The organism is Kitasatospora sp. NPDC086801, assembly GCF_044745805.1.
GTDB lineage: Bacteria > Actinomycetota > Actinomycetes > Streptomycetales > Streptomycetaceae > Kitasatospora.
Genome location: NZ_JBIVAX010000001.1, coordinates 55,146 through 169,083, shown reverse-complemented (window position 1 = coordinate 169,083; position 113,938 = coordinate 55,146). Strand labels below are relative to the sequence as shown.

The window sequence follows — 113,938 nt, the reverse complement described above, 5'->3', positions numbered from 1 at the left end:
CGTTGAGCCCGCTCGGGTTGGGCAGCACCCACACCTCGGTGTCGCCGATGCCCTCCGGCTGGCGGCCGATCGAGGCCCGCCGCCGCCCGAAGGCCGTCCGGTAGGCGCCGATGCCGAGCACGGCCAGTACGCGCGGGCGCAGCCGCAGCACGCGCTCGGTGAGCGCGGCGCCGCCCTCGCGCAGTTCTTCGGCGGTCAGTTCGTCGGCCTTGGCGGTGGTGCGCGGGGCGACGTTGGTGATGCCCAGGCCGAGCGCGGGCAGCTCGCCCTGCTCGTCCGGGCGGAACTGGCGCGCGGTGAAGCCGGAGCGGTGCAGGGCGGGCCAGAAGCGGTTGCCGGGGCGGGCGAAGTGGTGCCCGGTGGCGCCGGACCACAGGCCCGGGTTGATGCCGCAGAACAGCACCCGCAGTCCGGGCCCGGTGACGTCCGGGATGGTGGTGTCCTTGGCCGCCTGGAGCTGTTCGGCGGTGGGCTTCACGGGAGGGAGGGGCTGGTTCGGCACGTGGCCAAGTCTGCCCGCTCCCTGATGAGCCGTGAACGCCGGTTCCGGAGCCACCGGAGGCCGAACACCACCGCCGCCGCGTACGCCCAGCCCGCGAAGATGTCCACGATGAAGTGCTCGGCGCCGTACACCAGGGTGAACGCCATCGCGAGCGGATAGGCGACCAGCAGCGCCCGCAGCCAGGGGCGGGCCGTCGGCCAGAAGAAGAAGAGCAGCATCGCCGGGTAGGCGGAGTGCAGCGAGGGCATCGCGGCGACGTCGTTGGCGAACTGGCTGCCGTTCTCGACCAGCGAGTCGGCCTGCGGCAGCCCGCTGGTGGAGATCACGTCCCACACGACCCGGGTGAGCCCCGGCAGGTGGCCCTCCTGGGCGACCAGCCACGGCGGGTCGGCCGGGTAGAGCAGGTACGTGGCGAAGCCGGCGAAGGTGAGCAGCAGGTAGCAGGCGAGCAGTTGCCGGAACCGGTCGTGCCGGCGCCGCCAGAGCACCGCGAGCAGGACGAAGACCAGGAAGAAGTGCGAGAGGTAGACGGCCGTCGCCGCGTAGTCGTACCAGTGCGGCGAGCCGGGCGTCCACAGCGCGTGCTGGAGCCGGACGGTCCAGGTCTCGCCGAAGCCGAGCACTTCGTCGGCGCGCAGCTGCGGCAGCCAGTGCGGGGCCCACGGGGTGTGCGCGCCGTAGCCGCGCAGCAGCGAGTACGTCCAGACGGCGGCCATCACCGGCACCCAGTCGCGCAGCACCAGCAGGAAGCCCCGTCTGCCGTGCCCGCTGTGCACGGCCGCCGTCAGCAGGGCACCGATCAGCCACAGGAACACCACGTCGTTGGCGAAGGCCATGCCCTGGGTGCGCAGGAACCAGACGAGCGCGGTCAGGTAGACCGGCCAGGCCAGCAGTCGAAGTCTCGACAGACCGGTCCGGCGGGGGCGGGCGGTCACGGGTCGCAGTCGCCCGGTCCGCGCCGGGGTGGGCGGGGCCGGGCTGAGCAGCTTGGTCATGCTCACCGAAACTACCAACGCAAGCTTGGAGGACTCTGGGTGAACCATGACCGCCTCGTAAGAAAGTCGCACGGCCGGGTCGCCGTTCTGACGGCGGAGCAGCGGGGCGAGGTCCCGGTCATGAGACGATGCCCAGCTCGTGCGGGGTGTTGTTGAGCCGGCGGCCGCCGGCGGGGGTGACCGTGACGATGTCCTCGATCCGCACTCCGAAGCGGCCGGGCAGGTAGACGCCGGGCTCGATCGAGAAGCACATGCCGGGCACCAGCGGCCGCTCCTCGCCCTCGACCAGGTACGGCGGTTCGTGCGTGGTGATGCCGATGCCGTGGCCGGTGCGGTGGATGAAGTACTCGCCGTACCCGGCCTCGGTGATCACCCGGCGGGCGATCCGGTCGATCTCCTGGCAGCTGACCCCGGGTCGGACCGCCTCGAACGCGGTCTGCTGGGCGAGCCGGACCACGTCGTGCACCTTCTGGACCTCCGCCGGCACCTCGGTGCCGACGTGCACGGTGCGGGTGGTGTCGGAGCCGTAGCCGTCCTTGAGCCCGCCGAAGTCCAGCACCACGGTGTCGCCGGGCCGGATCACCCGGTCGCCGGCCTCGTGGTGCGGGTTGGCGCCGTTCGGGCCGGAGCCGACCACGGTGAAGTCGACCTGGCTGTGCCCGTACTTGATGAGCAGCGCGCCGAGGTCGGCGGCGACGTCGGTCTCCCGGCGGCCGGCGAAGTCGACCTCCAGGATGCCCCGGTAGGCGGCGTCCGCGGCGCCGCCGGCCGCGGCCAGCCGCTCCAACTCGTCGGCGCCCTTGACCGCGCGCAGCATCGGCAGGGTCTCGGTGAGCGAGGTGAAGCCGGTGCCGGGCAGCGCGGCCTGGAGGCCGAGCAGGTGCATCGCCCAGGCGTTGTCGGAGATGCCGTACCGCCCGGCCGGGTCGAGCAGCGGGCGGGCGGTGGCGTACGGGTCCTCGCCGTCGGTCCAGTCGAGCAGCCGCAGGGCCGGGGCGCCGGCCGCCTTCCCGGCGTCCGGGCGCTCCAACTTGGGGACGATCAGCGCGGGTTCGCGCCCGGCGGTGAGCACCAGGGCGGTGAGCCGCTCGGTGATCGCGGTGGGCTGGTAGCCGCACAGGTAGACCAGGTCGGGTCCGGGGGCGACGACCAGGCCGGCCAGTCCGGCGGCGGTCGCGTCGGCGGTGGCCCGGGCCATCCGGGCGGCGTAGTCCTCGGTGGTGAAGGGACGAGGCACGGTCGGTTCCTCCTCAAGGCCGGACGGGGTACTGCTGGAACTCCATCACGTGGAACTCCATCACGTGCGGGCGGAGTTGGCGAAGTGCCGCAGGAACAGCGCCTCGACGTGGGCCATGTGCTCGATCTCGCCGGGGTCGACGCTCTCGTTCGGCGCGTGGATGAGGCAGCGCGGCTCCTCGACGCCCATCAGGACGATCTCCGCCGCCGGGAAGGTGGTGGCGAACACGGTGCAGAGCGGGATCGAGCCGCCCTGGCCGAGGAAGGAGATCGGCTTGCCGTAGACCTCCTGCACCGCCTTGTCGAGCGCGGCGTACGCGGGCCCGCCGGTGTCCGCGCGGAACGGCGAACCGGCGCTCTCCCGCTCGGCCTCCACCAGCACGCCCCAGGGCGCGGCGGCCCGCAGGTGCGCGATCAGCGCGTCCTGGGCGGCGCGCGCGTCGGTGCCGGGCGGCACCCGCAGGCTCACCCGGGCCCGGGCGGTGGCCGGGACGGCGGCGGCGGAGCCGACCACGGGCGGGCAGTCGATGCCGAGGACGGTCACCGCCGGGCGGGCCCAGAGCCGGTCGGCGACCGTCCCGGAGCCGGTCAGTCGGACGCCGTCCAGCACGCCGGCGTCGGTGCGGAACCGCGTCTCGTCGTAGCCGACGCCGCTCCAGGCGCCCGTGCAGTCCAGGCCGTCGATCCGGGTGCCGCCGTCGGCGTCGCGCAGCGAGTCGAGCATCCGGATCAGCGCGGCGAGCGCGTCGGGGGCGGGGCCGCCGAACATGCCGGAGTGCATGTCGCCCTTGAGCGCCTTGACGGTGACGACCGCGGTGGCGACCCCGCGCAGCGAGGTGGTGGCGGTGGGGACGCCGACGGCGGCGTTGCCGGTGTCGCAGACCAGCAGGGCGTCCGCGTGCAACTCCCCGGCGTGCGGCGGCACGTACTCCTCCAGGCCGCCGGTGCCCTGCTCCTCGGAGCCCTCGACGACCAGCTTGAGGCCGACCGGGACGTCGTCGCCCAGCGCCCGCAGGGCGGTGAGGTGCATGACGATGTTGCCCTTGCAGTCGGCGGCGCCGCGCCCGTACCAGCGGCCGTCCCGCTCGGTGAGCTGGAACGGCGGGGAGGTCCAGGCGGCGTCGTCGAGCGGGGGCTGGACGTCGTAGTGGCAGTAGAGCAGGACGGTCGGGGCGCCGGGCGGCGGCGGGCGGTGGCCGATCACGGCGTGGCTGCCGTCCGGGGTCTCCTCCAGGTGGACGTCGCGCAGGCCGGCCTCGGTGAAGGCGGCGGCGACCCACTCGGCGGCCTCCCGGCACTTCTCCGGCGGGTACTGGCGGGGGTCGGCGACGGACGGGACGGCCACCAGCTCGGCCAGGTCGGTCTTGGCGCGGGGCATCAACTCGGCGATCCGGCGGGCTAGTTCGTCGGTCATGGCTGCTCCCTGGGGCTACTTGCGGACGGTGTCCTGCAGGTTGAGGTCGTCGATCCTGTCCTGGATCCCGGCGAGCTTGCCCGGGCAGTACACCGAGAGCACGATCGCCTCGGCCCGCACCGCGTCGCGGTCGGACGGCACCGGCCGCTGGCCCGGTCCGTCGGCGCCGTTGGACATGGCGGACGTCCACTGCGCCTGGGTCAGCGCGTTCGACGGGTTCGCGCAGACGGCGCCGCCGTCCTCGCCCAGGGTGTGCACGATCTGGTCCTGCGTGGGCGCCGGGTAACCGGCCGAACTCAGCGCCCGGGCAAGCTGCTCGGCCTTCCGGTCGGCCTGGTCGGTGGCGTGCAGCCGGCTGAACGAGAGCAGGCCGGTGATCAGCATCGCGACCAGCAGCGCGATCGCCCCGAGGTAGATCCAGCGGTGCCGGGAGGCCATCAGGCTCGTGGTCATGCCGCACCGCCCTCGGCGCGGCGCAGTTCGGCCGACTCCTGCGCGGCCAGCTCCGCCACCGCCTCCGGGGAGCGCCAGCCGGGCTTGCGCAGCCGCAGGAACAGGTACGGGATCAGCAGGCCGAGGGCCAGCAGGCCGCCGCCGACGATCCCGATGTACATCCAGACGCTGCCGCTGCCGAACTGCGAGGACGGCACGAAGCCGATCGCCATCGCGCACGCCGAGGAGAGCAGCCCGACCACGCAGATCGGCACCAGCGCCGGGGCCCGGTAGCCGCGCGGGTGGTCCGGCTGGGTGCGGCGCAGCCGGATCGCGGCGGTGAACATCAGCAGGTAGACGATCAGGTACACCTGCGTGGTGATCACCGAGAAGATCCAGTACGCGCTGGAGACGTTCGGGATCAGCGCGTACAGCAGGGCGATCGCCGTGGTGACCACGCCCTGGGCGACCAGCAGGTTCTGCTGGACGCCCGCCCGGTTCAGCCGCTGCAGGAACGGCGGCAGGTAGCCCTCCTGCCGGGAGATCATCAGCAGGCCCTTGGACGGCCCGGCCAGCCAGGTCAGCATGCCGCCGAGCGAGGCCGCGATCAGCGCCACCGCGATCACCGGGGTGAGCCAGCCGATGTCGAAGTACTGGAAGAAGGCGTCGAAGGCCTGCATCACACCGGCCGTCAGGCTCAGCTCGCTGGACGGCACCACCCAACTGATCGCCAGCGCCGGCAGGATGAAGATCAGCAGCACCATCGCGGACGCGGTGAACATCGAGCGGGGGAACTCCCGCGCCGGATTGCGCAGCGAGGAGACGTGCACCGCGTTCATCTCCATGCCGGAGTAGCTGAGGAAGTTGTTGACGATCAGCACCAGGCTGGCCAGGCCGGTCCACTGCGGGAGCAGGTGCGCGGAGTCCATCGGCGCGGCGGAGCCGTTGCCCTCGCCGAGGAAGACGAAGCCGAGCACCACCAGCAGCGTGCCGGGGATCAGGGTGCCGATCACCAGGCCCATCGAGGACAGGCCGGCCACCGCCTTCGTCCCGCGCGAGGAGACCCAGACGCCGGTCCAGTACAGCACCATGATCACCACGGCGGTGTACGGGCCGTTGCTGGCCAGCTTCGGGTTCACCACGTACGCGATCGTCGACGCCACGTACGCCAGCAGGGACGGGTAGTAGAAGATCGTCATCGCGAACTGGCACCAGACGGCGAGGAAGCCCAGCGGCTTCGACAGGCCCTCCGAGACCCAGCGGTAGACGCCGCCCTCCCAGCCGGACGCCAGCTCGGCGGAGACCAGCGCGGTCGGCAGCAGGAACACCAGCGCCGGGACGAGGTAGAGGAAGACGCAGGCCAGGCCGTAGACGGCCATGGTCGGGGCGGAGCGCAGGCTGGCCACCGAACTCGTGGTCATCAGGGCGAGCGTCAGCCAGGACATCCGGGGGGCGATGGCCACCCGGGCGGCCACCGAGCCGGTCCGCTCGCGGGTGGCCTGGCCGCCGGGGTTCCTCAGGTCACCGGGGTTTCTCCGGCCACCGGGGTTCCTCCGGGCACCGGGGCTCCTCCGGCCGCCGGGGTCTCCGTGGTCACCAGGGCTTGTCGGGTCACCGGATCCGCCGGAACCGCCGGGGGCGGCGGCCTCGCCGGGGCCGCCCCGGCCGGGCGAGGGCGCGTCCGTGGAACCCATCTGTCCTCCTCCGGTACGGCCCCGGTCGGCTGCGCGAGGTCCGGGCGCGAGGCGCCCCGGGCGCGGATGCCGCCCGGGAAGGGTTCCGGGGCGGGCCGTACCCGGCCAGTTCACCCGGTTGCCGAGGCCACCGCATGCGGCGTGCACCCGCACGGGTGAGCGACTGTCAGGGGTGGGCCGCCGGATTCTGCGGAGTCGGCCAGACGGCGCGGCGCAGCGTACGGCTCGCGGTCGCGGGCAGCAGGGCGACCGCGAGCAGGATGGTGATCGCGGCCAGCGCGACGGCGGGGGAGAGGTGGTCCAGCAGCAGGCCGCTGCCGAGTGTCCCGGCCGGCATGCCCGCGGTCAGCAGCGTCATGGTCGCCGCGATCGCCCGGCCGCGGAGCTCGTCCGGCACCTGCTGGAACACCAGCAGGTCCAGCATCACCCGCAGGGCCGGAATGCCGAACCCCACCATGAACAGCGCGGCGAACACGGTGACCGCCCCGCCCGGCAGCAGCGGCGCCAGCGGCACCGGCACGGCGGTCCAGGCCACCACCAGCAACAGGACACCCGGCCCGGCCATCCGGTGCAGCCGGGGGACCAGGGCGGCTCCGGCCAGCGCCCCGACCGCCTCGCCGGCCAGTGCCAGGCCGATCCCGCCGCTGCTCGTGCCCCCGTCCCGCAGCAGCACCATCACCGGCAGCATCAGGGCCGTCCCGGCGAGGTTGATCACCAGCAGGACGGCCAGGGCGGAGCGCAGCAGCGGGGAGGCGGCGAGCAGGCGGTACCCGGCCAGGGCGCCGCCGGAATCGGGGGCCGGCTGCGTGCCGCCCGGGTCGCGGTTCGGCTGTGCGGCGGCGTCGCGGTTGGGCTGTGCGGTGGCGGGGTGGTTCGGCTGTGCGCTGGCGGGGCGGCCGGGGAAGCGCACCACCAGCGCGGCCACCAACGCGAGCAGGGAGGCGAGCGCGCTCCCGAGGAACGGCACCGCGCCGCCGAGCCCGTACAGGAAGCCTGCCAGCGGCGGACCGGCCAGCGAGGCCCCGTTCATCCGGGCCTCGTCCTGGGCGAGTGCCTGCGGCAGCTGCTCCGGCGCCACCACCGAGCGCAGCGCCAGCAGCCGGATCGGGCCGCTGTACGCGATGGTCGCCCCGACGGCGACGGCGACGAGCAGCAGGTGGGCCAGGGTCAGCCGGTCGAAGGCCATGGCCACCGGGACGGTCGCCGTGGCGATCAGCCGGGCGGCGTCGGAGGCGATCAGCACCCGGCGGCGGTCGAGGCGGTCGGCGACGACGCCGCCGTGGACACCCAGCAGCAGGGTCGTGACCATCTGCACGGCGCCGAAGGCCCCGGCGGCGGTGGAGGAGCCGGTGAGTGCGAGGACCAGCAGCGGGAAGGCGGTGTCGCCGACCCGCATGCCGAGCGTCGCGGCGGCCTGGCCGGCCCAGAGCGCCTGGAAGCGCAGGTTCCGCCGCAGCGGGACGGGCGGTGTGACCGCCTCGGCTGCCTCCACTGCCTCCACTGCCTCTGCCGCCGTTGCCGCCGTTGGTGCCGCTGGTGCCGCGACCGGCCTCGACCCGTCGGTCGCTGTCCTGTTCCCCGCCATGCCCACCCCGCCATTCGCGCTTCCGACATCATTCACGTTGTCGTGAATGATGTCGGAAGCGTGATTGGTTGCGCAAGGGTGAGCGCTCACCAGGGCGTGATTGCGCGCGGCGCGGCCGATCTGCCAAGGTGGGCCCGTGGCCGAGCACGATCTGGAACCCGCCGACGGCGGCGAGCAGTCCACCGCCTGGATCAAGGAACGCCGGGTGGCCGATGTCGCCGTGCTCAAGGCGCTGGCCGACCCGTTGCGGCTGGCCATCCTCGGGGCCCTGAAGTCCGGCGAGGAGCGCCCGCTCACCGCCAAGGAGATCGCCGCCGCGCTCGGCGAACCGCAGACCAAGCTCTACCGGCACATCAAGCAGCTGGAGAAGGCCGGGCTGATCATCGTGGCCGGTACCCGGCTGGTCTCCGGCATCGTCGAGAGTCGCTACGCCGCGGCCCAGGAGTCGATCCGGCTCGCCCCGGAGATCTTCACCGCCGACTCCCCGGGCCGCACCGAGGCGTACGACGCCATCCTGGCCGCCATCGACCGGGTCCGCGGCGACTTCCGGGCCCAGGTCCTCGACGGGCGGCTGGACTTCAGCTCGTCCCGGGACGGATCGGCCGGCCCGCCCGGCCTGTTCGCGCACTCGACGCTGCGGATCAGCCCGGACCGGCTGATCCGGCTGCGGGCCCAACTCGCCGAACTCCTCGCCGAACTGAACGAGGAAGCGCCCAGTACGGCCGAGGACGCGATGGACGTGACGGTCCTCACGCTGCTCTACGGACTCCGGCCGGGCACGGAATCATAAACTCCGAGCCGACTGTCAGTGCGGTGGGACACGATGTCCGGCATGTCCTATGAACTCCAGGCGCTGATAGGAACATTCGAGCTACTGGCGGTGGCCGCGGCGGAAGTCCCGGCGGCCCGGGTGGTGCCACTCGCCCAGGGGCTGGCCCTGATCCCGGCCACCCCGGCGGTGCTCTCCGCCCTCCAGGCCGACGGTGGCACGACGAAGCCCGTCGACCGGGCCGGTTTCGGCTGGCACCCGGACGGCTTCGAACTCCGCCTGGCCGCCTGGTCCAAGGCCGGTCCGATCGCCTGCGTCGAGGCCGAGTACTTCGGCGGCAGCGGCACTCAGCGCGCCGCCGTCTGGGAGGACGGCCGGATCGTCCTCGGCCCGCTCACCAAGAGCGAGTTCGAACCCTTCCCGCCGGAAGGCTCCCCGATCTCCCGCGCCCTGCGGCGGATCGGCGCCCGCACCGAGGCGGGCCGGGTGGACGAGTTCGCGTCCGTCGGCCTGTCGGCCCACCGCGGCACCAGCGGCTGGGCGGCGGCCGACTGACTTGCCGCCGGCTGACCCGCCGCGCACCGTTCGGCGTACCTGTGGTGGCTGCGTCCGGAGTACTGCCCCACGGTGTGAAGCAGGCGATCTCGCCTGACTCGCACTTGAGAGGAAGCAGTACCCGTGCGTGCCACCCGGATGGCCGCCGTGCTGACCGCAGCCCTCGCGCTGATCATGGTCACCACGGCGTCCGCCACCGCCGCCGGCAACGAAGCCGCGGTCCCGCGCGCCACCCTCGCCTCCACCCCGAACCCCGCCGCCGTCCCGGCGCTTGCCGACCTGGCGCCCGCCGAACCGTTCCTGCCGGCCGGCCTGGCCCTGACGGCCGTTCCGGCCCCCGCCGTCCCGGACCGTCCCGCCGACCTGGCCCCGCTCGACGTTCCGGCCCCCGCCGTCCCGGCCCTGTCCGCGACCCCGGACCCGAGCACGGCCCTCGGGGTGCTCGGCGACATCGTCAAGCTGGTCACCGGCCTGCTCTCGACGGTCACGTCCGCCGTCCCCGACCTCGAGCCGTCCAGCAGCTCGTCGCCACCCTGCAGAGCACCCTGCAAGGCCTGATCGGCCAGCTCCCGACCCCACCGGCGACCGCCCCGACCCTGCCCAAGACCTCCGGCCCGGCCACCCTGCAGGACCAGCTCGCCACCCTGCGCGCCCAGGCCCAGGCCCTCGCCGAGGCCGCCCACCCCCACCTCGCGACCGACTGACCCCACCCATGCGAAAGGCCCCGCTCCGGGAACTCGATTTCCCGGGAGCGGGGCCCTGCCGCACAACCCTCCAGGGGTCAGCGGTAGTTCACGTACTGCATGAGCGTCGCGCTGACCTGCGAGTTCGCGGTGATCATGGCGCTGACCTGGGAAAACTCTTGTACGGGCTTTTCACTGGTCAGCGCCATTTTCCGCCCGCATGCGCCCTGGATGTGCCCTCGGTGGGCACTGTGCGACGTGGTCCGCGCGCCACCGCTGCCTTCGGCCGCGTGGATCCGCTTCGTTTTGGCCACCCCGCTCGTCGGCCCGACGGCCAAATCCAGCCGTTAAGTCGACGCTCTTGGTCGCAGGTGAGTGGATCTCGCGGAGAACCGCCACTGGCAACCTTGCTGCCAGTGACCATGAGCTGCCTGCCTGGATGTGAGTGAGCCGGCAGAGCGGGAAGCCAAGCCCAGCGGCCTGAATTGCTGTATAGCGCAAACGTTTCATTGCTGACCGTGGTCACCCTGCTGCATCCTGCAACGTTCACATCACGGCGATGACCTTGGGGGATGAGTGGCTCGGCAGCACTTCAGGGCGGATGACCCGATCGCAACGGTTCAGGCCCGCAATCTCGTTGAGTACCTGCGCGACTTCGTTCGTACCGCTCATCGGCCGGTTCGTGATTGCGGGCAGTTTGAGGACGTTCTCTGGCTCGCGGATCTGCCCCACAGCCTGCCCCGCCCGAAGGCTACGGCCGATGGTGTTCTGATGAAGGTGGACCACCGACCACGGAAGCCAGCCCCGGAGATCCCGAAGGAGCTGTCGGGCTGGCTGTCTTCGGAAGCGGTGGCACAGCCGACGGTCGAGGAGCCCTTGCTCGCAGAGACTGGCCCGGGGCGGGGTTGGATCGAAGACGAGAATGGTGAGTTGATCGAGGTAAATGAGATTCGTCGCGAGGATGCCGCCGACGTCCTTCGCGCGTACACCAGGTGGCTGCCTCAGTGGCAGAAGTGGTCGGCCACCGAGCGTGCGAATGAGCCCCACCGCAAGCTTCATCAGCGTCTACGCAGGATCGCTCGGCGCCTGCAGGAGGACGGTGACGTCTACGAGGCTGTCTTGGCTGTGGGGCTGCTTCGCGGAGAGAAGAACCAGTCGGCTGGCCCCGTGCGCCGTCACGTGCTCACTACACCAGCCGTGTTGACCATCAAGCCCGAAACGGTCGAGATCGCCGTCATGCTGGTACCGGACGCGCCAATGCGGCTTGAGGACCGCGACTTCCTTGACGAGGAGGACGGATACACCTCCGAACTGCTTACGTCGGTCCGGTCGCGGATGGACAGCGGCGATCTGCATCCGTTGTCCCCAGAAGTCGAGGAGGTGCTCGTCCAATGGTGCGACCGGGCTCTGGGCAGGGATCAGGCGATCCGATTCGACAGGAGTTGGGAGCGCGCGGAGCGCGCCCGTATCGGGCAGTCGGATCTGCAACTGCAGCTCTCACCAGCACTAATCCTTCGTGAACGTGGGCGCAGCGCGATCGCCAGCTTCTACGAGGCGATCGCTCAGGAGCTGTCACGTCCTGGAGCCACTTGCCCGTTGGGCCTGGCTCAGCTGCTCCAGCCGATGGCGGCGTCAGATCGGATCGAATGGTCCTCCGTTGGTGGCACAACCGCGCAGCCGGCACTCGGCCCCGACCCGCTCTTCCCGCTACGTGCCAACGCCGCCCAGCGAGATGTTCTGCGGCGGCTGCAGCAGGACACCGGGATTGTGGTCCAGGGGCCGCCGGGGACCGGGAAGACGCACACCATCGCCAACCTAGTCTGCGCGCTGCTGGCTGACGGCAAGCGGGTTCTCGTGACGAGTGAAAAGGACCAGGCTCTACGGGTGCTGCGCGAGAAGCTACCCCCGTCACTACGCGAGCTGTGCGTTCTTCAGACCGACGCACGCTCGGGCGGAACTGAGGACGTGGAACGCTCAGTGCGAGCGTTGTCGCACCGGGCCTCGACGACGACGCCGGAGCAACTCGCGGGGACAATCGAAGACCTGAGCGCACTACGAGCCCGCCTGTCCGCAGAGGCAGCCAAACTGCGCGAGGAACTGCGCTCGCTGCGCGAGAAGGAGTGGTACGACCACCCCGAGATCTCCCCTGGTTACCGCGGACGTCTCTCGGAGATCGTTGAGGCGGTGGCAGCAGGAGAAGGGGTATTCGATTGGCTTCCCCCGCTACCGGTCACCGCGCCCGAGGTACCGTCGGTGGGCGCTGACGAGGTCCGTCGACTGCTTGCGATCATCACACGACATGGCCCGTCCGTGCTGGACGACTTCGCTGCCAGCTGCCCCGACCCGGACGAGCTGCCCACGGCTCACGAGTTCGCGGCGGCCGTTGCAGGTCTGACGGCCGCCGAGGAGGTCCATACTCAGGCGGGGCTCAATGCCCTCGCCGACGACATCGCGGCTCGCGGGCCGGACTTCGTCCAGCAGTTGCAGGAGCACGTCGAGGCGGCGGACGGAGTACTTCAGCAGGTTGGTTTGCCGGCAGCTGTCGAGGCATGGCCGGTTGGTGGTTGGCTGAATCGAGCAGTCTCCGACCTGATCGCCGGGAACAAGTCGTTTCTCTGGAGTCAGGTGCGAAAGGCGTCACTGCAGGCCGAGCAGGCCCAATCGGCGCTACTCGTGTGCGACTTCGACCATGTCGGCCTGCCTGACGAGCACGCCGCTGCCGAGACCTCACGCCTCATTCGCGCGGGACAGGCGCTGCAACAGCACCTGGCGAGCGGCAAGCAGTTGCACAAGCGCTTCTTCAAGGCGGCGGTCGAGAAGGAAGCTGCTGATCTGCTGACCACGTGCACTGTAAATGGTCGCTCCCCCAGCACGGCTGCCGAGGTCGGGGCTGTTGTCACCCATCTCCAGGCGCGACTCAGCGCGGAGCAGCTTAGTGCCCGCTGGACTGATGCCGGTGCGCCTGCCTTGGAAACCCCGATCGCGGCGGCGCTGTCGGAGTTGTTGGACCGTACTCCGGTTCTTGACGCCATCACGAGCTTCGCGACCCGCACCACTGCCGTCCACGAGGCGCTGGTCCAGGCCCGGATCCGGACTTCAGTGCGCACGCTCCAGGAGTGGCAGAACGTCCGCACTGCTCTCAACCATGCTCTCGGCCACCTCGCTGTCCAACAGGCACAACGGGATCTCGAGCAGTTGGGGGCCGCGTTGCCGGCACTATCGGCTCGTGCGGTGCCCGAGCTTGCGGAGGTTCACCGCGCTATCGCCGCTTGTGACCCAGGTGCTTACGAGGATGCACTCAACGCGCTGGCCCGCGCGTACCACCGGGAGGATGACCGCCGCGAGGCGCGCAAGCTCCTTGAGCACCTCGACTCGGAACACCCGGAGCTGACACGCAGGCTTGTGGAGAGTCCCACTGACGCCGCGTGGGTCAGTCGCCTGGATGCCCTTGGCGAAGCGTGGGCTTGGCGGCGCGCCCAGACCTTCCGCGACCAGATGCTCGCCGTCGGTCGGGAGGAGTTGCTGGAGAAGCGCCTGGACGAGGCCGAGGAACAGTTGCAGGGAACCATCGCTCATCTGGCAGCAGCCCATGCCCTGCGCCACTGCCTGCTGCGGATGACTGCGGCTCAGCGTCAGGCACTCAGCGCGTACGCGACCGCAATGAGCAACGCGGGCAAGGGACTGTCCGCGCTGAGCCGGCGCCATCTCAAGAACGCGCGCTCTGCGATGCGGGTCGCCAGCGGCGCGGTGCCGGCCTGGGTAATGCCGGTCAAGCAGGTGGCGCAGATGATCTCACCGGAGCAGGACTGCTTCGATGTCGTCATCGTCGACGAGGCCAGCCAGGTGAGTCTTGAGGGCGTGATGCTGCTCTGGCTCGCGCCCCGAGTTGTCATCGTCGGTGACGACCAGCAGTGTGCCCCGGTTTACACCGGCGGCAAGCACGACCGGCTCCTCCAGCGATTCGATGAGTTGTTCCCGGGCATGGAGGACTGGCAGCGCGAGGGCTTCAACCCCAAGTCCAACCTCTACGCCCTGCTGTCCCAGACCTTCAGCCAGGTCATTCGCTTGACCGAGCACTTCCGGTGCATGCCCGAGATCATCCACTGGTCCTCCGGCCAGTTCTACGACTATGAGCTGGAACCGCTTCGCCAGTACGGCGCAGATCGTCTCCCCCCACTTCGGGTTGTCCATGTCCCTGACGGCCATTGCGATGGGTTCGGCGACAGGCTCGTCAACCGGGCGGAAGCCGAGAGGATCGTCGAGACTCTCCTGACGCTCACTCTCGATCCCGCTTACACCGGGCGGACCTTCGGTGTCGTTGTGATGCGCAGCGGCGGAGCACAGGTACGACTGATCGAGGACCTCATCGACACGCGGATTGACCTTGCGATCCGCGAACGCCATGAGATCCGTGTGGGCACGCCAGCCCAGTTCCAGGGTGATGAGCGGGACGTCATCCTGCTGTCTCTCGTCATCGACAAGGACAACACGCGTGCCCTGACCAGCCTCGGCGACGGTCGGCGCTTCAATGTGGCTGCCAGCCGGGCCCGGGACCAGATGTGGCTGTTCACGTCCGTCACGACCGACCTGCTCAACAGCCGCGACCTACGGCATAACCTTCTCACCTACATGCAGTCCCCGCCCGCCCTTCAGAACACGCCGCCCGAACTGGTCAACGTCACGCCCGACAGCCCTCGCCAAGATCCTTTCGACTCCGTATTCGAGCAACGCGTCTTCCTCCGGATTCGGGAGCGGGGCTACCACGTCGTGCCTCAGTGGCGTGCCAACGGCAAGCTCATCGACCTTGTCGTGATCGGCGACAACGGTCGCCTGGCGGTGGAGTGCGACGGAAGTCCGTACCACTCCACCAGTCGGCAAATCCATGACGACGCGGAGCGCGAACGTGAACTGCGGCGCGCCGGCTGGCGATTCTGGCGCGTTCGCAGCAGTGCATTCGCACTCGACCCCGACGCCGCTCTCCAGCCGCTCTGGCAGCGCCTGGACAGCCTGGGCATCCACCCTGGGGCCCGAGTCGAGTCCGCCATCGACACCAACAGCACCTGGACCCCGGTCGCCCTTACCGAGGATTCCGATGAGTCGGACGAGAGCGAAACCCCCGTCGAGGCGCCTGCCGCCTCCCCTCAAGGAGCATGACGTGCCCAACCCCCTCGACGACAGCACTCTGGCGGAGATCGCACGCTTGATCTGCGGAGACGATGGCCCCGTGATCTACCGGAAGGGCTGGGAGCTTCCGCAGTTCTTCACCCGCGCTGGATGGGCCCAGGTGCCCGATCACGACGGCTCGCCCCGAGTCGAGTGGACGCTCGAACGCCTTCGCGAGCGGCAGCAAGACTCGGAGGATATCGAGCGTGCTGTGTTGAGAGTGGTCAATCCCGTGGAATTCCATGGTCAGGAGAAGGAGTTCAAGGCCACCCTGCACCGTCTCAACGACATCCTTGCTCTCGAAGGGCTACGTGTCGAATACGTAAAGGGCCGCCCGCAGCTGATCGAGCAGGATCCTGTCTTCGACCCGGGCGTTCGCATACCTCGCGTCGAGCTCAAGGTCTCGATCACCGAAGTCGTAAAGGATCCCGAACTCGCTCGTGCCGTGCAGATGCGTCTCGACGAAGCCCGCGCGTGTGCCGAACAAGGCTTCTACATCTCCGCCCTCATCATGATGGGTAGCCTTCTGGAGGGGGTCTTGCTGCATGCCGCGGAGGTCCGCACGGCCACGACACCTCTGCCCAAGCCGCTAAGGAACATGGGACTGCAGGACCTCGTCGACTTCGCTCACGACAACGGGTGGATTCAACACGACGCCAAGATGGCCTCCCAACTGGTACGTCACTACCGCAACCTCGTACACCCCCACCTTGAGAGGCGGACCCGGCACACCCCTGACGGCGATACGGTCGACATGTGCTGGCCCGTCGTCCCCGCCATACTCAACGACCTGGCAGCCAGTGCATAGGACGCATTAGGCAAAGGGGAAGGTGCGGAACATCGGCCTGACGAAATGTCGGCCGCCGGAGCCGATGCGAAGGGGACTGTCCAAGCTGAGGCGGTTCCACTACGGCCGCCTTGGCATCCCTGCGGAGCCCAGCAGCAGGGTCAAACCCGTTGATCGGCGAGAGTAGGCATCTGTAGGTCAGCTGGCCAGGGCGGGCGTCTGTCGCCGGCTCTCCACTACGGCCCTTGCAGCACTCATGGCTGTACGAACGCGCGCAGCCCCTTCGGCGGCTATGGCTGCTCCGGCACCGACCGTAACCGAGCGGGCGTCGAGGCCCGTACACGGGCGGCAGATGCCCGGCCGGGGCACCGGGTCGTGGCACTTGGCGCACTCGGCGTAACGGGCCGCTGTGGGCCGCACAGCGGGCTGGACGGGCGGCATCTTGCGCTCCAGGCGATAGCGGAGCACCGCGACCGCCGAGTGCACCGGTGCTGGTAGGCCCGGCAGCAGGGCGTGGGCGAGATCGGCCTGGGTCGCGCCGCGCTCCAGCCATTGCGCGACGAGGGGTGCGAGTTCCTCGGCTTCGGCTTGGCCGAGCCGCAGGCGCGGCTCGGGGCGAATCACCCGGAACAGCGTGGCGACCGCCTCGCGGATCTGCTTGTCCGGCACCGCCACGGGCTGCGCGTCAGCCTCGTCCTCGTGGTCTTCCTCCCGCCCTCCCATGTTCGCCTGCGGCTCGTCGGCGAGGACCGGCTCGTCGGGCTGCTCGGCGGGGAGGGAGGTTCCTTTGAACCGGTCCTTTGGAAGGACGTCAGCACCGCCGGTGGTCGCTTTACCGGAGACCGGACGGGTGGCACCCGGCAGCGCCAGCTGCGGGGTGTCGTAGACGTGGGTCTCGGTGATGATCGTGCCGTCCGGCATGCGGATCTTCTCGACGCGGTAGAAGCCGGTCTCGGTCAGCTCTTTCAGGGCCTTGCGGATCGCGCCGCGGCCCTGGGGGCTGGTGTCGGCCATGTGCCGGCCGTCTTCGCGCCAGCCGTCAGGGCGGGAGAGGAGGTCCGCGAGTAGGCCGCGGGCGGTGTAGGACAGCTGCCGGTACTGCAGCATGCAGTTGGGCAGCACGGTGAAGTTGCGTACGTGTTCGGTACGATGTACTCGCATCGGGAGTTCGCGCTCCTGGTGCCAGACCCCGGAGCGTTGGCGCGCTGCCGGGGTCGCCTATTTTCGGTTGGATCACGGAACGTACCACAATGCCAAGGCAGATGAGCCGTGTTGGGGCGAGCGGGCTTGATCACACTCACTGGCTGCGTCGGAGGAAGCCCCGTGCAGCCGGAGTGAGGTCGTGGATCTACGCGCGGGTCGTTCCGTGCTCCAGGTAGACGGTCGCGGACTGCGTCCTGGCGACGCAGGCGGCGTGGACGCGGCGGGCGAGGCGCGGGATGAGGAGTTCGTCGAGCTGGTCGGTGGCGTGGAAGGCGTACTTGTCGATCTCCACCTGGTCGACGGTGATGTTGTCGAGCTCGTCGGCGGGGAGGACGCCGCCGTCGAAGACGAAGAGGAGCTTGTCGCCCTCGGTGGGGTGGGGTGCCCAGTCGGCGACGAGCAGGCGGCCGATCGGCGGGGTGATGCCAAGTTCCTCCTTGACCTCGCGGGCAGCGCCCTCGCTCGGGGTCTCGCCGGCGTGGAGGTAGCCGCCGGGGATCTCCCAGCCGGGCTTGTAGGTCGGCTTCACGAGGAGGACGCGGTTGTCCTCGTCGAAGAAGAGCACGCCGGCGGCGGTGCGGGGCTGGGCCACGACCTCGTGGGACTGGGAGTCGCTCATGGCGACGACTGTAGCCGCCCATCCGCGTCACGCGACGATCTGGAGCCGCTGTGCGACGCCTGCCAGCAAGTAGCTGGGTTTGCCTCGCTGTTGGCGGACCCAGTTGGTCACCAGGTGTCGGGGGATGAAGTGGTAGCGGACTTGCTCGGGGGCCAGCTCCTCGGCGTCCAGTACGAGGGCGAGGGCCTCGTCCATGCGGTTCTGTGCGCTGTGGGCGCGGGCGATTTCGAGTGAGTGCCGCACTCGGCGTTCGAGAGGCAGGGTCGAGGAGTCCACGCGCGGACCTTGGTCGAGGGCGATCTGGACGTCGCCGAGCTCCATGGCGGTCGAGATGCGGTGGATTGCCACGTTGGTGGGCCCGAAGGCCGTCCACATGTGGTTGGCGTCGTGGCCGAGGCGCTGGGCCGCCCGGTCCGCCTCGGCGAGGAAGTCGCGCACCGTGCTCCGGTCCTCGATCCTTGCGGCGGCCATCGACCCGACGAGGAAGAGGGTGCCGTAGATCGACAGGTAGGTCGGGGTACCGTCCTCCAAGCCGGCCTCCAGGAACGAGGCCGAGTTCATGACCAAGTCCTTGGCGGCGGTGAGGCGTCCGTTGCTGAGCAGGCAGTGGGAGACCGAGCGGAACAGCGAGCCGGTGACGACGATGTTGCCCGACTCCTGGGCCGCCGTGAGGCCGCGGTCGGCCGACATCCAGGCGAGGTCGGCTTCGCCTATCTTCGTCAGGACCATCGCGGCGCCTTGGTAGGCCATAGCGAGCAACGCCTTGGCCTGCTGTTGTTGATCGCCCTCGTACATGCGCACCGCGCGCTGGGCCTGGGAGAGGATGTCCGGGATGAGTCTGGTCGCGCGGGAGTATCTGGCGTCCTGGTAAGCGGACCAGGCGGAGCCCACCTCGGCGCGCAGGATGTCGAGGTCGGGCGGCTGTTCGGCGTCGTCGGCCGCCAGGAACGGCGACAGCTGCTTGTAGTCCATGAGCGCTTCGCGCAGCTTCGAGATGGCTCCGCCCTGGGCATCGCCGGGCCAGTCGAGGAGTGACGGCTCCGCCAGCAGGTCGCCGAGCCGGATGTCGAGGGCATCGGCCAGCGCCCTGATGACCGAAAGCCGATCGAGCTCGATACGGCCGTTCTCGACCTTGCTCAGCCAGTCGGCTGTTCGCCCGACGAGGCCGGCCAGAACCTCCTGGGGCATGCCCCGTCGACGGCGGTACCAGGCGACGCGCTCGCCGATGCTCAGCGTCTCACTCATTCCAGGCATGCTCCCAGCCTGAGGGCGCTCCCGCTGCCTACCCCGGAAGGATTTTCCGGGTTCCCCACCATCCATCCTCCTAGCGTTCTGACTCGCCCTCAAGCAGCTTTGCCTGCTGGGTGATTGGGCAACGAGGAGGGTGGATCGTGGTGGCACGTCAGGACCTTCGAGCAAAGGAAGCCATCGAGGTGGCCGGCTGTCTGTCGGTGCAGATGAGCTTCCTGCACGCTCACGCCTCCGTGCCCTTGGCCCGGGCGCTGATCAGGGGGGTCGTCGGCGCATGGGAGTTCGACAGGCCACTCGTCCAGGACATCGAGCTGGTCGCGTCCGAGCTCTGCACCAACGCCGTTCTTCACGGCGCGGCGTCGTGCCTTGGCTGCTTCGACGTCCGTCTGGCACCTCAGCCGCGCGGTCTGCGAATCGAGGTCACGGACGCGGGGCCTGGGCCCGTCGACCGGCCCGCCTCGTCCGCCCTGGCCGAGAACGGCCGGGGGCTCCTCCTCGTGAGCCGGATGTGCGAGAGCTGGGGCGTCGACGCGACGAGCGACGGCACCGTGGTCTGGGCCGAGCTCAGGACCGATGTGGCATGACCGACTACCAGCCGCACGAAGACATCTACCGTGCTGCTCATCGGGATCCCGTCGAAGCCGTACTCACCTGGCTCTGGGCGCTCGGCCACCTCATCGTCCTCGCCCTGCTCGGAGTGGCAGCCGACCACCAGCTCAGCTCCGATCACTTCGGCCCCGTCCTGGCGGCCGACCACGAGCCCGACCGCGACCTTGAGCAGCACCCCGCGGTCGAACCCGAGGCCTGACAACGGAGTCACGCCTCGTCGCCACGCGCACCACCGAGCGAGAAGGGAACACCGCCATGTCGTCCATCGTGCGCCTGCAGGCGCCCCAGCCTCCGCCTCCTCCGCCCCCACCGCCGCCGGCACCGCCGACCCCGCAGCCGCCGTACCCCGGCCGCTGAGCGAAGGAACCGTGTGGGCCTGCCGGACGGACACCGGCAGGCCCACACGGGCTCATCCTCCCCGACCAGTGGAGGGGAGCGAGGCAGATCCAGCAGAGAACGACGACCAGGGCAGCGAAGCCCGGTCCAGCCAGTGACGGAGAGTGGATCATGAAAACAGCGCTCGGCAGCAAACCCGCAGCGGTCCTCACCCTCCCGGCGGTCAGGGGCATGGCGGAGCGCTACGGCGTGCCCGTGGAGGACGCCCTGCTCATCGCGATCAACCTGTTCGGGATCTCCTCCACCCACGGCCGTCATCGCGCCCGGATCTCGGTTCGTCTCACGACCCGGTCGGACGTCGCCTGGATGGTGATCGTCCCGCTCAACGCAAAGGCTTCGCCGTTCCACCTGGTCGGCGACGAGTTGTCGCTGGGCGGCGTCGTTGTCGGCTCCATCGACCGCGTCGCCGCCGACGAGGCGGTCGGCGGGTACTTCAGGGACGACGGGCGGGCCGCGACGCTCAACCCCAACGCCCGGAGCCGCTGTGTGGGGTGCTCGTTCTGCCCGAACACCCTGGAGGCCGCCGCCGATCCCCGTCTCTCGGAGGAGCGGGAGCTGGCCGAACTGCTGGCCGCGATGGTCGAGCAGCACCCCCGCCACAACCTGGCTGAACTCCGTGAGGTCACCGTGTCGACCGGCTGCTTCGAGCGGGAGCGGGCGGCCGTCGACCATCTGATAGGACTGCGTGACGTGCTCGCTGCCCACGGGATCGGCGCTCGGATCGGGTTCCTCACCTCGGTCATCCGCACGAGCGAGGCGTTCGCGGAACTGGCGGAGCGCGTCGCCCCGTTCGTGCTGCGGCTTACCGCCGAATGCTTCAGCCGGAGGGACCTGCTCCTCAAAGCGAGCAAGGCGACGCTCACCACCGAGGAGATGCCCAGGGTCCTGCGGCGGGCGATGGGAGCCGGCCACGCGACCTCGTTCACCTACATCGTCGGCCTGGACCGGCTCGCCGACCTCCGGACCGGTGTGGCCGAGCTGATGCCGTTCGTCACCGAGTTCCCCAACTTCCAGGTGTACCAGGCGCACAACGCCATCATGGCGGGCCTTCGTGCCAGCGGCTCCGACTCCCTGGAGTACTACCTCCAGGCCCGCCGGGACATCGAGGACATCGTCGGGCCGACCGGCCTCCGCCCGGCGGCATGGGAGTGCTACCGGCCGCTGTGGTACTTCACGTTCGGCGATGAGCAGTTGGTGCTGCCATGTTGAACCGGGCCGACGCGTTGTGGAGGGCCGCCACCTACGTCGCGGTGGCGCTGCTGCACCTCGACGACAACCAACTGCTGACCGAGCCGCTCCAGGCCGGCTACGTCAAGCCTCGCCCCGCCGGTCACTGGGGCACCGTCCCTGGAACGGCGTGGGCCCTCGCCCACACGGTTCTCGCTGCTGGTGAGCTGGGGCCCGGCCGTGAGCTGGTTCCGGTGATCGGCGCCGGCCACGCGGGGGTGGTCCAGCTCGCCTACGTCTGGCTCACCGGCGAGCTGGCAGTCGTACGCCCTCAGTACTCCCGCGATGCGGCCGGGCTCAGGCGGCTGGCCCGGGACTTCCCTGACGTCGACGGTCTCGGTGCGGAAACCCATCCGCTGCTGCCGGCGGGAGCGGCGCCCGGCGGGTGCCTCGGTGGCGCGCTCGCGTTCAGCCATGGCATGGCGCTCGACGTGCCCGGGCGGGTCGTGGTGCCCATCGTCGGCGACGGGGAGTGCGAGACCCCCACGACGGCGGCGTCGTGGCTTGCGGCCCGGGCTCTGCAGGGGAGCGCTGTCCTACCAATCGTCCACGTCAACGGGTTCCGTATGGGTGACCGGTCGCTGCTGGGGGCAATGAGCGACGCCGAGCTCGTTGCATACGCGGCCGGTCTCGGGTGGCGAGGCCGGGTGGTGCACGTGTCGGCGGCCAGCGCCGATGAGCACCAGGCGTTCCGGGATGCCCTGGCGGCGTCCGCCGATGAGGTCGATGACGGCTCGCGGGCGGCTGTGTTTCTCCGCTGCGTGAAGGGCTGGAGCGGACCGGAGGCGGTCGACGGGCGGCAGGTGCTCGGGACGGCCGCAGCGCACAAGACGCCACTTGATGAGGCCCGCCAGATCGAAGCCCAGCGCGGCCAGCTGGAAAGGTGGTTGGCGTCGTACCAGCCCGCGGAGCTCTTCGACCACGATGGCCAGCCGATCGGTGCTCTGGCCGAGGCCCTGGGGTCTGCCGCGTGGCACTCTGGGGTCGGCCCTGGACGCCCGACCCGTGAGGAGCCGAAGCGGGTCGTTCTCCGCAGGGCCGCCCGCTTCGGTGAGGCAGTAGGCAGTGTTCTCCGCAGGCATGCCACGGCCGGGGGCTTCCGGGTCTTCAGCCCGGACGAGCTGTCCTCGAACCGCCTCGGAGCACTGCGGGACGAGCCCTGGGTGTCCGAGGTACTGGCCGAGGAGGTGCTCCTCGGCTGGCTGTCCGGTTGGATCAGCAGCGGTCGACGCGGCGTCCTGGTGTCCTACGAGGCATTCGCCCCGCTCCTCACCGCCGGGATCGTCGGCCACCTCAAGCACCGTCGCCTCGCCGAGGAGAAGGCATCCCCGAGCCTCAATCTGCTGCTGACCTCGTACGGGTGGCACAACGTCTTTACCCACGGCGATCCGTCGCTCGCCACGGCCCTGCTAGCGTCGGAGGACCCTGCGGTGACCGTACTGGTTCCGGCCGACACGCAGCGGACGGCCACCGCGCTCGACGCGGCGCTGAACTCGACGGGCCGCGTCAACGTCCTGATTGCGGGCAAGCACACCGAACTGCGGCTTCCGCTTGAGACCGTCGAGGAGGAACTGGCACGCGGGCTCGCGATCTGGCCGCACCTGAGCGATGAGGAGGATCCTGACCTCACCATCGTCGTGGCGGGAGACCTGCCGGCCGAAGCCGTCACGACGGCAGAGCCGGTACTCCGCGACCGACTGGGCTGCCGAATCCGCGTCGTGGGCGTTCTCGACCTCACCGTTCTCGGCGATCCTGGGCGTTGGCCCAAGGGCCTGACCGACGCCGAGGTCGATCACTACTTGGGCGAGCGCTCCGCTGTCCTGGTCGTCACGCTCGGGCACCCGGCAGCCGTGTGGGGGTTACTGGCGGGGCGCCTGCGGCGGCCGGTTGAGGTGATCGGCTGGCGCGAGCCGCCGGGACCGATGTCGCAGGACGCCCTCGCGCGCGAGCTTGGCCTGGACACCGCCGGATTGTTCCGGGCGGCTGGTCGGCTGACAGCCAGGCTGGAGGCCGCGCAATGACGGAGCCGCTCATCGACAAGGTGGAGACGGTGCCGGTCGGCGGCACAACGGAGGCTGGGGACGACAGCGTCTTCGTCGCGGTCCACAGCGCTGGGCAGACCGGCTGGTACGGGCCTGTGAGCACGACGGTCGGCCGAGCAGTGGAAGCGATCGGCCCCGTAGTAGTAGGAGCCTCGCTGCTCGATCACCACGGCCTCCGACCGCGCATACGGACAGCCGCACCAGAGGTCTCGGACTGGGCAGTCGGAGCGATCGACTGCGCGGTGTGGGACATCCACGGCCGCCTGGTCGGCAAACCGGTGGCCGATCTCCTGGCACCAGGACGGAGGACGCAGGCCGTACCGGCGTACGCCTCCTGGCTCCGTCTGGATCTCAGCGGCCCCGCCAGCCACGGTGCGGTGACCCAGGTTCTCGAAGAGGGCTGGGCCTTCACCAAGTGGGGACTCCGTCGGCGCCCGGGTACGAGCGTCGCTGCCGAGGCCAGGAATCTGGTCGCGGCACTGGCTGATGCTGCGGCGGTCATCAGCGAGCCCTTCGCCGTCGACGCGGTGGGCACGTGGAGTCCGCAGCTCGCTGCTGCTGTCGCCGGCCGCCTCGATCAGCCGATGCTGGCCTGGCTGGAGGACCCGCTGCCGGAGCACTACCTACGCGTCTACGGCCAGCTGGCCGCTGCCGGCGTGCCGATTGCGGTCGGTGAGCGCCTGCGACCCGACGAGGGCCTGGACGCCCTCCTGGACTTCACTCGGCCCACCGCGCTGACCATCGACGTGGTCGGCTGTGGCGGCCTCACCCGTGCGGTCGAGATCACCACGAGCGTTCGCGAGGCCGGTGTCCCCGTCTACCCACATGGCCGCTCGATGGTGCCCGGCATCCACCTCGCCGCCGCCTTCCCCGACGACGTCCCGGCCGTCGAGTACCGACGCCAGTGGGAACCGCGCCGCCAACTTCTCTACGCCGAGCCCTGGATACCCAAGAACGGCCTGCTTCCCGCCCCCGAAGCCCCCGGACTCGGAACCCAACCCCGGAGACTGCGATGACCCGAACCATCGGCACCTTTCCTGTCCAAGGGACAACCCGTCACGACGAACACGGCCTGCTCCTCGTCCTGGACCGACGACTCGACGGACACGACACCTTCCTCTCCGGCATCCTTGACCTCGGCCAAGGGACCGCAGCCGTACGGATCTTCACCCTCGACGACGTCACCGTGCTCCGACCGCTGGACACGATTGAGGCGCCCAGCCCGGTCTGGGCCGGAATCCTCCACCTCCCGCACGGGCTTCGCCCGCGCGTGGTCCCCGCTGACCTGGCCGACGCCGCCCAGGCCGGCAGCCGCGACCTGGACGTGCTCGACGCGGCCGAGCTGCGGTACGCGCTGACCTTCCTCGGTGAGGCCACCACCGCCCAGATCCGTACGGCGCGGATCGCCGCCATCGTCTCCGCCCTGCCCCCGGTCGGGGGTGAGGCCGCATGAGTGGAGCAGTCAGTCGGCTGGTCAGCCTGGACATCGGGGGAACCCTCGGAAACGCGCAGGGCCCCGGCCTGGCGGCCAGGCTCGCCGCCGTCTCGCCGCTCGGCCCGAAGCAGGCCCGGCGCGTGATGCGGGACGTCCTGCACACCGCCCCGGAGATCACCGACGCCGTGATCCAGCAGGTCTGCGCGGAACTGGGCATCAAGCAGTCGGACTTCCCAACGGATGTGCCCGTCTCCCCGCTCATCCTCTTCCCCGGAGCCGTCGAGGCCCTTCAGCAACTCAGTGACAGCGCCACGGTGGTCACGCTCTCGAACGTGACCTGCACCGAGGCCGATCCCGACCGGCTCCTCGCGCTCCTCTCCCCATGGGTCAGTGCCCACTTCCCGTCCTGCCGCACCGGGTTCGCCAAGCCCGACTGCCGCGCATTCTGGACCGTCGCCAACGCTCACCAGGTATCAGCCACGACCATGGTCCATGTCGGCGACGACTGGGAATGCGACATCCGCGGTGCCACTGCCGCCGGATTCGCCGCCGTCTGGCTCTCCCACGGCCGTACGGTCCCCGATGCGCACGTCCTCGTTGAACACGATGTGCTCGTCGCCCACGATCTCGCCGACGCAGTCCAGCACGTTCGCCAGCTACTCGATCTGAGGAACCCATGAGCCTGTTCACCGGCACCGCCAGCTACTACCGCCAGTACCGCCCGGGGATCCCCGAGGAGGTCGCGACCGTCCTCGACCAGGCCGTCGCCTCTGGCAAGCCGCGCCGGCTCCTGGACATCGGCACCGGCACCGGGCTGGTCGCCGAGGCCCTCCTCGGCCGGTTCGACGACATCATCGCCATCGACAATGACACCGACATGCTCAAGGCCGCCGAGGAGGCCCTCCAACCCCAACTCCCTGACGGGGCCCGCCTGTCGCTCATCGAGTCGACGGCGGAGGACTTCAAGCCCCCGACCGGGTGGCAGGCCGACCTCGTCACGATCTGCCGGGCCTTCCACTGGCTCGACCAGGCCACCGTCCTCGCGCTCCTCGACGACCAGGTCGCCGTCGGCGGCGCCGTCGCCATCTTCGGCGACAACAGCTTCTGGGCCGCCGACAGCCCCTGGAAGCAGTCCGTGCGTGCGGTCGTCCAGAGCTTCCTCGGTGAGGAACGGCGGGCTGGCAACAGCACCTTCAAGCACCACAACCGGCCCTACAGCGAGATCATGGAGGAGTCGCCCTTCAACCGGGTCGAAGAGATCCGGGTGCCCGTCCACCGGACGTGGAGCACCAACAGCATCCTCGGCTACCTCTACTCCACGAGCTTCGCTGCACCGCACCTCTTCGGAGGCCGCCTCGACGAGTTCGAGGCCGCTGTGGAGACCGCCCTCGCCCAGCACAGCACCGAGGACGTCTTCCCGGAGGACAACGAGTTCCTCATCCGCATCGGCCGGCGGGGCACCGAGTGATACGAGCAGACGGCCCAGCAGCCCGCCGGTACGGGCGGCTGGCCGCACCCGCGGTCCTGACCGACCTCACCACCGAATCCGTGCTCTGCCTGCCCCTCGGCTCCCACGAGCAGCACGGTCCCCACCTGCCGCTCAACACGGACACCGTGATCGCGGAGCGGTTCACCGACCTGCTGGTCCAGCGGTACGGCGAACAGCACGACCTGTGGGCGTTGCCGGCCATCCCGTACGGGCTCTCGCTCGAACACGCCTGGTCGCCGGGAACCGTGTCGCTACGGATCGCGAGCTTCATGTCCCTGCTCAACGCCGTGGTCACGGAGCACCTGCAGGCGACCCCTGCGCGAAGGCTCCTGATCATCAACGGCCACGGCGGCAACCGAGGAATCCTGGAGCCTGCCCTCCACGAGCTGAGGCGAACGCAGGCCTTCCCCGTCTGTGTCATCCACCCGGCCTCGCTGTCCGCTGTTCAGGCCGGCGGCGAGACCGTCCCGGAGATCCACGCCGGCATCCGTGAGACGGCCATGATGCTCGAACTCGCGCCCGAGGACGTCCATCTCGACAGCCTTCCAACGGACTTCACCGGCAGCGGCGCCGAGGCGAAGCGGCTCGTCCTGGACCGCGGCACTACCTGGCCGTGGACCTCCGACGACACCACCATCGCCACCTGCGGCGTCATCGGAGGCGACCCGCGCCGGGCAACCGCCGGCGCCGGCCGAGCCATCCTCGACAGCGCCCTCGATGCGGCCGGCCACGTGCTCACCCACCTCACCAACCCCAGCCCGTAACCGCCCCATGCCCTCCAGGAGATCCCGTGGCCCTCACCGCCGCAGAGAAGCACGCCTTCATGCGCGACGGCCTGCTCGTCAGGCGCGGCGCCGTCCCCGACGACCAGATCGTCCGAGCCCGTGAACTGGTCACCGACTGGTACCGCGAGTCGATGAACCCCGAGCTCATCAGCGCCTACACGCAGCGGACCTTCGCGCCGGAGCTCGGAAGCCACCCCGACCTGCTCGCGCTCTTCTCAGCGTCCCCGGCCGTCGAGCTCGCCCAAGACCTGCTCGGCACCGTTCGACCCATCTCCACTGTGCAGGTCCAGATCCGCATTCCCGAGGCCCAACTCGAACAGGCCCAACCGGAGAAGGCGATGCACGTGGACGGCGTCGCCTGCCCGCACCTCGACCCCGACGAGCTGCGGACCTTTTCGCTGCTGGTCGGCGTCGTGCTGTCCGACATCACCGACCCGCGGGGCGGGGCCCTGCGCTACCAACCGGGCGGGCACTTGGCCATGGCCGAGTGGTTCCGCACCCAGTGGGCGCTCGGCATCACCGAGCAGGTCCCGCCCGACATCGACGCCCACGCCGGCATCCCGTTCCTCGGCCAGCCGGGCGACCTGCTGCTGATGCACCACCTCGTCCCCCACGCCGTTGGCCGCAACCTCAGCCCGGAGCCACGGATCATGGTGTACTTCCGGGTCGAACACCCCGGCCACGGACGGCGGCAGCTCCAGGCGCTGCAGGACCCGTGGCTCGACTACCAGGGGCTATCGCGACCCGCGTGAACGCCCAGCAGGGCCGGAACTCGATCCGGCCCGTCCACTCACTCCCAAGATGGAGGGATACCTGTGCGACCGATTCCACCAGAACAACTCAACGCCGCCGCCCGCGCGCTGGAAGCCGGGGAACTCGTCATCGTGCCCACTGAGCGCTGGTACATGATCTGCGCCGACGCCACGAACCTGGCCGCCTGCAACAGCATCTTCGACGGCAAGCAGCGGCCACGCGCCAAGTCCCTCGTACTCGTCACCCCCTCCCTGGAGGAGTGCGAGAAGCAGTTCGTCATCCACCCCGAGGCCAGGCAACTGGCCGCCGCCTTCTGGCCCGGCGACCTCGCCATGCTCCTTCCCTGGCAGAGCGTGGACGTCGGGGCGCGGCACCCCGCAGTCGGGTCGCCGGCCCTCGCCACCAACTCGTCGGGTCCACTCGGCGCCCTCGCGGCGGTGGCCCGAACGCCAGTGGCGGCGACGACCGTCAATATCTCGGGCGACGCGGGAGTCGACGCACCCGGCCCCGCGATCACCATCGGGGAGGTCCAGCGCTTCCTGGACTCCACCGGCGTCAAGGCGACCGTCATCCTCGACGGAGGAGTCTCGCCGGCCGCCAACCACCTCACCATCGTCGACTGCTCGACACCGGCAGCCCGTCTCGTCCGCACCGGCCTTGTCCACCAGCGCGCGATCTCCGCCGTGCTCGGCCGCCAGGTGGAGTGAGAGCCAGTAGCCCGAAGCCCGGCTGACCTGTGCGTCAGCCGGGCTTCGTCTATTTCGCGCAGAGTGAGCCGTCAATCCCACATGGAGCCAGCGAGGAGGCCGTCGAACGCGAGGGCCCGCATGGCGGCGTCGAAGTCGGCCCACTCGCGCTCGGGGACGGTGAAGTGCTCGTCGAAGTAGGCGCGGGTGAGGCCGGGCTCATGCCATTCGGCGGTGCAGCGGCAGCGGACGAAGACCTGGGCACGCACGTTCAGGAGGAGCCAATCGCGGGTGGCGTCGCACTTCGGGCAGGTGATGGTGATGCCGCGCTGGTCGAGCGCGCCCGGGTGAGGGACGGCACGGATCACGGGACGGTCGGAGGTCCAGTCGGTGTCGGTGGGATCGGGCACGGGCGCCTCCAGGGGTTCTGGCCGGTGGGAACCGACACAAGACGACCCTGTGCGGAAATGTTCCCAACCAGCCAGAACTACATCGAATCGACATCAACTGCCCTGGCTTCCCTACCCGCCAACGAGGTTGGCTGCGGTGGCGTCGACCTGGGAGACCGCGAGCCGGACGAGGCGAAGGGTCACGTCGAGCTCGGCGGGGCGGTGGAAGCCGTTGGCGTGGAGGGCGAAGGAGATCTGGTTCAGGTTGTTGCCGACCCGGGCCAGTTGGGCGCGGGAGTTGGCCAGTTCGTCGACTACGCGGTCGAGTCGGTCTTGAGGATCGCCCGCGCTGAGGCCGCGGGCGTCGTTCAGACTGCTGGTCGCGCAGAAACGCGAGACGGTCTGGGTGCGGCTGGCGGCGGCGCGGCGGATCTCTTCGTACTCGGCGGCGTTGTATCGGACGGTCACACGGTGCGGGCGCTGCTGCGGGTCGCGGTGGCGGCGACGTGGCTGGCGCGCGGGAGTACTCGAAGGGAGGTGCTCAGGGCTGTCGCGGCTTTCCTCAACCTCACCCGGCACCCCCTGGTGCCGGGTGGCCGGGGGGGGGGGGGGGGGGGGGGGGCGCCCGCGCCCCCCCCCCCCCGCCCCCCCCCCCCCGCCCGGGCGCGCGCGGGCGGGCCCCCCCCCCCCCCCCCCCCCCCCCCCCCCCCCCGGCTCCCCCTCGCCGATCGGCGAGGGGGTTGCGTGGGCCTGCCCGTGGGGCGGTCCCACGCGATAGCTTGCTGCGCCAGGGGCGGTCGGTTCGGACGCCCGACGCTGATCACCGCTGAGAGTGGGCGAGTTGAGGAGCGCATCCAGGTCGGTGTCGGAGCTGTCGGCGTGCTCGGGGTCATGCTGGTGGTTTGTCAGAGGAGACTCCTGGGACGGACCGGGACGGCGGGCGGGCGGGCGGGACCGGACCGGACGGGGACGGGCTGCGGGGAGGGGAACCGGGTGCCTCGCGGGACGGGGACGGGCGAGGCACCCGGGGTGCGCGGAAGTGCGCGGATCAGATGCCGGTTGCGGGTCCGTCGTCGTCCGGTCCGTCCGGACGGACCATCTTCATGACCGTGGTGAGGCGTTCGTCGGACAGGGTGAGGCACTGGGCGCGGGCCGCGTCCCGGACGACGGACCGGCTCAGCCGCCCAGTGTCGGTCCACGTCCGGACGGCGATGTCGGCCAGTTCGTCCAGAGACGCGCCCGGCGGACGGCCGGCGGGCCTGGAGTCCGGGGACCGTCCGGGTATTCCGCTCGGCCTCTGGCCTGCGGCTTCGCCATCCGCAGTGTCGTCGGTCCGAACCTGCTCCGCCTGGTCCGGTTCCGTCCACGGGTGGTCCGCATCACCGAACAGACGGCCCGAGCGGAACTGTCCGTCCGGGGCCGGTGCCAGGCGGCTGTCCTCGTCCGGTCCGGTCACAGGCGGCATCGGCACGGCCGTTCCGTCCGCCGTCCGGTCCGGTTTGGTTTGCCCGTCCGGACCGGTCTGGTCCGGTCCGGCGGACCGTTCGTCTTCCGGGGACTGTTCGCTGCCGGGAGCGGGGACGGGGACGGGGGTCGTGATGGGGACCGGCGCTTCGCCGTCCGGTTGGACGGCCGACCGGGTGTGGCGGGTGGTGTGGATGCCGAGGTGGACGGCTCCGGCGAGGGCGAGCGGGGAGATGGCGGACAGGATGCAGACGGAGGTGTCGCTCAGGTGCAGGTGCCCGGTGGCGGTGAGGGTCTGCTGGTTGAGGCGCACGGCGTGGAGGGTGTTGGCCCAGATGCTGGCGGCAGTGGAGGCGCCGAACAGCAGCCAGACGTAAGCGCGGGCGGTGAGCGGGGCGGCGCGCAGGAGTAGCAGGGCGCGGACGCTGTAGGCGACGAACCCGTCAATGATGAGCGGGAACAGGTAGGTCAGCTGGTCGCGGATGTGGATGGCGAGGGCCATCTGGCGTAGGGCGTCGTAGGAGAGGGCGAAGCCGGCGGCGGCGAGTAGACCGATGGCGGCGTAGTCCCAGACGGTTACACGGCGGGCGCGAGCGGCACGGCTTGTTAGGACGTGGGGCATGCGGGTGGCGGTTCTCCTCGGGGTGGTCGGGGGTGTTGGTGGCGGCAGGCCGTCGCATCCGTCTTGGCCGTCCACGGCCTTGCCCCACTTGGCCTGTTGCCTCACCGGTCCGTCCCGCCACCGTCCTGGTGGCGTACTCGATGCCAGGGCGACAGAAGGGTGAGGGGACGGACGGTGCGACGGGCGGCGGGGCAGTGCCGTCCCCGTGACGGCTTACGGGGCATGGGCTGCGAGGGCGGGGACGGCGTCTACCGCTTCCGGCGGGTGAGGTCAGGCAGGGGGTGGATCTTGGGGCAGTAGCGGCGCCAGGAGTCGGCGAACTTGTTGAAGGTGTAGCCCTTGCGCTGGGTGCCATCGGGCAGGCGGATGTTGGCCGAGGAGATCTGGTAGTCCTTCAGCAGCTCGGAGAGCGGACGGGCCGTGAGCCCGCCGCGTCCGTGCTCGCCCCAAGGCGCCTCGGGGTCGTCGTTCAGCGCGGCGAGGATCGCGATGGTGGACAGACTGTCCGGGTCGCCGTGGGCGAAGAAGATCCGGCGGATGTCGGCGAGGATCCTCGCTCCGCCGCAGCCGTCCTCCTCGATCTCCTCCTCGGCGGCGACCATACGCACGCACGCTTGCCGGGCCCGGCGTGGCCAGGAGCCGCCGGCAAGGTCGGCGACCGCGACCAGGGGTTCCCAGGTGTCGGCGGCCCGGTCCTCGACCGGCATGTCCGGTTCGAGGGTCTGGGCCTGCTTGTGGACCTGGGAGGCCCAGAGGGAGAGCTTGGCGCGGGTCTCCCGCAGCAGGACACCGTCGCGGCGGTCCCGCAGTGGCGCGACGATCTCGCCGTCTGCGCGGCGGCGCATGCGGATCACGATCGACCGGTCCATGATCGTGTCGGGGAGATCGCCGATCCCGGCCAGGGCGGCCATGGCGAACGTCTCGAACTCGCGGGCCTGGTGGTCGGTGCCGACCGCCCGGGTGACCGGGCGATTGCGCTGGTGCCCGGCGTTCAGCAGACCCCGTAGGTCCTCGTACTTCTCGGCGGTCCTGGGGTTGCCGAAGATGGTGTCGACCTCGTCGACCAGCAGGGTCCGGGGCCGCTCGCTGATCGTGCGGTAGACCGCCGCCGCACTGGTGTTGACCGTGATCAGAGGGTCGTGGACGGTCTCGACCAGGACGTCCAGCAGGCGGGACTTCCCGCACCGCCGGGCCGGAGCGACGATCGCCAGGCGCGGGGCGTGGTGCCAAACCGCCTGCAGGTGCGTCGCGGCGGCCCACAGCGTGACTGCGTCGAGCGCCTCCGCCGAAGGCGGGATCGCGTACCGGCGGACATGGGCGTGCAGCTCCGCCAGCAGCGAGGCACCCGGCGACTCCGGCACGTCCGGAACTGAGTCCGTAGCCGGTAGATCGTTGGCCGCGCCTTCGGCGGCTGCAGGCTCTCCACAGGCCGTGGGCGCCAGGAGCGGCTGGTGAGTCACGCGGACGTCGGGGTGGCCCGGCTTGGCGACCGGCGGGCACGAGGCCGCAACGGCAGGAAGGTTGGACAGGTGGGACGTGGAGGTGATGAGGGACTCCAGACTGCGCTGCAACGGCGAACCGGTCGCACCGCTCGGGGGGTAGGAGGGCGAGGAGGGGATTGCCGGCTTCCTCAGGCGAGTGAGACGGGGGCGGCATCAGGCCGCCTGGTCGGTGCTCTGGCCGTCGAGCCAGGCTTCCACCTCCACCCAGCGGTACCGCAGGTGCCGGCCGACCTTGATCGCCACAGGGCCCTGGCGACGGTGTCGCCAGGCGTACACGGTCTGCAGCGGGACGCCGAGGTACGCGGCGAGCTCCTCTGCACTGGCCAGCGGACGACGATCGAGGGCGGCATGGGAATTCTTCGGCAAAGAGGTCTCCAGAGGGTAGGGGATGGGGAATTCCGGCAGATCGGCAAGGCCCATAAGGAGCCCGGCGCGTTTCTGCGCGGGGAGGAGTCTGCACGCGGCGCGGCCGAAAACCTAAAAAGGACTCGGTCCTGCCTGTCGGACACCTCGGGCGAGGGCTAAGCCTTGCCCGAGGAGCGGCGTGCGGGGAATTCTCCACGCACCCCGGCTCGCAACCTAAAAAGGCCCCGAGCTGGCTCTCTGGCTACCCGGTCGGGGAGCGCTGTGCCTGGCAAAGCGGCACACAGAGGGATCGCTGTGAGGCCCTGTCACAGGCGGGCAGCCCTGTTTTTTGCAGCGGGTTCGGCCGGCCTGTCGACGCAGGTCGACCGCCTGAGACGATCCGTCACTATCGGGACGATCGGAAACGGATGAATCCTCTTGGGACTCCATACTTGACAAAAGGCCGCCGGGCGATCAATATCCAACACCCGCCCGAGAGCGGGCTCTGTGCGCGTTTCTTTTCAGCGGCTTACGCGGCAATCAGGTCGTCTTGGCGCGACTTTCCCACCTCACCCGCCGGCCGAAGGCCGCGCCTTCCCATGTCCCCGACCAGAGGAGCCGAATGGCGACCGTTTACGATACCTGGCACAAGACCCACCCGCGCCCCACCGACAAGCCCTGCGGCGAGCACAAGGGCAAGTACCCCACCGCCGACCACGGCAAGGGCAAGCGCTGGCAGGTCCGCTACCGCGACCCCAGCGGCGAGCAGCGCAAGCTCAACTTCGCCCGGCGGGCCGATGCCGACGCGGAGGCTTCCCGCCTCGACAACGACCTCAACCGCGGTGCCTACATCGACCCCGCCCTCGGCAAGGAGACGTTCCGCGAGGTCGGCGAGCGGTGGCGCGCGAGCGCCGTCCACGGGTCGAGCACCATCGAGCGCGTCGACCGGGCTCTTCGCCTGCACATCTACCCGATCCTCGGCGACGGGGCCATCGCGGGCGTCAAGACCTCGGACATCCAGGCGTGGGTCAAGGACCGCTCGAAGGTGCTGGCGCCGTCGACCCTGCGGGTGCACTACAGCTACGTGACCGCGATCTTTCGCGTCGCGGAGCTGGATCGCCAGATCCCGTTCAACCCGACGAAGGGGGTGAAACTGCCGCCTCCGCCGCGCAAGGAGATAGTGCCGCTCGCCGTCGAGGTCGTGGCGGCCCTGGTCGACGCGGCCCCAGGCTGGTACCGGGTGCTACTGCTCCTGGCGGCGGCCTCGGGGCTGCGGCAGGGCGAGCTGTTCGGGCTTGAGCTGGCGCACATCGACTTCAAGCGCGGCACGGTCCAGGTGAAGCAACAGGTGGTCGGCCCCGATCGGGGTGAGCCCTACCTCGCGCCACCCAAGACCCACGAGAGCCACCGGACGGTCCCGGTGGCCAAGCCCGCGATGGACGCGCTGGCGGCACACCTGGAGAAGTACCCGGCCCGCCGGGTCGATATCGAGGACCGCACCGACCCGCGCCCCGGCAAGTGTAAGCGCCGGAAGGCGCTGCTCGTCTTCACCAACGAACGAGGTGAGGCGATCCGCCGCGCGGCCTGGGCGGCGGTCTGGGAGAACCTCGTGCGAGTCGCCGACAAGGCCCTGCGGAAGCAGCACGAGGGCGCACTCAAGAGCTGGGAGCGCCGTGGCCGGCCGGACGACGCGGAGCCGACGCTCCGCCAGGTGCCGGACGACGCGACGATGCACGACCTCCGGCACTTCTACGCCTCGGTGCTGATCAAGCACCGCGAGAGCGTCAAGACGGTGCAGAAGCGGCTCGGCCACGCCAAGCCGTCGATCACGCTGAACACCTACACCCACCTATGGCCGGACGAGGAGGACACCACGAGGGCGGCGATCGAGGCTGTCTTCAGCGCCGTGCCGTCGATGTGCCCTCCTCGGCAGAAGCTCTGACTGTCGGTTCACGCTCCCGGAGCTGTCAGACCTGGCTGTCACACTGAGCCTTATGCCTGAGCAAGATTCGTTCGTGGACGGACGCTGGGAGCCGGTCCGGACCGACCCCGTCTTGAGCACCCCGCCTGGTCCTGGTGGACCAGGCAACGTCCCGCCTGGAGAGGACCTCGATCTTCACATTGGGTGGGATCGTTTCGAAAGGCTTGTCCTGGCCGTGGCGAATCGCTCGCTGGGTCTGCGAGGCGCCAAGTTCCGGCGATACGGGGTCCAGGGACAAGCACAGCACGGTATTGACCTGGCCGGCCGTGAACCTGACGACCAGTACACGGTAGTCCAGTGCAAGGAATACCAGGTCTTCACGGCCGCGGACCTCCGTGCGGCAGTCGAGACGTTCACCACGGGCAGGCGCCCGTTCGACGCCCACTGCCTGATTGTCGCGACCTCCGCCTCGACCCAGACGACTCAGGTGGCCGACGAACTGGGGCGGCTCCGGAGCGAACACCCGGACCTGGAGTTGGAGCTGTGGGGCGCCGAACAGATCAATGACCTGTTGCGCCCGCACGGCGACGTGGTCGCCCAGTTCTGGACTCGGGAGACGGCCGTACAGTTCTGCACGGGGGCGCCCTTGCCAGGGGTACCAGTTCCGCCGCTGGATCGACAGGAACAGGCATTGAGGATCCTCATCGGCCCTCTTCGGACCGATGATGTCGCACCAGCGCTTCGCCAGGCGGAAGAGCAACGGTCAACGAACCCGGAAGAAGCTGCGCGTGCGTACGCTGATCTCGCGAGGCAGCTCGATGAAGCGGGCTTCCGCGGGCACGGTGGGGTGCTGCGTGGCAAGCAAGTCGATGCGCTGCAGTTGGCTGGCCGCCCTGACGAGGCGGCTGAACTCGCCGCGCAGTTGGCCGTCACCGCACTGAATCGGGGTGAGTGGCACGAATCGAGAGAGCTGACTGCCCTGTTGGAGAAGCTGGCAGGCCAGGCAGAGTCAGCTGGAACCGAGCATTCACCCCACACCCGGCGCCACTCCCAGCTGTTGAGCGCGGCGGTCATCAGCGCCTTTCACCCCCTTGGCGACTTCAGCGCACTCCAGAGTGCGCTCGAGATCGCATCGCCAGTGAAGCCCGCATATCAACCACTCCTGGTACTTCTGCTGGCCGAGAATCGTCTAGCTACGGACCCAGAGCGCCTTCAGGAACTGGACCCGCTGGTTAGGGAAGCGATAACTGCCGCTCAGTCAGAGCCTGTTCGCCCTGGCCTGGACACGGTTCTACGACTGCGGCTGGTCCGCGCAGCTTATGACGCTACCGAGCGGACCCAATTGCTGTGGGAAGCCCGTCGCCATCAGATGTCGGGGCGGCATGCTGCTCTGGTCCAGGCCCGAGAGGCTCGTCGGTGTGCACTCGAGGGGCAGCCCGAGGAAGCCGTCGAAGGCTGGCGAAATGGGGTGCATGACGGTATCCACGCCGGGTTGACCGAAGAAGCCGCCGAGTGGCTATATGCCATTCGGGCGGTAAATGTCCGCTATGGTCCGTGGTTGTCGAATATCGATGATGAGCATCGTCTGGCCCAAGCACTGCGCGCGACGGGAACGGGGTGCCTTCTGGAGCGGGCGCGACCTCCCCGCGAGCACGCCCTTTCGGCCTTGAAGGCAGATCGGCCGAGCGAGGCGGCCCAGTGCGCGCTGCGCTGGCTCACTGACACCGTGATCACAGCAGACTGGGCGGGCGAGATAGAGGCGTTGGAGTTCCTGGGTGACCTCTACTGTGAAAATCAGGAACCCGTGCTGGCCGCCATGTACTACATGCGTGCTGGCGAGACCAGCAAGGCAAAGAAGCTTGCGGCGGCAGTCGGTGATTTGCCGTTGACGATGGGACCGATTAACCAGGGCCCATGGTGGGTCATGGAGACGCAAGCCTGCCTTTTGGAGGTACAGGCTGATCTCATCAGGGACGATGCTGCAGGGATCTTCCTTGATGAGATGACAGCCTTGGCTGTGCGTGGCAGGGCAGGCGAACTGGCAGAGTCGCCTCTCGGCGAGCTCACCCGCCAGGCGACGCAGAGTGCGTGCGTCCTTGCTGCCCGCGGGACACCAGCACAGGCTCAGGCCGTTCTCGACCTTCTCGCTCCCGACGTGCCGCGCGAACCGAACCGGTACCGAGACTCTGACGACGGCCATGCGTCTGCGTGTTACGCCATTGCGGTTGCCCATCCGAGCCTTGCCGCGCAGGCACTCACCCGCCTGTTCGATCTTGCGGAGAGATCCGTCGACAAGGCCAATCGGCTACTGGCCGATGGAAATGTCTGCGGCATGCTGGCGGATGGCCAGTCCTTCCTGGGCGAAGAGGATAAGGTGCGGCTTCGGCAGAGGGTCAGCGAACTTGACCAGTTGGGCATTTCCCACGCCGATGTCGCCCATGCTCGGATCGACCCCGACCACTCTCTGGTGCGCAGCCGAGCAGAGCAGGCCCGCGACCGTATCCTCCAAAGGCCGTGTCCCCAGCCGGGAAGCGCGTCGTTCGGAACCAACCTGACTACTGACTCTTATCTGGTGAGCAAGCTCCACCAGGCGGATCGTGGCGCATGTCTGACCAAGGTCCTGGAGATCGCAGCCGACGCCAACGAGGTCGCCTTGAACAGGAAGGAAGCGCTCACCGCCGCTCGCAACTTGCTGTTCGACGCACCCCTCACGGTGAGGCAGCGCGCATTTCGCACGGCTCAGAGCTTTGTGGGTGGGGCGCATGACGGCAGCTATCTGGACGAGCTGAGCGGAGCGCCGCATCCACTCGGCTTCTTCAGGATCTCGTTTGGGAGTGCGTCGCTGCGGGGGGAGGCGTTGGTTCTGGCCAGCGCTGCAGCGGAGGCGCCTGTCGATCACGCTTGGGTGCGCGATCAGGCCATTTCGATGTTGAGTACGGACAGCGCTGATGACCTTCAGGCAGCGGCCAGGGTCCTGAACTGGCTCCCGAAGGACGAGGCACGACGAGTTGACGCTAGCCTTCTGGCTACGCATCAGTACGTCGCCGTGCGCCAAGTCAGCGCGCTTCTGTGTCTGAGGGATCTTGGCCGTTTCTATGACACGGCGGTGAACCTCACCAAGGACCCCGACTATCGGGTGCGTCTCATCCTCGCTCAGTCGGCTGCCAAAGCCAGCTGCGAAGGATCTCTGCCGGCCAAGGGAATCACAGAGCTGCTTTCGGCTGACCCGCGCTACTGCGTCCGAGCGGCAGCTCGGGCCGCGCAATAGGGATTCCGGCGGACACCAACTACCACAGGGCCTCCGAGTAAAGCCGGGCGTTTCATCGGGTGTAAGCCTTTGGGGATCAACTTCCGTGTTTTTAAGGCGCGTTGTCGGAGGCGTCCTCTACCGTGCGAGGCGGAGTTCATCTCGACGAGGAGGAATGCCCCATGGCCGAGCAGCTGCGTCGGAACTACAGCAACGCCACCGTGGCCGCGCTGATGACCCTGGCCCGAGGTGGGTGTTACGCGCCGCGCTGTGGGGCCCCGACCGTACGCGTCATCGACGGGGAGCCGATGCTGAATCTCGACATCGCGCACATCCGAGCCCTCAAGCCGGAGGGGAAGCGGTTCGACGCGACGTGGACCCTGGAGCAGAGGAACAGCTTCGCCAACTTGTTGTTGCTGTGCAACGTGCACCACAAGCGGGTCGACGGGGCAGGCGGAGAGAGCTACACGGTGGAGATCCTGGAGGAGTGGAAGCGTGTTCGTGAGGCGGACGGACGAGACGCCCTGGCGGGACTGAGCGGTCTGACCGAGGCGCGGCTGGTGGAGATGATCTACGAAGCGCAGGAAGCGTACGTCGAGCGGATCGGTCCCCTTCTGGGGAGCATCGCAAAGGAGATGCCAGAACTGGCATCCCTGATGAAGGTCCTCAGGTCGGACCTGGAGGTGCTGCGCGGCAGCCGACTGGGGGTCTCCGAGGACACGGCTTGGATGCTTCACGAGGCCAGCAACGGGCTGCAGCACCTTCAGGACAATGCCCCGTGGCTGCATGAGGCCAGCCGTGACCTGAGCCACCTCCAGGACAGTGCCCCACTGCTCGCGAACGCCGCCAGCGCCCTCTCGCGGTTGGCTGATCTGCCGTCGTCGCTGAGCTCGGCTGCCAGTGACATCCGGAGTGCGGCTGCGGCGCTGGCGGACGCAAAGTACTGACGGATCCCGGGCGCGACGCGGAATCGACCGAGGTGTCGATGACCGACTTGGCGCCCGCATCGCCGGTCAGAATCCAACCCTGCTCGACAAGGGCACAACGAGGGTCATCGGTGGCGGCTGTCCCCGCCGAAGTGCCCTCGTTGTGCCCTGTGGCCACCTAGAGCCTGCGTTCCCGCAGGTCAGCGGCGTCTGCTAGCGGTAGTTCACGTACTGGATCGCGAATTCCAGGTCCTTGCCCTTGAGCAGGGCCTGGACGGTCTGCAGGTCGTCGCGGCTCTTCGAGCTGACCCGCAGCTCGTCGCCCTGGACCTGCGCCTTGACGCCCTTGGGACCCTCGTCGCGGATGATCTTCGCGACCTTCTTGGCATCCTCCGTGGAGATGCCCTCCTTGATGTCCGCGAAGATCTTGTACTCCTTGCCGGACAGCTGCGGCTCGCCGGCGTCCAGCGCCTTGAGCGACAGGCCGCGCTTGATGAACTTGCCCTGCAGGACGTCCAGGATGGCCTTCACGCGCTCCTCGCCGTTGGCCTTCATCTCGATCTTCTCGCCGGAGCGGCTGATCTCGCCGCCGACGCCCTTGAAGTCGAAACGGGTGGCGATCTCACGGGAGGTCTGGTTGATCGCGTTGTCGACCTCCTGCCACTCGACCTTCGAGACGATGTCGAAACTGGAGTCGGCCATGGGTGTTGGTCTCCTTGATGCTCTGGCTTCACTGACACGGCCCGCCCACCGGGCGTCCGCAGTCCCAGCCTATCCAGCGGTACCCCGCCCCCGCCCCCGACAGCCACGTCGTGGCCCTTGATCATCACGTGACCTATCGAGTGGCGGAGCACCCCCCGGCATCGGGTATCGTTTACGACGTCGAACGGGGCGGACGCCCCGGGGGACGAAATCCTGGCTGGTTGCCCGAGCGGCCAAAGGGAGCAGACTGTAAATCTGCCGGCATAGCCTACGTAGGTTCGAACCCTACACCAGCCACAGGATGGAGAACGGCCCCCGATCTGCGGAAACGCGGATCGGGGGCCGTTGTCGTTTTCCCGCCGCGCCGCCACCGCAACGCTGTCGCGCCACCGGTGGGCACACTTATTGCGCATTGCTTGCAATTACGGACGGCAGGCAGCAGAGTGGGTCCGGGGGTGGGTGGGGCCGTTCAGCATGATTGTGGTGGTGTCCCGGGTGTGCGTAGGGCGCGCCGGGGGTTCTTCGCAAGAGCTGGTCGTCTTCCCAACCGGCGCCCGCCGGGACAACGGCCCGCCCACCCCCGCCATGAGGTCTCCCACGGCGCGTCAAGGGCCCGTCAATGGTTCCTGGGGCGGCGTCAGGAACGCGTAGAGGTCGGGGGAAGGGCAGGGGCACGGCCCGCAGGATCGGAGGAACAACCGATCGCGGAGGTTCCGTCCGATGTCCAGCGCCATCACCACCCCGGCCGTCACGGCCGAACCCGAGCCGCCGGATACCGGCGCGGGCGACGAGCGGCACCGGCTGAGTGCACTGGGCGGTCTGGCGGCGCTGTCGTTGGACGCCATGGCCTCGGTCGCGTACGGGCCGGAGTCGATCGTGCTGGTGCTGGCCGCGGCCGGCGCGTACGGGCTGGGCTTCACGCTGCCGGTGACGGTGGCGATCGCGGTGCTGCTGGGCGTGCTGGTGGCGTCGTACCGGCAGGTGATCGCGGCGTTCCCGGACGGCGGCGGCTCGTACGCGGTGGCGAAGGAGCACCTGGGCCGGCGGACGGCGCTGACCGCGGCCGCCTCGCTGGTGATCGACTACATCCTGAACGTGGCGGTCTCGGTGACGGCCGGGGTGGCGGCGCTGACCTCGGCGGTGCCGAGCCTGTACGACGACCGGGTCTGGCTGTGCCTGGGCGTGCTGGCCCTGGTGACGGCGGTGAACCTGCGCGGGATCGCCGAGTCGGCGCGCTGGTTCATGGCGCCGACGGCCGTGTTCGTGCTGTCGATCCTGGCGATCATCGTGGTCGGCCTGTTCCGGGACGGCCCGGCGAGCACCGCGGCCGCCGCGGGCCACGCCTCGACGCTGGCCGAGAACGCCACCACCGTCGGCGCGCTGCTGCTGCTCAAGGCGTTCGCGGCCGGGTGCTCGGCGCTGACCGGGGTGGAGGCGGTGGCGAACGCCGTCCCCTCCTTCCGGACCCCGCGGGTGAAGCGGGCCCAGCACACCGAGATGGCGCTCGGCGCCCTGCTCGGCGTGATGCTGATCGGGCTGGCCGTGCTGATCGGGCGCTTCCACCTCCAGCCGGTGGAGGGCGTCACGGTGCTGGCCCAGCTCGCCGACGCCTCGCTCGGCCACGGCGCCGCGTTCTACGTCGTCCAGTTCGCCACCGTGGTGCTGCTCGGGCTGGCCGCGAACACCTCCTTCGGCGGGCTGCCGGTGCTGCTGCACCTGCTCGCCCGGGACAACCACCTGCCGCACGTGTTCGCGCTGCGGGCCGACCGCCAGGTGCACCGGCACGGCGTGCTGTTCCTCGCCCTGGTGTCGGCGGCGCTGCTGGTCGGCTCGGGCGGGGACGTGAACAGCCTGGTACCGCTGTTCTCGATCGGCGTGTTCGTCGGGTTCACGATCTGCCAGGTCGGCATGGTCCGGCACTGGGCCGTGCACCGGCCGGCCGGCTGGGCGCGGAAGGCCGCGCTGAACGGGTTCGGCGCGCTGCTCACCGGGGTCGCGACGGTGGTGGTGACCGGCACCAAGTTCACCGAGGGCGCCTGGGGCATCGTGGTGGCGCTGCCGCTGCTGGTGGTGCTGTTCGAGGCCGTGCACCGCAGCTACGGGCGGATCGGCGAGCGGCTGGAGCTGGGCCGGGTGCCGGGCGCGGTGACCCGTCAGCGCAGCCTGGTCGTCGTGCCGGTGACGGCGATCACCCGGCTCACCCGGGACGGCCTGTCGGCGGCGCTGTCGCTCGGCGACGAGGTGCTGGCGGTGACGGTGGTGCACGAGCAGGCCGAGGCGGAGGCGCTGCGGCGGGATTGGGAGCTGTGGCAGCCGGGTGTGCCGCTGGTGGAGATCCCGGAGGACCGCCGCCGGCTGGGCCAGCCGATCGCCGCGTTCGTGAACCGGCTCGGCGAGGAGCACGCCTACGACCGGCTGACGGTGCTGATCCCCGAGGTGGAGCCGGCCCACTGGTGGCAACAGGCGCTGCAGAACCGGCGCGGAGCCGTGATCGACCGCGCCCTGCGCCGGCACACCGACGCGGTGGTCTGCCGGCTGCGGATGCGGATGTGACCCAGGTCGAGGGAGCCGGGTCGAGGGAGCCGGGTCGAGGGAGCCGGGCCGGTGCGGCCGGGCCGGTGGAGCCGGGGCAGTACCGGGCATCCTGGAAGGAGCGTCCACACCCTGGACGCCCGATAACAACCTGGCATCTTGACGCGGTCTTAACGGGGTGCCCTTAACGCCCCCGATACGCCCGGCACGTACCCGCCCGCAGTGGCCCTGACCTGCGGGAAGCCCTCGACGGCGGGACGTGCCGGGCCGGCGCCGCAACGGATTCCGTCGTGCCCGACCGAACTTACGCTCGCCAACGTGTTCAACGTGCCCCAAGCGCTCAAGCGCCTCGTCATCGGCCGGGCCATGCGCAGCGAGGAGCTCGGCGAGACGCTGCTGCCCAAGCGGCTGGCGCTGCCGATCTTCGCCTCCGACCCGCTCTCCTCGGTCGCCTACGCGACCCAGGAGATCCTGCTGGTGCTCACCGTCGGTGGTGCCGCCTTCCTGTACCTGACCCCGTGGGTCGCGGCCGGCGTGGTCGCGCTGATGGCGGTCGTGGTGATGTCCTACCGCCAGGTGGTGCACGCCTACCCGAGCGGCGGCGGCTCGTACGAGGTGGTGTCCCGCAACCTCGGCGCCAACTCCGGCCTGGTGGTGGCCGCCTCGCTGCTGGTCGACTACGTGATGACGGTCGCGGTGTCGGTGGCCTCCGGGGTGGACAACATCATCTCGGCGCTGCCCTCGCTGGCCGGCCACCGGGTCTGGCTGGCGCTGGGCTTCGTGCTGCTGCTGATGGCGGTGAACCTGCGCGGCGTCCGGGAGTCCGGCAAGGCCTTCGCCGCGCCGACGTACCTGTTCATCGGCGGCATCCTGCTGATGGTGGTCACCGGGCTGGTCCGGGTCGCGCTCGGCGACGCACCGGTGGCGTCCAGCGCCTCGTACGGGATCCTCCCGGAGGACGGCAAGGACAGCGTGGCCGGGCTCGGCCTGCTGATGCTGGGCCTGCGGGCGTTCGCCTCCGGCTGCACGGCGCTGACCGGGGTGGAGGCGATCTCCAACGGCGTCCCGGCCTTCCGGGCGCCGAAGGCGAGGAACGCCGCGCGCACCATGGCCGTGATGGGCACCACGGCCGTGGTGATGTTCGTCGGCATCACCGCCCTCGCGCTGATCGCCAAGGTGCACATCACCGAGGGCGGCGCCTGCCGGCTGACCGGCTTCCCCGGCGACTGCGCGAGCACGCCCCAGCAGACCGTGATCGCCCAGCTCGCGGCGGCGATCTTCGGCGGCGACCACAGCGTGCTGTTCTACGCGATCCAGGCGGTCACCGCGCTGGTGCTGATCCTGGCCGCCAACACCGCCTTCAACGGCTTCCCGCTGCTGGCCTCGATCCTGGCCGAGCACCGCTACCTGCCCCGGCAGATGCACACCCGCGGGGACCGGCTGGCCTTCTCCAACGGCATCATCGCGCTCGCGGTGGTGGCCGGCGGGCTGCTCTGGCTGTACGACGCGAACGTCACCAGCCTGATCCACCTGTACATCCTGGGCGTCTTCACCTCCTTCACGCTGTCCCAGATCGGCATGGTCCGGCACTGGAACCGGGCGCTGGCCACCGAGACCGACCCGGTGGTGCGCCGCTCGGCGCTGCGCTCCCGGGTGATCAACGCCTTCGGCGCGGTCGTCACCGCGCTGGTGCTGGTGATCGTGCTGCTGACCAAGTTCACCCAGGGCGCCTGGCTGGCCGTGGTCGCCGCGCTGGTGCTGTGGCTGATGATGCGCGGCATCCGCCGGCACTACGACGGCGTCGCCGCCGAGTTGGCGGTGGACGACCCGGAGGCCGAGTCGGCGCGGCCCGCCCGGGTGCACGGGATCGTGCTGGTGTCCAAACTGCACAAGCCGACGCTGCGGGCGCTCGGCTACGCGGAGGCGTTCCGGCCGGACTCGCTGGAGGCGCTGACGGTGGCGGTGGAGCCGGAGGCCACCGGCGAACTGGAGCGGCAGTGGACGGAGGCCGGCGTCCGGGTGCCGCTGAAGGTGCTGGACTCGCCGTACCGGGAGATCACCAAGCCGGTGCTGGCGTACGTGCGGGAGCACCGCCGGGGCAGCCCCCGGGAGGCGGTCGCGGTGTTCATCCCGGAGTACGTGGTCGGCCACTGGTGGGAGCACCTGCTGCACAACCAGTCGGCGCTGTGGCTGAAGAGCCGGCTGCTGTTCACGGCGGGCGTGATGGTGATCAGCGTGCCGTGGCAGCTGACCTCCTCCGGGCGGGCGGGCGGCCCGTCGCGCCGGGCGCCGGGTGCGGTGCGCCGGGGCGAGCCGGCCCCGGAGAGCGGGTACGAGCGGCTGCCGGCGCCGGAGAAGGCCTGACCGGAGCAGCCGGCCCCACCCCCGCACCCACCCCCGCACCCACCCGTACCCACCCCCGCACCCACCCGGCCCCACCCCCGCACCCACCCCCGTACGAAAGCCCCGGGAGACCGGGGCTTTCGGCGTTCCCGCGCCGGGCCGATCACGGCCTGATGACGACGGTCACGGCCCGGTGAAGCGGGCGTCAAGGTCGCGTCAACGTCCTGCTGTCACCCGTATGGAGGGCGTCAGGGAGCCATAACGCGCCTCTGACGGCTGCTTTGCTGCATCTGCCGGTCGTCCGCCGGTGCCGCGCGAAGCCCCCGGCCCGCTCGCGGCAGTCTCCCGAACCGCTCTGGTGGAGCCCATGTCCGATCTCATCTACGTCGGTGTCACGGTCGCCGTGTTCGCCGTCATCGCCCTGATCGCGCGGGGGGTGGAGAAGCTGTGAGCGCGGAGAACATCGCAGGTCTGATCGTGGCCGTCGCGCTCGTCGGCTATCTCGTCGTGGCGCTGATCTTCCCGGAGAAGTTCTGACATGGGATCCACTCTCGCGGGCTGGCTGCAGGCCCTTGCCCTGGTCGGGGCACTGGCCCTGTGCTACCGCCCCCTTGGCGACTACATCGCCAAGCTCCTCACCACCACCAAGCACCTCAGAGTCGAGCGCGGCATCTACAAGGTGATCGGCGTCGACGGCGACGCCGATCAGCGCTGGCCGGTGTACCTCCGCTCGGTGCTGGCCTTCTCGGCCGTCTCCGTCCTCTTCCTCTACGGTCTGATCCGCCTCCAGGGCTACCTGCTGCTGAACCTGGGCGTTCCGCAGATGGAGGGTCACCAGGCCTGGAACACCGCGATCTCGTTCGTCGCCAACACCAACTGGCAGTCCTACGCCGGTGAGTCCGCGATGGGCCACCTGGCGCAGATGGCGGGCCTGGCGGTGCAGAACTTCGTCTCCGCGGCCGTCGGCATCGCCGTCGTCGGCGCGCTGATCCGGGGCTTCACCCGCAACCGGACCGACCGGGTCGGCAACTTCTGGGTGGACCTCACCCGGATCAACCTGCGCCTGCTGCTGCCGATCTCGATCGTCTTCGCCCTGGTCCTGGCCGCCTCCGGCGTGATCCAGAACTTCCACGGCTTCCACGAGGTGGCCACGCTCAGCGGCGAGGTGCAGAAGATCCCGGGCGGCCCGGTGGCCTCCCAGGAGGTCATCAAGCTGCTCGGCACCAACGGCGGCGGCTTCTTCAACGCCAACTCCGCGCACCCGTTCGAGAACCCGACCGGCTTCTCCAACCTGGTCGAGATCTTCCTGATCCTGCTGATCCCGTTCGCGCTGCCGCGGGCCTTCGGCCGGATGGTGGGGGACAACCGCCAGGGCTACGCGATCCTCGCCGTGATGGGCCTGTTCTGGGTCGCCTCGGTCGCCCTGCTCACCTTCGCCGAGTCGCAGCACCAGGGCACCGCCCTCCAGGCCGCGGGCGCCGCGATGGAGGGCAAGGAGCAGCGCTTCGGCATCGCCGCCAGTTCGCTGTTCGCCGCCTCGACCACGCTGACCTCGACCGGTGCGGTGAACTCCTTCCACGACTCGTACACGCCCTTCGGCGGCGGGTTGACGGTCTTCAACATGATGCTGGGCGAGATCGCGCCCGGCGGTGTGGGCTCCGGCCTGTACGGCATGCTCGTGCTGGCCATCGTCGCGGTGTTCGTCGCCGGTCTGATGGTCGGCCGCACCCCCGAGTACCTGGGCAAGAAGCTCGGCGGCCGGGAGATGAAGTTCGCCTCGCTGTACATCCTCACCACGCCGACGCTCGTGCTGGTCGGCACGGGCGTGGCGATGGCCCTGCCGGGCGAGCGGGCCGGGATGCTCAACTCGGGCGCCCACGGCTTCTCCGAGGTGCTGTACGCCTTCACCTCGGCCGCCAACAACAACGGCTCGGCCTTCGGCGGCATCACCGTCAACACCGACTGGTACGACACGGCGCTCGGCCTGGCGATGATCTTCGGCCGCCTCCTGCCGATCGTGTTCGTCCTGGCGCTGTCCGGTTCGCTCGCCCAGCAGCAGCCGGTCCCGGCCACCCCGGGCACCCTGCCCACCCACAAGCCGCTGTTCGTGGGCCTGCTGTCGGGCGTCATCCTGATCGTCGTCGGCCTCACCTACTTCCCGGCCCTGGCTCTCGGGCCGATCGCGGAAGGTCTCTCCTGATGTCCACCCCTACGCTCAACCCCGCACCGGCCGACAAGGCTGAGCCCGCCGCGCCGCACAGAGTGTCCAGCGGCCTGCTCGACCCGAAGCTGATCGTCGCGTCCCTGCCGGACGCGGTGAAGAAGCTCGACCCCCGGGTGATGGTCAAGAACCCGGTGATGTTCGTGGTCGAGGTCGGCTCGGTGGTCACCACCGTCTCCGCGATCGCCAGCCCGTCCGTGTTCGCCTGGGCCATCACCGTCTGGCTCTGGCTCACCACGATCTTCGCCAACCTGGCCGAGGCCGTCGCCGAGGGCCGCGGCAAGGCCCAGGCCGACACCCTGCGCAAGACCAAGACCGAGAGCGTCGCCCGCCGCCTCACCGACTGGCCCGCCACGCAGGCCGAGGAGGAGGTCCCGGGCACCGCGCTGCGGCTCGGCGACCACGTGGTGGTCGAGGCCGGACAGGTCATCCCCGGCGACGGCGACGTCGTCGAGGGTGTCGCGAGCGTCGACGAGTCGGCGATCACCGGCGAGTCCGCGCCGGTCATCCGGGAGTCCGGCGGTGACCGCTCCGCGGTGACCGGCGGCACCAAGGTGCTGTCCGACCGGATCGTGGTGAAGATCGCCTCGGAGCCCGGCAAGTCGTTCATCGACCGGATGATCGCCCTGGTCGAGGGCGCCGCCCGGCAGAAGACGCCGAACGAGATCGCGCTGAACATCCTGCTCGCCTCGCTGACCATCGTCTTCCTGGTCGCCGTGGTGACCCTGCAGCCGATGGCCACCTTCGCGGGCGCCCCGCAGTCGATGATCGTCCTGGTCGCCCTGATCGTGGCGCTCATCCCGACCACCATCGGCGCGCTGCTCTCCGCGATCGGCATCGCCGGCATGGACCGGCTGGTGCAGCGCAACGTGCTGGCGATGTCCGGCCGGGCCGTCGAGGCGGCCGGCGACGTCAACACCCTGCTGCTGGACAAGACCGGCACCATCACCCTGGGCAACCGCCAGGCCGCCGAGTTCCTGCCCGCCCCGGGCGTGTCCACCGAGGATCTGGCCAGCGCCGCGCAACTGTCGTCCCTCGCGGACGAGACCCCGGAGGGCCGCTCGATCGTGGTCCTCGCCAAGACCGAGTACGGTCTGCGGGCCCGCGCCCAGGGCGAGCTGACGCACGCCACCTGGGTCCCGTTCACCGCCCAGACCCGGATGTCCGGCGTCGACCTGGACGAGGCCGAGGCGGTCCACCAGGTCCGCAAGGGCGCGGCCGGCGCGGTCACCAACTGGGTGACCGGGAACGGCGGTTCGGTCGGCAACGAGGTCTCCGCCCTGGTCGACGGGATCTCCGCGGCCGGCGGCACCCCGCTGGTGGTGGCCACCAAGGTCGGCGCCGAGCCGGCCCGCGTCCTCGGGGTGATCCACCTCAAGGACGTGGTCAAGGAGGGCATGCGGGAGCGCTTCGACGAGCTCCGCCGGATGGGCATCAAGACCATCATGATCACGGGCGACAACCCGCTGACCGCCAAGGCGATCGCGGAGGAGGCGGGCGTGGACGACTTCCTCGCCGAGGCCACCCCCGAGGACAAGATGGCCCTGATCAAGAAGGAGCAGGAGGGCGGCAAGCTGGTCGCGATGACCGGCGACGGCACCAACGACGCCCCCGCGCTCGCCCAGGCCGACGTCGGCGTGGCCATGAACACCGGGACCATGGCGGCCAAGGAGGCCGGCAACATGGTCGACCTGGACTCCAACCCGACCAAGCTGATCGAGATCGTCGAGATCGGCAAGCAGTTGCTGATCACCCGTGGCGCGCTGACCACCTTCTCGATCGCCAACGACGTGGCCAAGTACTTCGCGATCATCCCCGCGATGTTCGCCGGGGTCTACCCGGGCCTGAGCCACCTCAACATCATGGGCCTGCACAGCCCGCAGTCCGCGATCACCTCGGCGATCATCTTCAACGCCCTGGTCATCATCGGCCTGATCCCGCTCGCCCTGCGCGGCGTGCGCTACCGCCCGTCCGACGCCAGCTCCCTGCTGCGCCGCAACATCGGGGTCTACGGCTTCGGCGGTCTGGTGGTGCCGTTCGTCGGCATCAAGCTGATCGACCTGATCGTCCAGTTCATCCCCGGCCTGAGCTGAGAGAGGAGAATCCGATGTCCAAGCCCCTGCCGACGACCGTCCGCACCCACTTCACCGCACTGCGGGCGCTGCTGGTGCTCACCGCGATCCTCGGGATCGCCTACCCGCTGCTGGTCACCGGGATCAGCCAGGTCGCCTTCACCGAGAAGGCCAACGGCTCGCTCGTGAAGTCCGACGGCAAGGAGGTCGGTTCCAGCCTGATCGGCCAGAACTTCAACCTCCCGAAGAAGAACCCCGACGACCCGAAGGAGGAGGCGCAGCCGGACCCGAAGTGGTTCCAGCCCCGCCCCTCCGCCAACTCCTACGCCGGCGACGGCTCGGGCGCCACCAACCTCGGCCCGAACAGCGACGACCTGCTCAAGGCCGTCAACGACCGCCGCGCCGCCGCCGCCGAGTTCGACGGCGTCGCCCCGGAGAGCGTCCCGGCCGACGCGCTGACCGCCTCCGGCTCCGGCCTCGACCCGTACATCTCGGTCGCCTACGCCGAGGAGCAGGTGAACCGGGTCGCCAAGACCCGCAACCTGTCGGCGGACGCGGTGCACAAGCTGGTCGAGAAGTACACCGAAGGCCGCTCGCTCGGCTTCCTCGGGCAGGAGGGCGTCAACGTCCTCCTGCTGAACCGGGCACTCGCGGAACAGAAGTGACCGGCGGAGCAGAAGTGACAGGTCAACGGCTGGATCCGTGAAACAGGCCGACCCGGGCCGGGGCACCACCCCCGCGCCCGGGTCGGCCGCCGTACGTCCCGACCCCGGCCCGAGGACGCCCTGGCGGCAGCCTCGCAGGAACGAAAGAGCAGTGCCCATGGCCCGCGACCTCACCCCCGGCACCGGCATCCGCAAGGGCCGGCTGAGGGTGTACCTCGGTTCCGCCCCGGGGGTCGGCAAGACCTACCGGATGCTGGACGAGGCCCGGCGCAGACAGGAGCGCGGGGCCGACGTCACGGTCGGGTACATCGAGTGCCACGGCCGCCGCCACACCGAGGGCATGCTGGACGGCCTGGAGGTGCTGCCGCGTGCCCGACGCTCCTACCGCGACGCCGAGTTCGACGAGATGGACCTCGACGCCGTGCTCGCCCGCCGCCCGTCCGTCGTGCTGGTCGACGAACTGGCGCACACCAACATCCCCGGCGGCCGCCACGCCAAGCGCTGGCAGGACGTCGAGGACCTGCTGGCCGCCGGGATCGACGTCATCACCACCGTCAACATCCAGCACCTGGAATCGCTGAACGACGTCGTCCAGAAGATCACCGGCATCCCGCAGCGCGAGACCGTCCCGGACGAGGTGGTCCGCCGGGCCGACCAGATCGAACTCGTCGACATGGCCCCGCAGGCGCTGCGCCGCCGGATGGCCCACGGCAACGTCTACAGGGCGGAGAAGGTGGACGCCGCGCTCTCCAACTACTTCCGGGTCGGCAACCTCACCGCCCTGCGCGAACTCGCCCTGCTCTGGGTGGCCGGGCGGGTCGACGAGGGCCTGCGCGACTACCGGGCCAGCCACAACATCGACCGCGTCTGGGAGACCCGCGAACGCGTCGTGGTCGCCCTCACCGGCGGCCCCGAGGGCGAGACCCTGATCCGCCGCGCCGCCCGGATCGCCGACCGCACCGCCGGCGGCGACCTGCTGGCCGTCCACGTCACCCGCAGCGACGGCCTGGCCGGCGCCTCCTCCGGTGCGCTCGCCCAGCAGCGCCAGCTGGTCGAGACCCTCGGCGGCAGCTACCACGTGGTGGTCGGCGACGACATCCCCACCGCGCTGCTCACCTTCGCCCGCGCCCACGACGCCACCCAGCTGGTGCTCGGCACCAGCCGCCGCGGCCGGATCAACCGCTTCCTCACCGGCCCCGGCATCGGCGAGACCACCGTGGACGACTCCGAGGACATCGACGTCCACATGGTCACCCACGAGTTCACCGGCCGCGGCCGGCTGCCCTCGCTCGGCCGCCGCCACTCCAAGCGCCGCACCATCGCCGGCTACGCGGCCGGCCTCGTGGTGCCCTGGCTGCTGACCGCGCTCCTGTCCCAGGCGCACGAGAGCATCAACCTCACCACCGACGCGCTGATCTTCCAGCTCGGCGTGGTCATCGTCGCCCTGCTCGGCGGCGCCACCTCCGCCCTGCTGGCCTCGGTCACCGCCTCGCTGCTGCTCAACTACTACTTCATCCCGCCGATACACGCCCTGACCATCGGCGAGACCAACAACATCGTCGCCCTGGTCGTCTTCGCCACCGTCGCGCTCGCCGTCGCCACCATCGTCGACCACGCCAGCCGGCTCACCAGTCGCGCCGCCCGTGCCACCGCCGAGGCCGAGACCCTCTCCACCCTGGCCGGCAGCGTGCTGCGCGGCGCCGACGCCCTGTCCGCCCTGCTGGAGAAGTCCCGGACGGCCTTCGGCATGCAGGCCGTCGCCCTGCTCTCCCGGGCCGACGACGAGGTGCTCGCCCACTCCGAGGCCGAGCACCAGGACGACCCCGACGGGCAGAGCGAGACCACCGAGGTCCCGGTCGGCGCGGACGCCGTCCTGGTCCTCACCGGCCGCCGGCTGCCGGCCGCCGACCAGCGCGTCCTCACCGCCTTCGCCGCGCACGTCGCCGTCGCGCTGGAACGCGACCGGCTCGCCGTGGTGGCCGCCGAGGTCGAGCCGATCAAGGCCGCCGACCGGATGCGCACCGCCCTGCTCGCCGCCGTCAGCCACGACCTGCGCACTCCGCTCGCCGCCGCGCTCGCCTCGGTCGGCTCGCTGCGCAGCCCCGACGTCGAGTTCTCGCCCGAGGACCAGGCCGAACTGCTCGCCACCGCCGACGAGTCGCTGGTCAAGCTCACCCGCCTGGTCGACAACCTGCTCGACATGAGCCGCCTCCAGGCCGGCGCGCTCACCCTGCACCTCAGCGAGACCCACCTCGACGAGATCCTGCCCCGGGCGCTCGACAGCCTCCCCGACCCGTACGCCCCGATCCAGCCGCTCGACCTGGACACCGCGCCGCCGGTGCTCGCCGACCCGCCGCTGCTGGAGCGGGTGCTCGCCAACGTGATCACCAACGCGCTGCGCTACAACGCGCCCGGCGCGCCCGTCCTGGTCACCGCCAGCCACCACGCCGACCAGGTCGAGATCCGGGTGATCGACCGCGGCCCCGGCATCGCCCCCGAGGAGCGCGACCGGGTCTTCCTGCCCTTCCAGCGCCTCGGCGACACCGACAACACCACCGGTGTCGGACTCGGCCTCGCGCTCTCCCGAGGCCTGGCCGAGGCGATGGGCGGCAGCCTGGAGGTCGAGGACACCCCCGGGGGCGGCACCACCATGCTGCTCACCCTGCCCGCCGCCGCTCGGGAGGAGCCCGTGCATGAGTGAACGAAGTGAACGAATCGTCGAAAGGTGCGTGTCCCGCGAAGCGACCGCCGGGCGAAGCGAGGCGGACGCATGAGCGAGATCCTGATCGTCGACGATGAACCCGCCCTGTTGCGGACGCTGCGGATCAACCTCAGCGCCCGGAAGTACGCCGTCCGGACGGCCGCCAGCGGCGGCGAGGCGCTGGACCGCGCCGCGCACTCCGTCCCGGACGCCGTGCTGCTCGACCTCGGCCTGCCGGACCTGGACGGCATGGACGTGCTGCGCGGCCTGCGCACCCGCAGCGCGATGCCGATCATCGTGCTCTCCGGCCGGTCCGGCGCCGCCGACAAGGTGGGCGCCCTCGACGCGGGCGCCGACGACTACCTCACCAAGCCGTTCCTGATGGAGGAACTGCTGGCCCGGCTGCGGGCCGTGCTGCGCCGGCCGCTGGGCGGTGCCCCGCTGGGCCGGCCGGTGATCGGCGACCACATCGTCGACCTGACGGCCACCACGGTGACCGGCCCGCAGGGCCTGGTGCGGCTCACCCCGACCGAGTGGCGGATCCTCGCCCTGCTGGTGGCCAACCCGGGCCGGCTGGTGCCCGGGCGGCAGATCCTGCGCGAGGTGTGGGGGCCGGCCCAGGAGGCGCGCGGCAACTACCTGCGGGTCTACCTGGCCGGGCTGCGCCGCAAGTTGGAGCGCGACCCGGCCCGTCCGCGGCACCTGATCACCGAACCGGGGATCGGGTACCGGTACGAGCCCTGAGCCCCGTCCCGGCCGCCGTCGCGTCAACGACCCGTCAAGAGCGGGCCGGGGGCCGACAGGGGAGCGTCAAGGCGGGCTCGGAGCGGTGTTCCGTGGGCGTAGCGTCAGTGCTGACCGAGCGGGACCGGCTCCAATGTGGGGGAGGCCCGGGACCGCTCCAGCCGCCGTCGAACGGCGGCCAGCAGGTGGGGGAGGGGCGCGCGACATCCGTCGCGCGCCCCTTGAATTTTCCGGGTCCGCCTCAGCCCCCGCCGGTGCTCCCGGCCTGCCGGGGCAGCGCCAGCGCCACGGTGTCCGCGAACTCCCGCACCGCGCTGGTCCGGCTGACCACCCGGCCGCTGTGCACCACCAGCCGGCTGTGGCCGCCCGCGAGCGCCCCGGCCAGGCTGTCCCCGCGCACCGCCAGCAGCTCCGCCGGGAACCCGGCGTCCACCCGGACCGGTGGCAGCCCGAGGGCCGCCCGGGCCTGGTTCGCCACCGCGTCGTACGCCGCCTCCAGCTCCAGCTCCCCGCCCGCCGCCAGCAGGTACGCCGACTCCAGTGGATCCGCCCGGCCGACCGGGTTGGACTGGTCCCGCAGCGCGCCGCTGCCGGCCGCCAGCGGCACCCGGGCCTCCGTCAACTCCCGCAGCAGGCCCGGCCGCAGCCCCGCCGCCCGGCCCTCCAGCCCGGTGCAGCCGCCGTTCTGCGGCAGGCAGACCACCCGCACCCCGCCGGTCGCCAGCACCGTGGACGCACCCCGGGCCAGCGCCCCGCACGGCCCGAGCGTCACCCTCGGCCGCAGCGGGGCCAACATGCCGACCAGCCGCGCGAGTTGGGCCGGATCGCCGGCCGTGGTGTGCAGGTCCACCGGGCAGTCCGCCTCCCGGGCGGCCTCCAGCAGCACCTGGACGTACCCGGCCGGATCCGGGTCCAGCTCCGGGCAGCCGCCGGCCGCGGTGGCGCCCAGCTTGAGCGCGTCGCGAAGTTGGGCCCGGCCGTCCGCGCCGGCCCGGCCGGTGAGCAGCCGGGGCATCGCCACCGCCTGGAGTTCGGCCAGACCGCGCAGCGCCTGCCGGGCGGTGAGCACCGCCTCCAGCCGGCGCAGCCCGTGCACGTCGCCGATCCGGACGTGGGTGCGCTGGGCGGTGGCGCCGTAGCCGAGCGAGGTGAGCGCGGCCTCGGTGACCCGCCGGGTGAGGTCGGTCGGGCCCTCCGGTGGCGGGGTGGGCAGGGCGGCGGAGAACGCGACGTCGTAGTGGGCGTGCGCCTCGGCGGGGGCCGGCAGCAGCAGGTAGCCCGTGAGGTCGATCCGGGCGCCGGTGGTGACGGTGGGGGCGCCGGGCAGGGCGGGCAGCGGGCCGAGGCTGCCGACGGTGCCGACGGCCTGGATCCGGTCTCCGCTGATCCGGACGTCCACCACCCGCCCGTCGGCCAGTCGGGCGCCGGTGAGCAGGAGGACCGGTCCGTGCCCGAGCGGGTTGGCCGCGGGGCCGGAGCCGGAGTGCGGACCGTCGGCGGCTGCGCTGCCCATCGCCGGCTCCTTCCCGCGCTGGCCCGTCCGGTCGGCCGGACCGTCCTGACCCCAGGTCGTCCTGCCGCCCCGGGCCGTCCCGATCAATGAGGGTCGAGCCTATGGCGCGTGGGGGCGGGGCGCTCGGAGGCGGGCAATAGTCGTATCGGGTCGGGCCGTGCGGCCGGTGGGCCGATCGAACGCGGGGCCTTGGATCGTTCGTCCGTGCACCTCGCCGACCTGCGGTCTTCGTGTCGGGATACGGATTTCACCTCTGGGCGCGGAACGTGTAATCTCTTCCTCGTTCGCCCCTATAGCTCAGTCGGTAGAGCGTCTCCATGGTAAGGAGAAGGTCTGCGGTTCGATTCCGCATGGGGGCTCTGGTGAAAAGCGGTTCGGCTTCGGCCGTACGGTGGATCACTGTGGCGGTGTAGCTCAGTTGGTAGAGCAAGCGGCTCATAATCGCTGTGTCACCGGTTCAAGTCCGGTCACCGCTACCCCGCGTAGTCGGTCGGGAGATCGCACTCCCGGTCGGCTACTCTTGTCGTGTTCTTATTCGTTGTCCCAGGAAGGCACTCCCGTGGCTGCCACCGACGTCCGCCCGAAGATCACGCTGGCCTGCGTGGAGTGCAAGGAGCGGAACTACATCACCAAGAAGAACCGGCGTAACGACCCGGACCGTCTTGAGATGAAGAAGCACTGCCCCCGCTGCAACTCGCACACCGCGCACCGCGAGACCCGCTGACCCTCTCGCAGGGCATCGGGCCTGTGTGAAACCAGGTCTTGAGCTCCGGGCCGCATCCCTCAGGGGGTGCGGCCCGGAGTTTTTCGCGTATGCACCCATGCGCACCCCGCCGGCGGCAACGGTCGCCGGATCCACCGTGCTTCCGAGGAGTTGCCCCATGGCACTCGACCCCTCCTTCATCGGGCGGACCTACCCGCCCACCGAGCCGTACGAGGTCGGCCGGGAGAAGATCCGCGAGTTCGCGATCGCGATCGGGGACGCCAACCCGGCGTTCACCGATCCGGTGGTGGCGAAGGCGCTGGGCCACCCTGACGTGATCGCCCCGCCGACCTTCCCGTTCCTGATCACCTACCGGGCGGCCGCCCAGGTGGTCGAGGACCCGGAGCTGGGCCTGGACTACAGCCGGGTGGTGCACGGGGACCAGAAGTTCTCCTACTCCCGCCCGGTGCTGGCCGGCGACCGGCTGACGGTCGCGGTGACCATCGACAACATCAAGTCGCTGGCGGGCAACGACGTGCTCACCGTGCGTGGCGAGGTGTCGGACGCGATCGGCGAGCACGTGGTGACGTCGGTCATGACGCTGGTGGCCCGGGCCGCCGACGAGACGGGGAAGTGAACACGATGGCGATCAGCTACGACGAGGTCGAGGTCGGCACCCAGCTGCCGGCGCAGTCCTTCCCGGTGACCCGCGACACCCTGGTGCGGTACGCGGGTGCCTCCGGCGACTTCAACCCGATCCACTGGAACGAGAAGTTCGCCCGGGAGGTCGGCCTGCCGGACGTCATCGCGCACGGCATGTTCACCATGGCCGCGGCGGTCCGGGTGGTCACCGACTGGGTCGGCGACCCGGCCGCGGTGGTCGAGTACGGCGTCCGCTTCACCCGCCCCGTCCCGGTGCCGAACGACGGCGTCGGCGCGGTGGTCGAGGTGTCGGCCAAGGTCGCCAAGCTGCTGGGCGACCGCAAGGTGCAGGTCGACCTGCTGGCCACCACCGGCGGGCAGAAGGTGCTCGGGATGTCCAGGGCGGTCGTCCGGCTCGCCTGAGGTGTCCGGCCGCGGCGGGGCCCGTTCGACGGGACTCCCGCCGCGCCCGCCGGCCTTGCGAAGATAGTGATTGGCCACTAACTTGGCTGCCATGGCGAAGTCGAGCATCCGGATGAGTGCGGAGGAGCGGCGCGAGAGCGTCGTTCGCGCCGCGGTGATCGAATTCGCCAGGAGCGGCTACCGGGGGACGTCCACCGAGGCGATCGCCCGCCGGGTGGGCGTCTCGCAGCCGTACCTGTTCCGGCTGTTCCCCGGCAAGCAGGCGATCTTCACGGCCGCCGCCGAGCGCTGCATCGAGGAGACCTGGAAGGTCTTCGACGAGGCGTCGGTCGGGCTGACCGGGGCGGCCGCCGCCGAAGCGATGTCCGAGGCGTACCTGGGCCTGGTCGCGGACAGCGAGCAGCTCATGATGCAGATGCAGCTCTACGTCTCGGTGTTCGCGGCTAGGACGACCGGCGAGGACGAGATCGGGGAGACCGCCCGGAGGCTCTGGGAGGAGCTGTTCGAGCGGGTCAGGGACCGGATCGGCGGTGACGTGCAGGGCGCCGCGGAGTTCTTCGCGTACGGGATGCTGATCAACACGCTGGTGGCACTGGGGTACCCCCGGGACCACCGGATCTGGAGCGGCCTGGGCTTCGGAGAGCACGGAGAGCACGGAGAGCACGGCGAGGGCGGGGAGTAGCGGGCCGCACGGTGGAGTCCGTGCGGCCTCTTTTCGGGCCTCGAAAGTTAGTGATCAATAACTATCTAAGACCCCTGGGGGGAAGTCATGACGGAGAGAACGGAAGAACAGGGCCTGGGACGGCTCGGTGTCTGGACCCTGGTGATCACCAGCGTCGCGGGCTTCATGGCCAGCCTGGACAACCTGGTCGTCACCACCGCGCTGCCGTCCATCCGCGAGGACCTCGGCGGCGGGCTGTCCGACCTGGAGTGGACGGTCAGCGCCTACACCCTGTCCTTCGCCGTCCTGCTGATGTTCGGTGCCGCGCTCGGCGACCGCTTCGGCCGCCGCCGGATCTTCCTGGTCGGGCTCACGCTCTTCACCGTCGGCTCCGCCGCGGCCGCCCTCTCGCCGGGCATCGGCGCGCTGATCGCCGCCCGCGCCGTCCAGGGCGCCGGTGCCGCGGTCTCCATGCCGCTCACCCTCACCCTGCTCACCGCCGCGGTGCCGGCGGCCAAGCGGGGCCTGGCCTTCGGCATCTGGGCGGGCGTCAACGGCCTCGCCGTCGCCACCGGACCGCTGGTCGGCGGGACGCTCACCGAGCACTTCTCCTGGCAGTGGATCTTCTGGGTGAACGTCCCGGTCGGCCTCGTCCTGATCCCGCTCTCCGCCCTCAAGCTCCGCGAGAGCCGGGGCGCCAACCCGGCCCTGGACGTGGTCGGCACGATCCTGGTCAGCCTGGGCCTGTTCGGCGTCGTCCTCGGCCTGATCCGCGGCAACCCGAACGGCTGGACCAGCCCGCTGGTGCTCGGCTCCCTGATCGCCGGCGTCGCGCTGCTCACCGCCTTCGTGCTGTACGAGCAGCGCTGGGCCAGGCACCCGATGCTCCCGATGCGGCTGTTCCGCAGCCGGGCCTTCTCCGCCGTCAACGCCTCCGGCCTGCTGATGTTCCTCGGCATGTTCGGCTCGATCTTCCTGATCAGCCAGCACCTGCAGAGCGTGGGCGGCTACAGCCCGCAGGAGGCCGGCATCCGGATGCTCCCGTGGACCGGCATGCCGCTGATCGTCGCCCCGATCGCGGGCATCCTGGCCGACCGCTTCGGCGGCCGCCCGATCGTGGTCACCGGGCTGCTGCTGCAGGGTGCCGGCCTGGCGATGTACGCGGCGATCACCGGCGGCACCACCGGCTACGACTACGCCGCCGAGATCCCCGCCGTGGTGATCTGCGGCATCGGCATGTCGCTGTACTTCGCCCCGACCGCCGCCCTGGTGATGGACAGCGTCCGACCGGAGGAGCAGGGCATCGCCTCCGGCGCCAACAACGCGCTGCGCGAGGTCGGCGGCGCGCTCGGGGTGGCCGTCCTCTCGGCCGTGTTCTCGGCGCAGGGCGGGTACACGTCGGAGCAGTCCTTCGTCGACGGGCTGGTGCCCGCGCTGTACGTCGGCGCCGGGGTGGTCGGGGTCGCGGCGGTCTGCGCGTTCTTCCTCCCGCGCCGGGTGAAGCCCGCGGCCGTCGTCGACGGGCCGGCGGCCGTGGAGCCGGAGGAGGCCGGTGCCCTGAAGCCGGAGAAGGCCGGTGCCCTGAAGCCGGAGAAGGCCGGTGTCGAACGGCCCGAGGACGCGGCGCCCGTCCATGCCGAGGCCTCGAAGGCCTGACCGGTCGACCCGGGTGCGGGGGCGGCCGGGCGGCCGCCCCCGCACCCGTACGCTGGTGGGCGTGCTGGTAGAAAACGACGCCCCCCTCGCCCCGCTGACCACGCTCCGGCTCGGCGGCCCGGCCCGCCGCCTGGTGACCGCCCACACCGACGACGAGGTGATCGCCGCCGTCCGCGCGGCCGACGAGGCCGGCGAGCCGCTGCTGGTCCTCGGCGGCGGCTCCAACCTGGTGATCGGCGACGCGGGCTTCCCCGGCACCGTGCTGCGGATCGCGACCACCGGCTTCGTCCTGGACGGCACCGTGCTGGAGCTGGCGGCCGGCGAGGTCTGGTCGGAGGCGGTCACCCGCGCGGTGCGCGAGCACGGTCTGGCGGGCGTCGAGTTCCTGGCCGGCATCCCCGGCTCGGCCGGCGCGACCCCGGTGCAGAACGTCGGCGCGTACGGCCAGGAGGTCGCCCAGTCGATCACCGAGGTGGTCGCCTACGACCGCACGGCCGGCGAGGTGGTCACGCTCCCCAACGCCGAGTGCGCGTTCTCCTACCGGCACAGCCGCTTCAAGACCGAGCCGGACCGCTTCGTGGTGCTGCGGGTGCGGTTCGCCCTGGCCGACCACGGCGGGCTCTCCACCCCGGTCAAGTACGCCGAGGTGGCCAGGCACTTCGGCGTCGAGCAGGGCGAGCGGGTGCCGCTGGAGCGGGCGTACGACGCGGTGCTGGGGCTGCGCTCCGGCAAGGGCATGGTGCTGGACCCGGCGGACCACGACACCTGGTCGGCCGGCTCCTTCTTCACCAACCCGGTGCTCACCGCCGCCCAGTACGAGTCCTTCCGGACCCGCCCGGGCACCGAGAACGCCCCCGCCTACCCGGCGCCGGAGGGCTGCACCAAGACCTCGGCCGCCTGGCTGATCGACCGGGCCGGCTTCGGCAAGGGCTACGGCAGCGGCCCGGCGACGCTCTCCACCAAGCACACCCTGGCGCTCACCAACCGCGGCGCGGCCACCGCCGAGGACCTGCTGGCGCTGGCCCGGGAGATCCGGGACGGCGTCCGCGAGGCCTTCGGGGTCGAGCTGGTGAACGAGCCGGTGATGATCGGCGTCAAGCTCTAGGCCCGGTCCCCAGGGCACGCCTCAGGTGCCGCTGGCCAGCCAGGCGTCGACGTCCGCCAGCAGCTCCTTGCGGACGGCCTCCGGCGCGCATGAGCCGCGGACGGACTGCCGTGCCAGCTCGGCGAGTTCGGCGTCGCTGAAGCCGAGGACGCCGCGGGCCAGGTCGTACTGGGCGGCCAGCCGGCTGCCGAACAGCAGCGGGTCGTCCGCGCCCAGGGCCAGCGGCACGCCGGCGTCGAACAGCCGCCGCAGCGGGACGTCCTCGGGGCGCTCGTAGACGCCGAGCGAGACGTTCGAGGACGGGCAGACCTCGCAGGTGATCTGGCGGTCCGCCAGCCGTTCCATCAGCCGGGGGTCCTCGGCGGCGCGGACGCCGTGGCCGATCCGGCCGGCGCCCAGGTCGTCCAGGCAGTCCCGGACGGATTCGGGCCCGGCCAGCTCGCCGCCGTGCGGGGCGGCCAGCAGCCCGCCCTTGCGGGCGATCTCGAAGGCCCGGTCGAAGTCCCGGGCGAGGCCGCGCCGCTCGTCGTTGGAGAGGCCGAAGCCGACCACGCCCTGGTCGGCGTACCGGACGGCGAGCCGGGCCAGCGTCCGGGCGTCCATCGGGGACTTCATCCGGTTCGCCGCGACCAGCACCCGGATGCCCACCCCGGTGGCCGTGGCGGCCTGCTCCACGGCGTCCAGGATCAGCTCCAGCGCGGGGATCAGCCCGCCCAGCCGGGGCGCGTACGAGGTCGGGTCGACCTGGATCTCCAGCCAGCGGGAGCCGTCCCGCCGCTCGTCCTGGGCGGTCTCCAGGACCAGCCGGCGGATGTCCTCCTCGTCCCGCAGCACCGAGCGGGCGGTGTCGTACAGGCGCTGGAAGCGGAACCAGCCGCGTTCGTCGGTGGCCCGCAGTCGCGGCGGCTCGCCGGAGCTGAGCGCCTCCGGCAGTCGGACGCCGTGCTTGTCGGCCAGCTCCAGCAGGGTGGCGGGCCGCATCGAGCCGGTGAAGTGCAGGTGCAGGTGGGCCTTCGGAAGGTCCCTGACGTCTCGCGGATTCAACAGGCGTTCCATTCGCCGATACTGCCGCATCGGGCCCCCAAACGGGAACCGCCCTCCTTCCGTCCCCCGAAGGGGTGAAAGAGGGCGGTACCCGACGTGAAGCGCGGGTGTCAGTCGCGGGCCTCGCCGAGCAGCTTCTGCAGCCGGCCGATGCCCTCGACCAGGTCGGTGTCGCCGAGCGCGTAGGAGAACCGCAGGTAGCCGGGGGTGCCGAAGGCCTCGCCCGGGACGGCCGCGACCTCGGCCTCGTCCAGGATCAGCGAGGCCAGCTCGCCGGAGCTCTGCGGGCGGTGGCCGCGGATCTCCTTGCCCAGCAGGCCCTTGACGGACGGGTACACGTAGAACGCGCCCTCCGGCTCGGGGCAGTACACGCCCTCGATCTCGTTGAGCATCCGCACGATGGTCTTGCGGCGGCGGTCGAAGGCGGTGCGCATCTCGTGCACCGCGGCCAGGTCGCCGCTGACGGCGGCGATCGCGGCGCGCTGGGCGACGTTGGAGACGTTCGAGGTGGCGTGCGACTGCAGGTTGGTCGCGGCCTTGATGACGTCCTTGGGGCCGATCACCCAGCCCACCCGCCAGCCGGTCATCGCGTAGGTCTTGGCGACGCCGTTGACCACGACGCACTTGTCGGCCAGCTCGGGCAGCAGGGCCGGCAGCGAGGTGAAGGAGGCGTCGCCGTACACCAGGTGCTCGTAGATCTCGTCGGTGAGCACCCAGAGGCCGTGCTCCAGCGCCCAGCGGCCGATCGCCTCGGCCTCGGCCTCGGTGTACACCGCGCCGGTCGGGTTGGACGGCGAGACGAAGAGCACCACCTTGGTGTTCTCGGTGCGGGCCGCCTCCAGCTGCTCGACCGAGACCTTGTAACCGGTGGTCTCGTCGGTCACGACCTCCACCGGGACGCCGCCGGCGAGCTGGACCGACTCCGGGTAGGTGGTCCAGTACGGGGCCGGGATGATGACCTCGTCGCCCGGGTCCAGGATCGCGGCGAACGCCTCGTAGATCGCCTGCTTGCCGCCGTTGGTGACCAGCACCTGGGAGGCGTCCACCTCGTAGCCGGAGTCGCGCAGCGTCTTGGCGGCGATCGCGGACTTCAGCTCGGGCAGGCCACCCGCCGGGGTGTAGCGGTGGTTCTTCGGGTCGCGGCAGGCCTCGACGGCCGCCTCGACGATGTAGTCCGGGGTGGGGAAGTCGGGCTCGCCGGCTCCGAAGCCGATCACCGGACGGCCGGCCGCCTTGAGGGCCTTGGCCTTGGCGTCCACGGCGAGGGTCGCGGACTCGGCGATCGCACCGATCCGGGCGGAGACCCGGCGGTCGGCGGGGCGGATGGAACGGTCGGGCTGCGGGGTGGAAGCGCTCATGCCTGCATCGTCGCAGAACCGGGACGGACCGGGCATCGCGGTTTCACCATCCGTACCGGACCGTCCACATGGCGGCGCCCGCCGATCCGCCGGTGATCATGCGGGCATGCCGGACATATGCCGGACGAGCGGTGCCACCGGAAGAAGAGGTTCGACCAAACACCCCTCGACCACGTACACTCACTGCTCGACGGCCCGCCGAAAAAGAACCGGAGCTTCCACCAGCTGTGCAGACAGCGGGGGGAGATGCGGTAGGTTGGTCGCTACGGAGCCGCGAGGCACCCGTAGGGCAATAGCTCAATTGGTAGAGCACCGGTCTCCAAAACCGGCGGTTGGGGGTTCAAGTCCCTCTTGCCCTGCTGCTTGATCCGTCTTCAGCCCGTTCGCTCCACAGAGCGAGCGGGCTTGATGCGGAGAAGGCACCGATCAGCACCGCTTGTAGCCGGCCGTCCGTGCCCCATCGGGTGCGGGACGCTCGGCCGGACCCGGATTCAGGTGAGGACGAGTGACGGAGACCACGGGCTCCACCGCAACGCCTGAGAGTGGCAACCCTGAGGGTGCCGACGGCGCTGCCGGGACCACGCCCGCCGAGGGCGAGGAGAAGGCGCTCTCGCGCCGCGAGCGCAAGCGTGCCGCCCGCGCGGGTGACAAGAAGTCCGGCAAGCGCGGCAAGATGGGCCCGTTCGCGCGGATCGGCCTGTTCTACCGCCAGATCATCGCCGAACTGCGCAAGGTCGTCTGGCCCAGCCGGAGCGAGCTCACCCAGTACACGACCGTCGTCGTCGTGTTCGTCGTGGTCGTGATGGCCTTCGTGGCCGGTCTGGACTACGGCCTCTCCAAGCTGAGCCTCCTGATCTTCGGCTGACCTGGCCGTCCCACCTTCGAAGCAAGCTCCCGACCCGGGCCGAATCCTCGGCCCGGGTCGTGCTGTCTGCGCCGGACGTACGCGGCCGCTACCGTGGACTCGGTACTGTTGAAGTCTCCGAGTCCTCTCCTGGCGCCCGCGCGAGCGGCAGCCCGCCGGAGCCGGCCCCGGAGCGCGCCACCTTCACCATCTCCAGGAAAGAAGCAGCCACCGTGTCTGAGTCCCCCCTGTACGACGCCGACGAGACCGTCCGCGAGGCGGATGTCGCCGCCGAGCTGGACGCGGCCGAGCTGGCTGACGAAGCCGAGTCCGCCGCGCAGATCGTTGACGCCGTGGACGGCGACGAGGACGAGGTCGAGGCGTACGACGAGGCCGAGGCCGGCGAGTCCGCCGAGGAGGCGGCGCTGCACGTGGAGGGCGACGTGGAGCCCGACGCCGAGGTCGACGCCGAGGAGACCGACGCCGAGGCTGAGACCGACGCCGAGGAGGCCGAGGAGGCCGTCGAGGTCGACCCGGTCGCCAAGTTCCGCGAGGACCTGCGCTTCATGCCGGGCGAGTGGTACGTGATCCACACCTACGCCGGCTACGAGAACCGGGTGAAGCAGAACCTGGAGCAGCGCGCCGTCTCGCTGAACGTCGAGGAGTACATCTTCCAGGCCGAGGTGCCGCAGGAGGAGGTCGTCCAGATCAAGAACGGCGACCGCAAGACCATCCGCCAGAACAAGCTCCCCGGCTACGTCCTGGTGCGCATGGACCTCACCCCCGAGTCCTGGGGCGTCGTGCGCAACACCCCCGGTGTCACCGGCTTCGTCGGCAACGCCTACGACCCGTACCCGCTGACCCTGGACGAGGTCGTCAAGATGCTCGCCCCGGACGTCGAGCGCCAGGCCGCCAAGGAGGCCGGCAAGCCCTCGCCGGTCAAGCCGAGCGAGATCCAGGTGCTGGACTTCGAGGTCGGCGACTCGGTCACCGTCACCGACGGCCCGTTCGCGACCCTGCAGGCGACCATCAACGAGATCAACCCCGACTCGAAGAAGGTCAAGGGTCTCGTCGAGATCTTCGGTCGGGAGACCCCGGTCGAGCTCTCCTTCGACCAGATCCAGAAGAACTAGTCCCACGGTCTTCGGATCCGGGGCGGGGCCGAGGGCCCTGCCCCGGATCCGTTTTGGTCCAGCGGCGCGAAGGCGTTAGCCTGGTTCGATGTGTGTGTTGGCGGCCGGGTGTCGCCCCGGTTCCGCACACACCAGCACTCACCTCTCGGAAGGACCCGGAGAGACATGCCTCCCAAGAAGAAGAAGGTCACGGGGCTTATCAAGCTCCAGATCAACGCCGGTGCGGCCAACCCGGCGCCGCCGGTCGGCCCCGCGCTGGGCCAGCACGGCGTCAACATCATGGAGTTCTGCAAGGCCTACAACGCTGCGACCGAGTCGCAGCGCGGCATGATCGTGCCGGTGGAGATCACGGTCTACGACGACCGTTCCTTCACCTTCATCACGAAGACGCCGCCGGCCGCGCGCCTCATCCTGAAGGCCGCGGGCGTGGACAAGGGCTCCAGCGAGCCGCACAAGACCAAGGTCGCCAAGCTCACCAGCGCCCAGGTCCGCGACATCGCCACCACCAAGATGCCCGACCTGAACGCCAACGACCTGGACGCGGCGGAGAAGATCATCGCCGGCACCGCCCGGTCGATGGGCATCACCGTCGAGGGCTGACCAGCCCTTCTTGTCCCTGTGGTAGGGCCTGCGCAGGCCCGTGATACCACGACTCCCATCACCATTCAGGAGCAGCAGTGAAGCGCAGCAAGGCTCTGAAGGCCGCGGACGCTCAGGTCGACCGCGACCGCCTTTACGCCCCCCTCGAGGCCATCCGCCTCGCCAAGGCGACCAGCACCACCAAGTTCGACGGCACCGTCGAGGTCGCCATGCGTCTGGGCGTCGACCCGCGCAAGGCCGACCAGATGGTCCGCAGCACCGTGATCCTCCCGCACGGCACCGGTAAGACCGCTCGGGTCCTGGTCTTCGCGACCGGTGACCGTGCCGAGGCCGCGCGTGCTGCGGGCGCCGACATCGTCGGCTCCGACGAGCTGATCGACGAGGTCGCCAAGGGCCGTCTGGACTTCGACGCCGTCGTCGCCACCCCGGACCTCATGGGCAAGGTCGGCCGCCTCGGCCGCGTGCTCGGTCCCCGTGGTCTGATGCCGAACCCGAAGACCGGCACCGTGACCCCGGACGTCGCCAAGGCTGTCAACGACATCAAGGGCGGCAAGATCGAGTTCCGCGTCGACAAGCACTCGAACCTGCACTTCATCATCGGTAAGGCCTCCTTCACCGACGAGCAGCTGGTCGAGAACTACGCCGCCGCGCTGGACGAGGTGCTCCGCGCCAAGCCGTCCGCCGCCAAGGGCCGTTACATCAAGAAGACGGCCATCAGCACCACCATCGGCCCCGGCATCCTCGTGGACCCGAACCGCACCCGCAACCTCCTCGTCGAGGAGGACCCGGCCGCGGTCTGAGCCGATCGGCTCTGAAGCAGTCAGTCCGCACGGCGGGCCCGTACCCCCTTCACCGGGGGTGCGGGCCCGCCGTCGTTTCCGGATCGGGACAGGGGCGGATGGGAACGGTTGCCCGACGCGTCGTACGCTCTGCCGGTCAGATCATGTGCAGAACGTGTGACCGTCGGAGCGTGCCGTGCCGCCCACCCTTCGCCCCGCCGCCGCGGTGGCCACCCTGCTGCTGATCGGTGCCACCACCGGGTGCAGCCTGCTGGCCGTCCCCGGGACCCGCACCCCCGGCGGTGACGCCCCGGCCGTGCCGCCCCGCCAGGTGGTGCTCGCCGCCGCCCAGGCGCTGGACGACGCCGGCGGCGCCCGGATCGACGTGGTCGAGGAGGGCCCGGCCGGCCGCCGCACCGCGAGCGGCACACTGACCTGGGGCGCCCGGGACGAGGCCGCGCTGACCGTCACCGACGAGCAGGGCACCGGGCAGCTGACCGTCCGGGACGGCGCACTCGACCTCGGCTACCCGGGAGCCCCGCCCAAGCACGCGGACCGGGACGGCGCCGAGTCGCTCGATCCGCGGGCGACCACCGGCCCGGGCGGCTACGCGGGTGGCTGGATGACCGGACTGGTCACCAACCCGGGCAGCCGCGCGTACGCGATCGCACAGACCGGGAAGCTCGGCTCGCTGGGCGGCGAGCAGTTGGCCGGGATGACCGTCGCGCACTACCAGGGCTCCGTGCCGGTGGCCGAATACTTCGGCGCCGACGGGGAGTTGACCCCCGCGCGGCTCGCCGTGGTGGTCGACTGGTACCGCCAGCGCGGGGTGGCGGCGATCGGCTACGACGTCTGGGTCGGGCCCGGCAAGCGGCTGCTGAGGCTGCGTGAGACGGCCCGGGGGAGTGCCGGTACCACGGTGACCACGACGGATGTCTCGGATCCCGGAGAAGGCGACGCGTCCCCTGCCGCGACCGGGTGACGGGAGGGGGCTGTCCGGTGCGTGGGGGGTCCGGCGATCCGGGTGCCGGATCCGGCTGACCCGGTGGAGCCGGCCGAGCCGGCGAAGCTCGGCGAGGGGGGCGCCACCGGCCGATCCGGGTCAGGGTGGCAAGGTGGCCGGAGCGAAAGCCGCCGAGGCGGCTCCGGGGCGAGAGAGGACCAGACGATGGCGGGACGACGGCGGTTGGCGGCGCTGGCCGCGGTCGTCCTGCTGGCGAGCGGGCTGGCCGGGTGCGGCGGGGGCGGCGGGGGCGGCGGGGGCGGCGGGGGCGGCGGGGGCGGCGGTGCGCCGTCCACGCCCTCCGGCAGCCCGAGCCCGACCAGTTCCTCGTCGACCGAGGCGGCCAAGCCCAGTGACCGCTCGCCGCACGGCGTCCTGCTCTCCGCGCAGCTGGCCATGCAGACCGCCCGCCGGGCCAAGGTCAGCTACCGGCTGGGGGCGGACGCCGGGGCCGGGCCGCTGTTCTGGCAGCCCAAGACGGCGCTCCAGATCAAGCGCTCCACCCCGGCCGACGCCGAGCAGCTGATCGTCGTGGACACCGTCGCCTACCAGGGCGGCGACGCCGCCACCGCGGCCCGCCAGGGCGGCCGGCACTGGGAGCGCTTCTCCGTCCCGCCGGACGCGGACGGCCACCGGGAGGTCCCGTACGCGGGGCTGATCGACCTGCTGAGCCCGGTCGAGGCGCTGGCCGCCGCCACCGCCGACGGGGTGGACCCCCGGTTCGTCGGTGAGGAGAAGTTCGACGACTCGACGGTCGAGCACTACCGGGTCACCACCACCGCAGAGCGCTACGCCGCCGCCCAGGCCCAGCTGACCCAGGCCCGCCGGGACGGCCTGCGGGCCGCGCTGGCCCCCGGCGGCTCGATCTCGCTCACCCTGGACCTCTGGCTCAACGACAAGGACCAGCTGGTCCGGCTCCAGCGCACCGGCAGCGGTGACAGCGGCCGGGCGGACGACTCGCTGCTCTACTCCGACTTCGCCGGCGCCCTGCTCTCGGTGCAGGCCCCGGCCGAGACGGACACCGTGGACACCGGCACCCGGACGGTCTCCCCGCTGGCCCGCTGAGCCCCGTCCGGTGCGGCCGGCCCCCGGTCCACCTCCGCCCGCCCCCGGCCGATGTCGGCTGCTCAGGGGCGATTTGCCCCGGACGGCCGAGTCCGGTTAGTGTTACCGAAGCCAAAGACCGCTGGTTGTCACCGCGCTCGCAAGGGTTCGGTGGCCGAAGGATCTGCGCTTCGTCGCAGGCAGCCCGCGCAGGTGTGTCTGGTGCTTCGACTTCCGGGTCCGCGTTCACGCGCATGCCCGTCGAGGTCGTTTCGAGCCCCGTGCGCCCTGCGCATCGGGGCTCATCTGCTTTCCGCAGGCTTTCCTTCCGTCCGGTTGGTTCGAGGCGTGAATGGTCGACTTTCGCGGTCGGCCGGACTTCGACATCACGGAAGGAGGCGTAAGCCTATGGCAAGGCCCGACAAGGCTGCCGCCGTCGCCGAGATCACGGACAAGTTCCGTGGCTCCTCCGCGGCGCTGCTGACCGAGTACCGCGGTCTCTCGGTGAAGCAGGTCAAGACCCTGCGTCGCTCGCTCGGCTCGAACGCCGAGTACGCCGTGGTGAAGAACACGCTGACCAAGATCGCGGCCAACGAGGCCGGGATTTCGGAGCTCGACGACCTGTTCAACGGTCCGACGGCTGTCGCCTTCGTCACCGGTGACCCGGTGGAGTCGGCGAAGGCTCTGCGTGACTTCGCCAAGGAGAACCCCGCTCTCATCATCAAGGGCGGTGTCCTTGACGGTAAGGCGCTGTCCGCCGATGAGATCAAGAAGCTCGCGGACCTCGAGTCCCGCGAGGTGCTGCTCGCCAAGCTGGCGGGTGCCCTGAAGGCCAAGCAGTCCCAGGCTGCCGCGCTCTTCCAGGCCCTGCCGTCGAAGCTCGTCCGCACTGTGGACGCGCTGCGCGACAAGGTCGAGCAGGGCGGTGCCGGTACGCCGGCTCCCGCCGCCGAGGACGCCGCCGCCGAGTAATCGGCAGGCTCACGCCTCGCTGCGGGCCCGTGCCCGCCCCACCCGTACATACGGCACCACCTGCCGATTTAGTGGAAGGACGCCATCATGGCGAAGCTGTCCCAGGACGAGCTGCTCGCGCAGTTCGAGGACCTCACCCTCATCGAGCTCGCTGGCTTCGTGAAGGCCTTCGAGGAGAAGTTCGACGTCACCGCCGCCGCCCCGGTCGCCGTTGCCACCGCCGGCGTTGCCGGCCCGGCCGCTGAGGCCGCTGAGGAGCAGGACGAGTTCGACGTCATCCTCGACGGTGCCGGCGACAAGAAGATCCAGGTCATCAAGGAGGTGCGCACCCTGACCTCCCTCGGCCTGAAGGAGGCCAAGGACCTCGTTGACACCGCTGGTGCCAAGGTCCTGGAGAAGGTTGCCAAGGACGTTGCCGAGAAGGCCAAGGCCGCCCTCGAGGGTGCCGGCGCCAAGGTCACCGTCAAGTGACTTCTCGCCCCCTCTGAGGGGGCCTGAAGCCGGGCCGATCACCCTTGTGGGTGGTCGGCCCGGCTTTTTCGTGTTTCCGGCCCTGGGCCGGTGCGCGGCCGGTGCGCGGCCGGGATGCGCCGGTGTGGCCGAGAGCCCACTCGGCAGCGTCGGTGCGGACGGGTATGGTGATCACCGTCATCGACGGTGGCCCCCACCACGGCTTCTGTAACGCCGGGGGGCGTCCGACCGATGGACGGGTCGAGGTCCGCACCGCCTGCGGGCCCTTGACGAACCCGGCGAGGCGCGCGATTCTCAAGGCGCGAGTCCGCCCGGTTGGTTTGCCTCTGGATGCATAACCAGTGGCTCAGGCGGGAAGTGACTCCACGTGAGTTATGGGGCCCGGGCAGTGCCCGGGCCGGTGCAGTACCCGGTGGGCGTTCGCGTCCGCCGGCTACCGGGAGGAGTCTCCGATTCGGTTTCCGAATCAGAGCTGGACAGCAGTGTGCCCTTTGGCTACACTGTCCCTTTGCGCTGCCTGTTAGCTGCTCCGTGACTCGTCGCCCGGAGTTTGCGTTGCCCTGAAGGGGTCTGGCATCGCCTCCGCAAAGCGGCTCTGACCTGGGTTTCGATCCCGGCGGAGGCCAGTGGCGAGGGAGGCGGGACCAAGCCCGTGAAGGCCCGGCTGGTACGCGCGTAGTGAGCTCCGAGCCCTCGGAAGGACCCCCCTCTTGGCCGCGCCGCGCAACGCCTCGAACAATTCCGCCGCATCCACCGCCCCTCTCCGCGTCTCCTTCGCGAAGATCAAGGAGCCCCTCGAGGTCCCGAACCTCCTGGCCCTGCAGACCGAGAGCTTTGACTGGCTGCTCGGCAATGCGGCCTGGAAGTCCCGGGTCGAGGAGGCGTTGGAGAACGGTCAGGACGTCCCCACCAAGTCTGGTCTGGAGGAGATCTTCGAGGAGATCTCCCCGATCGAGGACTTCAGCGGGTCGATGTCCCTGACCTTCCGCGACCACCGTTTCGAGCCGCCGAAGAACTCGATTGACGAGTGCAAGGACCGCGACTTCACGTTCGCGGCTCCGCTCTTCGTCACGGCCGAGTTCACCAACAACGAGACCGGTGAGATCAAGTCTCAGACGGTCTTCATGGGCGACTTCCCGCTCATGACCCACAAGGGCACGTTCGTGATCAACGGCACCGAGCGTGTCGTCGTGTCGCAGCTGGTCCGCTCCCCGGGTGTGTACTTCGACTCCACCCTGGACAAGGTGTCCGACAAGGACATCTACTCCTGCAAGGTCATCCCCTCGCGTGGTGCCTGGCTGGAGATGGAGATCGACAAGCGCGACATGGTCGGCGTCCGCATCGACCGCAAGCGCAAGCAGTCCGTCACCGTGCTGCTCAAGGCGCTCGGCTGGACCAACGAGATGATTCTCGAGGAGTTCGGCGAGTACGAGTCCATGCGCAACACCCTGGAGAAGGACCACACCCAGGGCCAGGACGACGCGCTGCTGGACATCTACCGCAAGCTGCGTCCCGGCGAGCCGCCGACGCGCGAGGCCGCGCAGACGCTTCTGGAGAACCTGTACTTCAACCCGAAGCGCTACGACCTCGCCAAGGTGGGCCGCTACAAGGTCAACCGGAAGCTGGGCAACGCCGAGTCGCTGGACTCCGGCGTGCTCACCGAGCCCGACATCATCGGTGCGATCAAGTACCTGGTGAAGCTGCACGCCGGTGAGACCGAGTGGAACGACCAGACCGGCCGCGACATCGTGGTCGAGGTCGACGACATCGACCACTTCGGCAACCGTCGCCTGCGCAACGTCGGCGAGCTCATCCAGAACCAGGTCCGTACGGGTCTCGCCCGCATGGAGCGCGTCGTGCGCGAGCGCATGACCACCCAGGACGTCGAGGCGATCACGCCGCAGACCCTGATCAACATCCGGCCGGTCGTCGCCTCCATCAAGGAGTTCTTCGGCACCAGCCAGCTGTCGCAGTTCATGGACCAGACGAACCCGCTGTCGGGCCTGACCCACAAGCGCCGTCTGTCCGCCCTCGGCCCCGGTGGTCTCTCCCGTGAGCGCGCCGGCTTCGAGGTCCGAGACGTGCACCCCTCGCACTACGGGCGCATGTGTCCGATCGAGACCCCCGAAGGCCCGAACATCGGTCTGATCGGGTCGCTGGCCTCGTACGGCCGGGTCAACGCCTTCGGCTTCATCGAGACCCCGTACCGCAAGGTCATCGAGGGTGTCGTCACGGAGCAGGTCGACTACCTCACGGCCGACGAGGAGGACCGCTACGTCATCGCGCAGGCCAACGCCCCGCTGACGGCGGAGCTGACCTTCGCCGAGCCGCGTGTCCTGGTCCGCCGCCGTGGCGGCGAGATCGACTACATCCCGGGCACCGAGATCGACTACATGGACGTCTCGCCGCGCCAGATGGTGTCGGTCGCGACCGCCATGATCCCGTTCCTCGAGCACGACGACGCCAACCGCGCGCTCATGGGCTCGAACATGATGCGCCAGGCGGTGCCGCTGCTGAAGAGCGAGGCTCCGCTGGTCGGTACCGGCATGGAGTACCGCTGCGCCGTCGACGCCGCGGACGTCATCACCGCCGAGAAGGCCGGTGTCGTCCAGGAGGTCTCGGCCGACTACGTCACCGTCGCCAACGACGACGGCACGTACACCACGTACCGCGCCGCCAAGTTCACCCGCTCGAACCAGGGCACCGCCTTCAACCAGAAGGTGCTCGTGGACGAGGGCGCCCGGGTCGAGTCCGGCCAGGTGCTGGCCGACGGCCCGTGCACCGACGAGGGCGAGATGGCCCTCGGCAAGAACCTGCTCGTGGCGTTCATGTCGTGGGAGGGTCACAACTACGAGGACGCGATCATCCTGTCGCAGCGCCTCGTGCAGGACGACGTCCTCTCCTCGATCCACATCGAGGAGCACGAGGTCGACGCCCGTGACACCAAGCTCGGCCCCGAGGAGATCACCCGGGACATCCCGAACGTCTCCGAGGAGGTCCTCGCCGACCTCGACGAGCGCGGCATCATCCGCATCGGCGCCGATGTCGTCACCGGCGACATCCTGGTCGGCAAGGTCACGCCCAAGGGCGAGACCGAGCTGACCCCGGAGGAGCGCCTGCTCCGCGCGATCTTCGGTGAGAAGGCCCGTGAGGTCCGCGACACCTCGCTGAAGGTGCCGCACGGTGAGTCCGGCAAGGTCATCGGCGTCCGCGTCTTCGACCGCGAAGAGGGCGACGAGCTGCCCCCGGGCGTGAACCAGCTGGTCCGCGTCTACGTGGCCCAGAAGCGCAAGATCACCAACGGTGACAAGCTCGCCGGCCGTCACGGCAACAAGGGCGTCATCTCGAAGATCCTGCCGGTCGAGGACATGCCGTTCCTGGAGGACGGCACCCCGGTCGACATCATCCTCAACCCGCTGGGTGTCCCGTCCCGAATGAACCCGGGGCAGGTCCTGGAGATCCACCTCGGGTGGCTCGCCAAGCAGGGTTGGGACGTCTCCGGCCTCGCCGACGAGTGGGCCCAGCGCCTGCAGGCGATCGGCGCCGACACCGTCCAGGGCGGCACCAACCTCGCCACCCCGGTCTTCGACGGCGCCCGCGAGGACGAGATCACCGGCCTGCTGGACAACACCACCCTCACCCGTGACGGTGAGCGCCTGGTGAACTCCACCGGCAAGGCCCGGCTGTTCGACGGCCGCTCCGGCGAGCCGTTCCCGATGCCGGTCTCGGTCGGCTACATGTACATCCTCAAGCTGCACCACCTGGTCGACGACAAGCTGCACGCCCGTTCGACCGGTCCGTACTCGATGATCACCCAGCAGCCGCTCGGTGGTAAGGCGCAGTTCGGTGGTCAGCGCTTCGGTGAGATGGAGGTGTGGGCCCTTGAGGCGTACGGCGCTGCTTACGCGCTGCAGGAGCTGCTCACCATCAAGTCCGACGACGTCCTCGGCCGTGTGAAGGTCTACGAGGCCATCGTCAAGGGCGAGAACATCCCCGAGCCCGGCATTCCCGAGTCCTTCAAGGTCCTCATCAAGGAAATGCAGTCGCTCTGCCTCAACGTGGAGGTGCTGTCCTCGGACGGCCAGTCCATCGAGATGCGGGACTCCGACGAGGACGTGTTCCGCGCCGCCGAGGAGCTCGGCATCGACCTGTCCCGGCGCGAGCCGAGCAGCGTCGAAGAGGTCTGACGGAGGTTGGGCCGGCTGCCCGAGCAGCCGGCCCGCCCCCAGGCCCCCCTCAGACCACATGAACGACTCTCGACTTACGAAAGAGGGCTTGACGACCAGTGCTTGACGTCAACTTCTTCGACGAGCTCCGCATCGGCCTGGCCACCGCCGACGACATCCGCCAGTGGTCGCACGGCGAGGTCAAGAAGCCGGAGACCATCAACTACCGCACCCTGAAGCCCGAAAAGGACGGACTCTTCTGCGAGAAGATCTTCGGCCCCACCCGGGACTGGGAGTGCTACTGCGGTAAGTACAAGCGCGTCCGCTTCAAGGGCATCATCTGTGAGCGCTGCGGCGTCGAGGTGACCCGCGCCAAGGTGCGCCGTGAGCGGATGGGCCACATCGAGCTGGCCGCCCCGGTCACCCACATCTGGTACTTCAAGGGCGTGCCGTCCCGCCTGGGCTACCTGCTCGACCTGGCGCCGAAGGACCTCGAGAAGGTCATCTACTTCGCCGCCTACATGATCACCTGGGTCGACGACGAGCGCCGCCAGCGCGACCTGCCGTCCCTGGAGGCGCACGTCTCGGTCGAGCGCCAGCAGATCGAGAACCGCCGCGACTCCGACCTCGAAGCCCGTGCCAAGAAGGCCGAGACCGACCTGGCCGAGCTGGAGGCCGAGGGCGCCAAGGCCGACGTGCGCCGCAAGGTGCGCGAGGGTGCCGAGCGCGAGATGAAGCAGCTGCGCGACCGCGCGCAGCGCGAGCTCGACCGCCTCGACGAGGTGTGGGCCCGCTTCAAGAACCTCAAGGTCCAGGACCTTGAGGGCGACGAGCTGCTCTACCGCGAGCTGCGCGACCGCTTCGGCACCTACTTCTCCGGCTCGATGGGCGCGGCGGCCCTCAAGGACCGCCTCGAGACCTTCGACCTGGCGGAGGAGTCCGAGCGCCTGCGCGAGATCATCCGCACCGGCAAGGGCCAGAAGAAGACCCGTGCGCTGAAGCGCCTCAAGGTCGTCTCCGCGTTCCTGCAGACCACCAACAAGCCCAACGGCATGGTGCTGGACTGCGTCCCGGTCATCCCGCCGGACCTGCGTCCGATGGTGCAGCTGGACGGTGGCCGCTTCGCGACCTCCGACCTGAACGACCTGTACCGCCGCGTGATCAACCGCAACAACCGCCTGAAGCGGCTTCTCGACCTCGGCGCGCCCGAGATCATCGTGAACAACGAGAAGCGCATGCTCCAGGAGGCCGTCGACGCCCTGTTCGACAACGGCCGTCGCGGCCGTCCGGTCACCGGCCCGGGCAACCGCCCGCTGAAGTCCCTCAGCGACATGCTGAAGGGCAAGCAGGGTCGTTTCCGTCAGAACCTGCTCGGCAAGCGCGTCGACTACTCGGCCCGTTCGGTCATCGTCGTCGGCCCGCAGCTCAAGCTGCACCAGTGCGGTCTGCCCAAGGCCATGGCGCTGGAGCTCTTCAAGCCGTTCGTGATGAAGCGCCTGGTCGACCTGAACCACGCGCAGAACATCAAGTCGGCCAAGCGCATGGTCGAGCGGGCCCGCCCGGTCGTGTGGGACGTGCTCGAAGAGGTCATCGCCGAGCACCCCGTCCTGCTGAACCGTGCGCCCACCCTGCACCGCCTCGGCATCCAGGCCTTCGAGCCGCAGCTGGTCGAGGGCAAGGCCATCCAGATCCACCCGCTCGTCTGCACCGCGTTCAACGCGGACTTCGACGGTGACCAGATGGCCGTCCACCTGCCGCTCTCCGCGGAGGCGCAGGCCGAGGCCCGCATCCTGATGCTGTCCTCGAACAACATCCTGAAGCCGGCCGACGGTCGCCCCGTCACCATGCCGACCCAGGACATGGTGCTCGGTCTGTTCTTCCTGACCTCGGACCGCGACAACGTGAAGGGCGCCGGTCGCACCTTCTCGTCGACCGCCGAGGCGATCATGGCCTTCGACGCCCGCGACCTGGACGTCCAGGCCCCGATCGAGCTGCGCCTGCCGGCCGGCACCGTCCCGCCGCGCGGCTGGACCCCGCCGGTGGATGAGGACGGCCAGTCGACCTGGTTCGACGGCGAGCCGTTCCGCCTGACCACCACCCTGGGCCGCGCGCTCTTCAACGAGCTGCTGCCCGAGGACTACCCGTTCGTCGACTACGAGGTGGGCAAGAAGCAGCTCTCCGCGATCGTCAACGACCTGGCGGAGCGCTACCCCAAGGTCGTCGTCGCGGCGACCCTGGACAACCTGAAGGCGTCCGGTTTCCACTGGTCGACCCGCTCGGGCGTCACCGTCTCGATCTCCGACGTCGTCGTCCCGCCGAACAAGCCCCAGATCCTGGAGGGCTACGAGGCGAAGGCGGAGAAGGTCCAGCGTCAGTACGAGCGCGGCCTGATCACCAACGACGAGCGCAAGCAGGAGCTCATCGGCATCTGGACCCAGGCGACCAACGAGGTCGCCGAGGCCATGAACGAGAACTTCCCGAAGACGAACCCCATCTTCATGATGGTCGACTCGGGTGCTCGTGGAAACATGATGCAGATGCGCCAGATCGCCGGTATGCGTGGTCTGGTGTCGAACGCCAAGAACGAGACCATCCCGCGACCCATCAAGGCGTCGTTCCGTGAGGGTCTCACCGTGCTGGAGTACTTCATCTCCACCCACGGTGCCCGTAAGGGTCTGGCGGACACCGCCCTCCGTACCGCCGACTCCGGCTACCTCACCCGTCGTCTGGTCGACGTCTCCCAGGACGTCATCATTCGCGAGGAGGACTGCGGCACCGAGCGCGGCCTGAAGCTGGCGATCGGCTCCGTGGGTGCGGACGGCGTGCTGCGCAAGGCCGACGACGTCGAGACCAGCGTGTACGCCCGCATGCTCGCCGAGGACATCACGGTGGACGGCAAGCTCCTTGCCACCGCCAACACCGACCTCGGTGACGTGCTGATCGACGAGCTGATCCGCCACGGCATCGGCGAGGTCAAGACCCGCTCGATCCTGACCTGTGAGTCGGCCGTCGGCACCTGCGCCATGTGCTACGGGCGCTCGCTGGCCACCGGCAAGCTGGTCGACATCGGTGAGGCGGTCGGCATCATCGCCGCCCAGTCCATCGGTGAGCCCGGTACCCAGCTGACGATGCGTACCTTCCACACCGGTGGTGTGGCCGGTGACGACATCACCCAGGGTCTGCCGCGTGTCGTCGAGCTCTTCGAGGCCCGTACCCCCAAGGGTGTGGCCCCGATCTCGGAGGCCACCGGCCGGGCGCGGATCGAGGACACCGAGAAGACCCGCAAGATCGTCATCACCCCGGACGACGGCAGCGAGGAGATCGCTTACCCGGTCTCCAAGCGTGTGAAGCTGCTGGTCGGCGAGGGCGAGGCGGTCGAGGTCGGCCAGAAGCTGACCATGGGTGCCACCAACCCGCACGACGTCCTGCGCATCATGGGCCAGCGTGCCGTCCAGATCCACCTGGTCGCCGAGGTCCAGAAGGTCTACAACTCGCAGGGCGTGTCGATCCACGACAAGCACATCGAGATCATCATCCGGCAGATGCTCCGCCGCGTGACGATCATCGAGTCGGGCGACGCCGAGCTGCTCCCGGGCGAGCTCGTCGAGCGCGGCCGCTTCGAGACGGAGAACCGTCGCGTGGTCTCCGAGGGCGGTCACCCCGCCTCCGGCCGTCCGCAGCTGATGGGTATCACCAAGGCCTCGCTGGCCACCGAGTCCTGGCTGTCGGCCGCCTCCTTCCAGGAGACGACCCGGGTCCTCACCGACGCGGCGATCCACGCCAAGTCGGACCCGCTGCTGGGCCTCAAGGAGAACGTCATCCTCGGTAAGCTCATCCCGGCCGGTACGGGCCTGCCCCGTTACCGCAACATCCGGGTCGAGCCGACCGAGGAGGCCAAGGCCGCGATGTACTCGGCCGTCGGCTACGACGACTACGACCTGTCGCCCTTCGGCGCCGGCTCCGGCCAGGCGGTCCCGCTGGACGACTACGACTACGGCCCGTACACCGGCTGAGTCCGACGTTCGGCTGTCAGGGCGGTCACCCCTCGCGGGGTGGCCGCCCTGCGGCGTTTCCGGGGCCGGAGGAAGGCGATTAGGTTCCCTGACGGAAGTCGCGTAGAGTCGTGTTCACCGACGCGGGGTGGAGCAGCTCGGTAGCTCGCTGGGCTCATAACCCAGAGGTCGCAGGTTCAAATCCTGTCCCCGCTACTCAGTAGCAACGAAGGGCCCGGAGGCATCAAGCCTCCGGGCCCTTCGTCGTTCCCGGAGCGGTGCCTCCCTCGTGCGGGGGAGGGGCGGGAACCGCTCCGGTGGGGGAGGCGGGGGAGGGGGCGGCCGGGGGAGGCTTCGCGGGTCAGGACGACGGGGCTTTCGAAGGGGGCCGGGCATGAAGCGGGTACTGGGCGCGGTGGCGATGACGGGGGCGGTGCTGGTCGGGACGTCCGCCTGCCTGCCCTTCGGGGACGACCAGGAGCACCGGACGGTGGGCTACGGGGTGCCGGAGCCGGTCAGGGAGCTGGTGGTCGAGGCGCACACCGGCGGGATCGTGGTGACCGGCGGCGGCGACGCGGTGCACGTGGTCGAGGAGCAGAACTACCGGGGCGAGGCGCCACGGACCACGCACGAGGTGAAGGACGGCGTGCTGCGGCTGACGTACGACTGCCGGGGCTGCGGCGTCGGGTACACCGTGCAGGTGCCGGCCGGGACGAAGGTGCGGGTGAACCAGGAGACCGGCGGGGTGCGGCTGGTCGGGCTGGCCGCCGAGGTGGAGGCCACGGTGGACACCGGCGGGGTCGAGGCCACCCGGCTGACCTCGCGGAACGTCCGGCTGAGCACCCGGACCGGCGGGGTGCGGGCCGACTTCGCGGCGGCGCCCGTGAAGGTGGAGGCGAAGGCGGAGACCGGCGGGGTGCGGGTCAGGGTGCCGGCCGGGGAGGCGTACGCGGTGGACGCGCACGCCGGGGCCGGCGGGGTGGAGGTCGGCATCCCCTCGCAGCCGGGGGCGGCGCGCAGCATCACGGCGCGCACGGACGCCGGCGGAGTGTCGGTCGACGGTGTCTGACCGGGCCGTTCCCGAGGTCCTGCCGGTAGGGCATGATCTTCTCCGCGGGGGCGGCGCCCCCGGTCACGGGGGAGGGGCGGCGGTGGTGCGAGCGGTGCGCTGGCGGGGCTGGTCGGCCGGGCTGAGTCCGTACGTGCTGGACTCGCTGCTGGCCGTGGCGTCGGCCGGGATCTCGCTCTGGGCGGTCTACCACGACGACCGGGCCTGGCCGTGGTGGGTCCACCTGATCGCGGTGTCCACCGCGCTGTCGCTGCCCTGGCGGCGCCGGGCGCCGCTGGCCGCGCTGGCGGCGGGCAGCGTGGCCTTCACGGTGCTGTCCGTGGTGGCGCACTCGGCGAACCCGCAGGTGCCGTTGGCCGGTGTGATCGGCATCTACACGGTGGCGGAGCGCTCCCCGGACCGGCAGCGCTGGACGGTGCTGGCGGTGGTGGTGGTCGCCAACGTGATCGGCACCCACTCGCCGAACGGCATGCTGTTCAGCCTGCTCACCTCGGTCGGCTCGTTCGTCTTCGGCTCGCTGGTGCGCGCCCAGCGGCGGCTGACCCGGCTGGAGGCCGAGCGGGCCCGCGAGGCCGGGGAGCGGGCGGCCAGCGAGGCGGGTCGCGCGGTGGCGGAGGAGCGGGCCCGGATCGCCCGGGAGATGCACGACATCCTGGCGCACGCCGTCTCGCTGATGATCATCCAGGCCGAGGCCGGGCCGCTGGTGGTGCACGCCGACCCGGACCGGGCGATCCGCGCCTTCGACACCATCGCCGACGCGGGCCGCGACGCGATGGTCCAGCTGCGGCGCGTCCTCGGGGTGTTGAAGGAGGAGGGGGCCGGCCCTGAACTGGCCCCGCAGCCCAGGCTGGCCGAACTCGCCGACGTGGCCGAGCGGGTGCGCCGGGCCGGACCGGTGGTGGAGCTCGAACTGGCCGACGGGCTGGGCGCGGTGCCCGCCGACCTTCAGGCCGCGGCGTACCGGATCGTGCAGGAGGCGCTGACCAACACGGTCAAGCACTCCGGCGCCGACCGGGTGGCGGTCCGGGTGCGGCGGACCGGGGACGCCGTGGAGGTCGTGGTGTCCGACAACGGGCGCGGGCTGCCGGTGACCGCCGGCGGCGCGGTGAGCGGTTGGTCCGGCGGCCGCGGGCTGGTCGGCATCCGGGAGCGGGCGGCGGCCTGCGGCGGGCGGGCCGAGGCCGGGCCCGGACCGGAGGGCAAGGGCTTCCTGGTGAGTGCCCGGCTGCCGTTGGGGGTGGCGGGCGTGGTGGAGAAGGTGGGCGGATGAAGCCGATTCGGGTGGTCGTCGCGGACGACCAGGAGCTGGTGCGGGCGGGGTTCGGGATGATCCTGGACGCGCAGCCCGACATCGAGGTGGTGGCCGAGGCCTGCGACGGCGCCGAGGCGGTCGAGGCGGTCCGCACCCACGGCCCGGACGTCCTGCTGCTGGACGTCCGGATGCCGGTCATGGACGGGTTGGAGGCGGCCCGCCGGGTCTGCGCCGAGTTCCCGTCCACCAAGGTGATCATGCTGACCACCTTCGACGCCGACGACTACGTCTTCGACGCGCTGTACGCGGGCGCCAGCGGCTTCCTGCTCAAGGACGTCCGGCGGGACGACCTGGCGCACGGGGTGCGGATGGTGGCCTCCGGGGAGGCGCTGCTCGCGCCCTCGGTGACCAGGCGGCTGATCGGCGAGTTCGCCGCCCGCCGCCCGGGCTCGCCCGAGCGGGCGGTGCGGCCGCCGTCCAAGCTGCTGGAGCAGCTCACCCTGCGCGAGCAGGAGACCCTGCGGCTGCTGGCGCGCGGGCTCTCCAACGCGGAGATCGCGGCCGAGCTGGTGGTCAGCGAGCACACGGTGAAGACGCACGTCAGCAATGTGCTGAGCAAGCTGGGGCTGCGGGACCGGGTGCACGCGGTGGTGTTCGCGTACGAGGCGGGCGCGGTGGTGGCGGGGGAGGCGTAGGGCCCGTCGCGCAGGCCCGTGGCGGGGCTCCTCCGCGTGGGGGAGGCCTGAGCCGGGCTCCCTCCTGCGGGGGAGGCGGCCGGTTCGCCGGTGCGGGCGATCCGCGACGAGGGGTGCGGCGGACAGCATCTGTGGTGTCGGAACGGACCACGGACTCCGCAGGGGAACGCAGATGAACACCACCCGCACCACCACTCGCACCACCCGCCGCACCGCCTACGCCGTCGTCGGCGCCCCCGCCCTGATGGCCCTCTACGGCGGGATCCGGCTGGTCCCCGGCTCCCGGGAGCCGGGCCTCGGCTGGACGGTCGGCCACACCGCGATGTTCGCTGGGCTGCTGCTGTTCGCCCCGGTCCTGCTCGCCCTGCGCGGGCGGCTCGCCCCGCGCGGCACCACGGCCGGGCGGCTCGCGGCCGGCGCCGCGCTGGGGACGGCGTTCGCCGGCCTGGCGGCCTCGTTGGTGCAGATCGGGATCGACCTGTGCGTCGGCCTGGTCGCGGCGGACAAGGCCGAGCAGTCACGGCTGTTCGACCGCGTCCAGGGCGTCCCCGGGGTGCTGCCGGCCGTCTACCAGATCGGCCCGCTGCTGTTCTACGTCGGCCTGCTGGCCCTGCTGGTCGCCGCCGCGGTGGGCGCGGCCCGGACGCTGCCCTGGTGGAGCCCGGTGCTGATGCTGGTCGGCACGGCCGCCTCGGGGGTCGACCTGGCGCTGATCCCGGTGGCCGCCGTCTGCTACCTGGCGGCGCTGGCTCCGCTGGTCCGCCGCTCCGCCGGGCCCCGCCCGGCACTGGCCTGACCGGGCGGGACGGACGGGCGGGACGGAGGGGCGGCCGCTCCCGCAGGGGAGGAGCGGGCGTCCGTCAGCTCATCCGGAAGACCGGCCCGCGCGGGGTGAACGGCAGCCCGGAGCCCCGGGGGACGAGGAAGGCGTGCTCGCGGCGCACCCGCAGCACGTCGCACTCGCCGTCGGTGATCACCAGCACGGGCGCCCCGCGTGGGAAGTCCTCGGCCCGCTCCAGCAGGTCGACGCCCGGCTGCAGCACGGTGCCGCCGCGCCCGCGCACCCGCACCCGGCCGGCGATCTCGCCGACCGGGACGTACCCGGCGTCGTGCGGCGCGGCGTCGCAGTGCACCACCCGGGCCGCGGGCACGTCCCGGGCGGCCGCGTACGAGGCGATCGCGCCGAGCGCCTTGCCGAGCAGCACCCGGCTCATCGAGCCGGAGGTGTCCAGGACGACGCCGAAGGTGCAGCGCGGCACCTCCTCGGGTGGGTGGTAGCGGCCGGCCCGCGGGATGTCCGGGGTGGCGGACTGCCGGCGGGCCGGGCGGGAGTAGCTGCGGACCGGCTCCGGGCGGGGCACGAACTCGTCGAACCAGCGGGCCAGCCGGGCGTCCCAGGGCAGCGGCGGGTGGGCGAGGGCGCGGATCTCCTCGACCAGCCCGGCGGGCAGCAGTCCGCGTTCGCGCTGGTGCAGCTCGAAGCCCTGCTGGAGGCCGCGCCGGTAGAAGTCGTCGAGGTCCACGTAGTCGCGCGGGCCGCGGTCCAGCGGTGCGCCGAGGACGTCCGGGCGGTTCTTGCCGGCCAGGGTGGCGAGCCGGCGGATGCGGCGCTCGTCGCGGACGATCCGGTCGTACACCTCCTCGGCCGACAGCCCCTTCAGCTGCGGATCGTGCAGCAGGCCCTCCGGCATGTCGCCGACGCCCATCTCCAGCAGCCAGCCGTTGATGACGTAGTCGGCGGCGACGTTGAACAGGAACGGGTCCCGGCCGCCGCGGCGCTCGCCGTGCCGCAGGGCGGCGTGCAGCATCTCGTGGCCGAGGATGAACCGCCACTCCTCGTCGGTGTGCTGGCGCAGCGGGTTGATGTAGATCTCGCCGGCCTCGGCGTTGACGGCGGCGATGGCGATGTCGTGGGCGCGGGCCAGTTCGGCGTCGGCGACGACGGTGAGGCCCGCCGCGATACCGCCGAGCAGCGGGTAGGAGGAGACGAACCAGCCGAGCGCCTTGGTCCACGGCCGTACGGGCAGGCGCTCGCCGGTCTGCTGGTCGATCCGGCCGCCGGCCCGGTCCATCGCGGCGGACATGGTGCGGGTGAGCGCGGCGGCGAAGGCCGCCGACCAGTCCTTCGGGGTGTAGCCGTGGCTCTGCCACTCGACCAGCAGCTGGTCGTGGTCCGCGGCGCCGGCCGTCCCGGAGTCGGCGGGCGGCAGGCCGTCGCGGCGCCAGCGGGCGGCCAGCTCCTCCTCGTCGCCGCCCGGGTACTCCTGCGGGAGGGCGACCGGGGGGCGGCCGACCGGGAAGGTCGCGAGGAAACGGTTCACCACCGCGCAGCGGGCCGCCTCCTCGTAGGCGTCCGGCTGGACCCGGGCACCCCGGGCGGCCGGGACGTGGCCGAAACCCAGGTGCAGCAGGCAGTGCGCCAGCACCCAGGCCCACTCCTCGGGCTCGGCCCGGCGGCGCGGGTTGACGTGCACGGTGCCGTCGGAGTCGACCACCGCCCAGCCGCCGGGCGGCGCCAGCCCGCAGTCGTCGCGGCGGCAGAAGTCGGCGGGCAGGGCGGCGAAGGCCGGGTTCAGGCGCAGCAGCCGCACCCCCTCGGCGAAGACCTCCGCGCCCGGGTCCGGCTTCTTCGCACCCTTCTGGGCGGCGGGAGGACTCACCGGCGGGCCTCGACCAGCCGGGGCATGTCCCGGGCCGCCTCGATCAGGAACCAGGACGGCAGCACCGGATTGCCGTCCGCGCCGTCGGCGATCACCGTCTGGGCGACCTCCACCGAGATCTCGGCCAGCTGCACCAGCAGCGACTTGGCCCGGAAGGCGGTCTGCCGCTGCGCCCCGGAGGCGTGCTCCTTGCTGGCCGGCAGGTCCTTGACCAGGCGGCCGCGGAAGGCGTCGGCCAGGTAGTAGAGCAGGTCGCGGTCCTCCAGCCGGTGCGGCCAGCGGGCGTCGCCCTTGAGGATCGCCTCCAGGCCGTACGCGTTGCGGACGATCTTCGCGTAGCCGCAGAAGGCGATCGCGTGCTGCGGGGTGAGCAGCCCGTACGCGAGCACCTTGAGGGTCTCCTCGTCCAGGGTGGGGCCGAAGGAGTGCAGCGCGTCGGAGAGCATGTGCCAGGCGCGCGGGGTGGAGAACGGCTCCTCGGTCTTCGGCGGGGCGGACCACAGGTGGTCGGGCCGGTCGGTGACGTAGTCGATGACCCAGGGGTGGATGCCGGCGCCGGCCGCCCAGCGCAGCCAGTCCGCGGCACTGGCCCGCAGGTGCACGTGGACCATGCGGTTGACCAGCGCGGACGCCATCGGGCGGGCGAGCGCGCCGTCGGTGGCGCGGTTCCCGGCGCCGATCACGATCGAACCGGGCGGCAGCTCGTACGAGCCGATCCGGCGGTCCAGGATCAGCGAGTAGAACGCCTTCTGGACGTCCGGGGTCGCCGCGTTGAGCTCGTCCAGGAACAGGCAGTACGGCTCGTCGCGGGCGATCTGCTCGGGCGGGCAGAACCGGGAACGACCCTCCGGGGTGAGCTGCGGGACGCCGATCAGGTCCTCCGGGGCGAGCTGGGTGCCGACCAGGCTCACGCACTCCAGGCCGAGCGACTCGGCGAACTCCCGCACCAGCGAGGACTTTCCGATTCCGGGCGCGCCCCAGAGGAACACCGGCCGGACGGTGGCCAGCCCGAGCAGCAACTCGGGTATCTGGGCGGGCGAGACGCTGACTGCTCCCTGCACGGGGCTCCTTGGCGAGTGGTGGGGTGACCGGCCCAGTGTGCGGCGGGAGTTGACGCGGCGCACCCGGATTTCCGGACGGTCGCCGGAAGGCCTGGGAAAAGGGGCTTAAAACGGGTGAACCGCATGCGTACGATGATCCTCCCGGCTCCCCCTCACAGCCTGGAGTGATCGACCGATGACGACGACGGCGAAGTTCGACCCCTGGTCGGCGGCGTTCGTGGCCCACCCGTACGACGCGTACGCCGAACTGCGCGAGCACGCGCCGGTGACGTACTTCGAGCCGACCGGGCAGTGGCTCGTCTCGCGCCACGAGGACGTCAGCGCGCTGCTGCGCGACCGGCGGCTCGGCCGCACCTACACCCACCGCTTCAGCCACCAGGAGTTCGGCCGGCCCGAACCCGACCCGGCGCACGAGCCCTTCCACACCCTCAACGACTTCGGGCTGCTCGACCTGGAGGCCCCCGACCACACCCGGATCCGCCGGCTGGTCTCCAAGGCCTTCACCCCGCGCATGGTCGAGGGCCTGCGGCCGACCGTCCAGCGGCTGGCCGGGGAACTCGTCGACGACCTGCTCGCGGCCGGCGGCGGTGACCTGATCGCCACCGTCGCCGAGCCGCTGCCGGTCGCCGTGATCGCCGAGATGCTCGGCGTGCCGGAGGGCGACCGGCACCTGCTGCGGCCCTGGTCCGCCGACATCACCGGCATGTACGAGCTCAACCCGACCGAGGAGGCCGCCCGCCGGGCCGTCACCGCGAGCACCGAGTTCTCCGACTACCTGCGCGCCCTCATCCGCGAACGCCGCACCGCCCCCGGCACCGACCTGATCAGCGCGCTGATCCAGGCCCAGGAGGGCTCCGACGCGCTCAGCGAGCAGGAGATGATCTCCACCTGCGTGCTGCTGCTCAACGCCGGCCACGAGGCGACCGTCAACACCACCGGCAACGGCTGGTGGGCGCTGTTCCGCGACCCCGGCGAACTCGCCCGGCTGCGCGGCGCGACCGACGCGCTCCTGCCCACCGCCGTCGAGGAACTGATGCGCTGGGACACCCCGCTGCAACTTTTCGAACGGTGGGTCCTGGAGGACATCGAGCTGCGCGGCGTCACCATCCCGCGCGGCTCCGAGGTCGCCCTCCTCTTCGGCTCCGCCAACCGCGACCCCGAGCGCTTCACCGACCCCGACCGCCTCGACCTCGGCCGCACCGACAACCCCCACATCACCTTCGGCGCCGGAATCCACTTCTGCCTCGGCGCCCCGCTTGCCAGACTGGAGCTCACCGAGTCCTACGGCGCCCTCCTGCGCCGGGCCCCCGGGCTGCGACTCGTTCGCGAGCCCGAGTGGAACCCGGGCTACGTGATCCGGGGCCTCGAGGAACTGGTGGTCGAGGTCTAGGGGAACCGGGTTCGGGGGTGGTGCGTCGAAGGGCCATGACGAAGCGCAGCACCGTAGGGCATCACCGCTCCCGCCGTCGGGTGGGGCTGCTCCTCGCGGCCGGGTTGGCTGCCGGCCCGGCGCTGGCCGGGTGCGGGAGTACGGCGGCCGATGGGCCCGTGGTGGTGCGGGCCACGGGGTCGGCCAGCCGGGCGGCGGTGGATCCGGGGCAGGTGGCGGCGGTGGCGGCCGGGACCAGCGCCTTCGGGCTGGACCTGCTGCACGCGCTGACCGCGACGCCGGACGGGGCGGGGCGCAACGTCGTGGTCTCGCCGGCCGGGTTGGCGAGCGTGCTCGGGATGCTGTTGCCGGGCGCGCGCGGCACCACCGCCGAGGAACTGGCCAAGGCCCTGCACACCGGGCTCGACCCGCGAGAGTACGCCCTCGCCGTCGGCGCGCCGGGCCACGGGGCCCAGGCCGGCGGCCAGGTCGTCCTGCGCCGGTCCGACGACCTGTGGACGCAGCAGGGCCTGACCGTCGCCCCGGAGTACCTGGACACGCTCGCCGCCGCCTTCGACGCCGGCGTGCACCCCGTCGACTTCGCCAAGGACCCGGCCGGCGCCCGCAGGAGCATCAACGCGGCGGTGGAGAAGGCCACCGAGGGCCGGATCAAGGAGCTCTTCGGCCCGCAGCAGATCACCGCCGACACCCGGCTGGCACTCACCGACGCGCTCTACCTGAAGGCGGCGTGGGCCTCCGGGTTCAAGCCCGCGAACACCTCCGAGCGCCCGTTCCGCCGGCTGGACGGCTCCACCCCGTCGGTGAGCACGATGAGCCGTACCGGCACCCTCCGGTACGCCGAGGGCTCCGGCGGCATCGTCGGCGAGCCCTGGCAGGCCGTCGAACTCCCTTACGCGGGAGGCGGGTTGGCGATGGACCTGATCGTCCCCGCGCAGGGCGGGTACGCGGCCTTCAGCAAGGGCCTGGACCAGGCCCAGCTCGACCGGATCCTCGGCGGGCTCGGTGAGCGGTCCGTCGACCTCACCCTGCCCCGGTTCCACTTCGACACGGCCAACGACCTCGTCCCCGCCCTGCGCTCACTCGGCGTCAAGGCGGCCTTCGACGCGCCCGACTTCACCGGCATCACCGCCAAGGAGCCGCTCGGTCTGGGCGCGGTGGTGCAGAAGGCCGCCGTCGAGGTGAACGAGGACGGTACGGTCGCGGCGGCCGGCAGCGGCGCCGGGGTGGCGGCGATGGCGGCGCCGGCCGCGCCGGAGTCCGTCCAGCTGCACATCGACCGGCCGTTCCTGTTCCTGATCCGGGACACCGTCGACGGGCGGCCGCTGTTCCTCGGCCAGGTCACCGACCCGCAGGCGCCCTGAGCCGCCCCACCGGCGAAGCAGGCGTCACCAGGCCGGGTAGCGCCCGCCGAGCGCCGGGTGGGCCGGGTCGCGGCTGCCGAACAGCACCAGCAGGTCGTCCGCGACCCGCAGCAGTTCGGCCCGGCCCTCGACCGCCCCCGCCCACTCGGCGGGCAGCGCCGAGGCGCCGTACGCGGCGCCGACCAGGTTGCCGCAGACCGCGCCGGTGGAGTCGCTGTCCCCGGAGTGGTTCACCGACAGCAGCAGCGCGCTGCGCACCGGGTCGGGTTCGAGGGTGGCCGCCAGCAGCGAGTACACCGCGATGGCCAGGCACTCCTCGGCGATCCAGCCGAGCCCGACCCGCTCCACGGACTCCGCCGACGGCTGCGACTCCTGGGCCACCCGGACGGCCCGGGCCAGCGCCTGCACCGTCTCCTTGGACCCCGGCAGCTCGCGGATCTGCTCCACGGTCTCGCCGACCGCCGCCCACGGCTCGGTCCCGTTGGCCAGCCGCTCGACCAGCGCCGCGAAGGCCCCCGCCGAGAGGTAGCCGGTCGGGTGCCCGTGGGTGAGCTGGGCGCACTGCACGGCCAGCCCGAAGGACAGCTCGACGCCCAGCCGGGCCAGCCCGAACGGCGCCGAGCGCATCACCGTGCCGCAGCCCTTGGAGTCCGGGTTGATCGGCCCCGGCTGCCCGATCGCGGACGGCGACTCGAACACCGGGTGCTCGGACACCCCGCTCAGGCAGGCGTTGCCGGGCGCCCGCGATGCGTACAGGAAGGGCCTGGTCAGCAGCCAGCCGTCGTACGGGCGGGGCTGCGGCACCGCGTCCGGCGAGCCCTGGCGCTGGGTCAGCAGCCAGCGGCGGTAGGCGGCGTGGACGGCCTCGGGCACCGAGCCGCCGCCGCCCGTCCAGCCGCGGACGAACGCGCGGATCAGGCCCTCGGCGGTGAACAGGGTCATCTGGGTGTCGTCGGTGACCTCGACCGGCCCGGCGCCGGCCGGTAGCCCGGTCACGCCGTCCGGCCCGTACCGCTGCTGGATCTGGTGGAGCTGCTGGAACTCCACCGGCCAGCCCAGCGCGTCACCGACGGCCCCGCCGAGCAGCGCTCCGCGCACCCGGTCCCGGTATCCCGATTCGGCCGCCGACTCCGTCACGTCGATCCCCTTTGGTTCGTGGCGGCTTACGTTCTATCAGGTCTACCGGCGGATCTCCCCGGCGCGCCCGTGCAGGGCGGCGCGGTCGGCGGCGGCGCGGCCGGCCGCCCAGCCCACGCCGTCGCTCACCCGGACCCGCTGCGAGACCAGCTTGGGGAACAGCCGGCCGACCTCGTCGTCCACCGCCTCGGAGCGGGCGGCGAGCGCGGGCAGCAGCCGCTCGTCGGGCAGCAGCTGCTCCTCGGTGCCGTCCTCGCGCAGGTGCCGGCCGGCCGCGGCGGCGCTGGTGGCCCGCTCGGTGGCGGCGGTCAGCCGCTCGCGGATCCGCGCCGCGTACGCGACCAGGAAGGAGTGCCGGAACGCCTTGCTGCGGGAGTCCCTGCGGGAGCCGGCCTTGTTGAGCGCGTGGGTGGCCTGCACCAGCAGCGAGGTGTAGAGCAGCTCGACGCCGTCCAGGTCGCCGTCGAAGCCGACGACGGTGCAGAAGCCGAACTCCTTGGCCCACACCACCCGGCACCGGTTGGCCGCCGCGACGGCGTCCAGCAGCATCGTCTTGGGGCTCTCGTACGGGTTGTCCACGCCGATCCGCAGCGCCGCCGGGGTGTCCCGGTCGGCACCGGCGGCGGCCAGCAGCGCGTCGTCGATGCTGTGCTGGGCCATCAGCTGCTGGGCCTTGGCGGTGAGCGCCTCGGCCTCCTCCGGGTACTCGGTGGACTCGGCCTTGGCCAGCAGCGCCCGGATCCGGGCCAGCATCCGCGGCTCGCCGGCCTGCGGTCCGGTGGCGCGTTCGGCCTGCGGCCGCCGACCGGGTGCGGGGCCGACCGGGGAGATCGGCGGCAGCCGGCCCCAGGTCCGCAGCAGCTCCAGGGTGGCGGTGGCGAGCGCGAAGCGGTCCAGCCGGTGCCGGTCGGCGAAGGCGCCGAGGTACTGCTCGTCACCGGGCCACCACACCTCGGCCTCCAGCTCGCGCAGTTGCTCCTGCCAGCGCCGGTCGAGGGCGGCCGCGGGGTGCCGGCGGCCCTCGGCGGCGATCAGGTCCACCGCGAGGGCCAGGTGGACGGGCTTCAGCCCGCGCCGGACCACCCGGGCCAGGTCGGCCGGGCGCCACCCGGCGGACCAGCAGCGGCCGACGGCGGTGTCCGCGTACCCCAGCAGCGCCCGGCTGACCGCCGGCCACTGCCCGGCCGAGGCGGCGAGCAGCGACGCCCCGGTGTCCAGGGCGAGGTCCAGCGCCTCGTCGGAGACCGTCAGCACCGATCGCACCGCCTGCTCCAGCAGCGGGCCGGCGCCCCCGTCCCCGTCCTGCTGCGCGCGCTTGCCCACGGTGTGTCCCTGCTCTCCTCGACGGTCCGGCCCTCCCGCCCATGATGCCGGAGCGCCCGGCCCCGCCGACGGGACCGGGCGCTCCGGGGCGACTCAGCGCTCGACGGCCTTGGCCAGGATCTCCGGGGCGCGCTCCAGCAGCCGCCCGGCCGCGAAGCGGATGCCGAGGGCGGCGATCAGGGCGCCGTAGAGCGGGCCGAGCACCAGGACCGGCCAGGTCGGGCCGGCGGAGAACAGCGCCCAGCCGAGGTAGCCGCTCACCGGCAGGGAGAGCAGCGTCACACCGAGCAGCGAGCCGAACTGGTTGACCAGCACCAGGCCGCCCTGTCCGGGGGCGGCGTTGCGCATCGGGTTGCTGTCGGCCGGCATGGTGTACGGCGCGAGCACGCTGAGCGTCGCGCCGAGCGCGATGCCGCAGCCGAGCAGGGCGAGCGCGATGCCGAGCGCGGACGGCAGGCCCGCCCAGTCGCCGGTGGCGGCGGCCAGCACGAGCCCGAGCACCACCGTCACCGGGAGGGCGTACGACAGCACCGCGTAGGCCCGGCCGCGCAGCTCGTCCCGGGCGTCGGCCGGGGTGAGCAGGGTGGCGGCGACCATCCAGAACGCCGAGCCGTCCATGCCGAACAGGTTGAGCATCTGCAGCCCGAGGAACATCCCGGTCATCGCCAGCAGGTAGACGCTCGACCAGCCCTGGACCATCGACAGCACGGAGATCACCAGCGTCATGCCGATGCTGGTGAACACCGCGGCCTTGGCCCGCGGCTCCCGCCAGGCGTACCGGAGGTGGCGCTGCATCGCCGCGCCGGCCCGGCCCTCGGGCAGGAAGCTCCAGCCGCGCGAGCTCTGCACCCCGCGGGCCACCTCCAGGGTGGAGGAGTCGGCGGTGACCATCAGCTCCTGCAGGCTGCCGCGCCACCAGCGCAGCAGCAGGGCGAGCAGCGCCGCGGCCGCGGCGAGCTGGAACAGCGCCAGCCCGTACCGGCCCTCGCCGGCGGTGCGGGCCGCGTCCGCCGCGCCGACCGGCGGCAGCCAGCGCAGTACGGAGGCGATCGGCGCCAGCGGGCTGAGGTCGAGCTGCTCCCCGGGCCGGCCGAAGACGCTCTGCGAGCCGACGTTGGCGGCCTGCACGAGCAGGGCGAACAGCAGTCCGCCGAAGATCGCGAAGTCCTTGCCGCGCCGGCTGGAGAGCATCCGGGCGTTGCCGGCGGCGACCGCCCGGGAGAGCGTGACCAGGCAGAGCACGGCCAGCGGGACACCGACCAGCGCGGCCGCGGCCGAGGCGCCGCCGTTGGCCCCGGACAGCGCCGCGCCGGTCACCAGCACCAGGCTGACCAGCGGGCCGGGCCCGATCAGCGCGGCCAGCAGCGAGCCGCGCAGCAGCGGACCGGGTCGCAGCGGGAGCATGGTGAGCCGGGTCGGGTCGGAGCTCTCGTCGCTGGAGAAGAGGAACAGCGGCAGCGCCGCCCAGCCGAGGGTGAGCACGCCGAGCATCATCACCCCGGCGTCCCCGGAGCCGGCGAAGCGCCCGTTCATCTTGGCGAGGGCGAAGGCGATGCCGGCCGCGAAGGCCAGGCCGAGGACAGCGCCGATGACGTAGACGGCAGTCCGGCCGGGGCTGCGCCGCAGGCCGTTGCGCAGCAGCCGCAGCTTGAGCGCGACCAGGGCGCGGACCACCGTCCGCCCGTCGGGCACCGGGGTGCGGGCGGCCGCGGGGGCGGTGCTCACTGCCCGCCCCCGAACTGCGCGCCCGCCTGGCCGCCGAGCTGTCCGCCGCCGGCCGGCGCGTTCCCGGCCGGTCCGCCGCCGAGCCAGCCGAGCGCCTGGCCGTCGTCCTCGCGGACGCCGATCAGGTCGAGGAAGGCCTCGTGCAGGCTGCGCCCGCCGCGCACGGTGTCCAGCGGGCCGTGGGCGATCACCCGGCCGGCGTTGACCACGGCGACCCAGTCGCAGAGCTGCTCGACCAGTTCCATCACGTGGCTGGAGAAGACCACCGTGGAGCCGGCCGCCGCGTACCGCTTGAGCACGCCGCGGATGGTCTGCGCGGAGACCGGGTCGACGCCCTCGAAGGGCTCGTCGAGGAACAGCACGTCGGGGTTGTGCAGCAGCGCGGTGGCCAGGCCGATCTTCTTGCGCATGCCGGTGGAGTAGTCGGCGACCAGCTTGTCGGCGTCGCGGGCGAGGTCCAGGACGGCCAGCAGTTCCTCGGCGCGACGGTCCACTTCGGCGCCGGGCAGGCCGCGCAGCCGCCCGTTGTACTGCAGCAGTTCGCGGCCGCTGAGCCGCTCGAACATCCGCAGCCCCTCGGGCAGGATGCCGATCCGGGCCTTGACCGCGACCGGGTCGGCCCAGACGTCGCCGCCGTGGACGAGGACGGTGCCCTGGTCGGGCCGGAGCAGGCCGGTGGCCATGGACAGCGTGGTGGTCTTGCCGGCGCCGTTCGGGCCGACCAGGCCGATGAAGGAGCCGGCCGGCAGCTCCAGGCTGAGCCCGGCGACGGCGGCCTGGCCGCCGAAGTGCTTCCACAGCCCCTGGATGCTGACGGCGGAGGGGGGAACGGGTACGGGACGGTCGGACGGCGGCGGCGCTGACGCCTGCATGGTGGCCTTCTCTGTTCGCTGGCGGACGGGTGTCTCGGATTCAGCCTGTCATCGCGGAAACGGGCTGTCTCCCGAGTTGAGGATCCTCTGAGTGAATGGGCCGAACAGGTGAGGCGCGCCGCCCGGACGGCGCGTTACGGCGGGTGCCGGGCTGGAATTGGCAACTACTCAGCCGCGCCGTTCGTCCTGCACTATGAGGAACAGTGAGGGCGCGGGGCCGCGTCGGGTGCCGGGAGGTGGCGGATGGCCGTTCAACCGTGGGGAGCGGCGGGCCCCGGCGAGCCGGATCGCCGCCCGGCCGGGGGCTGGCAGCCCCAGCCCGTCCCGCAGCCCGGGTTCCACGCGGGGATGCGCGCCGGGCACGCGGACCGCGACCGGACGGTCGACGTGCTGAAGGCCGCGTTCGCCGAGGGCCGGCTCTCCGCCGACGAGTACGAGCAGCGCCACGAGGCGGCGGCCGTCGCGCAGACCTACGGCCAGCTGGCCGGCCTGGTGGCCGACCTGCCCAGTGGTCCGATGCCGGCGCCGATGGCCTTCGCCGTCCCGCCCGTCCCGGCGACCTTCCTCCCGGCGCCGCCGCCCCCCGCCAGCTCGACCAGTGCGCTGGCGGTCACCTCGCTGGTCTTCGGCCTGACCGGCCTCTCGCTGCCCGCGGTGGTGGTCGGGCACGTCGCGAAGGCCCAGCTGGGCCGCCGGGACCGGACCGGCGACTGGGTGGCCACCCTCGGCCTGCTCTTCGGCTACGGCGGCTGCGCGCTCTGGACGCTGCTGATCCTGGTGGCCCTGCAGGGGCCGGTCTGAGCGGGCCGCACCGAGCGGTTCCGCTCCCGGTGGCGACGGTCGGCGGGCTGTGGTAGAGCGGGTGGAGGGTGGTCCGACACCGGGTGGTCGCGTCCGGGACACTCCTGGGACATCCGGCCGAAGGTCGCGACCTGCGGCGTTGCATTTGTTTTGACCGCGCCCGATGCGCTAGGTACGCTCTGACCTTGTGCCTGGGGTGTCCCCGGGTCCTTGTGCGTGCATGCACACCGGTCGCCGCGCCGAGCCGGAGCGCCTTCCAGCGCCCCGCGCGTTGAGCGCCGTCGCTGTACATCAGCTCATGGGATTCCGTGTCGGAATAAGCCCAACACACCCGACCGCGTGGGTCGACCACGGGGCCGTGTGTGAGGGATCACCACAGGTTAGTTCCACCAAGCCTTGGCACACAGAAAACGGAGAAACGGTGCCTACGATCCAGCAGCTGGTCCGAAAGGGCCGGCAGGACAAGGTCGAGAAGAACAAGACTCCCGCGCTGAAGGGTTCCCCGCAGCGTCGTGGGGTCTGCACGCGTGTGTACACGACCACCCCGAAGAAGCCGAACTCGGCTCTCCGCAAGGTCGCCCGTGTGCGCCTCACCAGCGGGATCGAGGTCACCGCTTACATTCCGGGCGAGGGCCACAACCTGCAGGAGCACTCCATCGTGCTGGTGCGCGGTGGTCGTGTGAAGGACCTTCCTGGTGTCCGCTACAAGATCATCCGCGGCTCGCTTGACACCCAGGGTGTCAAGAACCGCAAGCAGGCTCGCAGCCGCTACGGCGCCAAGAAGGAGAAGTAAGAATGCCTCGTAAGGGCCCCGCCCCGAAGCGCCCGGTCATCATCGACCCGGTTTACGGCTCCCCGGTCGTCACCCAGCTGGTCAACAAGATCCTGCTGCACGGCAAGCGCTCCACCGCCGAGCGGATCGTCTACGGCGCCCTCGAGGGCGTCCGTGAGAAGACCGGCTCGGACCCGGTCGTCACGCTGAAGCGCGCGCTGGAGAACGTCAAGCCGGCCCTCGAGGTCAAGTCCCGCCGTGTCGGTGGCGCGACCTACCAGGTTCCGGTCGAGGTCCGTCCGGGCCGCGCCAGCACCCTGGCGCTGCGCTGGATGGTCGGTTACTCCCGCGCCCGTCGCGAGAAGACCATGACCGAGCGCCTGATGAACGAGATCCTCGACGCCAGCAACGGTCTGGGCGCTTCCGTGAAGCGTCGCGAGGACACCCACAAGATGGCCGAGTCCAACAAGGCCTTCGCGCACTACCGCTGGTAGTCCCTACCCCGTCACTAGACAGAGAGAGAACGAGCCACCATGGCTGCAACCTCCCTTGACCTCGCCAGGGTCCGCAACATCGGGATCATGGCGCACATCGACGCGGGCAAGACCACCACCACCGAGCGGATCCTGTTCTACACCGGTGTCTCGTACAAGATCGGTGAGGTCCACGATGGCGCTGCCACCATGGACTGGATGGAGCAGGAGCAGGAGCGCGGCATCACGATCACGTCGGCCGCGACGACCTGTCACTGGACGGTCGATGACGTCGACAACACCATCAACATCATCGACACCCCGGGTCACGTCGACTTCACCGTCGAGGTGGAGCGTTCGCTGCGCGTCCTCGACGGTGCCGTGACGGTGTTCGACGGTGTGGCCGGTGTCGAGCCCCAGTCCGAGACCGTGTGGCGGCAGGCTGACCGCTACGGCGTCCCGCGCATCTGCTTCATCAACAAGCTGGACCGCACGGGCGCGAACTTCTTCTTCTGCGTCAAGACCATCGTGGACCGCCTCGGCGCGACCCCGCTGGTCATGCAGCTCCCGATCGGTGCCGAGGCGGACTTCAAGGGCGTTGTCGACCTTGTCCGCATGAAGGCGCTGGTCTGGTCCGCCGAGGCCGCCAAGGGCGAGATGTACGACATCGTCGACATCCCGGCCGAGCTGCAGGAGCAGGCGAACGAGTACCGCGAGATGCTCCTGGACGAGGTGTCGAACGTCAGCGATGACGTGATGATGCTCGCCATGGAGGGCGAGGACGTCCCCGAGGAGCTGCTGTACGAGGCGATCCGCAAGGGCACCCTGGAGTCGGCCTTCACGCCGATCTTCTGCGGTACCGCGTTCAAGAACAAGGGCGTTCAGCCCCTGCTCGACGCGGTCGTCAAGTACCTGCCGTCGCCGCTGGACATCGAGTCGGTTGAGGGCACCAAGCCCAACGACCCGGAGACCAAGATCACCCGCAAGGCCTCGGACGACGAGCCCCTGGCCGCGCTGGCGTTCAAGATCATGTCCGACCCGCACCTGGGCAAGCTCACCTTCGTCCGGATCTACTCCGGCCGCATGGAGTCCGGCACCTCGGTGCTGAACGCCGTGAAGGGCAAGAAGGAGCGCATCGGCAAGATCTACCGCATGCACGCGAACAAGCGTGAGGAGATCGAGTCGGTGGGCGCCGGCGACATCGTCGCCGTCATGGGCCTGAAGCAGACCACCACCGGTGAGACGCTGTCCGACGAGAAGAACCCGGTCGTCCTGGAGTCCATGGACTTCCCGGCCCCGGTCATCCGCGTCGCGATCGAGCCCAAGTCCAAGGGTGACCAGGAGAAGCTGGGTGTCGCCATCCAGCGTCTCGCCGAGGAGGACCCGTCCTTCCAGGTCAACACGGACGAGGAGACCGGCCAGACCATCATCGCGGGTATGGGCGAGCTGCACCTTGAGGTGCTGGTCGACCGTATGAAGCGTGAGTTCAAGGTCGAGGCCAACGTCGGCAAGCCGCAGGTCGCGTACCGCGAGACGATCCGTCAGGCCGTCGAGCGCATCGACTACACCCACAAGAAGCAGACCGGTGGTTCCGGTCAGTTCGCCAAGGTGCAGATCGCGATCGAGCCGCTCGAGCAGGCCGAGGGCTACGAGTTCGTCAACAAGGTCACCGGTGGCCGCGTGCCGCGGGAGTACATCCCGTCGGTCGACGCCGGTTGCCAGGAGGCCATGGAGTTCGGCATCCTCGCCGGCTACCCGCTGCAGGGTGTCCGCGTGAGCCTGCTCGACGGTCAGGCGCACGACGTCGACTCCTCCGAGCTCGCGTTCAAGATCGCCGGTTCGATGGCCTTCAAGGAAGGCGCGCGGAAGGCCAAGCCGGTCCTCCTCGAGCCGATGATGGCCGTCGAGGTCACCACGCCCGAGGACTACATGGGCGACGTGATCGGCGACATCAACTCTCGCCGTGGCCAGATCCGGTCCATGGACGAGCGTCACGGTGCCCGCGTCGTCACGGCGCTGGTGCCGCTCTCCGAGATGTTCGGCTACGTCGGTGATCTGCGCAGCAAGACCTCTGGTCGCGCGAGCTACTCGATGCAGTTCGACTCGTACGCCGAGGTTCCGAAGGCCGTGGCGGAGGAGATCATCGCCAAGGCCAAGGGCGAGTAAGGACCGGCGCCAGCCGGCTCCCTACGAGGCCGCGGCCGTCCCGACATTCGGGACGATTGCGAACCCTTAGGCTATTAGGAGGCGTCCCGGGAGGATCCGGTCGGATTCTCCCGGGGGGCCTCCGGCCCCCACCCCGCGGGACGGTGCGAGGTGCTTCCGGCACCTCGGGCCCAAACCCGATCAAAGACCAACTGACGTCAGCACGGCGTACAGAACTGTCCTCAGGAGGACTGCAGTGGCGAAGGCGAAGTTCGAGCGGACGAAGCCCCACGTCAACATCGGCACCATCGGTCACATTGACCACGGTAAGACGACCCTTACCGCGGCCATCACCAAGGTGCTGCACGACGCGTACCCGGAGATCAACCCCTTCACGCCGTTCGACCAGATCGACAAGGCGCCGGAGGAGCGGCAGCGCGGTATCACCATCTCGATCGCGCACGTCGAGTACCAGACCGAGGCGCGTCACTACGCCCACGTCGACTGCCCGGGTCACGCGGACTACATCAAGAACATGATCACCGGTGCGGCCCAGATGGACGGTGCGATCCTCGTCGTCGCCGCCACCGACGGCCCGATGCCGCAGACCAAGGAGCACGTCCTCCTGGCCCGCCAGGTCGGCGTCCCCTACATCGTCGTCGCCCTGAACAAGGCCGACATGGTGGACGACGAGGAGATCCTGGAGCTCGTCGAGCTCGAGGTTCGCGAGCTCCTCTCGGAGTACGAGTTCCCGGGCGACGACCTGCCGGTCGTCCGCGTCTCCGCGCTGAAGGCGCTGGAGGGCGACAAGGAGTGGGGCGAGAAGCTCCTCGGCCTGATGCACGCGGTCGACGAGGCCATCCCGACCCCGGCCCGCGCCGTGGACCAGCCGTTCCTGATGCCGATCGAGGACGTCTTCACGATCACCGGTCGTGGCACCGTCGTCACCGGTCGCATCGAGCGTGGCATCCTCAAGGTCAACGAGACTGTCGACATCATCGGCATCAAGGAGACCAAGACCACCACCACGGTCACCGGCATCGAGATGTTCCGCAAGCTGCTCGACGAGGGCCAGGCCGGTGAGAACGTCGGTCTGCTGCTCCGTGGCATCAAGCGCGAGGACGTCGAGCGCGGCCAGGTCATCATCAAGCCGGGTTCGGTCACGCCGCACACCGACTTCGAGGCCCAGTCCTACATCCTGTCGAAGGACGAGGGTGGCCGTCACACCCCGTTCTTCAACAACTACCGCCCGCAGTTCTACTTCCGTACCACGGACGTGACCGGCGTCGTGACCCTCCCCGAGGGCACCGAGATGGTCATGCCGGGCGACAACACCGCCATGACGGTCGCGCTGATCCAGCCGATCGCCATGGAGGAGGGCCTGAAGTTCGCCATCCGTGAGGGTGGCCGCACCGTCGGCGCCGGCCAGGTCACCAAGATCATCAAGTAGTCGATGTTCTGACCTGTCTGTCCCGTACAGGCGAACCGAAGGGCTCCGCACACCCCGGTGTGTGGAGCCCTTCGGCCTTCATCCGGCCTTCACCCGCTCTCACGGGCTGCTCATGGCCGGCTGTTATTGTCGGGCGACCGTCCAGCCCCGCCGTCGCGGAAAGTGGGATCCAACGCATGCCAACGGCACCACTGTTGTCGGTCGTGATGCCGATCTACAACGAGCAGGAGGCGCTCCCGCTGACCGTCGAGCGGCTGCGGCCGATCCTGGACGGGCTCGGGGTCGACTACGAGGTCGTGGGCGTCGACGACGGCAGCACGGACGCCACCCCCGTCGTCCTGCAGAAGATCCGGCAGGACTGGTCGGAGTTCCGCATCGTCCGCTTCGCCCGCAACTCGGGGCACCAGGCCGCGCTCACCGCGGGCATCCACCGGGCGCGCGGCGACTACGTGGTGAGCATCGACGCCGACCTGCAGGACCCGCCGGAGAAGATCCCGGAGATGCTCGACCTGGCCCGCGAGCAGGGCTTCGACGTCGTCTACGGCGTGCGCGGGGACCGCGCCACCGACACCGCCTTCAAGCGCCGGACGGCCGGCGCCTACTACTGGCTGATGCGCAAGCTGGTCGGCAAGCGGATGCCCAACCAGGCCGGCGACTTCCGCCTGCTCAGCCGCGCGGCCGTGGAGGCCCTCAAGCAGCTGCCCGAGCACCAGCCGGTCTACCGGCTGCTGGTGCCGTGGCTCGGCTTCCCCAGCGGCGAGGTGGTGTACGTCCGCGAGGAGCGGGTGGCCGGCGGCACCCACTACCCGCTGTCCAAGATGGTCCGGCTCGCGCTGGACAGCGTGACCAACTTCTCCGCCGCCCCGCTGCGGCTGGCCACCTGGCTCGGCCTGGTGAGCTTCGTGGTCTGCATGGCGCTCGCGGTCTACACCACCGTCTCGTACGCGCTCGGCGCGACCGTGCCCGGCTGGGCCTCGCTGTTCATCGGCATGCTCTTCATCGGCGCCGTGCAACTGATCTGCGTCGGACTGCTGGGGGAGTACGTCGGCCGGATCTACTCGGCCGTCCAGGCCCGCCCGACCTACTTCGTCGGCTACGACTCGGCGGACGACGAATCGGCGGCGGACGACGCGGCGGACGACGCGCAGGGCCTGCGCCGGTGACCGTCACCGAGGAGCCGGCCGAGCCCGCCCCGTCGACCCGCCGCCAGCTGCCGTCCTTCCTGGTCATCGGCGTGCTCAGCACCGTCTTCTACCTGGCGCTGTTCGTCGCCGCGCGGTGGTTCACCGACCCGCAGGCGGCGAACCTGATCGCGCTGGCCGTCAGCGCGGTGGCCAACACCGCGGCCAACCGCCGCTTCACCTTCGGGGTCACCGGCTCGCAGGGCATGGTCCGGCACCAACTGCAGGGCGCGGTGGCCTTCCTGATCGGGCTCGGCCTCAGTGCGGGCGCGCTCGCCCTGCTGGACCAGGTGGCACCGAACGCCTCCCGACCGGTGGAGGTCGCCGGGCTGGTCGTCGCCAACGGCCTGGCCACGGTGGCCCGGTTCGTGCTGCTGAAGGTCTGGGTCTTCCGGGGCTGAACGGCGCCCGTTCCCAGCGGTTCGCGGACCGCCCACCCGGGGCCCCGGGCCCGTCGCGGCAGCGCACCCCTCGGTATGCTGTGGCTCGTAGCCTGCCCGCTGACGGTAGTGGAAGTCCGCACCCGGCCGGGGAGACGGGCAGGGGGGGCGAGGGTGGACCCACCGTCATCGGATGTTCACGGCTACCCGCTACTATTCACAGCAATCGCACGGCCGGGCCGGCCTCGTGCGGAGACGTGTGGCAAGGTCGGCCGGTGAATTCGGTGATCATGTGATGAAGAACCCGATCGCCAAGCTGCTGGGGGTACTACCCCCGGGGGCCCGGCTCGTGGTCGGTGGCACGGTCGTGCTCGGCGCCTCGGCGTACGTCTATATGGCGCTCGTGGGCTACAGCCTGGGTACGGCCGGTGCAGCCAGGGTGACGATGCTGTGGACGATCGTGATGTCCGTCGGGTGGGGTCTGTTCCAGCCCGTCGAACTGGAGCTGACACGGCTGGTCGCCGCCCGCAAGGTGGCCGGAGCGGGGGCACTGCCCGCGGTACGGCGGATGCTGCTGCTCGCCCTGGCGATCCTGGCCGTGGCCTGCGCCGTGCTGGCCGCCGCCGCCGGCCCGATCGCCGACCAGCTGTTCGGCGGTGACCGGACACTCGTCGTGGCCCTCGCCGGCGGCATGGCGGGCCTCGCGGTGAGCTCGGTCTCCCGCGGCGCGCTGGCCGGCCTCGGGCTGTTCGGCCCCTACGGCACCCAGCTGGCCGTCGACGGTGCGCTGCGCATCGGGCTGGCCGCGCTGACCGCCATCATCGGGCTGCACTCGGCGCTGGCCTTCGGCCTGATCCTGGTGGTCGCCCCGGTCGCCGCCTCGCTGATCGGCCTGCGCGGCATCCTCGCCGACCGCGCCCCCGGGCCGGAGGTGTCCTGGCGCCAGCTCACCAGGGGTCTCGGCCTGCTGATCGCCTCCGTGATGCTCAGCCAGCTGGTGGTGAACGCGACCGTCGTCTGCGTGCGGCTGCTCGCGCCGAAGCACTCCGAGGCGTCCGACGCCCTGGTCTTCGCCCTCGGCCAGGCCGTGGTGATGGCCCGCGTGCCGCTCTTCGCCTACAGCGCCCTACAGGCCTCCATGGTCTCCGCGCTCTCCGGCGCCGCCGCGGCCGGCGACCACGCCGAGTTCCGCAAGGTGCTGACCCGCACCACGGCGATCGTCGCCGCGATGTGCGTCGGTGGCGGACTGCCGGTGATCGCGCTCGGCGCCTGGCTCAACCCACTGCTCTTCAACGCCAAGGACCTGCTCGGACCGCTGGACTTCACCTGGCTCGTCTTCGGCACGCTCTGCTACGTCCTCGCGACGGTTTTCGGCCAGGCCCTGATGTCGAGCGCCCAGCACCGCCGACAGCTGGTGGGCTGGACCGCCGGTTCCGTAGCATTGGTCGCGGTCGCCCTCTCCCCGGGCGACGTCGGTCTCCGCGCCGAGCTCGCGTACCTGGCTGGCGCGCTGATCAGCGCCATCCTGATGCTGTGGGCGCTGTACCGCGCGTTCCCCTCCCGTCCCGCCGCCTCCGGGCACTCCGGGCTGGACAGTCGGAGCGCGGTCGAGCCGCTGCGGACCTCGTGACGGCGGGGGACCGGACTGTGATTGGCCGACGCCCGTGATCACCACCGATAGACAGACCGAGGCACGCACCGCCGTGCCGTTCGCCAAGCATGGAGCCCCTGTGTCCGACTATGACAACGTCTGGCTGGTCATTCCGGCCTACAACGAAGGCCAGGTGATCGCCGAGGTCGTGGAGGGGGCACGCAAGACCTTCCCCAACATCGTGGTGATCGACGACGGCTGCACCGACGACACGGCGAAGCACGTCATGACGACCGGCGCCCACCTGGTGCGGCACCCGGTCAACCTGGGCCAGGGCGCGGCGCTGCAGACCGGTCTGAAGTACGCGCTGGAGCAGGAGGGCGCGGAGTACTTCGCCACCTTCGACGCGGACGGCCAGCACCAGACCGCCGACGTGGAGAAGATGGTGGCGCTGCTGCGCCAGGACGAGGCCGACATCGTGCTCGGCTCCCGCTTCATCGAGCAGACCGGCCAGGTGCCGTGGATCAAGCGGGTCGTGCTCCGCACCGCCGCCGCGGTCAGCCCGACCGCCCGCAAGCTCAAGCTCACCGACGCGCACAACGGTCTGCGCGTGATGAACCGCGAGGCGGCCAGCCGCATCCGGATCACCATGAACGGCATGGCGCACGCTTCGGAGATCGTTTCCTTCCTCGCCGGCTCGGACCTCCGGGTCGCCGAGGTGCCGGTGGACATCCTGTACACCGACTACTCGCGCGCCAAGGGCCAGTCCCTGATCAACGGCGTGAACATCCTCTTCGACATCTCGCTGCGGGAGCGTAACCGCCGATGAATCACCTCTGGATTCAGCTGATCCTCGTCCTGGCCGCCGTGGCCATGGCCCTCCTGTTCGTCCGGCGCTGGGACGCCGCGAACACCCGGGCGTGGAAGCGCATCGCCTTCTCGCTCTTCGTGGTCGCCAACGTCATCGCGATCCTGTGGCCGACCGGTGTGACCAAGCTGGCCAGCGCGCTGGGCGTCGGCCGTGGCACGGACCTGGTGCTCTACCTGATGGTCATCGCCATGGGCTTCCTCACGCTCAACACCTACCTGCGCTTCCGGTCGCTGGAGAAGAAGCTCACCGACCTGGCCCGTACGGTCGCCATCACCGAGGGCGTCCGCCACAACAACGACCGCCTCGACGCTCCGGTCGGCTCCGACCGTTGATCGCGCGCTCCACGCGGTAGGACACACGGCTGAGGGCCGGCACCCCCGACGGGGTGCCGGCCCTCAGCCGTTGGACGGGCCTCAGTCCTTGGCCGATCCCGCCGACGGCTTCAGAGCCGTCGGGTAGGGGTTGTCGTTCCGGCAGCTCAGCACCTGCTTCTCGGGCTTCTGCTGGTTCTCCTGGTCCTTGCGGGCCTTCTCCGCCTGGTCGTAGACGGCCGGAACGCCGGGGTCGACGCATTGCTTGGCCGAGACGTACGGCGAGCAGGTGCCGTCCAGACCGCGCAGGGTCTGGGCGGTGTAGGCGAAGACGCCGGTGTTGTAGCTTCGCGAGCCGGCCTCGGGCATGTACCGGTTCCCGGTGGACGAGCCGGCCATCCCGAACAGCAGGCCGAGCGCGCAGAGCGAGGCGAGGGCGTACCGACGGGGCGTACGGGCGGCGGCGGTCACCGGCCCCTCGGCGGTCGTCCGCTGGTGCTTCTCCAGGTACCGCTCGGTGCCGAGGAACAGCGCCAGGCCGGTGAGCACGATGAAGCAGTAGAGCAGCTGCTGGTTGGTGCGCGGGTAGAGCATCACCGCCTGGTTCTTGAACATGTGGGCGGCGTACCAGTAGCGCATCAGGAAGGCGCTGGCCGCGGCGGCGGCGGTCGCCAGCACGACGGAGTTGCGCGGGCCGACCACGAGCGCGGCGGCGGCGCCGACCAGCAGCAGGATGGCGAACAGCCCGACGCCGCCGATCTCGCCCGGCTGCGGCCAGGCGCCCAGCCCGAGGCCGCCGGGAGTGTCGCTGCCCCACATCGTGAAGTAGGTCGGCTCGGTGTAGACGTCGAAGTAGCAGTACCGGTCGACGGCCCCGCCGGCCGAGGAGAGGAACGTGCTGAGGTAGAAGCCGGCCACCGCGACGAACGCCACGATGGTGGAGCCGATCAGCACCAGGGCCGTGACCAGGGCGCCGGTGCCGTGCGTGCGCCACTGGCGGACGAGCAGGATGAGGCCCATCAGCATCAGACCGGCTGCGGACCAGACGAACCAGCCCGAGTACAGCAGGAACAGCAGGCCGAGCACGGCCCCGACGACGGCGCCCAGGACCGCGGCGCGGCGCCGGCTGAGCAGTTGGGAGCGCTGGATCAGCTGCAGCAGCTTCGCGAGCACCGGGAGCAGCCCGACCAGGACGATCGTGGTGTACGGCTTGTACGGGTCGGCCAGCGGGAGCGAGGCGGTGACGCCGATGCCCAGGGCCCACAGCGGCGGGAGGATCAGCCGCCAGGCGACGTAGGCCGTCGGTCCCAGCAGGGCGGTGAACAGCAGGCTGAGGATCTTGAGCGCGTGGCCGGGGTCGCCGTCGGCGAAGTGCTCGGTGTACCACCCGACCAGGTGCGGGAACAGCGGCGGGTAGGTGTCGTCGATCGGCTGGCCGTGGATGAGGTTGAAGGCCCAGCCCTGGAGGACGGCGGAGTCGCCGGTCTGTCCGTTGAGCGGCCACGGGGTGCCGCGAAGCGCGAGCGCGACGGCCGCGGCGAGCAGCCCGCTGGAGAGGCCGGCGAATATCGCGGCACCGAATTGCACCGGGAGTATGGACCAACGGCGCATCACGAGCATCAGCAGACCGACCGTGGCGCCCATCGCGATCAGCAGAATCAGTTGCAGCCCGGCGAGTCCGCTGACCTGCCCGACACGAACCATCGGATTGATGTCGATGAATCGGGACGCCCAGGTCATGAGCATGGCGGCCGCTATGCCGATGACACCCTCGACCGCCAGCCACCAGGCCGAACTCTGACGCCGGTACATACGTTGGGGCAGAGGGGGGAGTAGTGCCTGGTCGGGCGACCGCCGAGGCCTGGCGGCACGGTGCGGAGCGCTGATGGTCATCCTGGAAGGCCCTTCAGAACCCGGTTGTCCGGGAGTTGGCATGTCACCCCGACGATATCCTAGAGGTCTGGACCAGCCTTGCTCCGGTGGCGGATATTTAAATCAGCGAAAATCCGGACATCGGGAGCGGTAATTCATTGCCGCGATGTCCGGCGGACTGAATTTCGTCGGCCGGATCTTCCGATTGGTCACATATGCGAACGCCGACGCCGGCCGTCGGACCCCCGGGGCGGCTGTCCCGCCCGACGCATCCGTTCGAAAAAGCTGGTTGACTTGGCTCGCTCGGCGGCCGCGGCCGGGCGGCACCGAAGCGTGATCCAGGACCAGGAGGTGCGGCGCTGTTATGAGCGTCGATTTCGTCATCCCGTACTACGGCGATCCGGAGTACCTGTTCGCCACCATCGACAGCATCCGGGCCCAGCACCAGCAGGACTGGCGGCTGACCGTCGTGGATGACCAGTACCCGGGCTTTCGGGCGCCGCAGTACATCGAGAGTCTGAACGACGAGCGGATCCGCTACATCCGCAACGAGGAGCGGCTGGGGCCCAACGGCAACACCTACAAGGCGTCCACCCTGGCCGAGCGCGAGTTCGTCTCGATGATGGGCGCCGACGACCTGCTGGAGCCCGACTACCTGGACGTCGTCCTGGAGCGCCTGCGGGCCGACCCGCACGCGATCGCGGTCCAGCCGGGTGTGCGGGTGATGGACAGCGACGGGACCCTGGTGCCCTCGCTCGGCATCGGCGACAAGGTCAAGCGCCGGATCAGCGCACCGGCCCGCAAGGCCGGGGTGATCAGCGGCGAGGCCGCGGTGAAGAGCCTGCTGTCCGGCAACTGGCTGTACACGCCGTCGCTCACCTACCGCCAGTCCGCGCTGTCGAAGATCCCGTACCGCCCGGACATCGACGCCATCCACGACCTGGCGTTCATGGTCGACATGCTGATGGAGGGCGGCAACCTGCTGGTCGACGAGCGCCCGGTGTTCCGCTACCGCCGCCACCAGGCCAGTGACTCCTCGACCCGGGTGAAGGACGGCAAGCGCTTCGACGAGGAGCTGCGGTACTACTCGCTGATCTCCAAGGAGCTGCGTGCCAAGGGGTGGAACACCGCAGCGCGCTCGGCCGACCTGCACCTCTCGTCCCGCCTGCACGCCCTGGTGGTCGCCGCCGGCCGACTCGGCGCGGGTGACTTCTCCCACGCCGGCGCCATGGTCGGTCGCGCCGTGCGCGGTAGCTGACCGGCCGATCGGGCCGACTCCGCGCGCCGGGTACGGATTGAACGCCGGGTAGCCGGTTGAACGTCGGGTAGCCGGGCTCGCGTTGAACACAACGACGGGAGCGGGCTGGTGGCCGCGATGCGACAAGCGGGCGGATGCGGCAGCTCAGGAACCCCGCGCCATTCGGATGCGGGCAATTCGCCGAATGATCACACTGGCTGCACATCGGGCCGCATGGCAGACTTCCCGTGCGATCCGACGACCGGGGGTGCGGGCAGGCGACTCGCGGCCATCTGTGCGTAGGACATGACAACTGCTGGTTCCGACAAGTAGGGAAGTATCCCGGTGCAGCCGCTGATCGATTCTGCTCATGCGCCCGACGGGCAGACATTGGGGGAGGGCGGCGACGGGAACGCGACCGGGGTCGCCGAGAAGACGACGCCCCCGGCCGCACTGACCCGGCTGTGGGCCCTCGCCGCCCACCGCTGGTTCTGGCCGGTGGCCCTGCTGCTCGGCTACCTCGGGCAGACAGCGTTCAGGCTGGCGCTGTCGATCCACAACTACTACCCCTCGGTGCACGCGGACGAGGACGGGTACCTCGCGATCGCGCGGGTGCTGGCCGGCCGGCCGGTTTCCGAGATGCCCACCGGCGTGATCATCCCCGGCGGGTACCCGCTGCTGATCTCGCCGGCGCTGCGGATCGCCGACGACCCGGCAACCGCGTACCACCTGATCATGGTCATCAACGCGGTGCTCAACGCGTTGGTCTTCCCGCTGGCCTTCGTGGCGGCGCGCCGCCTGGGCCTGTCCCGGCCGCACGCGTTCCTGGCGGGGACCGCCGTCGCGCTGGTGCCGGCGGTGATCTTCTACTCCCAGTTCGTCATGACGGACGCGATCCTCCCGGTGCTCCTGCTGATCTGGCTGATCGCGATGCACGGCTGGCTCTCGCCCGGATCGTCGCGCCGCCGCTCGCTCCACGCGGTGGCGATGAGCCTGGCCGCCGGTTACTCGATGGCCACCCATGACCGCGGCGGCGTGGTCGTGGCGCTGACGGCACTGGTCCTGGTCGTGGTGCTGGTCTTCGGCTGGGCGCCGCGGCTCTCCTCGCTGGCCGGGATCGGTGCGCTCGGGGTGGCCTTCCTGGGCACCAAGCTGCTGGCCCACTTCGTCGAGGGCCAGTTCAAGGACGTGCCGTCCGCCGGTGTGGGCAACAAGGTCTTCGAGAACCTCGAGAACAGCGACTACACCACCACGATCATCGTCCGTACCTTCGGCGAGCTGTGGTACTTCATGACCTCCACCTACGGCTTCGGGGCGATCGCCTTCGTGCTGTGCGTGGTGGCGGTGTTCCACCGCCGGTTCTCGGTGGCCGAGCGGGTGGTGGCCTTCTGCATGGTCGCCCTGCTGTGCGGTACTGCGCTGGCCTCCGCCGCGGGCCTCGCGGACGACAACCGCGTCGACAACTGGGTGTACGCCAGGTACTGCGCCGTGCTGGTGCCGGTGTTCCTGGTGGTCGGCCTGGCCGTACTGTTTCGGGCCGGGACGCGCCCGCTGCTGCGGCTGGCCGTGGTCGGCACGGTGGTCATCGGGATCACCGGGGTGTCGGTCACCGAGTACGCGGGGTCCAAGCTCAACGTGTGGATCATCCCGTGGGCCGTGCCGGACGCGCAGTTCCTCGCCGCGACCTGGGACGGCCTGCACATGGGCCGTACGACGCTCGGTGCGCTCGCCGTGCTGGCCGCCTGCCTGCTGCTGCGGGTGGCCGGCGGTCGCCGGATCGTCGCGGCCGTGGTGGGCTGCCTGACGATCTTCGCCGCCTTCGCGACGGTCGCCGTCACCAACAACGTCGCCGAGCCGCACGCCAAGTTCCGCAAGTACGAGGCCGTCGGCCTGGCCAAGGAGGCCGGCCTGGGCAAGGGCGACAACGTGATCCTGGACTGGGACCTCGACTGGGGCACCCGGATGGCGCTGACCTTCGAGGTCTACTCGGGCCGGGTCTGGACCAACAACGTGAAGCACGGCAACACCCCGCCGGAGAAGGCCAACGCGATGCTGTTGACCGTTCCCAAGGACGCGACGCCGGAGTCCAGCTGGGAGAAGCCGCTTCCGGGCTGGCGCATCGCGAAGTACAGCAAGGACCACGGCTGGGTGCTCTGGCGCAAGGGCTGAGCAGCGGAACTACCCGATCGGGGCCGGTGAGGGGTGCCTCACCGGCCCCGATTGGCATTCGGGCTGCTCCATGTGGCAGTATGTCCAAGTTGCTCGGTTGAGTGCCGATGCTGCGCGCCTCCCGCCGGGAGGACCGGAAGCGAGTCCCAGGTATTCGTCGTTCCCGTGATGGCCGTTAAGCGTGAAGTCGACGCCACGGCAGCTGCGGGGCGAAAGTACGGGAATCTTCCGGGAAGCGTATGCGGGGCCTCGACCCGGCCCCCCCACCCCGAAAGTTTGAAACCGACGAGCTTTTCGCCGGTTTTTTGCAAGCGCGAGAGCGACACGCCCGAGCGCGGGGGTCGGAGGTTGGTCGTGCAGTGACTAAGGACAAAGGACTACTGAGTAGCCATGGCGGGACAGAAGATCCGCATCCGGCTCAAGGCCTACGACCACGAGGTCATCGACTCTTCGGCGAAGAAGATCGTCGAGACGGTGATCCGTACTGGTGCGCAGGTCGCGGGCCCGGTGCCGCTGCCCACTGAGAAGAACGTGTACTGCGTCATCCGCTCGCCGCACAAGTACAAGGACTCGCGCGAGCACTTCGAGATGCGTACTCACAAGCGTCTGATCGACATCCTCGACCCCACGCCGAAGACGGTTGACTCGCTCATGCGTCTCGACCTGCCGGCTGGCGTCGACATCGAGATCAAGCTCTGAGAGGCGCACCGAAGATGGCTAAGCAGATTAAGGGCATCCTGGGCGAGAAGCTCGGCATGACCCAGGTCTGGGACGAGAACAACCGGATCGTTCCGGTGACCGTCGTCAAGGCTGGGCCCAATGTCGTGACCCAGGTCCACACCGCCGACAGTCCGGCCGGCTACGACGCCGTCCAGATCGGCTTCGGCGAGATCGACCCCCGCAAGGTGAACAAGCCCCTCGCGGGCCACTTCGCCAAGGCCGGTGTCACCCCGCGCCGCCACCTGGTCGAGCTCCGTACCACGGACGCGTCCGAGTACACCCTCGGCCAGGAGATCACCGCGGAGCTGTTCGAGGCGGGTGTCAAGGTCGATGTGACCGGCACCTCCAAGGGCAAGGGCTTCGCCGGTGTCATGAAGCGCCACAACTTCCGGGGCCTCGGCGCCGGTCACGGTGTGCAGCGCAAGCACCGTTCGCCCGGCTCGATCGGTGGCTGTGCCACCCCGGGTCGCGTGTTCAAGGGCGTGCGGATGGCCGGCCGGATGGGCCACGAGCGTGTGACCACCCAGAACCTGACCATCCATGCCGTTGACGCGGAGAAGGGGCTGCTCCTGATCAAGGGCGCAATCCCGGGCCCGAACGGCGGCCTCGTCCTCGTCCGCACTGCGGCGAAGGGGCTGTGAGGATATGAGCACCATTGACATCCTGTCGCCCTCGGGCGACAAGACCGGCAGCCTTGAGCTGCCGGCCGAGATCTTCGACGCGAAGGTCAGCGTTCCGCTGATGCACCAGGTCGTCGTGGCGCAGCTCGCTGCCGCCCGTCAGGGCACCCACAAGACCAAGACTCGTGGCGAGGTCCGCGGTGGCGGCAAGAAGCCGTACCGCCAGAAGGGCACCGGCCGCGCCCGTCAGGGCTCGACCCGTGCGCCGCAGTTCGCCGGCGGTGGCGTCGTGCACGGTCCCGTGCCGCGTGACTACTCGCAGCGGACCCCGAAGAAGATGATCGCCGCCGCCCTGCGCGGTGCGCTCACCGACCGGGCCCGCCACAACCGCATCCACGTCGTCACCGACGTGATCGCGGCCGAGGCGCCGTCGACCAAGGCCGCCAAGGGTCTGTTCGGCAAGATCACCGAGCGCAAGAACATCCTCCTCGTCGTCGAGCGTGCCGACGAGCTGGGTCTGAAGAGCGCCCGCAACCTGCCGCACGTGCACATCCTGGACGCCGGTCAGCTGAACACCTACGACGTGCTCGTCTCCGACGATGTGGTCTTCACCCAGGCCGCCTTCGAGCGTTTCGTGGCCGGTCCGGCCGCGTCCGCCAAGGCCGTGGCTGCTGAGGGCGAGCTCGAAGGGAGCGCCGCCTGATGGCTGCAGAGATCACGAGCAAGACGTTCACGGACCCCCGTGACGTCCTGGTGAAGCCGGTCATCTCGGAGAAGAGCTACTCGCTCCTCGACGAGAACAAGTACACGTTCGTCGTGTCGCCCGGTGCCAACAAGACCCAGATCAAGCAGGCCGTCGAGGCGGTCTTCTCGGTCAAGGTCGAGTCCGTCAACACGCTCAACCGTCAGGGCAAGCGCAAGCGCTCCAAGACGGGCTTTGGCAAGCGCAAGGACACCAAGCGCGCCATCGTGACGCTGGCTGAGGGCAACCGCATCGACATCTTCGGTGGTCCGGTCTCCTAACGGAGATCGTGATCGTCGATAAGGACGAGGACGAGAGAGCCAAATGGGCATCCGCAAGTACAAGCCGACTACGCCGGGCCGTCGTGGCTCCAGCGTGGCCGACTTCGTAGAGATCACGCGGTCCACGCCGGAGAAGTCGCTGGTTCGCCCCCTGCACAGCAAGGGCGGCCGTAACAACGCCGGTCGGATCACCGTTCGCCACCAGGGTGGCGGCCACAAGCGCGCCTACCGCGTGATCGACTTCCGTCGTCACGACAAGGACGGCGTGCCGGCCAAGGTCGCGCACATCGAGTACGACCCGAACCGCACCGCGCGCATCGCGCTCCTGCACTACGCGGACGGCGAGAAGCGCTACATCATCGCGCCGCGCGGCATCGCGCAGGGTGACCGGATCGAGAACGGCGCTGGCGCCGACATCAAGCCGGGCAACAACCTGCCGCTTCGCAACATCCCGGTCGGTACGACCATCCACGCGGTGGAGCTGCGTCCCGGTGGCGGTGCCAAGATGGCCCGCTCCGCCGGTGCCGGCATCCAGCTGCTGGCGCGTGAGGGCAAGATGGCGCACCTGCGCATGCCCTCCGGCGAGATCCGCCTGGTCGACGCGCGCTGCCGCGCGACCGTCGGCGAGGTCGGCAACGCCGAGCAGTCGAACATCAACTGGGGCAAGGCCGGCCGTATGCGCTGGAAGGGCGTCCGCCCGACCGTGCGTGGTGTCGCCATGAACCCGATCGACCACCCGCACGGTGGTGGTGAGGGTAAGACCTCTGGTGGTCGCCACCCGGTCTCGCCGTGGGGCCAGAAGGAGGGTCGCACCCGTCGCCCGAAGAAGGCGTCGGACGCTCTCATCGTGCGCCGCCGCAAGACCAACAAGAAGCGCTAGGAGCAGGTCAGATGCCGCGCAGTCTCAAGAAGGGCCCCTTCATCGACGGCCACCTTCTCAAGAAGGTGGACGCGCAGAACGAGGCGGGTACCCAGAACGTCATCAAGACCTGGTCCCGTCGCTCCGTGATCTTCCCGGCCATGCTCGGCCACACGATCGCGGTGCACGATGGCCGTAAGCACGTCCCGGTGTTCGTCACCGAGTCGATGGTCGGCCACAAGCTCGGCGAGTTCGCGCCGACGCGCACGTTCCGCGGTCACGTCAAGGACGACCGCAAGTCGAAGCGTCGCTAGTCGCCAGCGAGATTACCGACTCAATGACTTACACCAGCAAGGGGACAACCATGGAAGCCAGGGCCCAGGCGCGGTACATCCGCGTCACGCCCATGAAGGCCCGCCGCGTGGTGGACCTCATCCGTGGCCTGCCGGCCACGGAGGCCCAGGCCGTCCTGCGTTTCGCTCCGCAGGCAGCCACCGTGCCCGTCGGCAAGGTGCTCGACAGCGCCATTGCCAACGCCGCGCACAACTACAACCACTCCAACGTGGACGACCTCGTCATCAGCGAGGCGTATGTTGACGAGGGCCCGACCCTGAAGCGGTTCCGTCCGCGTGCGCAGGGTCGTGCCTTCCGGATCCGCAAGCGGACCAGCCACATCACCGTGGTCGTCAGCAGCAAGGAAGGGACCCGGTAATGGGCCAGAAGGTTAACCCGCACGGGTTCCGCCTTGGCATCAGCACGGACTTCAAGTCCCGCTGGTACGCCGACAAGCTGTACAAGGACTACGTCAAGGAAGACGTCGCCATTCGTCGCATGATGACGAAGGGCATGGAGCGCGCCGGCATCTCCAAGGTCGAGATCGAGCGCACCCGCGACCGCGTCCGCGTTGACATCCACACCGCCCGCCCCGGCATCGTCATCGGCCGCCGTGGCACCGAGGCCGACCGCATCCGCGGCGACCTCGAGAAGCTGACCGGCAAGCAGGTCCAGCTGAACATCCTCGAGGTCAAGAACCCCGAGCTGGACGCCCAGCTCGTGGCTCAGGGCGTCGCGGAGCAGCTGTCCTCGCGCGTGTCCTTCCGTCGTGCCATGCGCAAGTCGATGCAGGGCACCATGAAGTCCGGCGCCAAGGGCATCAAGGTCCAGTGCTCCGGTCGTCTCGGCGGCGCCGAGATGAGCCGTTCGGAGTTCTACCGCGAGGGCCGTGTGCCGCTGCACACCCTGCGCGCGAACGTCGACTACGGCTTCTTCGAGGCCAAGACGACCTTCGGCCGCATCGGTGTGAAGGTCTGGATCTACAAGGGCGACGTCAAGAACATCGCCGAGGTCCGCGCTGAGAACGCCGCTGCCCGCTCGGGCAACCGCCCGGCCCGTCCCGAGGGTGGTCGTCCCGCCCGCGGTGGCGAGCGCCGTGGTGGCGAGCGCGGTGGCCGTGGCCGTCGCCCCGCCGCTGCCGAGGCCTCCGCGGCCCCGGTCGCCGAGGCTCCGGCTGCCGAGAACACCGGAACGGAGGCCTGACACCAATGCTGATCCCCCGTCGGGTCAAGCACCGCAAGCAGCACCACCCCAAGCGCCGTGGCGCTGCCAAGGGTGGCACCGAGCTCGCCTTCGGCGAGTACGGCATCCAGGCCGTCACCCCGGCCTACGTGACGAACCGGCAGATCGAGTCCGCTCGTATCGCCGTCACCCGTCACATCAAGCGTGGCGGCAAGGTCTGGATCAACATCTACCCGGACCGTCCGCTCACCAAGAAGCCGGCCGAGACCCGCATGGGTTCCGGTAAGGGTTCGCCCGAGTGGTGGATCGCGAACGTGCACCCGGGTCGGGTCATGTTCGAGCTGTCGTACCCCAACGAGAAGGTGGCTCGTGAGGCGCTGACCCGCGCTGCTCACAAGCTCCCGATGAAGTGCCGGATCATCCGGCGCGAGGCAGGTGAGAGCTGATGTCGGCCGGCACCAAGGCTGCTGACCTCCGCGAGCTGGACAACGAGGGTCTCGTTGCCAAGCTCCGTGAGGCCAAGGAGGAGCTGTTCAACCTCCGCTTCCAGGCGGCGACCGGGCAGCTCGACAACCACGGACGGCTCAAGCTCGTCCGTAAGGACATCGCGCGGATCTACACCCTGATGCGCGAGCGCGAGCTGGGCATCGAGACGGTGGAGAACGCCTGATGACTGAGAACACCAACGAGACGCGCGGTTTCCGCAAGACCCGTGAGGGTCTCGTCGTCAGCGACAAGATGGACAAGACCGTCGTCGTCGCCGTCGAGGACCGCGTCAAGCACGCTCTGTACGGCAAGGTCATCCGCCGTACGAACAAGCTGAAGGCGCACGACGAGGCGAACGCCTGCGGCATCGGCGACCGGGTCCTCCTCGCGGAGACCCGCCCGCTGTCCGCGACGAAGCGCTGGCGCGTCGTCGAGATCCTCGAGAAGGCCAAGTAACGAAGTTGATGCGGTACGGCCGTATGTGCACCAGGCCCCTCGTGGGCGCTGGTGTGAGCAGCGGCCGGCCCGTCAGCTCTCGTTGACGATCAGGAGAAAGCTGTGATCCAGCAGGAGTCGCGACTGCGAGTCGCCGACAACACGGGCGCGAAGGAAATCCTTTGCATCCGCGTTCTCGGTGGTTCCGGTCGCCGCTACGCCGGTATCGGGGACGTCATCGTCGCGACCGTCAAGGACGCGATCCCCGGCGGTTCGGTGAAGAAGGGTGACGTCGTCAAGTGCGTCGTCGTCCGTACCGTGAAGTCGCGTCGTCGTCCGGATGGCTCGTACATCCGCTTCGACGAGAACGCCGCGGTCGTTCTGAAGAACACCGATGGTGACCCCCGTGGCACCCGCATCTTCGGCCCGGTGGGCCGCGAGCTGCGCGACAAGAAGTTCATGAAGATCATCTCGCTTGCGCCGGAGGTGCTCTAACCCATGGCGAACAGCATGAAGATCAAGAAGGGTGACCTGGTTCAGGTCATCACCGGCAAGGACCGCGGCAAGCAGGGCAAGGTCATCCAGGCCATGCCCGCCGAGAACAAGGTCCTGGTCGAGGGTGTGAACCGGGTCAAGAAGCACACCAAGCCGGGCCCGGGCACTCAGGGTGGCATCGTCACCGTCGAGGCCCCGGTGCACGTCTCCAACGTCCAGCTGGTCGTGGAGAAGGACGGCAAGAAGGTCGTCACCCGCGTTGGCTACCGCTTCGATGACGAGGGCAACAAGATCCGCGTTGCCAAGCGAACCGGTGAGGACATCTGATGTCTGAGACGACTGTTGAGAAGGTGACCCCCCGTCTCAAGGAGCGTTACAACTCCGAGATCAAGGGTCAGCTGCAGGAGCAGTTCTCGTACGAGAACGTCATGCTGACGCCCGGCCTGGTCAAGGTCGTCGTCAACATGGGTGTCGGCGAGGCCGCCCGTGACAGCAAGCTGATCGAGGGCGCGATCCGCGACCTGACCGCGATCACCGGTCAGAAGCCGGCCGTGACCAAGGCTCGCAAGTCCATCGCGCAGTTCAAGCTGCGCGAGGGCCAGCCGATCGGCACGCACGTCACCCTCCGTGGTGACCGCATGTGGGAGTTCCTGGACCGTCTGGTTTCGCTGGCCCTGCCGCGAATCCGTGACTTCCGTGGCCTCTCCCCGAAGCAGTTCGACGGCCGTGGCAACTACACCTTCGGTCTGACCGAGCAGGTTATGTTCCACGAGATCGACCAGGACAAGGTCGACCGTCAGCGCGGTATGGACATCACCGTCGTGACCACCGCTCAGACCGACGACGAGGGCCGGGCGCTCCTGCGTGCTCTGGGCTTCCCGTTCAAGGAGGCGTGAGCCAATGGCGAAGAAGTCCCTCATCGCGAAGTCCGAGCGCAAGCCGAAGTTCGGCGTCCGGGCCTACACCCGGTGCCAGCGCTGCGGCCGTCCGCACTCGGTGTACCGCAAGTTCGGCCTCTGCCGTGTGTGCCTTCGTGAGATGGCGCACCGCGGCGAGCTGCCGGGCGTGACCAAGAGCTCCTGGTAGTCCAGGACCTCGCGGTAACGCCATAGCGAAGCAGGTGTGCCCGACCCCACAGCGCCCCTTTTTGGGGCTGCGTACGGAATCCCGTA

Annotated in this window: 104 protein-coding genes and 5 tRNA genes (1 of these 109 running past the window's edge); 82 read left to right on the top strand and 27 right to left on the bottom strand. The window is 70.3% G+C overall.

The features are described from left to right. The 7 genes from mug to ACIPLC_RS00785 form a co-directional block, all read right to left on the bottom strand. Positions 1 to 502, bottom strand: the 5' portion of a protein-coding gene (mug, locus tag ACIPLC_RS00815) for a G/U mismatch-specific DNA glycosylase (RefSeq protein WP_400469353.1). Its footprint begins 65 nt before the window's first position; only the first 502 of its 567 coding nucleotides appear in the window; the start codon lies at positions 500 to 502; its stop codon lies off the left edge, out of view. Further along, complete coding sequence (locus ACIPLC_RS00810) at positions 475 to 1,497, bottom strand: phosphatase PAP2 family protein (protein ID WP_400469351.1); 1,023 nt, start codon at positions 1,495 to 1,497, stop codon at positions 475 to 477. The genes mug and ACIPLC_RS00810 overlap by 28 nt, the downstream gene beginning before the upstream one ends. A gap of 118 nt (positions 1,498 to 1,615) precedes the next feature. After that, positions 1,616 to 2,695, bottom strand: a complete 1,080-nt coding sequence (locus tag ACIPLC_RS00805) for an aminopeptidase P family protein (protein ID WP_400470607.1) — start codon at positions 2,693 to 2,695, stop codon at positions 1,616 to 1,618. A gap of 99 nt (positions 2,696 to 2,794) precedes the next feature. Further along, complete coding sequence (locus ACIPLC_RS00800; RefSeq protein ID WP_400469348.1) at positions 2,795 to 4,147, bottom strand: dipeptidase; 1,353 nt, start codon at positions 4,145 to 4,147, stop codon at positions 2,795 to 2,797. Between the two features lie 15 nt (positions 4,148 to 4,162). Beyond that, positions 4,163 to 4,600: a hypothetical protein gene (locus tag ACIPLC_RS00795; RefSeq protein ID WP_400469345.1), complete on the bottom strand. Its 438-nt coding sequence runs from the start codon at positions 4,598 to 4,600 to the stop codon at positions 4,163 to 4,165. Further along, a complete protein-coding gene (locus ACIPLC_RS00790) occupies positions 4,597 to 6,024 on the bottom strand; it encodes an APC family permease (protein WP_400470605.1) in 1,428 nt (475 codons plus the stop codon). The genes ACIPLC_RS00795 and ACIPLC_RS00790 overlap by 4 nt, the downstream gene beginning before the upstream one ends. Positions 6,025 to 6,439: 415 nt before the next feature. Beyond that, positions 6,440 to 7,765, bottom strand: coding sequence for an MFS transporter (locus ACIPLC_RS00785; protein WP_400469342.1), 1,326 nt, complete (start codon positions 7,763 to 7,765; stop codon positions 6,440 to 6,442). Positions 7,766 to 7,994: 229 nt separating this feature from the next. On the opposite strand from ACIPLC_RS00785, the gene ACIPLC_RS00780 reads away from it, so the two are divergent. From ACIPLC_RS00780 to ACIPLC_RS00765, 4 genes are all read left to right on the top strand, one after another. Beyond that, a complete protein-coding gene (locus tag ACIPLC_RS00780) occupies positions 7,995 to 8,648 on the top strand; it encodes an ArsR/SmtB family transcription factor (RefSeq protein ID WP_400469339.1) in 654 nt (217 codons plus the stop codon). A 42-nt stretch (positions 8,649 to 8,690) separates the two neighbouring features. Further along, a complete protein-coding gene (locus ACIPLC_RS00775) occupies positions 8,691 to 9,182 on the top strand; it encodes a hypothetical protein (RefSeq protein ID WP_400469336.1) in 492 nt (163 codons plus the stop codon). Between the two features lie 123 nt (positions 9,183 to 9,305). Then, positions 9,306 to 9,740 carry a hypothetical protein gene (locus tag ACIPLC_RS00770; RefSeq protein WP_400469333.1) on the top strand — a complete coding sequence of 145 codons (435 nt, stop codon included), beginning with the start codon at positions 9,306 to 9,308 and terminating at the stop codon, positions 9,738 to 9,740. Between the two features lie 245 nt (positions 9,741 to 9,985). Beyond that, entirely contained in the window at positions 9,986 to 10,216 is a 231-nt protein-coding gene (locus ACIPLC_RS00765; protein ID WP_400469330.1) for a hypothetical protein, read from the top strand. A gap of 195 nt (positions 10,217 to 10,411) precedes the next feature. Here the strand turns inward: ACIPLC_RS00765 and ACIPLC_RS00760 are convergent, their stop codons facing one another. Continuing rightward, positions 10,412 to 10,597 carry a hypothetical protein gene (locus ACIPLC_RS00760; protein ID WP_400469327.1) on the bottom strand — a complete coding sequence of 62 codons (186 nt, stop codon included), beginning with the start codon at positions 10,595 to 10,597 and terminating at the stop codon, positions 10,412 to 10,414. Between the two features lie 39 nt (positions 10,598 to 10,636). Between ACIPLC_RS00760 and ACIPLC_RS00755 the strand changes: the two genes are divergently transcribed. Both ACIPLC_RS00755 and ACIPLC_RS00750 read left to right on the top strand, forming a co-directional pair. After that, positions 10,637 to 15,019 carry an AAA domain-containing protein gene (locus ACIPLC_RS00755; RefSeq protein ID WP_400469324.1) on the top strand — a complete coding sequence of 1,461 codons (4,383 nt, stop codon included), beginning with the start codon at positions 10,637 to 10,639 and terminating at the stop codon, positions 15,017 to 15,019. A gap of 1 nt (position 15,020) precedes the next feature. Then, the gene (locus ACIPLC_RS00750) at positions 15,021 to 15,836 is read left to right on the top strand and encodes a hypothetical protein (protein WP_400469321.1); all 816 of its coding nucleotides are present in this window, start codon (positions 15,021 to 15,023) and stop codon (positions 15,834 to 15,836) included. Positions 15,837 to 16,013: 177 nt separating this feature from the next. On the opposite strand, the gene ACIPLC_RS00745 is transcribed toward ACIPLC_RS00750, so the two are convergent. The 3 genes from ACIPLC_RS00745 to ACIPLC_RS00735 form a co-directional block, all read right to left on the bottom strand. Continuing rightward, the gene (locus ACIPLC_RS00745) at positions 16,014 to 16,922 is read right to left on the bottom strand and encodes a hypothetical protein (protein ID WP_400469318.1); all 909 of its coding nucleotides are present in this window, start codon (positions 16,920 to 16,922) and stop codon (positions 16,014 to 16,016) included. Positions 16,923 to 17,163: 241 nt separating this feature from the next. Then, on the bottom strand, positions 17,164 to 17,637 hold the full coding sequence (locus ACIPLC_RS00740) for an NUDIX domain-containing protein (RefSeq protein ID WP_400469316.1): 474 nt from the start codon (positions 17,635 to 17,637) through the stop codon (positions 17,164 to 17,166). A gap of 27 nt (positions 17,638 to 17,664) precedes the next feature. Then, positions 17,665 to 18,882: a helix-turn-helix domain-containing protein gene (locus ACIPLC_RS00735; RefSeq protein WP_400469313.1), complete on the bottom strand. Its 1,218-nt coding sequence runs from the start codon at positions 18,880 to 18,882 to the stop codon at positions 17,665 to 17,667. A gap of 146 nt (positions 18,883 to 19,028) precedes the next feature. Here ACIPLC_RS00735 and ACIPLC_RS00730 point away from each other — a divergent pair, with 146 nt between their 5' ends. From ACIPLC_RS00730 to ACIPLC_RS00680, 11 genes are all read left to right on the top strand, one after another. Beyond that, positions 19,029 to 19,472, top strand: coding sequence for an ATP-binding protein (locus ACIPLC_RS00730; protein ID WP_400469310.1), 444 nt, complete (start codon positions 19,029 to 19,031; stop codon positions 19,470 to 19,472). Continuing rightward, positions 19,469 to 19,696 (top strand): hypothetical protein, encoded by a 228-nt coding sequence (locus tag ACIPLC_RS00725; RefSeq protein ID WP_380225230.1) that lies wholly within the window; start codon positions 19,469 to 19,471, stop codon positions 19,694 to 19,696. Before ACIPLC_RS00730 ends, ACIPLC_RS00725 begins: the two co-directional genes overlap by 4 nt. 308 nt (positions 19,697 to 20,004) lie before the next feature. Beyond that, on the top strand, positions 20,005 to 21,102 hold the full coding sequence (locus ACIPLC_RS00720; RefSeq protein WP_400469307.1) for a hypothetical protein: 1,098 nt from the start codon (positions 20,005 to 20,007) through the stop codon (positions 21,100 to 21,102). Then, positions 21,096 to 23,141, top strand: a complete 2,046-nt coding sequence (locus ACIPLC_RS00715; RefSeq protein WP_400469305.1) for a hypothetical protein — start codon at positions 21,096 to 21,098, stop codon at positions 23,139 to 23,141. The genes ACIPLC_RS00720 and ACIPLC_RS00715 overlap by 7 nt, the downstream gene beginning before the upstream one ends. Then, positions 23,138 to 24,178 (top strand): enolase C-terminal domain-like protein, encoded by a 1,041-nt coding sequence (locus ACIPLC_RS00710; protein ID WP_400469302.1) that lies wholly within the window; start codon positions 23,138 to 23,140, stop codon positions 24,176 to 24,178. The genes ACIPLC_RS00715 and ACIPLC_RS00710 overlap by 4 nt, the downstream gene beginning before the upstream one ends. Continuing rightward, positions 24,175 to 24,615, top strand: a complete 441-nt coding sequence (locus ACIPLC_RS00705; protein WP_400469299.1) for a hypothetical protein — start codon at positions 24,175 to 24,177, stop codon at positions 24,613 to 24,615. Before ACIPLC_RS00710 ends, ACIPLC_RS00705 begins: the two co-directional genes overlap by 4 nt. Continuing rightward, positions 24,612 to 25,277, top strand: a complete 666-nt coding sequence (locus ACIPLC_RS00700) for an HAD family hydrolase (protein ID WP_400469296.1) — start codon at positions 24,612 to 24,614, stop codon at positions 25,275 to 25,277. The genes ACIPLC_RS00705 and ACIPLC_RS00700 overlap by 4 nt, the downstream gene beginning before the upstream one ends. Next, positions 25,274 to 26,065, top strand: a complete 792-nt coding sequence (locus ACIPLC_RS00695; protein ID WP_400469293.1) for a class I SAM-dependent methyltransferase — start codon at positions 25,274 to 25,276, stop codon at positions 26,063 to 26,065. Before ACIPLC_RS00700 ends, ACIPLC_RS00695 begins: the two co-directional genes overlap by 4 nt. Next, positions 26,062 to 26,850 (top strand): creatininase family protein, encoded by a 789-nt coding sequence (locus tag ACIPLC_RS00690; RefSeq protein WP_400469290.1) that lies wholly within the window; start codon positions 26,062 to 26,064, stop codon positions 26,848 to 26,850. The genes ACIPLC_RS00695 and ACIPLC_RS00690 overlap by 4 nt, the downstream gene beginning before the upstream one ends. Before the next feature lie 26 nt (positions 26,851 to 26,876). Further along, entirely contained in the window at positions 26,877 to 27,623 is a 747-nt protein-coding gene (locus ACIPLC_RS00685) for a phytanoyl-CoA dioxygenase family protein (protein ID WP_400469287.1), read from the top strand. Positions 27,624 to 27,686: 63 nt separating this feature from the next. After that, positions 27,687 to 28,331: an L-threonylcarbamoyladenylate synthase gene (locus tag ACIPLC_RS00680; RefSeq protein WP_400469284.1), complete on the top strand. Its 645-nt coding sequence runs from the start codon at positions 27,687 to 27,689 to the stop codon at positions 28,329 to 28,331. A 71-nt stretch (positions 28,332 to 28,402) separates the two neighbouring features. On the opposite strand, the gene ACIPLC_RS00675 is transcribed toward ACIPLC_RS00680, so the two are convergent. The 5 genes from ACIPLC_RS00675 to ACIPLC_RS00655 form a co-directional block, all read right to left on the bottom strand. Continuing rightward, positions 28,403 to 28,720: a hypothetical protein gene (locus ACIPLC_RS00675; protein WP_400469281.1), complete on the bottom strand. Its 318-nt coding sequence runs from the start codon at positions 28,718 to 28,720 to the stop codon at positions 28,403 to 28,405. A gap of 111 nt (positions 28,721 to 28,831) precedes the next feature. Beyond that, complete coding sequence (locus ACIPLC_RS00670) at positions 28,832 to 29,278, bottom strand: plasmid mobilization protein (protein WP_400469278.1); 447 nt, start codon at positions 29,276 to 29,278, stop codon at positions 28,832 to 28,834. 469 nt (positions 29,279 to 29,747) lie between these two features. Further along, a complete protein-coding gene (locus tag ACIPLC_RS00665; RefSeq protein ID WP_400469275.1) occupies positions 29,748 to 30,785 on the bottom strand; it encodes a DUF2637 domain-containing protein in 1,038 nt (345 codons plus the stop codon). Positions 30,786 to 31,033: 248 nt separating this feature from the next. Further along, positions 31,034 to 32,245, bottom strand: coding sequence for a DUF3631 domain-containing protein (locus ACIPLC_RS00660; protein WP_400469272.1), 1,212 nt, complete (start codon positions 32,243 to 32,245; stop codon positions 31,034 to 31,036). 195 nt (positions 32,246 to 32,440) lie between these two features. After that, complete coding sequence (locus ACIPLC_RS00655; RefSeq protein WP_400469269.1) at positions 32,441 to 32,653, bottom strand: helix-turn-helix transcriptional regulator; 213 nt, start codon at positions 32,651 to 32,653, stop codon at positions 32,441 to 32,443. 601 nt (positions 32,654 to 33,254) lie between these two features. On the opposite strand from ACIPLC_RS00655, the gene ACIPLC_RS00650 reads away from it, so the two are divergent. The 3 genes from ACIPLC_RS00650 (at position 33,255) to ACIPLC_RS00640 (ending at position 38,747) form a co-directional block, all read left to right on the top strand. Continuing rightward, positions 33,255 to 34,574 (top strand): tyrosine-type recombinase/integrase, encoded by a 1,320-nt coding sequence (locus ACIPLC_RS00650; RefSeq protein ID WP_400469266.1) that lies wholly within the window; start codon positions 33,255 to 33,257, stop codon positions 34,572 to 34,574. A gap of 214 nt (positions 34,575 to 34,788) precedes the next feature. Continuing rightward, entirely contained in the window at positions 34,789 to 37,821 is a 3,033-nt protein-coding gene (locus ACIPLC_RS00645; protein WP_400469263.1) for a hypothetical protein, read from the top strand. Positions 37,822 to 37,982: 161 nt separating this feature from the next. Then, the gene (locus tag ACIPLC_RS00640; RefSeq protein ID WP_400469260.1) at positions 37,983 to 38,747 is read left to right on the top strand and encodes a hypothetical protein; all 765 of its coding nucleotides are present in this window, start codon (positions 37,983 to 37,985) and stop codon (positions 38,745 to 38,747) included. A gap of 192 nt (positions 38,748 to 38,939) precedes the next feature. Here the strand turns inward: ACIPLC_RS00640 and ACIPLC_RS00635 are convergent, their stop codons facing one another. Next, positions 38,940 to 39,428 carry a YajQ family cyclic di-GMP-binding protein gene (locus ACIPLC_RS00635; protein WP_400469257.1) on the bottom strand — a complete coding sequence of 163 codons (489 nt, stop codon included), beginning with the start codon at positions 39,426 to 39,428 and terminating at the stop codon, positions 38,940 to 38,942. A gap of 215 nt (positions 39,429 to 39,643) precedes the next feature. Between ACIPLC_RS00635 and ACIPLC_RS00630 the strand changes: the two genes are divergently transcribed. From ACIPLC_RS00630 to ACIPLC_RS00590, 9 genes are all read left to right on the top strand, one after another. Then, positions 39,644 to 39,725, top strand: a tRNA-Tyr gene (locus tag ACIPLC_RS00630). A 423-nt stretch (positions 39,726 to 40,148) separates the two neighbouring features. Continuing rightward, a complete protein-coding gene (locus ACIPLC_RS00625; protein WP_400469254.1) occupies positions 40,149 to 41,981 on the top strand; it encodes an APC family permease in 1,833 nt (610 codons plus the stop codon). A 345-nt stretch (positions 41,982 to 42,326) separates the two neighbouring features. Next, positions 42,327 to 44,324: an APC family permease gene (locus ACIPLC_RS00620; RefSeq protein ID WP_400470603.1), complete on the top strand. Its 1,998-nt coding sequence runs from the start codon at positions 42,327 to 42,329 to the stop codon at positions 44,322 to 44,324. A 426-nt stretch (positions 44,325 to 44,750) separates the two neighbouring features. Continuing rightward, positions 44,751 to 44,840 (top strand): K(+)-transporting ATPase subunit F, encoded by a 90-nt coding sequence (gene kdpF, locus ACIPLC_RS00615; RefSeq protein WP_037971201.1) that lies wholly within the window; start codon positions 44,751 to 44,753, stop codon positions 44,838 to 44,840. 1 nt (position 44,841) lies between these two features. Beyond that, positions 44,842 to 46,503, top strand: coding sequence for a potassium-transporting ATPase subunit KdpA (gene kdpA, locus ACIPLC_RS00610; protein ID WP_400469251.1), 1,662 nt, complete (start codon positions 44,842 to 44,844; stop codon positions 46,501 to 46,503). After that, positions 46,503 to 48,617, top strand: coding sequence for a potassium-transporting ATPase subunit KdpB (gene kdpB, locus ACIPLC_RS00605; protein WP_400469248.1), 2,115 nt, complete (start codon positions 46,503 to 46,505; stop codon positions 48,615 to 48,617). The genes kdpA and kdpB overlap by 1 nt, the downstream gene beginning before the upstream one ends. A gap of 14 nt (positions 48,618 to 48,631) precedes the next feature. After that, positions 48,632 to 49,261 (top strand): potassium-transporting ATPase subunit KdpC, encoded by a 630-nt coding sequence (gene kdpC / locus ACIPLC_RS00600; RefSeq protein WP_400469246.1) that lies wholly within the window; start codon positions 48,632 to 48,634, stop codon positions 49,259 to 49,261. 157 nt (positions 49,262 to 49,418) lie between these two features. Further along, on the top strand, positions 49,419 to 51,962 hold the full coding sequence (locus ACIPLC_RS00595) for an ATP-binding protein (protein WP_400469243.1): 2,544 nt from the start codon (positions 49,419 to 49,421) through the stop codon (positions 51,960 to 51,962). 69 nt (positions 51,963 to 52,031) lie between these two features. After that, positions 52,032 to 52,706, top strand: a complete 675-nt coding sequence (locus ACIPLC_RS00590) for a response regulator (RefSeq protein WP_400469240.1) — start codon at positions 52,032 to 52,034, stop codon at positions 52,704 to 52,706. 241 nt (positions 52,707 to 52,947) lie between these two features. Here ACIPLC_RS00590 and ACIPLC_RS00585 read toward each other — a convergent pair whose 3' ends face one another. Then, a complete protein-coding gene (locus tag ACIPLC_RS00585; protein ID WP_400469237.1) occupies positions 52,948 to 54,219 on the bottom strand; it encodes a hydrolase in 1,272 nt (423 codons plus the stop codon). Between the two features lie 286 nt (positions 54,220 to 54,505). Between ACIPLC_RS00585 and ACIPLC_RS00580 the strand changes: the two genes are divergently transcribed. The 8 genes from ACIPLC_RS00580 (at position 54,506) to ACIPLC_RS00545 (ending at position 59,409) form a co-directional block, all read left to right on the top strand. After that, positions 54,506 to 54,578 (top strand) — tRNA-Thr (locus ACIPLC_RS00580). 44 nt (positions 54,579 to 54,622) lie between these two features. Then, positions 54,623 to 54,695: transfer RNA gene (locus ACIPLC_RS00575), tRNA-Met, on the top strand. A gap of 83 nt (positions 54,696 to 54,778) precedes the next feature. Next, a complete protein-coding gene (rpmG, locus tag ACIPLC_RS00570) occupies positions 54,779 to 54,943 on the top strand; it encodes a 50S ribosomal protein L33 (RefSeq protein ID WP_006604855.1) in 165 nt (54 codons plus the stop codon). A gap of 157 nt (positions 54,944 to 55,100) precedes the next feature. Continuing rightward, positions 55,101 to 55,559: a MaoC family dehydratase N-terminal domain-containing protein gene (locus ACIPLC_RS00565; protein ID WP_400469234.1), complete on the top strand. Its 459-nt coding sequence runs from the start codon at positions 55,101 to 55,103 to the stop codon at positions 55,557 to 55,559. Positions 55,560 to 55,564: 5 nt separating this feature from the next. Further along, positions 55,565 to 55,987: a MaoC family dehydratase gene (locus ACIPLC_RS00560; RefSeq protein ID WP_400469232.1), complete on the top strand. Its 423-nt coding sequence runs from the start codon at positions 55,565 to 55,567 to the stop codon at positions 55,985 to 55,987. Between the two features lie 91 nt (positions 55,988 to 56,078). Further along, the gene (locus ACIPLC_RS00555) at positions 56,079 to 56,669 is read left to right on the top strand and encodes a TetR/AcrR family transcriptional regulator (RefSeq protein ID WP_400469230.1); all 591 of its coding nucleotides are present in this window, start codon (positions 56,079 to 56,081) and stop codon (positions 56,667 to 56,669) included. A gap of 87 nt (positions 56,670 to 56,756) precedes the next feature. Further along, entirely contained in the window at positions 56,757 to 58,304 is a 1,548-nt protein-coding gene (locus tag ACIPLC_RS00550) for an MFS transporter (protein WP_400469227.1), read from the top strand. Positions 58,305 to 58,365: 61 nt separating this feature from the next. Then, positions 58,366 to 59,409, top strand: coding sequence for a UDP-N-acetylmuramate dehydrogenase (locus tag ACIPLC_RS00545; RefSeq protein ID WP_400469225.1), 1,044 nt, complete (start codon positions 58,366 to 58,368; stop codon positions 59,407 to 59,409). A 21-nt stretch (positions 59,410 to 59,430) separates the two neighbouring features. Here the strand turns inward: ACIPLC_RS00545 and ACIPLC_RS00540 are convergent, their stop codons facing one another. Further along, entirely contained in the window at positions 59,431 to 60,465 is a 1,035-nt protein-coding gene (locus ACIPLC_RS00540) for an adenosine deaminase (protein WP_400469222.1), read from the bottom strand. A 98-nt stretch (positions 60,466 to 60,563) separates the two neighbouring features. Beyond that, on the bottom strand, positions 60,564 to 61,811 hold the full coding sequence (locus ACIPLC_RS00535; protein WP_400469219.1) for a pyridoxal phosphate-dependent aminotransferase: 1,248 nt from the start codon (positions 61,809 to 61,811) through the stop codon (positions 60,564 to 60,566). Positions 61,812 to 62,097: 286 nt separating this feature from the next. Between ACIPLC_RS00535 and ACIPLC_RS00530 the strand changes: the two genes are divergently transcribed. The 16 genes from ACIPLC_RS00530 (at position 62,098) to ACIPLC_RS00455 (ending at position 80,627) form a co-directional block, all read left to right on the top strand. Further along, positions 62,098 to 62,170: transfer RNA gene (locus tag ACIPLC_RS00530), tRNA-Trp, on the top strand. Between the two features lie 146 nt (positions 62,171 to 62,316). Next, positions 62,317 to 62,676 carry a preprotein translocase subunit SecE gene (secE, locus tag ACIPLC_RS00525; RefSeq protein WP_400469216.1) on the top strand — a complete coding sequence of 120 codons (360 nt, stop codon included), beginning with the start codon at positions 62,317 to 62,319 and terminating at the stop codon, positions 62,674 to 62,676. Between the two features lie 212 nt (positions 62,677 to 62,888). After that, on the top strand, positions 62,889 to 63,788 hold the full coding sequence (nusG, locus tag ACIPLC_RS00520; protein ID WP_400469213.1) for a transcription termination/antitermination protein NusG: 900 nt from the start codon (positions 62,889 to 62,891) through the stop codon (positions 63,786 to 63,788). 165 nt (positions 63,789 to 63,953) lie between these two features. Continuing rightward, on the top strand, positions 63,954 to 64,388 hold the full coding sequence (gene rplK, locus ACIPLC_RS00515; protein ID WP_063348931.1) for a 50S ribosomal protein L11: 435 nt from the start codon (positions 63,954 to 63,956) through the stop codon (positions 64,386 to 64,388). A 77-nt stretch (positions 64,389 to 64,465) separates the two neighbouring features. Next, positions 64,466 to 65,188, top strand: a complete 723-nt coding sequence (gene rplA / locus ACIPLC_RS00510; protein WP_400469211.1) for a 50S ribosomal protein L1 — start codon at positions 64,466 to 64,468, stop codon at positions 65,186 to 65,188. Between the two features lie 175 nt (positions 65,189 to 65,363). Beyond that, positions 65,364 to 66,149 carry a hypothetical protein gene (locus ACIPLC_RS00505; RefSeq protein WP_400469209.1) on the top strand — a complete coding sequence of 262 codons (786 nt, stop codon included), beginning with the start codon at positions 65,364 to 65,366 and terminating at the stop codon, positions 66,147 to 66,149. A gap of 186 nt (positions 66,150 to 66,335) precedes the next feature. Next, positions 66,336 to 67,235: a hypothetical protein gene (locus ACIPLC_RS00500; protein ID WP_400469206.1), complete on the top strand. Its 900-nt coding sequence runs from the start codon at positions 66,336 to 66,338 to the stop codon at positions 67,233 to 67,235. Between the two features lie 387 nt (positions 67,236 to 67,622). Next, a complete protein-coding gene (rplJ, locus tag ACIPLC_RS00495) occupies positions 67,623 to 68,186 on the top strand; it encodes a 50S ribosomal protein L10 (protein WP_400469203.1) in 564 nt (187 codons plus the stop codon). 87 nt (positions 68,187 to 68,273) lie between these two features. Then, positions 68,274 to 68,657: a 50S ribosomal protein L7/L12 gene (gene rplL, locus ACIPLC_RS00490; RefSeq protein ID WP_400469200.1), complete on the top strand. Its 384-nt coding sequence runs from the start codon at positions 68,274 to 68,276 to the stop codon at positions 68,655 to 68,657. A gap of 710 nt (positions 68,658 to 69,367) precedes the next feature. Then, positions 69,368 to 72,844 carry a DNA-directed RNA polymerase subunit beta gene (rpoB, locus tag ACIPLC_RS00485; protein WP_400469197.1) on the top strand — a complete coding sequence of 1,159 codons (3,477 nt, stop codon included), beginning with the start codon at positions 69,368 to 69,370 and terminating at the stop codon, positions 72,842 to 72,844. Between the two features lie 98 nt (positions 72,845 to 72,942). Further along, on the top strand, positions 72,943 to 76,836 hold the full coding sequence (locus ACIPLC_RS00480; protein ID WP_400469194.1) for a DNA-directed RNA polymerase subunit beta': 3,894 nt from the start codon (positions 72,943 to 72,945) through the stop codon (positions 76,834 to 76,836). A gap of 121 nt (positions 76,837 to 76,957) precedes the next feature. Next, positions 76,958 to 77,031 (top strand) — tRNA-Met (locus tag ACIPLC_RS00475). Positions 77,032 to 77,209: 178 nt separating this feature from the next. Then, on the top strand, positions 77,210 to 77,884 hold the full coding sequence (locus tag ACIPLC_RS00470) for a hypothetical protein (RefSeq protein ID WP_400469191.1): 675 nt from the start codon (positions 77,210 to 77,212) through the stop codon (positions 77,882 to 77,884). Between the two features lie 82 nt (positions 77,885 to 77,966). Continuing rightward, the gene (locus tag ACIPLC_RS00465) at positions 77,967 to 79,154 is read left to right on the top strand and encodes a sensor histidine kinase (protein WP_400469188.1); all 1,188 of its coding nucleotides are present in this window, start codon (positions 77,967 to 77,969) and stop codon (positions 79,152 to 79,154) included. Then, entirely contained in the window at positions 79,151 to 79,831 is a 681-nt protein-coding gene (locus ACIPLC_RS00460) for a response regulator (RefSeq protein ID WP_400469185.1), read from the top strand. The genes ACIPLC_RS00465 and ACIPLC_RS00460 overlap by 4 nt, the downstream gene beginning before the upstream one ends. Before the next feature lie 172 nt (positions 79,832 to 80,003). Beyond that, positions 80,004 to 80,627, top strand: a complete 624-nt coding sequence (locus ACIPLC_RS00455) for a hypothetical protein (protein ID WP_400469182.1) — start codon at positions 80,004 to 80,006, stop codon at positions 80,625 to 80,627. Positions 80,628 to 80,691: 64 nt separating this feature from the next. Here ACIPLC_RS00455 and ACIPLC_RS00450 read toward each other — a convergent pair whose 3' ends face one another. Continuing rightward, on the bottom strand, positions 80,692 to 82,491 hold the full coding sequence (locus tag ACIPLC_RS00450; RefSeq protein WP_400469179.1) for a hypothetical protein: 1,800 nt from the start codon (positions 82,489 to 82,491) through the stop codon (positions 80,692 to 80,694). After that, positions 82,488 to 83,552: an ATP-binding protein gene (locus ACIPLC_RS00445; RefSeq protein WP_400469176.1), complete on the bottom strand. Its 1,065-nt coding sequence runs from the start codon at positions 83,550 to 83,552 to the stop codon at positions 82,488 to 82,490. Before ACIPLC_RS00445 ends, ACIPLC_RS00450 begins: the two co-directional genes overlap by 4 nt. A 175-nt stretch (positions 83,553 to 83,727) precedes the next feature. Here ACIPLC_RS00445 and ACIPLC_RS00440 point away from each other — a divergent pair, with 175 nt between their 5' ends. Together ACIPLC_RS00440 and ACIPLC_RS00435 are read left to right on the top strand one after the other, a co-directional pair. Further along, complete coding sequence (locus ACIPLC_RS00440; RefSeq protein ID WP_400469173.1) at positions 83,728 to 84,942, top strand: cytochrome P450; 1,215 nt, start codon at positions 83,728 to 83,730, stop codon at positions 84,940 to 84,942. Positions 84,943 to 84,977: 35 nt separating this feature from the next. Continuing rightward, positions 84,978 to 86,303: a serpin family protein gene (locus tag ACIPLC_RS00435; protein WP_400469170.1), complete on the top strand. Its 1,326-nt coding sequence runs from the start codon at positions 84,978 to 84,980 to the stop codon at positions 86,301 to 86,303. A 24-nt stretch (positions 86,304 to 86,327) separates the two neighbouring features. On the opposite strand, the gene ACIPLC_RS00430 is transcribed toward ACIPLC_RS00435, so the two are convergent. From ACIPLC_RS00430 to ACIPLC_RS00415, 4 genes are all read right to left on the bottom strand, one after another. Further along, the gene (locus ACIPLC_RS00430) at positions 86,328 to 87,440 is read right to left on the bottom strand and encodes an ADP-ribosylglycohydrolase family protein (protein WP_400469167.1); all 1,113 of its coding nucleotides are present in this window, start codon (positions 87,438 to 87,440) and stop codon (positions 86,328 to 86,330) included. 42 nt (positions 87,441 to 87,482) lie between these two features. Further along, positions 87,483 to 88,763 (bottom strand): DUF2786 domain-containing protein, encoded by a 1,281-nt coding sequence (locus ACIPLC_RS00425; RefSeq protein ID WP_400469164.1) that lies wholly within the window; start codon positions 88,761 to 88,763, stop codon positions 87,483 to 87,485. A 93-nt stretch (positions 88,764 to 88,856) separates the two neighbouring features. After that, positions 88,857 to 90,488 carry a transporter gene (locus tag ACIPLC_RS00420; RefSeq protein ID WP_400469161.1) on the bottom strand — a complete coding sequence of 544 codons (1,632 nt, stop codon included), beginning with the start codon at positions 90,486 to 90,488 and terminating at the stop codon, positions 88,857 to 88,859. Next, on the bottom strand, positions 90,485 to 91,360 hold the full coding sequence (locus ACIPLC_RS00415; RefSeq protein WP_400469158.1) for an ABC transporter ATP-binding protein: 876 nt from the start codon (positions 91,358 to 91,360) through the stop codon (positions 90,485 to 90,487). Before ACIPLC_RS00415 ends, ACIPLC_RS00420 begins: the two co-directional genes overlap by 4 nt. Positions 91,361 to 91,603: 243 nt before the next feature. On the opposite strand from ACIPLC_RS00415, the gene ACIPLC_RS00410 reads away from it, so the two are divergent. The 10 genes from ACIPLC_RS00410 (at position 91,604) to ACIPLC_RS00365 (ending at position 101,356) form a co-directional block, all read left to right on the top strand. Further along, the gene (locus tag ACIPLC_RS00410) at positions 91,604 to 92,161 is read left to right on the top strand and encodes a DUF1707 and DUF4190 domain-containing protein (RefSeq protein WP_400469155.1); all 558 of its coding nucleotides are present in this window, start codon (positions 91,604 to 91,606) and stop codon (positions 92,159 to 92,161) included. A gap of 421 nt (positions 92,162 to 92,582) precedes the next feature. Next, on the top strand, positions 92,583 to 92,954 hold the full coding sequence (gene rpsL / locus ACIPLC_RS00405; RefSeq protein ID WP_014144289.1) for a 30S ribosomal protein S12: 372 nt from the start codon (positions 92,583 to 92,585) through the stop codon (positions 92,952 to 92,954). 2 nt (positions 92,955 to 92,956) lie between these two features. Beyond that, entirely contained in the window at positions 92,957 to 93,427 is a 471-nt protein-coding gene (rpsG, locus tag ACIPLC_RS00400) for a 30S ribosomal protein S7 (protein ID WP_030055803.1), read from the top strand. A gap of 39 nt (positions 93,428 to 93,466) precedes the next feature. Then, entirely contained in the window at positions 93,467 to 95,572 is a 2,106-nt protein-coding gene (gene fusA, locus ACIPLC_RS00395; RefSeq protein ID WP_400469152.1) for an elongation factor G, read from the top strand. Positions 95,573 to 95,807: 235 nt separating this feature from the next. Then, on the top strand, positions 95,808 to 97,001 hold the full coding sequence (gene tuf, locus ACIPLC_RS00390) for an elongation factor Tu (protein ID WP_359897522.1): 1,194 nt from the start codon (positions 95,808 to 95,810) through the stop codon (positions 96,999 to 97,001). Positions 97,002 to 97,177: 176 nt separating this feature from the next. Next, the gene (locus tag ACIPLC_RS00385) at positions 97,178 to 98,164 is read left to right on the top strand and encodes a glycosyltransferase family 2 protein (RefSeq protein ID WP_400469149.1); all 987 of its coding nucleotides are present in this window, start codon (positions 97,178 to 97,180) and stop codon (positions 98,162 to 98,164) included. Next, on the top strand, positions 98,161 to 98,583 hold the full coding sequence (locus ACIPLC_RS00380; RefSeq protein WP_400469146.1) for a GtrA family protein: 423 nt from the start codon (positions 98,161 to 98,163) through the stop codon (positions 98,581 to 98,583). The genes ACIPLC_RS00385 and ACIPLC_RS00380 overlap by 4 nt, the downstream gene beginning before the upstream one ends. A 274-nt stretch (positions 98,584 to 98,857) precedes the next feature. After that, positions 98,858 to 100,192 (top strand): hypothetical protein, encoded by a 1,335-nt coding sequence (locus ACIPLC_RS00375; RefSeq protein WP_400469143.1) that lies wholly within the window; start codon positions 98,858 to 98,860, stop codon positions 100,190 to 100,192. A gap of 100 nt (positions 100,193 to 100,292) precedes the next feature. Then, complete coding sequence (locus tag ACIPLC_RS00370) at positions 100,293 to 100,982, top strand: glycosyltransferase family 2 protein (RefSeq protein WP_063348961.1); 690 nt, start codon at positions 100,293 to 100,295, stop codon at positions 100,980 to 100,982. Then, a complete protein-coding gene (locus ACIPLC_RS00365) occupies positions 100,979 to 101,356 on the top strand; it encodes a DUF2304 domain-containing protein (RefSeq protein WP_400469140.1) in 378 nt (125 codons plus the stop codon). The genes ACIPLC_RS00370 and ACIPLC_RS00365 overlap by 4 nt, the downstream gene beginning before the upstream one ends. An 81-nt stretch (positions 101,357 to 101,437) precedes the next feature. On the opposite strand, the gene ACIPLC_RS00360 is transcribed toward ACIPLC_RS00365, so the two are convergent. After that, positions 101,438 to 103,147, bottom strand: coding sequence for a hypothetical protein (locus tag ACIPLC_RS00360; protein WP_400469137.1), 1,710 nt, complete (start codon positions 103,145 to 103,147; stop codon positions 101,438 to 101,440). Positions 103,148 to 103,571: 424 nt separating this feature from the next. Between ACIPLC_RS00360 and ACIPLC_RS00355 the strand changes: the two genes are divergently transcribed. From ACIPLC_RS00355 to ACIPLC_RS00275, 17 genes are all read left to right on the top strand, one after another. After that, positions 103,572 to 104,465, top strand: coding sequence for a glycosyltransferase family 2 protein (locus tag ACIPLC_RS00355; protein WP_400469134.1), 894 nt, complete (start codon positions 103,572 to 103,574; stop codon positions 104,463 to 104,465). A 324-nt stretch (positions 104,466 to 104,789) separates the two neighbouring features. Beyond that, on the top strand, positions 104,790 to 106,613 hold the full coding sequence (locus ACIPLC_RS00350; protein ID WP_400469131.1) for a hypothetical protein: 1,824 nt from the start codon (positions 104,790 to 104,792) through the stop codon (positions 106,611 to 106,613). A 390-nt stretch (positions 106,614 to 107,003) separates the two neighbouring features. Next, entirely contained in the window at positions 107,004 to 107,312 is a 309-nt protein-coding gene (rpsJ, locus tag ACIPLC_RS00345) for a 30S ribosomal protein S10 (protein WP_012785157.1), read from the top strand. 14 nt (positions 107,313 to 107,326) lie between these two features. Beyond that, positions 107,327 to 107,974: a 50S ribosomal protein L3 gene (rplC, locus tag ACIPLC_RS00340; protein ID WP_327677876.1), complete on the top strand. Its 648-nt coding sequence runs from the start codon at positions 107,327 to 107,329 to the stop codon at positions 107,972 to 107,974. 4 nt (positions 107,975 to 107,978) lie between these two features. Beyond that, complete coding sequence (rplD, locus tag ACIPLC_RS00335) at positions 107,979 to 108,656, top strand: 50S ribosomal protein L4 (RefSeq protein WP_391379223.1); 678 nt, start codon at positions 107,979 to 107,981, stop codon at positions 108,654 to 108,656. Next, complete coding sequence (gene rplW, locus ACIPLC_RS00330) at positions 108,656 to 108,976, top strand: 50S ribosomal protein L23 (protein ID WP_063348967.1); 321 nt, start codon at positions 108,656 to 108,658, stop codon at positions 108,974 to 108,976. The genes rplD and rplW overlap by 1 nt, the downstream gene beginning before the upstream one ends. Positions 108,977 to 109,019: 43 nt before the next feature. Beyond that, positions 109,020 to 109,856: a 50S ribosomal protein L2 gene (gene rplB, locus ACIPLC_RS00325; protein WP_218198386.1), complete on the top strand. Its 837-nt coding sequence runs from the start codon at positions 109,020 to 109,022 to the stop codon at positions 109,854 to 109,856. Positions 109,857 to 109,867: 11 nt separating this feature from the next. Next, entirely contained in the window at positions 109,868 to 110,149 is a 282-nt protein-coding gene (rpsS, locus tag ACIPLC_RS00320; protein WP_030055821.1) for a 30S ribosomal protein S19, read from the top strand. A 50-nt stretch (positions 110,150 to 110,199) separates the two neighbouring features. After that, positions 110,200 to 110,547, top strand: a complete 348-nt coding sequence (gene rplV / locus ACIPLC_RS00315; protein WP_363580111.1) for a 50S ribosomal protein L22 — start codon at positions 110,200 to 110,202, stop codon at positions 110,545 to 110,547. Continuing rightward, positions 110,547 to 111,371, top strand: a complete 825-nt coding sequence (gene rpsC, locus ACIPLC_RS00310; RefSeq protein ID WP_188306763.1) for a 30S ribosomal protein S3 — start codon at positions 110,547 to 110,549, stop codon at positions 111,369 to 111,371. The genes rplV and rpsC overlap by 1 nt, the downstream gene beginning before the upstream one ends. A gap of 5 nt (positions 111,372 to 111,376) precedes the next feature. Further along, a complete protein-coding gene (gene rplP, locus ACIPLC_RS00305) occupies positions 111,377 to 111,796 on the top strand; it encodes a 50S ribosomal protein L16 (RefSeq protein ID WP_030055824.1) in 420 nt (139 codons plus the stop codon). Beyond that, positions 111,796 to 112,020 (top strand): 50S ribosomal protein L29, encoded by a 225-nt coding sequence (gene rpmC, locus ACIPLC_RS00300; RefSeq protein ID WP_063348970.1) that lies wholly within the window; start codon positions 111,796 to 111,798, stop codon positions 112,018 to 112,020. The genes rplP and rpmC overlap by 1 nt, the downstream gene beginning before the upstream one ends. Beyond that, positions 112,020 to 112,292: a 30S ribosomal protein S17 gene (rpsQ, locus tag ACIPLC_RS00295; protein WP_030055826.1), complete on the top strand. Its 273-nt coding sequence runs from the start codon at positions 112,020 to 112,022 to the stop codon at positions 112,290 to 112,292. Before rpmC ends, rpsQ begins: the two co-directional genes overlap by 1 nt. Positions 112,293 to 112,394: 102 nt before the next feature. Then, positions 112,395 to 112,766, top strand: coding sequence for a 50S ribosomal protein L14 (gene rplN, locus ACIPLC_RS00290; RefSeq protein WP_030393301.1), 372 nt, complete (start codon positions 112,395 to 112,397; stop codon positions 112,764 to 112,766). Between the two features lie 15 nt (positions 112,767 to 112,781). After that, entirely contained in the window at positions 112,782 to 113,093 is a 312-nt protein-coding gene (rplX, locus tag ACIPLC_RS00285; protein WP_030055828.1) for a 50S ribosomal protein L24, read from the top strand. Then, complete coding sequence (gene rplE / locus ACIPLC_RS00280) at positions 113,093 to 113,662, top strand: 50S ribosomal protein L5 (RefSeq protein ID WP_030393302.1); 570 nt, start codon at positions 113,093 to 113,095, stop codon at positions 113,660 to 113,662. Before rplX ends, rplE begins: the two co-directional genes overlap by 1 nt. Before the next feature lie 4 nt (positions 113,663 to 113,666). Next, the gene (locus ACIPLC_RS00275) at positions 113,667 to 113,852 is read left to right on the top strand and encodes a type Z 30S ribosomal protein S14 (RefSeq protein ID WP_030055830.1); all 186 of its coding nucleotides are present in this window, start codon (positions 113,667 to 113,669) and stop codon (positions 113,850 to 113,852) included. Positions 113,853 to 113,938: the final 86 nt, after the last annotated feature.

Coding starts and splice junctions, on each gene's coding strand:
- ACIPLC_RS00755 (WP_400469324.1), top strand. CDS start 10,637: ATGAAGGTGGACCACCGACCACGGAAGCCAGCCCCGGAGATCCCGAAG.
- ACIPLC_RS00410 (WP_400469155.1), top strand. CDS start 91,604: ATGGCCGTTCAACCGTGGGGAGCGGCGGGCCCCGGCGAGCCGGATCGC.
- rpsQ (WP_030055826.1), top strand. CDS start 112,020: ATGACTGAGAACACCAACGAGACGCGCGGTTTCCGCAAGACCCGTGAG.
- rpsC (WP_188306763.1), top strand. CDS start 110,547: ATGGGCCAGAAGGTTAACCCGCACGGGTTCCGCCTTGGCATCAGCACG.
- ACIPLC_RS00650 (WP_400469266.1), top strand. CDS start 33,255: ATGGCGACCGTTTACGATACCTGGCACAAGACCCACCCGCGCCCCACC.
- rplC (WP_327677876.1), top strand. CDS start 107,327: ATGGCTAAGCAGATTAAGGGCATCCTGGGCGAGAAGCTCGGCATGACC.
- ACIPLC_RS00550 (WP_400469227.1), top strand. CDS start 56,757: ATGACGGAGAGAACGGAAGAACAGGGCCTGGGACGGCTCGGTGTCTGG.
- ACIPLC_RS00375 (WP_400469143.1), top strand. CDS start 98,858: ATGAAGAACCCGATCGCCAAGCTGCTGGGGGTACTACCCCCGGGGGCC.
- ACIPLC_RS00540 (WP_400469222.1), bottom strand. CDS start 60,465: ATGGAACGCCTGTTGAATCCGCGAGACGTCAGGGACCTTCCGAAGGCC.
- rplE (WP_030393302.1), top strand. CDS start 113,093: ATGTCTGAGACGACTGTTGAGAAGGTGACCCCCCGTCTCAAGGAGCGT.
- ACIPLC_RS00385 (WP_400469149.1), top strand. CDS start 97,178: ATGCCAACGGCACCACTGTTGTCGGTCGTGATGCCGATCTACAACGAG.
- rplV (WP_363580111.1), top strand. CDS start 110,200: ATGGAAGCCAGGGCCCAGGCGCGGTACATCCGCGTCACGCCCATGAAG.
- rplB (WP_218198386.1), top strand. CDS start 109,020: ATGGGCATCCGCAAGTACAAGCCGACTACGCCGGGCCGTCGTGGCTCC.
- ACIPLC_RS00740 (WP_400469316.1), bottom strand. CDS start 17,637: ATGAGCGACTCCCAGTCCCACGAGGTCGTGGCCCAGCCCCGCACCGCC.
- kdpA (WP_400469251.1), top strand. CDS start 44,842: ATGGGATCCACTCTCGCGGGCTGGCTGCAGGCCCTTGCCCTGGTCGGG.
- ACIPLC_RS00745 (WP_400469318.1), bottom strand. CDS start 16,922: ATGCTGCAGTACCGGCAGCTGTCCTACACCGCCCGCGGCCTACTCGCG.
- ACIPLC_RS00440 (WP_400469173.1), top strand. CDS start 83,728: ATGACGACGACGGCGAAGTTCGACCCCTGGTCGGCGGCGTTCGTGGCC.
- ACIPLC_RS00500 (WP_400469206.1), top strand. CDS start 66,336: ATGGCGGGACGACGGCGGTTGGCGGCGCTGGCCGCGGTCGTCCTGCTG.
- ACIPLC_RS00455 (WP_400469182.1), top strand. CDS start 80,004: ATGAACACCACCCGCACCACCACTCGCACCACCCGCCGCACCGCCTAC.
- ACIPLC_RS00435 (WP_400469170.1), top strand. CDS start 84,978: ATGACGAAGCGCAGCACCGTAGGGCATCACCGCTCCCGCCGTCGGGTG.
- ACIPLC_RS00795 (WP_400469345.1), bottom strand. CDS start 4,600: ATGACCACGAGCCTGATGGCCTCCCGGCACCGCTGGATCTACCTCGGG.
- ACIPLC_RS00590 (WP_400469240.1), top strand. CDS start 52,032: ATGAGCGAGATCCTGATCGTCGACGATGAACCCGCCCTGTTGCGGACG.
- ACIPLC_RS00695 (WP_400469293.1), top strand. CDS start 25,274: ATGAGCCTGTTCACCGGCACCGCCAGCTACTACCGCCAGTACCGCCCG.
- ACIPLC_RS00635 (WP_400469257.1), bottom strand. CDS start 39,428: ATGGCCGACTCCAGTTTCGACATCGTCTCGAAGGTCGAGTGGCAGGAG.
- ACIPLC_RS00555 (WP_400469230.1), top strand. CDS start 56,079: ATGGCGAAGTCGAGCATCCGGATGAGTGCGGAGGAGCGGCGCGAGAGC.
- ACIPLC_RS00810 (WP_400469351.1), bottom strand. CDS start 1,497: ATGACCAAGCTGCTCAGCCCGGCCCCGCCCACCCCGGCGCGGACCGGG.
- rplP (WP_030055824.1), top strand. CDS start 111,377: ATGCTGATCCCCCGTCGGGTCAAGCACCGCAAGCAGCACCACCCCAAG.
- rplK (WP_063348931.1), top strand. CDS start 63,954: ATGCCTCCCAAGAAGAAGAAGGTCACGGGGCTTATCAAGCTCCAGATC.
- ACIPLC_RS00620 (WP_400470603.1), top strand. CDS start 42,327: ATGCGCAGCGAGGAGCTCGGCGAGACGCTGCTGCCCAAGCGGCTGGCG.
- ACIPLC_RS00565 (WP_400469234.1), top strand. CDS start 55,101: ATGGCACTCGACCCCTCCTTCATCGGGCGGACCTACCCGCCCACCGAG.
- rplL (WP_400469200.1), top strand. CDS start 68,274: ATGGCGAAGCTGTCCCAGGACGAGCTGCTCGCGCAGTTCGAGGACCTC.
- rpsG (WP_030055803.1), top strand. CDS start 92,957: ATGCCTCGTAAGGGCCCCGCCCCGAAGCGCCCGGTCATCATCGACCCG.
- ACIPLC_RS00705 (WP_400469299.1), top strand. CDS start 24,175: ATGACCCGAACCATCGGCACCTTTCCTGTCCAAGGGACAACCCGTCAC.
- rpsS (WP_030055821.1), top strand. CDS start 109,868: ATGCCGCGCAGTCTCAAGAAGGGCCCCTTCATCGACGGCCACCTTCTC.
- ACIPLC_RS00665 (WP_400469275.1), bottom strand. CDS start 30,785: ATGCCCCACGTCCTAACAAGCCGTGCCGCTCGCGCCCGCCGTGTAACC.
- ACIPLC_RS00805 (WP_400470607.1), bottom strand. CDS start 2,695: ATGGCCCGGGCCACCGCCGACGCGACCGCCGCCGGACTGGCCGGCCTG.
- ACIPLC_RS00535 (WP_400469219.1), bottom strand. CDS start 61,811: ATGAGCGCTTCCACCCCGCAGCCCGACCGTTCCATCCGCCCCGCCGAC.
- ACIPLC_RS00560 (WP_400469232.1), top strand. CDS start 55,565: ATGGCGATCAGCTACGACGAGGTCGAGGTCGGCACCCAGCTGCCGGCG.
- ACIPLC_RS00470 (WP_400469191.1), top strand. CDS start 77,210: ATGAAGCGGGTACTGGGCGCGGTGGCGATGACGGGGGCGGTGCTGGTC.
- ACIPLC_RS00790 (WP_400470605.1), bottom strand. CDS start 6,024: ATGTCCTGGCTGACGCTCGCCCTGATGACCACGAGTTCGGTGGCCAGC.
- kdpB (WP_400469248.1), top strand. CDS start 46,503: ATGTCCACCCCTACGCTCAACCCCGCACCGGCCGACAAGGCTGAGCCC.
- ACIPLC_RS00720 (WP_400469307.1), top strand. CDS start 20,005: ATGAAAACAGCGCTCGGCAGCAAACCCGCAGCGGTCCTCACCCTCCCG.
- ACIPLC_RS00585 (WP_400469237.1), bottom strand. CDS start 54,219: ATGGGCAGCGCAGCCGCCGACGGTCCGCACTCCGGCTCCGGCCCCGCG.
- ACIPLC_RS00275 (WP_030055830.1), top strand. CDS start 113,667: ATGGCGAAGAAGTCCCTCATCGCGAAGTCCGAGCGCAAGCCGAAGTTC.
- ACIPLC_RS00735 (WP_400469313.1), bottom strand. CDS start 18,882: ATGAGTGAGACGCTGAGCATCGGCGAGCGCGTCGCCTGGTACCGCCGT.
- ACIPLC_RS00415 (WP_400469158.1), bottom strand. CDS start 91,360: ATGCAGGCGTCAGCGCCGCCGCCGTCCGACCGTCCCGTACCCGTTCCC.
- rplD (WP_391379223.1), top strand. CDS start 107,979: ATGAGCACCATTGACATCCTGTCGCCCTCGGGCGACAAGACCGGCAGC.
- ACIPLC_RS00710 (WP_400469302.1), top strand. CDS start 23,138: ATGACGGAGCCGCTCATCGACAAGGTGGAGACGGTGCCGGTCGGCGGC.
- rpmC (WP_063348970.1), top strand. CDS start 111,796: ATGTCGGCCGGCACCAAGGCTGCTGACCTCCGCGAGCTGGACAACGAG.
- rplX (WP_030055828.1), top strand. CDS start 112,782: ATGAAGATCAAGAAGGGTGACCTGGTTCAGGTCATCACCGGCAAGGAC.
- ACIPLC_RS00365 (WP_400469140.1), top strand. CDS start 100,979: ATGAATCACCTCTGGATTCAGCTGATCCTCGTCCTGGCCGCCGTGGCC.
- ACIPLC_RS00765 (WP_400469330.1), top strand. CDS start 9,986: ATGAGCGTCGCGCTGACCTGCGAGTTCGCGGTGATCATGGCGCTGACC.
- ACIPLC_RS00640 (WP_400469260.1), top strand. CDS start 37,983: ATGGCCGAGCAGCTGCGTCGGAACTACAGCAACGCCACCGTGGCCGCG.
- ACIPLC_RS00715 (WP_400469305.1), top strand. CDS start 21,096: ATGTTGAACCGGGCCGACGCGTTGTGGAGGGCCGCCACCTACGTCGCG.
- kdpC (WP_400469246.1), top strand. CDS start 48,632: ATGTCCAAGCCCCTGCCGACGACCGTCCGCACCCACTTCACCGCACTG.
- ACIPLC_RS00775 (WP_400469336.1), top strand. CDS start 8,691: ATGTCCTATGAACTCCAGGCGCTGATAGGAACATTCGAGCTACTGGCG.
- ACIPLC_RS00360 (WP_400469137.1), bottom strand. CDS start 103,147: ATGTACCGGCGTCAGAGTTCGGCCTGGTGGCTGGCGGTCGAGGGTGTC.
- ACIPLC_RS00595 (WP_400469243.1), top strand. CDS start 49,419: ATGGCCCGCGACCTCACCCCCGGCACCGGCATCCGCAAGGGCCGGCTG.
- ACIPLC_RS00800 (WP_400469348.1), bottom strand. CDS start 4,147: ATGACCGACGAACTAGCCCGCCGGATCGCCGAGTTGATGCCCCGCGCC.
- rplW (WP_063348967.1), top strand. CDS start 108,656: ATGGCTGCAGAGATCACGAGCAAGACGTTCACGGACCCCCGTGACGTC.
- ACIPLC_RS00625 (WP_400469254.1), top strand. CDS start 40,149: ATGTCCAGCGCCATCACCACCCCGGCCGTCACGGCCGAACCCGAGCCG.
- rplJ (WP_400469203.1), top strand. CDS start 67,623: ATGGCAAGGCCCGACAAGGCTGCCGCCGTCGCCGAGATCACGGACAAG.
- ACIPLC_RS00700 (WP_400469296.1), top strand. CDS start 24,612: ATGAGTGGAGCAGTCAGTCGGCTGGTCAGCCTGGACATCGGGGGAACC.
- rpsJ (WP_012785157.1), top strand. CDS start 107,004: ATGGCGGGACAGAAGATCCGCATCCGGCTCAAGGCCTACGACCACGAG.
- ACIPLC_RS00725 (WP_380225230.1), top strand. CDS start 19,469: ATGACCGACTACCAGCCGCACGAAGACATCTACCGTGCTGCTCATCGG.
- ACIPLC_RS00355 (WP_400469134.1), top strand. CDS start 103,572: ATGAGCGTCGATTTCGTCATCCCGTACTACGGCGATCCGGAGTACCTG.
- fusA (WP_400469152.1), top strand. CDS start 93,467: ATGGCTGCAACCTCCCTTGACCTCGCCAGGGTCCGCAACATCGGGATC.
- ACIPLC_RS00460 (WP_400469185.1), top strand. CDS start 79,151: ATGAAGCCGATTCGGGTGGTCGTCGCGGACGACCAGGAGCTGGTGCGG.